The organism is Campylobacteraceae bacterium, from assembly GCA_013215945.1.
Classification (GTDB): domain Bacteria; phylum Campylobacterota; class Campylobacteria; order Campylobacterales; family Arcobacteraceae; genus NORP36.
Window position 1 is genome coordinate 56,932 of record JABSOM010000008.1, and the last position, 104,523, is coordinate 161,454.

Annotated in this window: 100 protein-coding genes (1 of these 100 only partly in view); 41 read left to right on the plus strand and 59 right to left on the minus strand. The window is 29.1% G+C overall.

What is annotated here, in order from left to right:
* The 6 genes from HRT41_09725 to HRT41_09750 form a co-directional block, all read right to left on the minus strand.
* A protein-coding gene (locus tag HRT41_09725) for a TonB-dependent siderophore receptor (GenBank protein ID NQY24303.1) crosses the window boundary here: on the minus strand, window positions 1-1,361 show its 5' portion. The gene continues 976 nt to the left of window position 1, outside the view; only the first 1,361 of its 2,337 coding nucleotides appear in the window; the start codon lies at window positions 1,359-1,361; its stop codon lies beyond the left edge, outside the window.
* 85 nt (window positions 1,362-1,446) lie between these two features.
* Entirely contained in the window at window positions 1,447-2,289 is an 843-nt protein-coding gene (locus HRT41_09730) for a FecR domain-containing protein (protein ID NQY24304.1), read from the minus strand.
* Entirely contained in the window at window positions 2,289-2,762 is a 474-nt protein-coding gene (locus tag HRT41_09735) for an RNA polymerase sigma factor (protein NQY24305.1), read from the minus strand. Before HRT41_09735 ends, HRT41_09730 begins: the two co-directional genes overlap by 1 nt.
* 135 nt (window positions 2,763-2,897) lie before the next feature.
* Window positions 2,898-5,276 carry a TonB-dependent siderophore receptor gene (locus HRT41_09740; protein ID NQY24306.1) on the minus strand — a complete coding sequence of 793 codons (2,379 nt, stop codon included), beginning with the start codon at window positions 5,274-5,276 and terminating at the stop codon, window positions 2,898-2,900.
* Window positions 5,277-5,358: 82 nt separating this feature from the next.
* Window positions 5,359-6,324, minus strand: a complete 966-nt coding sequence (locus tag HRT41_09745; GenBank protein ID NQY24307.1) for a FecR domain-containing protein — start codon at window positions 6,322-6,324, stop codon at window positions 5,359-5,361.
* Window positions 6,321-6,794: an RNA polymerase sigma factor gene (locus tag HRT41_09750; protein NQY24308.1), complete on the minus strand. Its 474-nt coding sequence runs from the start codon at window positions 6,792-6,794 to the stop codon at window positions 6,321-6,323. The genes HRT41_09745 and HRT41_09750 overlap by 4 nt, the downstream gene beginning before the upstream one ends.
* A gap of 163 nt (window positions 6,795-6,957) precedes the next feature.
* On the opposite strand from HRT41_09750, the gene HRT41_09755 reads away from it, so the two are divergent.
* Complete coding sequence (locus tag HRT41_09755) at window positions 6,958-7,566, plus strand: trimeric intracellular cation channel family protein (protein NQY24309.1); 609 nt, start codon at window positions 6,958-6,960, stop codon at window positions 7,564-7,566.
* Here the strand turns inward: HRT41_09755 and lpdA are convergent.
* The 8 genes from lpdA to HRT41_09795 all read right to left on the minus strand — a co-directional run bounded on the left by lpdA (window position 7,563) and on the right by HRT41_09795 (window position 15,907).
* Entirely contained in the window at window positions 7,563-8,927 is a 1,365-nt protein-coding gene (lpdA, locus tag HRT41_09760; GenBank protein NQY24310.1) for a dihydrolipoyl dehydrogenase, read from the minus strand. The genes HRT41_09755 and lpdA overlap by 4 nt on opposite strands.
* Window positions 8,928-8,955: 28 nt before the next feature.
* Complete coding sequence (lipA, locus tag HRT41_09765) at window positions 8,956-9,831, minus strand: lipoyl synthase (GenBank protein ID NQY24311.1); 876 nt, start codon at window positions 9,829-9,831, stop codon at window positions 8,956-8,958.
* A 153-nt stretch (window positions 9,832-9,984) separates the two neighbouring features.
* Window positions 9,985-11,433 (minus strand): aminomethyl-transferring glycine dehydrogenase subunit GcvPB, encoded by a 1,449-nt coding sequence (gene gcvPB, locus HRT41_09770; protein ID NQY24312.1) that lies wholly within the window; start codon window positions 11,431-11,433, stop codon window positions 9,985-9,987.
* Entirely contained in the window at window positions 11,430-12,761 is a 1,332-nt protein-coding gene (gcvPA, locus tag HRT41_09775; protein ID NQY24313.1) for an aminomethyl-transferring glycine dehydrogenase subunit GcvPA, read from the minus strand. Before gcvPA ends, gcvPB begins: the two co-directional genes overlap by 4 nt.
* 9 nt (window positions 12,762-12,770) lie before the next feature.
* A complete protein-coding gene (gcvH, locus tag HRT41_09780) occupies window positions 12,771-13,136 on the minus strand; it encodes a glycine cleavage system protein GcvH (protein ID NQY24314.1) in 366 nt (121 codons plus the stop codon).
* 39 nt (window positions 13,137-13,175) lie between these two features.
* Window positions 13,176-14,249, minus strand: coding sequence for a glycine cleavage system aminomethyltransferase GcvT (gene gcvT / locus HRT41_09785; GenBank protein ID NQY24315.1), 1,074 nt, complete (start codon window positions 14,247-14,249; stop codon window positions 13,176-13,178).
* Between the two features lie 128 nt (window positions 14,250-14,377).
* Window positions 14,378-15,067 (minus strand): response regulator transcription factor, encoded by a 690-nt coding sequence (locus HRT41_09790; GenBank protein ID NQY24316.1) that lies wholly within the window; start codon window positions 15,065-15,067, stop codon window positions 14,378-14,380.
* Between the two features lie 3 nt (window positions 15,068-15,070).
* A complete protein-coding gene (locus HRT41_09795) occupies window positions 15,071-15,907 on the minus strand; it encodes a HAMP domain-containing histidine kinase (protein NQY24317.1) in 837 nt (278 codons plus the stop codon).
* A gap of 137 nt (window positions 15,908-16,044) precedes the next feature.
* Here HRT41_09795 and HRT41_09800 point away from each other — a divergent pair, with 137 nt between their 5' ends.
* Entirely contained in the window at window positions 16,045-16,497 is a 453-nt protein-coding gene (locus tag HRT41_09800) for a hypothetical protein (protein NQY24318.1), read from the plus strand.
* Here HRT41_09800 and purN read toward each other — a convergent pair.
* On the minus strand, window positions 16,486-17,061 hold the full coding sequence (gene purN, locus HRT41_09805) for a phosphoribosylglycinamide formyltransferase (GenBank protein ID NQY24319.1): 576 nt from the start codon (window positions 17,059-17,061) through the stop codon (window positions 16,486-16,488). The two genes, HRT41_09800 and purN, sit on opposite strands and share 12 nt — an antisense overlap.
* 138 nt (window positions 17,062-17,199) lie before the next feature.
* Between purN and thiI the strand changes: the two genes are divergently transcribed.
* Complete coding sequence (gene thiI / locus HRT41_09810; protein ID NQY24320.1) at window positions 17,200-18,666, plus strand: tRNA 4-thiouridine(8) synthase ThiI; 1,467 nt, start codon at window positions 17,200-17,202, stop codon at window positions 18,664-18,666.
* Between the two features lie 43 nt (window positions 18,667-18,709).
* On the opposite strand, the gene HRT41_09815 is transcribed toward thiI, so the two are convergent.
* Together HRT41_09815 and HRT41_09820 are read right to left on the minus strand one after the other, a co-directional pair.
* On the minus strand, window positions 18,710-19,939 hold the full coding sequence (locus tag HRT41_09815) for a glycerophosphodiester phosphodiesterase (protein NQY24321.1): 1,230 nt from the start codon (window positions 19,937-19,939) through the stop codon (window positions 18,710-18,712).
* 587 nt (window positions 19,940-20,526) lie between these two features.
* A complete protein-coding gene (locus HRT41_09820) occupies window positions 20,527-20,970 on the minus strand; it encodes an adenylyltransferase/cytidyltransferase family protein (GenBank protein ID NQY24322.1) in 444 nt (147 codons plus the stop codon).
* Window positions 20,971-21,037: 67 nt separating this feature from the next.
* Between HRT41_09820 and HRT41_09825 the strand changes: the two genes are divergently transcribed.
* Window positions 21,038-21,688, plus strand: coding sequence for a CDP-alcohol phosphatidyltransferase family protein (locus tag HRT41_09825; protein NQY24323.1), 651 nt, complete (start codon window positions 21,038-21,040; stop codon window positions 21,686-21,688).
* A 155-nt stretch (window positions 21,689-21,843) separates the two neighbouring features.
* Complete coding sequence (locus HRT41_09830; protein ID NQY24324.1) at window positions 21,844-23,088, plus strand: PHP domain-containing protein; 1,245 nt, start codon at window positions 21,844-21,846, stop codon at window positions 23,086-23,088.
* A 1-nt stretch (window position 23,089) separates the two neighbouring features.
* On the opposite strand, the gene HRT41_09835 is transcribed toward HRT41_09830, so the two are convergent.
* Window positions 23,090-23,467 (minus strand): 5-carboxymethyl-2-hydroxymuconate isomerase, encoded by a 378-nt coding sequence (locus HRT41_09835; GenBank protein ID NQY24325.1) that lies wholly within the window; start codon window positions 23,465-23,467, stop codon window positions 23,090-23,092.
* 51 nt (window positions 23,468-23,518) lie between these two features.
* Entirely contained in the window at window positions 23,519-24,901 is a 1,383-nt protein-coding gene (locus HRT41_09840; protein ID NQY24326.1) for a PLP-dependent aminotransferase family protein, read from the minus strand.
* Window positions 24,902-24,990: 89 nt separating this feature from the next.
* Between HRT41_09840 and HRT41_09845 the strand changes: the two genes are divergently transcribed.
* A complete protein-coding gene (locus HRT41_09845) occupies window positions 24,991-25,593 on the plus strand; it encodes a pyridoxamine 5'-phosphate oxidase family protein (protein ID NQY24327.1) in 603 nt (200 codons plus the stop codon).
* A 10-nt stretch (window positions 25,594-25,603) separates the two neighbouring features.
* Here the strand turns inward: HRT41_09845 and ruvC are convergent, their stop codons facing one another.
* The gene (gene ruvC / locus HRT41_09850; protein NQY24328.1) at window positions 25,604-26,071 is read right to left on the minus strand and encodes a crossover junction endodeoxyribonuclease RuvC; all 468 of its coding nucleotides are present in this window, start codon (window positions 26,069-26,071) and stop codon (window positions 25,604-25,606) included.
* A gap of 206 nt (window positions 26,072-26,277) precedes the next feature.
* On the opposite strand from ruvC, the gene dnaA reads away from it, so the two are divergent.
* The 6 genes from dnaA (at window position 26,278) to HRT41_09880 (ending at window position 35,078) form a co-directional block, all read left to right on the plus strand.
* Window positions 26,278-27,594, plus strand: coding sequence for a chromosomal replication initiator protein DnaA (gene dnaA, locus HRT41_09855; GenBank protein NQY24329.1), 1,317 nt, complete (start codon window positions 26,278-26,280; stop codon window positions 27,592-27,594).
* Window positions 27,595-27,762: 168 nt separating this feature from the next.
* The gene (locus tag HRT41_09860; GenBank protein NQY24330.1) at window positions 27,763-28,836 is read left to right on the plus strand and encodes a DNA polymerase III subunit beta; all 1,074 of its coding nucleotides are present in this window, start codon (window positions 27,763-27,765) and stop codon (window positions 28,834-28,836) included.
* A gap of 9 nt (window positions 28,837-28,845) precedes the next feature.
* Window positions 28,846-31,167: a DNA topoisomerase (ATP-hydrolyzing) subunit B gene (gyrB, locus tag HRT41_09865; GenBank protein NQY24331.1), complete on the plus strand. Its 2,322-nt coding sequence runs from the start codon at window positions 28,846-28,848 to the stop codon at window positions 31,165-31,167.
* Between the two features lie 184 nt (window positions 31,168-31,351).
* Entirely contained in the window at window positions 31,352-32,098 is a 747-nt protein-coding gene (locus tag HRT41_09870) for an ion transporter (GenBank protein NQY24332.1), read from the plus strand.
* A gap of 96 nt (window positions 32,099-32,194) precedes the next feature.
* The gene (locus HRT41_09875) at window positions 32,195-32,599 is read left to right on the plus strand and encodes a DUF3010 family protein (GenBank protein ID NQY24333.1); all 405 of its coding nucleotides are present in this window, start codon (window positions 32,195-32,197) and stop codon (window positions 32,597-32,599) included.
* Window positions 32,600-32,804: 205 nt separating this feature from the next.
* Window positions 32,805-35,078 (plus strand): EAL domain-containing protein, encoded by a 2,274-nt coding sequence (locus HRT41_09880; GenBank protein ID NQY24334.1) that lies wholly within the window; start codon window positions 32,805-32,807, stop codon window positions 35,076-35,078.
* Window position 35,079: 1 nt separating this feature from the next.
* On the opposite strand, the gene HRT41_09885 is transcribed toward HRT41_09880, so the two are convergent.
* Window positions 35,080-35,292: a 2-hydroxymuconate tautomerase family protein gene (locus HRT41_09885; protein NQY24335.1), complete on the minus strand. Its 213-nt coding sequence runs from the start codon at window positions 35,290-35,292 to the stop codon at window positions 35,080-35,082.
* Window positions 35,293-35,302: 10 nt separating this feature from the next.
* Window positions 35,303-36,484, minus strand: coding sequence for a YbfB/YjiJ family MFS transporter (locus tag HRT41_09890; GenBank protein ID NQY24336.1), 1,182 nt, complete (start codon window positions 36,482-36,484; stop codon window positions 35,303-35,305).
* A 106-nt stretch (window positions 36,485-36,590) separates the two neighbouring features.
* Here HRT41_09890 and HRT41_09895 point away from each other — a divergent pair, with 106 nt between their 5' ends.
* Together HRT41_09895 and HRT41_09900 are read left to right on the plus strand one after the other, a co-directional pair.
* A complete protein-coding gene (locus HRT41_09895) occupies window positions 36,591-37,430 on the plus strand; it encodes a LysR family transcriptional regulator (GenBank protein NQY24337.1) in 840 nt (279 codons plus the stop codon).
* Window positions 37,420-37,800 carry a VOC family protein gene (locus tag HRT41_09900; GenBank protein ID NQY24338.1) on the plus strand — a complete coding sequence of 127 codons (381 nt, stop codon included), beginning with the start codon at window positions 37,420-37,422 and terminating at the stop codon, window positions 37,798-37,800. The genes HRT41_09895 and HRT41_09900 overlap by 11 nt, the downstream gene beginning before the upstream one ends.
* A gap of 19 nt (window positions 37,801-37,819) precedes the next feature.
* On the opposite strand, the gene HRT41_09905 is transcribed toward HRT41_09900, so the two are convergent.
* The 4 genes from HRT41_09905 to HRT41_09920 all read right to left on the minus strand — a co-directional run bounded on the left by HRT41_09905 (window position 37,820) and on the right by HRT41_09920 (window position 42,626).
* Window positions 37,820-38,461 (minus strand): LysE family translocator, encoded by a 642-nt coding sequence (locus HRT41_09905; GenBank protein ID NQY24339.1) that lies wholly within the window; start codon window positions 38,459-38,461, stop codon window positions 37,820-37,822.
* A 130-nt stretch (window positions 38,462-38,591) separates the two neighbouring features.
* The gene (locus tag HRT41_09910) at window positions 38,592-39,398 is read right to left on the minus strand and encodes an AraC family transcriptional regulator (GenBank protein ID NQY24340.1); all 807 of its coding nucleotides are present in this window, start codon (window positions 39,396-39,398) and stop codon (window positions 38,592-38,594) included.
* 48 nt (window positions 39,399-39,446) lie between these two features.
* A complete protein-coding gene (locus HRT41_09915) occupies window positions 39,447-41,558 on the minus strand; it encodes a TRAP transporter permease (protein ID NQY24341.1) in 2,112 nt (703 codons plus the stop codon).
* Between the two features lie 123 nt (window positions 41,559-41,681).
* On the minus strand, window positions 41,682-42,626 hold the full coding sequence (locus tag HRT41_09920) for a TAXI family TRAP transporter solute-binding subunit (GenBank protein NQY24342.1): 945 nt from the start codon (window positions 42,624-42,626) through the stop codon (window positions 41,682-41,684).
* Between the two features lie 327 nt (window positions 42,627-42,953).
* Between HRT41_09920 and HRT41_09925 the strand changes: the two genes are divergently transcribed.
* On the plus strand, window positions 42,954-45,149 hold the full coding sequence (locus HRT41_09925; protein ID NQY24343.1) for a hypothetical protein: 2,196 nt from the start codon (window positions 42,954-42,956) through the stop codon (window positions 45,147-45,149).
* A complete protein-coding gene (locus HRT41_09930; GenBank protein ID NQY24344.1) occupies window positions 45,130-45,786 on the plus strand; it encodes a response regulator transcription factor in 657 nt (218 codons plus the stop codon). The genes HRT41_09925 and HRT41_09930 overlap by 20 nt, the downstream gene beginning before the upstream one ends.
* Here the strand turns inward: HRT41_09930 and HRT41_09935 are convergent.
* Window positions 45,773-46,606 carry an EamA family transporter gene (locus tag HRT41_09935; GenBank protein ID NQY24345.1) on the minus strand — a complete coding sequence of 278 codons (834 nt, stop codon included), beginning with the start codon at window positions 46,604-46,606 and terminating at the stop codon, window positions 45,773-45,775. The genes HRT41_09930 and HRT41_09935 overlap by 14 nt on opposite strands.
* 119 nt (window positions 46,607-46,725) lie before the next feature.
* Here HRT41_09935 and queF point away from each other — a divergent pair, with 119 nt between their 5' ends.
* From queF to HRT41_09955, 4 genes are all read left to right on the plus strand, one after another.
* Window positions 46,726-47,103 carry an NADPH-dependent 7-cyano-7-deazaguanine reductase QueF gene (gene queF / locus HRT41_09940; protein ID NQY24346.1) on the plus strand — a complete coding sequence of 126 codons (378 nt, stop codon included), beginning with the start codon at window positions 46,726-46,728 and terminating at the stop codon, window positions 47,101-47,103.
* Window positions 47,104-47,111: 8 nt separating this feature from the next.
* Entirely contained in the window at window positions 47,112-47,687 is a 576-nt protein-coding gene (locus tag HRT41_09945; protein NQY24347.1) for a DNA-binding protein, read from the plus strand.
* Window positions 47,688-47,950: 263 nt separating this feature from the next.
* Window positions 47,951-48,850 carry a DMT family transporter gene (locus HRT41_09950; GenBank protein ID NQY24348.1) on the plus strand — a complete coding sequence of 300 codons (900 nt, stop codon included), beginning with the start codon at window positions 47,951-47,953 and terminating at the stop codon, window positions 48,848-48,850.
* Window positions 48,850-49,260 (plus strand): DedA family protein, encoded by a 411-nt coding sequence (locus HRT41_09955; protein NQY24349.1) that lies wholly within the window; start codon window positions 48,850-48,852, stop codon window positions 49,258-49,260. The genes HRT41_09950 and HRT41_09955 overlap by 1 nt, the downstream gene beginning before the upstream one ends.
* On the opposite strand, the gene HRT41_09960 is transcribed toward HRT41_09955, so the two are convergent.
* The 4 genes from HRT41_09960 to modA are packed head-to-tail and all read right to left on the minus strand — an operon-like array spanning window position 49,257 to window position 51,955.
* Window positions 49,257-50,105 (minus strand): ATP-binding cassette domain-containing protein, encoded by an 849-nt coding sequence (locus HRT41_09960; GenBank protein NQY24350.1) that lies wholly within the window; start codon window positions 50,103-50,105, stop codon window positions 49,257-49,259. The genes HRT41_09955 and HRT41_09960 overlap by 4 nt on opposite strands.
* Complete coding sequence (modB, locus tag HRT41_09965) at window positions 50,102-50,809, minus strand: molybdate ABC transporter permease subunit (protein NQY24351.1); 708 nt, start codon at window positions 50,807-50,809, stop codon at window positions 50,102-50,104. The genes HRT41_09960 and modB overlap by 4 nt, the downstream gene beginning before the upstream one ends.
* Window positions 50,806-51,213: a TOBE domain-containing protein gene (locus HRT41_09970; GenBank protein ID NQY24352.1), complete on the minus strand. Its 408-nt coding sequence runs from the start codon at window positions 51,211-51,213 to the stop codon at window positions 50,806-50,808. The genes modB and HRT41_09970 overlap by 4 nt, the downstream gene beginning before the upstream one ends.
* A complete protein-coding gene (modA, locus tag HRT41_09975; GenBank protein ID NQY24353.1) occupies window positions 51,206-51,955 on the minus strand; it encodes a molybdate ABC transporter substrate-binding protein in 750 nt (249 codons plus the stop codon). The genes HRT41_09970 and modA overlap by 8 nt, the downstream gene beginning before the upstream one ends.
* Before the next feature lie 141 nt (window positions 51,956-52,096).
* On the opposite strand from modA, the gene HRT41_09980 reads away from it, so the two are divergent.
* Complete coding sequence (locus HRT41_09980) at window positions 52,097-52,498, plus strand: hypothetical protein (GenBank protein ID NQY24354.1); 402 nt, start codon at window positions 52,097-52,099, stop codon at window positions 52,496-52,498.
* The gene (locus tag HRT41_09985) at window positions 52,488-52,925 is read left to right on the plus strand and encodes a hypothetical protein (GenBank protein ID NQY24355.1); all 438 of its coding nucleotides are present in this window, start codon (window positions 52,488-52,490) and stop codon (window positions 52,923-52,925) included. The genes HRT41_09980 and HRT41_09985 overlap by 11 nt, the downstream gene beginning before the upstream one ends.
* A gap of 1 nt (window position 52,926) precedes the next feature.
* On the opposite strand, the gene HRT41_09990 is transcribed toward HRT41_09985, so the two are convergent.
* The gene (locus HRT41_09990) at window positions 52,927-53,829 is read right to left on the minus strand and encodes an RluA family pseudouridine synthase (GenBank protein ID NQY24356.1); all 903 of its coding nucleotides are present in this window, start codon (window positions 53,827-53,829) and stop codon (window positions 52,927-52,929) included.
* Between the two features lie 120 nt (window positions 53,830-53,949).
* Between HRT41_09990 and HRT41_09995 the strand changes: the two genes are divergently transcribed.
* The 7 genes from HRT41_09995 (at window position 53,950) to HRT41_10025 (ending at window position 63,580) form a co-directional block, all read left to right on the plus strand.
* Window positions 53,950-55,278 carry an adenylosuccinate lyase gene (locus tag HRT41_09995; GenBank protein NQY24357.1) on the plus strand — a complete coding sequence of 443 codons (1,329 nt, stop codon included), beginning with the start codon at window positions 53,950-53,952 and terminating at the stop codon, window positions 55,276-55,278.
* Window positions 55,279-55,323: 45 nt separating this feature from the next.
* Window positions 55,324-57,708 carry a ribonucleoside-diphosphate reductase subunit alpha gene (locus tag HRT41_10000; protein NQY24358.1) on the plus strand — a complete coding sequence of 795 codons (2,385 nt, stop codon included), beginning with the start codon at window positions 55,324-55,326 and terminating at the stop codon, window positions 57,706-57,708.
* A gap of 46 nt (window positions 57,709-57,754) precedes the next feature.
* Window positions 57,755-58,786 carry a ribonucleotide-diphosphate reductase subunit beta gene (locus tag HRT41_10005; protein ID NQY24359.1) on the plus strand — a complete coding sequence of 344 codons (1,032 nt, stop codon included), beginning with the start codon at window positions 57,755-57,757 and terminating at the stop codon, window positions 58,784-58,786.
* Between the two features lie 229 nt (window positions 58,787-59,015).
* Entirely contained in the window at window positions 59,016-59,534 is a 519-nt protein-coding gene (locus tag HRT41_10010) for a hypothetical protein (GenBank protein ID NQY24360.1), read from the plus strand.
* Between the two features lie 1,026 nt (window positions 59,535-60,560).
* Window positions 60,561-61,175 carry a LysE family translocator gene (locus HRT41_10015; protein ID NQY24361.1) on the plus strand — a complete coding sequence of 205 codons (615 nt, stop codon included), beginning with the start codon at window positions 60,561-60,563 and terminating at the stop codon, window positions 61,173-61,175.
* Window positions 61,176-61,536: 361 nt separating this feature from the next.
* On the plus strand, window positions 61,537-63,069 hold the full coding sequence (locus HRT41_10020; protein ID NQY24362.1) for a diguanylate cyclase: 1,533 nt from the start codon (window positions 61,537-61,539) through the stop codon (window positions 63,067-63,069).
* A 79-nt stretch (window positions 63,070-63,148) separates the two neighbouring features.
* Entirely contained in the window at window positions 63,149-63,580 is a 432-nt protein-coding gene (locus HRT41_10025) for an acyl-CoA thioesterase (GenBank protein NQY24363.1), read from the plus strand.
* Between the two features lie 175 nt (window positions 63,581-63,755).
* Here the strand turns inward: HRT41_10025 and HRT41_10030 are convergent, their stop codons facing one another.
* Entirely contained in the window at window positions 63,756-65,165 is a 1,410-nt protein-coding gene (locus HRT41_10030; GenBank protein ID NQY24364.1) for a DUF4139 domain-containing protein, read from the minus strand.
* A 132-nt stretch (window positions 65,166-65,297) separates the two neighbouring features.
* On the opposite strand from HRT41_10030, the gene HRT41_10035 reads away from it, so the two are divergent.
* The 5 genes from HRT41_10035 (at window position 65,298) to HRT41_10055 (ending at window position 68,956) form a co-directional block, all read left to right on the plus strand.
* On the plus strand, window positions 65,298-65,555 hold the full coding sequence (locus tag HRT41_10035; GenBank protein ID NQY24365.1) for a hypothetical protein: 258 nt from the start codon (window positions 65,298-65,300) through the stop codon (window positions 65,553-65,555).
* 72 nt (window positions 65,556-65,627) lie between these two features.
* Window positions 65,628-66,071 carry a hypothetical protein gene (locus HRT41_10040; GenBank protein ID NQY24366.1) on the plus strand — a complete coding sequence of 148 codons (444 nt, stop codon included), beginning with the start codon at window positions 65,628-65,630 and terminating at the stop codon, window positions 66,069-66,071.
* Between the two features lie 113 nt (window positions 66,072-66,184).
* On the plus strand, window positions 66,185-67,639 hold the full coding sequence (locus tag HRT41_10045) for a bifunctional diguanylate cyclase/phosphodiesterase (GenBank protein ID NQY24367.1): 1,455 nt from the start codon (window positions 66,185-66,187) through the stop codon (window positions 67,637-67,639).
* Window positions 67,640-67,787: 148 nt separating this feature from the next.
* On the plus strand, window positions 67,788-68,561 hold the full coding sequence (locus HRT41_10050) for an OmpA family protein (GenBank protein NQY24368.1): 774 nt from the start codon (window positions 67,788-67,790) through the stop codon (window positions 68,559-68,561).
* 2 nt (window positions 68,562-68,563) lie between these two features.
* Window positions 68,564-68,956 (plus strand): hypothetical protein, encoded by a 393-nt coding sequence (locus tag HRT41_10055; GenBank protein ID NQY24369.1) that lies wholly within the window; start codon window positions 68,564-68,566, stop codon window positions 68,954-68,956.
* A 31-nt stretch (window positions 68,957-68,987) separates the two neighbouring features.
* Here HRT41_10055 and HRT41_10060 read toward each other — a convergent pair whose 3' ends face one another.
* Window positions 68,988-70,382 carry a phosphomannomutase/phosphoglucomutase gene (locus HRT41_10060; GenBank protein NQY24370.1) on the minus strand — a complete coding sequence of 465 codons (1,395 nt, stop codon included), beginning with the start codon at window positions 70,380-70,382 and terminating at the stop codon, window positions 68,988-68,990.
* A gap of 209 nt (window positions 70,383-70,591) precedes the next feature.
* Between HRT41_10060 and HRT41_10065 the strand changes: the two genes are divergently transcribed.
* Entirely contained in the window at window positions 70,592-71,140 is a 549-nt protein-coding gene (locus HRT41_10065) for a LysE family translocator (GenBank protein NQY24371.1), read from the plus strand.
* A gap of 8 nt (window positions 71,141-71,148) precedes the next feature.
* Here the strand turns inward: HRT41_10065 and HRT41_10070 are convergent, their stop codons facing one another.
* Both HRT41_10070 and trxA read right to left on the minus strand, forming a co-directional pair.
* A complete protein-coding gene (locus HRT41_10070) occupies window positions 71,149-72,384 on the minus strand; it encodes a glutamate-5-semialdehyde dehydrogenase (GenBank protein ID NQY24372.1) in 1,236 nt (411 codons plus the stop codon).
* A gap of 171 nt (window positions 72,385-72,555) precedes the next feature.
* The gene (gene trxA, locus HRT41_10075; GenBank protein ID NQY24373.1) at window positions 72,556-72,873 is read right to left on the minus strand and encodes a thioredoxin; all 318 of its coding nucleotides are present in this window, start codon (window positions 72,871-72,873) and stop codon (window positions 72,556-72,558) included.
* Between the two features lie 145 nt (window positions 72,874-73,018).
* Here trxA and HRT41_10080 point away from each other — a divergent pair, with 145 nt between their 5' ends.
* Window positions 73,019-73,381, plus strand: coding sequence for a helix-turn-helix transcriptional regulator (locus HRT41_10080; protein ID NQY24374.1), 363 nt, complete (start codon window positions 73,019-73,021; stop codon window positions 73,379-73,381).
* A gap of 63 nt (window positions 73,382-73,444) precedes the next feature.
* Here HRT41_10080 and HRT41_10085 read toward each other — a convergent pair whose 3' ends face one another.
* On the minus strand, window positions 73,445-74,419 hold the full coding sequence (locus HRT41_10085; GenBank protein NQY24375.1) for a YhdH/YhfP family quinone oxidoreductase: 975 nt from the start codon (window positions 74,417-74,419) through the stop codon (window positions 73,445-73,447).
* Window positions 74,420-74,547: 128 nt separating this feature from the next.
* On the opposite strand from HRT41_10085, the gene HRT41_10090 reads away from it, so the two are divergent.
* Window positions 74,548-74,886 (plus strand): helix-turn-helix transcriptional regulator, encoded by a 339-nt coding sequence (locus tag HRT41_10090; protein ID NQY24376.1) that lies wholly within the window; start codon window positions 74,548-74,550, stop codon window positions 74,884-74,886.
* Here HRT41_10090 and HRT41_10095 read toward each other — a convergent pair.
* The 19 genes from HRT41_10095 to HRT41_10185 all read right to left on the minus strand — a co-directional run bounded on the left by HRT41_10095 (window position 74,871) and on the right by HRT41_10185 (window position 97,578).
* Window positions 74,871-76,448: an ABC transporter ATP-binding protein gene (locus HRT41_10095; GenBank protein ID NQY24377.1), complete on the minus strand. Its 1,578-nt coding sequence runs from the start codon at window positions 76,446-76,448 to the stop codon at window positions 74,871-74,873. The genes HRT41_10090 and HRT41_10095 overlap by 16 nt on opposite strands.
* Window positions 76,448-77,470 carry an ABC transporter permease gene (locus tag HRT41_10100; GenBank protein ID NQY24378.1) on the minus strand — a complete coding sequence of 341 codons (1,023 nt, stop codon included), beginning with the start codon at window positions 77,468-77,470 and terminating at the stop codon, window positions 76,448-76,450. The genes HRT41_10095 and HRT41_10100 overlap by 1 nt, the downstream gene beginning before the upstream one ends.
* Entirely contained in the window at window positions 77,471-78,562 is a 1,092-nt protein-coding gene (locus HRT41_10105; protein NQY24379.1) for a microcin C ABC transporter permease YejB, read from the minus strand.
* Window positions 78,562-80,340 carry an ABC transporter substrate-binding protein gene (locus tag HRT41_10110; GenBank protein ID NQY24380.1) on the minus strand — a complete coding sequence of 593 codons (1,779 nt, stop codon included), beginning with the start codon at window positions 80,338-80,340 and terminating at the stop codon, window positions 78,562-78,564. Before HRT41_10110 ends, HRT41_10105 begins: the two co-directional genes overlap by 1 nt.
* A gap of 85 nt (window positions 80,341-80,425) precedes the next feature.
* The gene (locus HRT41_10115; protein ID NQY24381.1) at window positions 80,426-81,121 is read right to left on the minus strand and encodes an ABC transporter permease; all 696 of its coding nucleotides are present in this window, start codon (window positions 81,119-81,121) and stop codon (window positions 80,426-80,428) included.
* Window positions 81,122-82,024, minus strand: a complete 903-nt coding sequence (locus HRT41_10120; protein NQY24382.1) for an NAD(P)H-dependent glycerol-3-phosphate dehydrogenase — start codon at window positions 82,022-82,024, stop codon at window positions 81,122-81,124.
* A gap of 41 nt (window positions 82,025-82,065) precedes the next feature.
* A complete protein-coding gene (gene gatB, locus HRT41_10125; protein ID NQY24383.1) occupies window positions 82,066-83,490 on the minus strand; it encodes an Asp-tRNA(Asn)/Glu-tRNA(Gln) amidotransferase subunit GatB in 1,425 nt (474 codons plus the stop codon).
* Between the two features lie 10 nt (window positions 83,491-83,500).
* Window positions 83,501-84,325, minus strand: coding sequence for a peptidyl-prolyl cis-trans isomerase (locus HRT41_10130; protein ID NQY24384.1), 825 nt, complete (start codon window positions 84,323-84,325; stop codon window positions 83,501-83,503).
* Window positions 84,326-84,451: 126 nt separating this feature from the next.
* Complete coding sequence (locus HRT41_10135) at window positions 84,452-87,286, minus strand: FAD-binding oxidoreductase (GenBank protein NQY24385.1); 2,835 nt, start codon at window positions 87,284-87,286, stop codon at window positions 84,452-84,454.
* A 266-nt stretch (window positions 87,287-87,552) separates the two neighbouring features.
* Window positions 87,553-88,917: a TRAP transporter large permease subunit gene (locus HRT41_10140; GenBank protein NQY24386.1), complete on the minus strand. Its 1,365-nt coding sequence runs from the start codon at window positions 88,915-88,917 to the stop codon at window positions 87,553-87,555.
* Window positions 88,914-89,489, minus strand: coding sequence for a TRAP transporter small permease subunit (locus tag HRT41_10145; protein NQY24387.1), 576 nt, complete (start codon window positions 89,487-89,489; stop codon window positions 88,914-88,916). Before HRT41_10145 ends, HRT41_10140 begins: the two co-directional genes overlap by 4 nt.
* Window positions 89,490-89,682: 193 nt before the next feature.
* A complete protein-coding gene (gene dctP / locus HRT41_10150) occupies window positions 89,683-90,756 on the minus strand; it encodes a TRAP transporter substrate-binding protein DctP (protein ID NQY24388.1) in 1,074 nt (357 codons plus the stop codon).
* Window positions 90,757-90,863: 107 nt separating this feature from the next.
* Window positions 90,864-91,511: a response regulator transcription factor gene (locus HRT41_10155; GenBank protein NQY24389.1), complete on the minus strand. Its 648-nt coding sequence runs from the start codon at window positions 91,509-91,511 to the stop codon at window positions 90,864-90,866.
* A complete protein-coding gene (locus HRT41_10160) occupies window positions 91,492-93,693 on the minus strand; it encodes a PAS domain-containing protein (GenBank protein ID NQY24390.1) in 2,202 nt (733 codons plus the stop codon). The genes HRT41_10155 and HRT41_10160 overlap by 20 nt, the downstream gene beginning before the upstream one ends.
* 33 nt (window positions 93,694-93,726) lie before the next feature.
* Window positions 93,727-94,311: an LUD domain-containing protein gene (locus HRT41_10165; GenBank protein NQY24391.1), complete on the minus strand. Its 585-nt coding sequence runs from the start codon at window positions 94,309-94,311 to the stop codon at window positions 93,727-93,729.
* Window positions 94,301-95,680, minus strand: a complete 1,380-nt coding sequence (locus HRT41_10170; GenBank protein ID NQY24392.1) for a lactate utilization protein — start codon at window positions 95,678-95,680, stop codon at window positions 94,301-94,303. The genes HRT41_10165 and HRT41_10170 overlap by 11 nt, the downstream gene beginning before the upstream one ends.
* The gene (locus HRT41_10175; GenBank protein ID NQY24393.1) at window positions 95,680-96,423 is read right to left on the minus strand and encodes a (Fe-S)-binding protein; all 744 of its coding nucleotides are present in this window, start codon (window positions 96,421-96,423) and stop codon (window positions 95,680-95,682) included. Before HRT41_10175 ends, HRT41_10170 begins: the two co-directional genes overlap by 1 nt.
* Window positions 96,424-96,577: 154 nt before the next feature.
* Window positions 96,578-97,147, minus strand: coding sequence for a class I SAM-dependent methyltransferase (locus HRT41_10180; protein NQY24394.1), 570 nt, complete (start codon window positions 97,145-97,147; stop codon window positions 96,578-96,580).
* Window positions 97,147-97,578, minus strand: coding sequence for a dCMP deaminase (locus tag HRT41_10185; protein ID NQY24395.1), 432 nt, complete (start codon window positions 97,576-97,578; stop codon window positions 97,147-97,149). Before HRT41_10185 ends, HRT41_10180 begins: the two co-directional genes overlap by 1 nt.
* A gap of 222 nt (window positions 97,579-97,800) precedes the next feature.
* Between HRT41_10185 and accB the strand changes: the two genes are divergently transcribed.
* From accB to HRT41_10200, 3 genes are all read left to right on the plus strand, one after another.
* A complete protein-coding gene (accB, locus tag HRT41_10190) occupies window positions 97,801-98,256 on the plus strand; it encodes an acetyl-CoA carboxylase biotin carboxyl carrier protein (GenBank protein NQY24396.1) in 456 nt (151 codons plus the stop codon).
* A gap of 9 nt (window positions 98,257-98,265) precedes the next feature.
* Complete coding sequence (locus tag HRT41_10195) at window positions 98,266-99,618, plus strand: acetyl-CoA carboxylase biotin carboxylase subunit (protein NQY24397.1); 1,353 nt, start codon at window positions 98,266-98,268, stop codon at window positions 99,616-99,618.
* A 196-nt stretch (window positions 99,619-99,814) separates the two neighbouring features.
* On the plus strand, window positions 99,815-101,311 hold the full coding sequence (locus tag HRT41_10200; protein NQY24398.1) for a DEAD/DEAH box helicase: 1,497 nt from the start codon (window positions 99,815-99,817) through the stop codon (window positions 101,309-101,311).
* Window positions 101,312-101,331: 20 nt separating this feature from the next.
* Here the strand turns inward: HRT41_10200 and HRT41_10205 are convergent, their stop codons facing one another.
* Genes HRT41_10205 through HRT41_10215 form a run of 3 tightly spaced genes read right to left on the minus strand, consistent with a single transcriptional unit; the run spans window position 101,332 to window position 104,143 of the window.
* Window positions 101,332-102,633 (minus strand): TRAP transporter large permease, encoded by a 1,302-nt coding sequence (locus tag HRT41_10205; GenBank protein NQY24399.1) that lies wholly within the window; start codon window positions 102,631-102,633, stop codon window positions 101,332-101,334.
* Window positions 102,627-103,112 (minus strand): TRAP transporter small permease, encoded by a 486-nt coding sequence (locus HRT41_10210; GenBank protein ID NQY24400.1) that lies wholly within the window; start codon window positions 103,110-103,112, stop codon window positions 102,627-102,629. The genes HRT41_10205 and HRT41_10210 overlap by 7 nt, the downstream gene beginning before the upstream one ends.
* A 20-nt stretch (window positions 103,113-103,132) precedes the next feature.
* The gene (locus HRT41_10215; protein NQY24401.1) at window positions 103,133-104,143 is read right to left on the minus strand and encodes a TRAP transporter substrate-binding protein; all 1,011 of its coding nucleotides are present in this window, start codon (window positions 104,141-104,143) and stop codon (window positions 103,133-103,135) included.
* A 213-nt stretch (window positions 104,144-104,356) separates the two neighbouring features.
* Here HRT41_10215 and HRT41_10220 point away from each other — a divergent pair.
* Window positions 104,357-104,523 (plus strand): VOC family protein (locus tag HRT41_10220; GenBank protein NQY24402.1); only part of this gene is annotated, 167 nt, incomplete at its 3' end.

Below are 104,523 nucleotides of genomic sequence, written 5' to 3' on the forward strand. Positions count from 1 at the left end.
TACATCAAACCTGCCACAAGTTCATGATCCCTGTTTCCTAAAGTAAAGGGAAGGGATGAATATATATCTACCGCATGTGTTTCTCTTTCTTCTAAGTCATTCCAAGCTTCAGAAAGTGTTAAGTTTCCTGTTGTTATATTAGGAAAAGAAGATCTCTCCCAAAATCTAACTTCATCAATGTCATTTTTGATATAAGAATAATTTGCTGTTACTTTAGCCTCGTTATTAAAAACATGTTCAAGTTTGGCAGAAGCAGAAATTGTTTCAAAATAGTGATACGCATCATCTCCCCCAAAATTAGAAGACTTATCAAAATTAGCTCTACTTCCATCTGAGAAATATATAGGAAGCCCAGCCCCTGTAAAATTTTCATTATTAAACTCTTGTTTACTAAAAGTAAGTGATAATAATGTGTTATCCCCTAAATCAGCTTCAAAAGCAGTATAAATTGTATTTTCATCTTCATTATAATTATCTATAAAAGAATCATTTTGTTTATACGAAGCAATAATTCTTCCTCTTATACTTCCCTCTTCATTAAGGCCTGATGATAAATCAACACTTGTTCCATATGCATTCCAAGAACCTACTTCTACTTCAAGAGAGCCTTTAAAGTCCTTACTTGTGGCTCTCTTTTTTACATAATTTATACTTGCCGCTGGATTTCCAGCTCCACTAGTTAAACCATTTGCACCTCTTACAATTTCAACTCTATCATATATTATTAAACTTTCTTGTCCTTGATTATTATACGTCGTAGGAATTCCATCAACTTGATAATAATCTACTTTAAAGCCTCTGCTATAGATTTTATTATTTGTCATATAATATTTTTGCATATTGATTCCAGCTGTTGCTGCTGCTACATCTTCAAAAGAATTTATATTATTATCTTTAATTTTTTGATTGGTTAGTACTTTAATACTTTGAGGCGTTTCTTTTAGTGATAAGTTAAGTTTTGTAGCTGTGCTCATTGAAGCTATTGTATAAGAACTGCTATTTTCTGTGTTATTATCTGCATGTTCAATAACTTCAACATCCTCTAATGTAGAAGAAGAATTATTCGCTTTAATTTTTACAATTACAATCGTATTATTTGAGATTACTGCTTTTAAACCACTACCTTTTAGAAGCGCTTTTAAAGCTTGTTCTAAACCTTCTATATTTTTAATAGGATTTGCTTTTTTTCCTTTTAAAATATTTTTATCTACTGCGAATGGTAGTTTTGCTATTTTTGATATTTTTGTGATAGCTTCACTTAAAGAGTCTGTTTTTATACTGTAGGTTTCTAGTGAGTATAAACTACTTGATAGGAGCAGTACCAAGCTTGGAGCGACTAATATTTTACTTAATAGTGTCATTTTCTTTCCTTTTGATAATAACGACTTTGATAATTGTTATCTGCTAAAGAAGACGAGAGAGATGAATATTCGTGACAGTAAATTCTTAAATCTTTTTTTTGATTATAAATTTATTGCCTGTTTCTTCGATTTTTACGGGGTGCATAATAGTAAGTATTTTTAAGAAGTCTTTAAAATGATAAGCGTCAAAGTTTCCACTAATAGGATAAGAAGCAATTATTTCATCCTCAATTTTTACATTTATATCAATATATTTTTGAAACTCCTTGATAATATCTAGCAAAGTACTTTGATCAAAATTAATTTCTCCACGTTTCCATTTTGCGATATTCTCGCTTTTCATTTTTCCTAAGCTTTTAATTTCACGATATTCATTCAAAATCAAACTTTGTTCTTTTGTAAGTAATGCAAGCAGTTTATTGTTTTTAAAAGGATTAAATACGCGTACTATCCCTTCACTCACATTAACTGAAAAATCCATCTTTTTATTGATTACTTCAAACTTGGTTCCCAAAACTTCAATATTTACTCTTTGTGTTTTTACAATAAAAGCACGATTTTTGTTTTTAGCAATATTAAATAAAGCTCTCCCTTGTGATAAGGTGACTTCTCTTTTGTTTTCATAATACTTAACAGTGATTTTTGTATTTACATCCAATGATATTTTACTATTATCAGGCAAAACGATATCATTAATTATTTTATTTTCAGCCATATAAACCTGTGAAAAACTTGCTTCTTCTGGAGAAAAACTCATATATAAAACAGCCAAGATACAGGCAGCACTTAAAGCTGGGGCTATTTTATAAAAAAGGTTTTTTCGTTTATTTGTACGCTCTCGTTTTACTTTAACCTCAGCACGCAAATTACTTAAAAAAGAAGAAGGAAGCGCATTTATTTCATCAAATAATTTTTTGTTTTCTTGCATTAAATTTCATTCTCCTTTTTTCTCATTTTCTCTTTTAAATCTATACTTGCTCTTGAAATATGTTTAGCTACTGCACTATTAGAAATCCCCATAATAGAAGCAATTTTATCTTTAGAATATCCTTCTATTACATACAATACAAAAGCTTCTTTTCTTTTCTCAGGTAGTTTATTAAGCTCAAGCATCAGAACTTTTTCTCTGTTCTCTGCAAGTACTATATCTTCTACTTCATTTGTAATATTAACAATGTTTTCATTATATGAAACTTCATTTATAATTTTGTTTTTTCTAGCTTTATCAATGATCAGGTTTTTAGCGACTTTGTATAAAAAGGCTCTTTTATTAGTAATATCATTTTGGTTTGGTAAAGAGATAACTTTAGTATAGGTTTCTTGTACAATATCTTGAGCATAATCTTTGCTAGAAACTTTTTTCATAATATAAAATAATAACTCTTTATAATGCTCTACCATTCCATCCTAGCTCTCAAATAATTTTAATAGTAAGAATTATAATCAATTATTTATTAAAGTTTCTAAATTTAAATAAATACATATTTCTAAGCTAAGATATTTTATATAAAGAGGAGACCTATCCTCTTTATATTTTTAAAATGTATAGTTTAATTTAATCGTTACATTTCGAGGATCTCCATATCTGTATCTTGCTCCATAAAAAATAGCAGAATAATATTTTTTATCAAATAAGTTATTAACATTTAATTGAAGGGATAAATTATCTTTAATGTCATATTTTGCCATCGTATTTACTAAATAGTATGCTTTTTGATAAATCTTTTCATCTTTATTTGTAGCAGGATTTGTAGTATTTTCATAAAATTTACTTTGCCAGTTTAAACCTACACCAACACTTAGTTTATTTATTTTGTATTTAGAAAAAAGTGTTATTTGTGTTTTAGGATCAGTACTATTTATTTTTTCACCATTTTGATCTTTCGCACTATAATGAGATAAACCAAAATTTACAGTTAAGTTATCATTAACTTCTCCTGATAAATCAATCTCAATACCTTTAGAAACAACCCCTTCTGCAAGTTTGTATGCTTGGTCTGTAGTACCTATAATTACATTTGAACTATCTTTAACTGCTAAATTATCTTGCTCTATTCTAAATAATGTTATTCCAGAATTTATAGAGTCATTAAATAAAGTACTTTTTAATCCTAGCTCATAAGAGTTTCCTTCTTTAGGATCTAAATGTTTTCCACTTATATTTCTTTTATCCGTTTGTGGTTTAAAAATACTTGTATAACTAGCATATATAGAGTGTTGATCAGTAATATCATAAACTATACCTAGAAAGGGAGTTATATTATTATTGTATGTAAAATTCTTTTTTGTGGGATCACTCCCCGGCCAATAGTCTTCCTCATTATACTTCCAATTAGATACTCTTGCTCCTAACATTAATTTAACGTCATCTGATATAGAAAATCTAGATATTGCATAAGCTCCTAATTGTTTATATTCTTTATTTGTATAACCATCATATATGTATGTTTGTTTTGGACTCGTACTATTCCAATTATAGACATTACTGAGGTGATCAGCTCCTGTTGACTTGTAATATGAGGTATCATTGTTATTCTTACTATACGTTATTCCTGTAAGAAACTCATGTTTTTGAGTTCCCAAAGTAAAAGGCACAGAAGCATAAATATCTAAACTATTGATTTTTGATTTATTAACATAATTAAATCCATTACCTATATTTAATTGTCCCGTTTGTTTATCAGGGAAAGTAGTTCTGTTCCAAAATCTAATTTGATTTAAATCTGTCTTTTTATGTGAATAATGTGCACTTAGTTTTACATCATTATTAAATGTATGTTCTATTTTTGCAGAAGCAGATGTAGTTTTATTATTAACAGAGTTCTGATTTGAGCGAAAAGAAGTTGATCTTGAAAAATCAGTTCTTGTGCCATCAGTAAAATATATTGGATTGGCTGTTTCAGCTAAATTATCATCATTATGTTCTATTTTTGCCACAGTAAAAGATAATAAAGTATTATCACTTAAATCTGCTTCAAATGCCGCATATAATGTTTTTTTGTCTACTTCATATTCATCTAAAAAAGAATTACTCCTACTTTTACTAGCAATAACCCTTCCTCTTATACTTCCTTCTTTATTTAAGGAAGATGCTAAATCAACACTTGCTCCATACTCATCCCAAGATCCTGTTTTTACTTCGATAGAGCCTTTAAAAGCCTTACTTTTAGCATTTTTTCTTACATAATTAATACTAGCAGATGGATTTCCAGCTCCTGTCATTAGTCCATTAGCTCCCTTTACAATTTCTACTCTATCATATATTGTTAAATCTTCTTGATTCTCTCCATCATAAGAAGTAGGAATACCATCAATTTGATAATAATCTATTGAAAACCCCCTACTTTTAAGTTCTCGTGCAAGAGAATAGTTATTTTGACTAGTAATACCTGCGATAGAAGATACTACATCATCAAATGACTGAATGTTTAAATCATTCATTTGATCATTTGTGATAACAGATACACTTTGTGGTGTTTCTTTAATTGATAGATTCATTTTTGTAGATGTGTTCATGGAAGATATTGTATAAGAGTCACTACCTTCTGTAGTATTAGAAGAATTTTCAATAACCTCTACATCATCCAAACTTGTTGAGTCTGAAGCAATCTTATTTTTCGCTTCTACTTTTACAATAACAATTGCATCATTTTTTATAATAGCTTTTAGGCCTGTACCTTTTAACAGTATTTTTAGTGTTTCTTCTAAACCCTCGATATTTTGAACATTTTTTGTTTTTTGAGATTCTAACAACTTATCATTTGCAATATATGACAAGTGAGATTTTTTTGATATAATTTCTAGAGCTTCTTTTAGAGTTTTGTTTTGTATAGTATAGACATCTTGGGCAAACAAGTTGACACTAAACAGTAAAACTAAACTAGAGGCCGCTAGCATATTCTTTCGCAATTTCATTTATTTTTCCTTGTTTTGATTATGAGAACTAATATCTCTTATAAATTAAACGAAACAACGTACAAAAGCGGACAAGATTTTTTTATTTTTTTGAAATATTAATTAAAGAAGCGTTTTTTGTGTATTTTATTGGATAAATAAGCGAAATAGCTTCTAGAAAAGAATCATAATGCAAGGTTGAGAACTTACCAGATATTTTAAGTTGAGATAATTCATACGTAGAAAAGTTCATTTTTTGATTGCTATAACGCTCAAAAATCAAAGAAGCATCAGCAAGGGTCATTTTATCAAATACAATAATGTCATTCTTCCATGAAGCAATCTTTTTTATATCAATATTTCCATAGTTTAAAACTTTTCCTTCATTATTTATACTTAAGGTTTGTGATCTTTTTAATTGTGAAAGTGTTTTTTTGTCGCCTTTTTTATTATAAATATAGTCTACTTTTACAAGTCCTTCGATAACATTTATTTCACTTTTATTTTTTAGATGTACTACTTCAAATTTTGTTCCTATGACTTCTATTAAGGTATTTCCAGATCTTACATAAAAAGGTTTATCAGGATTTTTGGATACGTTAAAGATAACTTTTCCCTGCTCTAAAATCACAGTTCTTTTATTTAGGTAATAGGTAATTTTTATTTGTGATTTTACATCTAAATCTATTATTGTTTTATCAGGCAAAACAATATTTAATATTTTTTCATTAGAACTAAGATAGTCTTGTGTATAAGTAGTAGAATAATAACTATCAATTTCATAAGCTGAAAAGATTAAGATACAGGCAACTGCTATTGAAGCAGCAATATATTTAGAGCGCGTAAAAATATTTTCTTTTTGTAAAACTTCATTTTGCATTTCACTAATAAAATCTTCATCCAAATTCAAAAATTCTGAAATAAGTTCTTTATTTTCTGCATAGGCTTTTGCATGCGTTTTATTTTTTATCCACAAAGAAAATTCATCTTTTTCTTTCTCAGTTAAACCTTCTTTTTTTCTTTGTAGCCAAGAATTTGCTATTTTATTAATTTCATTTTCTAAATTCATGACTCGTCTTTCTTCATTTGTTCTTTTATTTTTAATGTAGCTCTGGTGATATTCTTTTCAACTGCATTTCTGCTTATGTTCATCAGTTCTGCTATTTCTGTTCTTGTATAACCCTTGTAATAATACAATACAAAGGCTTTTTTATTTTGAGCTGAAAGATTTTGTATGCATTCTTTTAGTTTTTCTTTTCTATTTTCTTGAGTCACTATTTCATCTGGCATGTCTTTGAGAGGAATACTGCACTTATCTTCTTCATAATGAACCTGTGTTAGTAATTTGTCTCTTCTTACTTTATCAATAACAAGATTTCTGGCAATCTTATAAAGGTAAGCTTTTGGAAGTGCATCATCTAGTTTACTATTATTTTGCAAGACTTTGACATAAGTATCTTGTGTTAAGTCTTTTGCTAGGTTTTTATCACCAGTAAGTTTTTGAATAAAATATGATATTTCATCATAATATTTTAACATATGAACTTTCACCTTAATGAATATGATTTTAATTATCAATTTTATATAATACTTATACTTTATTTAAGATTAATTTGCCTTTTATTCTTTGTTTTAAGTATACTAATTTAAGTATATTTAAGATTTTTTGTTATAATTCCTAAAAATGAAGGATAAAACTAAGATGAGTATATTGGAACTTGCTGATTATATTGGAATTATTTCTTTTGCATTAAGTGGATTTTTAATTGCAGTGCATAAAAAGTTTGATATCTTAGGAATCATTGTTATTGCTTCTGTAACTGCCCTTGGGGGTGGAATTTTAAGAGATGTAATATCTAATACTACTCCACATATTTTTACTTCCTATATTCCTATCTTACTTGTCATTTTTACTGTACTTATTGCTATTATTTTTAGACTTCATAAGATTGATAATTTAGAAGGAAAGTCTTTTTTTGTATTAAGTGATACCTTGGGGCTTGTTTCTTTTGCTATTTCTGGAGCTATTGCTGGTTTAGATGTAAACTTTAATTTTTTTGGAGTATTGTTATTAGCCATGTTAACTGCAACAGGTGGAGGAACTATAAGAGATGCTCTTTTAGGAAGAACTCCTACTATTTTTGTAAGTGATTTTTATGCCATCATTGCTTTGATGTGCGCAACAAGTGTTTATGTATTAGATTATTTTGATCAATTAACAATCTTCCATATTCTAATTTTATTTGCTCTAGGCGTTGTTATTCGCCTAATCGCATATTATAGAAAATGGAAACTTCCAAAACTCTCTTAATGAGCAGAAACCAAATCTAAGATTGTTTCACTCAAAGTAGGATGGGCAAAAATCATTTTTGATAAGTCATCCATACTTAGGTTGGTATTGATAGCTATTAAGAACTGATGAATAAGTTCTGTGGCATCATTTCCAATAATAGCTGCACCTAAAATCTTCCCTGATTCTACTTCATGTATGATTTTTACAAAACCAGAGTCATCGCCTTTTATTTTGGCTTTTCCATTTACTTTGAAGAATATTTTACTGGCTTTATAAGTAATGCCTGCTTCTTTTAATGCTCTCTCACTTTGTCCAATACTTGCAATTTGGGGAGTACAAAATGTAACGGAAGGAAAAATAGCTTTTTCACTCATAACTTCTTCTTCACAAATGATTGCTGCCACTCTTTTAGCTTCATAATAAGCAACATGTGCAAGGGCTGGTGTTTTAATAACATCCCCAATAGCATAAACATTTTTATTTGAAATACTTTGTAAGTTTCCATCAACTTCTACAAAACCACGATCGCATGTAACATTTCCAGCTTCTGCATTAAGACCATTTGTATTTGGATTTCTTCCTATAGATACAAGTACTTTGTCATACACTTTTGTTTGCTCTTTTTTACCAACAGTCATAGTTACTTCTACATTAGAAGAATTAACTGTGTATGAAGTAACATTAGCATTTAAATAAATACTCATACCTTGTTTCTCTAACTCTCGTTTGAGTGTTCTTGCTATATCATCATCTTCAATAGGAACTAAGCGTGGAGTAAATTCTGCAATATCAACTTCTGTACCAAAAGAGGCGAAAAAAGAAGCAAATTCACAACCAATTGCACCTCCACCTATTACTAAAATAGATTTAGGAATTTCATTTATTGAAAACACTTCTTTAGATGATAGAATTTTTCCATCAACAAGATTCATTAAAGGATGTTCTCTGTGTACTGAACCAGTAGCTATTACAATTTTAGAAGCTTCAATAACCTCTTGGTTATCACCATCTATTTTAATAGAAGTTTCACCTACAAAAGAAGCATTTCCGTATTTAATCTCAACTTTTGCTTTTTTTAATTTAGCTTGTATTCCAGATGTTAAATCTGTAATCAAACACGAGGTATTTTTTTTGAGACCTTCAATATCAAAAGAATCTAAGGTAAAATTAACACCAGTAGTCTTAAAATAAGCGGCTTTTTTAATATATGAAGATGTTTCTAAAAAGTTTTTAGCTGGAACACAGCCTTCATTTAGACACGTTCCACCAATTCTATTTTCACTTTTATCAATAATACATACACTTTTTCCAGCACTACCTAAGAGTGAAGCCACTTCATAACCAGCAGGTCCTGCTCCAATTACAATAACATCATACATATATTCTTCCTTTTACTTAAATCTTTTTTTATTCTTTACTTGTTTTTTTGCCCTTATATTCATGAGCCATATAAGATGATCTTGCATAAGGCGTAGAATGTACAAACTCAAAACCCATATCCAGTGCTTCTCTTTTATACAAAGCAAATGTTTCAGGGGTAACATATTCTTTCACTTCTTCATAACCACCTGTAGGTTGTAAATATTGTCCAATACTTAAAAAATCACAGCCAACTTCTCTTAAATCTTTGAATACTTGTGTCATTTCTTCATGTGTTTCACCAAGACCAACCATAATCGCACTTTTGGTTTTAATCTTACCCGCACCTAATTCTTTTAATTGTTTTAGAACATCAATTGAACGTGTATAAGTAGATGCTTTTCTTATTTTGTATAAAGAAGGTACTGTTTCAATATTGTGTCCAATAACACTTGCTCCTGAATCAACAGCAGTTTGTAAAGAAGAAGTTTTTCCTTTAAAATCTGGAATTAAAAGCTCAACATCAGCACCTGGAACTTTTTCCAGAATATCTTGGGTTACTTTATAAAACTGAAGTGAACCCCCATCTTTTAAATCATCTCTGGCTGGACTTGTAATTACAATATATTTAAGTCCCAATTTTTGAACAGAAGTAGTTACTTGATCTATTTCTTTTTGGTTTACTTCAAAGGGTTTCCCTGTTTTTACATTACAGTAGGTACAGCGTCTTGTACAGATATTTCCTAGAATTAAAAAAGTGGCATTTTTATTAGCAAAACACTCGCTTATATTAGGACATCTTGCTTCTTGACAAATAGTATGAATTCCTGATTCATTTAATAATTGATCCATTTCTTTTTGTGCTTTAAAATCAATCTTTTTTCTTAACCATTCTGGTTTTCTCATAAAGTTTTTAGTTTTCATTGTCATTTCAAATCCTTTTACAAAACGTACGTTTTAATATTCTTTTAAAAAGAGTAATCAATTTTTGTTAAAAACTCATTACTTCTTTCAAATAAAGCCGAAGCCTTACTTAAAAACATAAAAGAAGAAATCTTCCTTTATGTAATCATTTATCTAGTGTCGTGATCTTACGTTTAATTCTTTAATAGCCAAAGTATCATCAGGTCGTGATACTCCCCATGTTTTAGGATAAGCTTTAAAAGCAGCAGGATCTTTTCTTGCTAACTCAACCGCTTTTATCATACGGTCACAAAAAATATCAATTGTTTCTTTATTTTCTGTTTCAGTAGGTTCAATCATAATGGCTTCTTTTACAATTAATGGGAAATAAACAGTAGGAGCATGCATACCAAAATCAATTAAGTATTTTGCAATATCCATAGCTGTTACACCATTTTTAGCAAGCGTTTTAGCAGAGAATACACATTCATGCATACATAAACCATCAAAAGGAACATCAAAATAATCTCTAAGTCTTACTCTTATGTAGTTTGCATTTAACACAGCTTTTGTAGAAGCATTATACATACCATTTCCACCTAAAGATGTCATGTACGTAATTGCTCTTAAAGAGATTCCATATTGTCCAAAGAAAGGAGAAATCTTACCAATTGAAGTACCATTTCTATGATCAAGTTCATACTTACCATCAACTTTTTTAATCCCTAAATCAGGTAAAAAAGGTTTAAGTTTTTCATTTACTCCAACAGGTCCAGAACCTGGTCCTCCACCACCATGTGGTGTTGCAAATGTTTTATGAACATTGATATGAATAACATCAAAACCAATTTCACCTGGTTTTGCAACTCCCATAATAGCATTCATATTCGCACCATCGTAATACATCATTGCATCATATGAATGAGCTACAGCACAAATATCTTTGATTTTTTTGTTATACATTCCAAGAGTATTTGGAACAGTTAACATAACAGCAGCTACTTCATCAGACATTTTTGCTTTAAATTCATCAAAATCCATAGCACCGTTTGCATCTGATTTAATAGTAATTACTTCATATCCAACCATAGCAGCAGTTGCAGGGTTAGTACCATGTGAGCTATCAGGAACAATAACATATTTTCTTTTATTCCCTTTGCTTTTATGATAAGCATCAATCATCATAATACCTAACATTTCACCATGAGCACCCGCTTGAGGCGTTGTAGTAAAAGCATCCATTCCAGTAACTTCACATAAAGTTTTTTCTAACATATCAATAGTTTCTAGCGTACCTTGCATAGAATCTGTCATATTATTAGTAATTAAATGTGGGTGCATAGAAGTAAAACCTTCAAGCGCCGCTACTCTCTCAGTAATCTTTGGATTATATTTCATAGTACAAGAACCAAGAGGATAAAAGTTTTTATCAATTGACATATTCTTATTAGAAAGATTTGTATAGTGTCTGATTACATCAAATTCTGACATTTGAGGTAATTTTGCTTTTACATTTCTAACCAGAGTTCGATCTAAAGAAACAGCAGGAACATCCATAGGAGGTAAAGCTAATCCAGGTCTACCTTCATGTGATTTATCAAAAATAGTTTCAGTTACACTCATAATATCTCTCCTATTGCAGCTACTAAAGCATCTAGTTCATCTTTTGATCTTTTTTCAGTAACTGAAATCATAATTTTATTTTCATGATTTTCATATAAATTACCTAAGTTAATTCCTGCATAAAAACCTGCATCTCTTAATTTAAGCAATAAAGATTCTGCACTTAAAGGCGTTTCAATCACAAATTCATTAAAAGTAGGAGCTGTATTACAAATAGTAATACCTTTAACTTTTTTTAATTCACTTTTTAAGTATTCACTTTTTGAATGACATAAAGAACTCATATTTGCAAAACCATCACGTCCAAGTAAAGACATAAACATAGTAGCTCTTAAAGCCAGTAAGTTTTGGTTTGAACAAATATTTGAGGTAGCTCTGTGTCGTCTAATATGTTGTTCTCTTGCTTGCATAGTTAATACAAACATTTCTTTTCCATCTTGATCTTTTGTTTTTCCAATAATTCTTCCAGGAAGATTTCTAATATCTTCTTGTTTTGTTGCCATGAAACCAAAAGTAGGACCTCCAAAGTTAAGATAATTTCCTAAACATTGTCCATCTCCACATACAATATCAACATCAAGAGAACCTGGATCTTTAATCATTCCAAGTGCTATAGGATAAGCAGACATTACAGCTAAAACTTTTGATTCATGTAACTTAGCTATCAAAGAAGTGAAATCTTGTACATTTCCAAAAAAGTTAGGGTTTTGAAATAAATAAGCAGCAATTGTATTATCAATTTTTGATTCAACGCTTGCAAAGTCAGTTAAGTCTTTATCCATTTGAATAACTTCTACATCAATATCTCTAAATTTTAAATAGGTTTGAACTACTTTGATATAAGTTTTATTTACACCTGCATCAATTAAAATCTTATTTCTTCTTGTAAGTCGTACTGCCATTAATGCAGATTCAGCTAAAGCAGTAGCTCCATCATACATAGAAGCATTTGCTACATCCATTCCAGTCATTTCACAAATCAAACTTTGAAATTCATATAAAGATTGTAATGTTCCTTGAGAAGCTTCCGCTTGGTAAGGAGTATAAGCTGTATAGAATTCACTTCGCCCAGCTAATGCATCAACACCAGAAGGAACAATATGATCATAATATCCACCACCCATAAACATTACTTTATCAGTAATATTTTTTTTAGCAATATTTTTAAATTTAGTATAGGTTGAAAATTCATCTAAACTATCGCTTAGATTTAAATGGTCAACTCTTAAATCACTTGGAACAGAAGAAAATAAATCTGTTTCTTTTTCTAATCCAATAACATCTAACATTTCTCTAATGTCAGCTTTTGTATGAGGAGTATATGGCATTTATTTTCCTTATAAAGTATTGATGAATTTAGCGTACGAATCGCCATCCATTAAGTTATCAAGATCAGATACATCTGATAATTTCATTTTAAAAATCCAAACATTTTCTGCTTCTTCATTTAATACTTCAGGAGTATCTAATAAAGTTTCATTGATTTCTGTAACCACTCCAGAAGCTGGTGCATAAATATCAGATGCAGCTTTAACTGACTCAACAAAAGCAACAGAGGCTCCTGATGTAATTTCAGCATCTACTTCTGGTAATTCTAAAAATGTAATATCACCTAATTGTTCAACTGCATACTTAGAAATTCCAACTTTCGCAATATCACCTTCAACTTCTAACCACTCATGTTCTTCATTAAATATTTTCATTTTATATCCCTTTTAATTTTTTATAGTTTATCTGTTTCTTTATTTTTTTGTTATAAACGGAAGTGCTGCAATATTTGCATCTATGCTTCCTCTTTTATCTTTTAATTGAAATGTACTTTCTTTATCAAATACATCTACATCTACCATTGCAAAACCTATTCCTACGTTTAATGTAGGTGAATATGCAGCTGATGTTACAAAACCAACTTTAACATCGTTTTGGTAAACCTCAAAATCTTTTCTTGCAGATCTTCTTGACGTTGTTTTAAAAGGTAACAATAATCTACTTGTTCCTTCTTCTTTTTGTTTTTTAAGTGCATCACGTCCAATATAATCTCTTTTTACATTAATAAACATAGAAAGATTTGCTTCAATAGGAGAAATTTCTTCACTTAAATCATTACCATATAAGGAATAACCCATTTCAAGTCTTAATGCATCCCTTGCCCCTAGACCAGCTGGTTTAACACCATCAGCTATTAAAGAATCCCATAATTTAACTGCAATATCAGCAGATACATACAATTCAAAACCAAGCTCACCTGTATAACCAGTACGTGATAATAAACAATACTCATTCATTACAGTTGTTTCTACAAAAGAAAAGAATTTTAAATCATCCAAATTAATATCAAAATACTTTTCTAAAGCTTTTTTAGCATTTGGACCTTGAACATCTAGTTTTGCAAATTCATTTGATCGATCTTCAATTGTACCTACAGATATTCTTGAAGCAAATGTTTTATAATCAATTGCAGATCGCGAAGCATTTACAACTATCATTAATTCATCACTCGCTAATTTATAAACAATTAAATCATCAATTACTCCACCATCCTCGTTCAGTAAAAAACCATATTTACATTTTCCAATAGGTAAAGCTTCAATATCAATAGTAACAGCAGTATTAATTCCACTTTCAACAATATCACCCTTGAAGAAAAACTCTCCCATATGTGAAGTATCAAAAATAGCTACATCATTTCTACAATATCCATGTTCAGCAATAATTCCTTCAAATTGTATTGGCATATCCCAACCACAAAAAGGTACATTTTTTGCTTTTAACGTTTTCTGTGTTTCATAAAGCGGTGTTCTTAAAAGTGCTTCCATATTCTGCCTTCAAAAAAAGATTTTTATATTCTTAAAGTATAAAATAAGAAAGAGGCACAATAGTATCAAAAGAGGGGAAAAAAGAAGTATTCTTTAATTTACATTAGTAAGGAATAATATTCTTCTCTTTAAGTAGAGAGAACATTCAGTTTATATCCGGCTGCATAGATATTTTGAATGACATTTTTAGGTATTTTTTTTCGCAAACGTTTAATAATATCTTTTAGTTTATTGCTACTCATTTCGCAATCATCAAAATCATCCCACAAATGTGAAGTGATTTCATCTATAGTAAATACCCTATCATTTTTTGAACTTAAAATATCAAATAACAAAATTTCATGTTTGGTGAGTTTTATTTCTTCTTTTTTGCAAAAAAGTTTATGCGACGTTTTATCCCAAGAGAAATCCTCTTCAAGCTTTAAGAGTTTGCCTTTTCCACTTAATTCTTTGAACTGTTTAACTGCTTCATTAAGGGCCTCTTTTAATTCAATACGGGAAATAGGTTTTGGCAAATACTTAGTAAGATTAAGTTCTGCAGCAAAAAGGAGTTTATCTTGTTCTAAATGGGCGGTTAAAATTATAATCCGTGTTGTTTTATCTTTTAAACGTATTTTTTTTGCCAATTCTAGGCCATTTAATTTTGGCATGTTAATATCTAAGAGTAAAATATTGGGTTGATGTTCTTCATAAAGTTTAAAAGCCTCCTGCCCATTTGAGACAGAATAAACATCTTTGAAATAACGCTGTAAATAATTAGTATAATTAAGCCTTGTTTGTTCTTCATCTTCTGCATATAAAATACTTGCATTAATCATTGTTTACCTTTCTTTTAAAGAAATGCGAAAACTTGCGCCTTCTTTTTCATTTTGAACACTTAAAAAACCATGCATGGATTTTTCAATAATCATCTTAGCCATACATAAACCATGCCCAGTTCCTTGTGAATGGGGTTTTGTTGTAAAATACGCATCAAATATTTTATCAAAATATTCATTCTCAACCCCGCCAGCATTGTCTGTTATTTTTAAGATTGCATTGTTATTTTCAAGATATATTTCAATAGATATTTTTTTATTTTTAATATTTCTCTCTTCCAGCACATCTTTTGCATTGTTTAAAAGAACCAACAAAGCTTGAACAAACTCTTTTTTTACACCCTTAATTAAAGAATCTTTTTTAATATTCAATTTACATACGATTCGTTTTGATTCAAGCAGTTTATATATCAATTCAAAAGCATCATCAAAAGCATCTTTCATTGAAAATACTTCTTTTTTGTCATTGGGCTGAAGATAATTGTTAAAAGAAGTAATAGTATCTGACATATAAAAGGTTAGTTTTTCAATCTCATTTAAATGGTCTTCTAGTTTTTTCTGAGACAGTTTATTTTCTTCAAAATCTGCTTCTATATTTAAAACAACAGAATTAATTTGAGAAAGGGGTTGTTTCCATTGATGTGCAATATGAGCTAAGGTTTCACCAATAGCAGCTAATTTAGATTGTGCAATTAATAATTTGTCTTTTTCTCTTAATTCTAAGAGCTGCTTTTTCACTTCTTCTTCTAGGTTTTTATTATAATATTGTTGATTTTTTCTTTTGTTAAAAATCAAAAAAATCAAAAAACCAAGAAAAAAAACAATTATTAGCTCATTCATATAAACCTCATAAAATAAAAAAATTATACATCAAAGTGCTTAAATTATACCTAGATGTATATTTTTATTAAATTTTCGTTAACCATTAATTAACTTTAAATGCCTATTATTCTACAATTCATAAAAGGAAAAATACCATGAAAAAATTACTATTATTATTAACATTAAGTATATTTGCAATAGCAAATCCAATGAAAGTAGGCGATACATTAGCCAACATCACTTTACAAGATCAATTTGAAACAAAACAAACAGTAGCAAATGATACAAAAACTATCTTAGTTGCTTACGATAAAGATATTTCTTCTTTATTAAAAGAATTTTTATTATCTAAAGAAGGTGACTTCTTAAGCGCTAATAATGCTGTTTATATTGGAGATATCAGAGGGATGCCTTCATTAATTGCAAGATTTTTTGCCATTCCAAAAATGAAAAAATATCCTTTCAAAATCTTATTTTTAGATGAAGCAAATGAAAACTTTCTTGATAAAAAAGAAGATATGATTACAGTATATCAATTAACAGATGGTAAAATATCAAACGTTAGTTTTGTAAAAACAACTGAAGAATTAGAAAACTTATTTAACTAGTTTTACAAACGCTTCTACAATAGCTATAGTTTCAAGAGCTTTGACTCTTGATTCTATACTGTCTACACTTTCATTCTTTTCTATATTTAATTCTTTTTGAATCACAAAAGAACCTTCATCATAGTTTTCATTGACATAATGTATTGTTGCCCCACTCTTTGTAGCATGTGATTTAAATACCGCTTCATGTACAAAACGTCCATACATTCCCCTACCTCCAAAATTGGGCAATAAAGCAGGATGAGAATTGATTATTTTATTCGGATATGCAGCTAAGAGATTTTTTTCTATTTTTTTCATAAATCCCGATAAAAAAACAAAATCACATTTATGTTTAAGTAAAAGTTCTGTGATTTTTTCATCAATATTTTCATTCGGATATTTTTTAGTATTAACAAGGAAATTAGGAATATTTCTAGTTTGCGCATTTTTAAGTACATTTGCATTGCTATTATTTGATATTACAACTGTAATCTCTGCTTTTAGAACTTCTGTTTGGATTGCTTCATACAAAGCATCAAAACCACTTCCATTGTAAGAAGATAATATACCTATTTTTGTCATTTTTAACCTTGTTTTATAATTCATTAATTTTGGATTATAGCTTTATACAAATTAAACATCCCTATTTTAAGTCTTTTTTAACAATTTTTTTTCTTATGTTATAATACGCGTATTAAACAAGAAGGTTTTTGAAAAAATATGGAAAATCAAGAAAGAAAAACACAAAAATTTATCGTAAAATTCTTCCCGGAAATTATGATTAAAGGTTCTGCTGCTAAAAAACAAATGTCGGGACAACTTTATAATAATATCTGCAAATTAACGCAAAGAGTTTCTGAGGATATTAATGTAAAAAAATTCTCTGATAAACTGGAAGTAGTATGCCCTATTGAAGTGGTTAATGAAGTAAGAATGATACTTTTAGAAACTCCTGGAATTGAGCAAGTACTTGAGGCTTTACAATTTGATAATACAGGAACACTTGAATTAATCAAAGAAAAAGTAAATGAACAAATGGCCCACACTATACAAAACAAATCTTTTGTAGTTCGTGCTAAAAGAAGCGGTACGCATACCTTTAAATCTCCCTTATTAGAACAAACTGTAGGGGGTTTTATGTTAAGCAGAAATCCTGGTTCAAGAGTAGATTTACACAATCCTGATGTTACTATTAGAATTGAGCTAATTAATACACAATTAAATATCATTACCTTAAAACACAAAGGATTAGCTGGTTTTCCAATAGGAACACAAGGCAGTATTTTGTCTTTAATGTCAGGGGGTTTTGATTCTACAGTGGCCTCTTATTTAACCATGAAAAGAGGTCTTAAAACGCACTTTATTTTCTTTAATTTAGGTGGTTTGGCACATGAAATTGGCGTAAAACAAGTGGCTTTTTATTTATGGAAAAAATTTGGTTCTTCTCATAGAGTTTCTTTTATTTCTGTGCCTTTTGATGATGTTTTAACAGAACTTTTCAAATCAACAAACCCCTCTTATATGGGTGTTACTTTAAAAAGACTAATGTTAAAAGCTTCTGAAAAAATAGCAGATGCAATGGAAATAGATGCTTTAGTAACCGGAGAGAGTGTGGCGCAAGTTTCTTCTCAAACGCTGCGAAACTTAGCGTTAATTGATCAAGCCTGTAATAAATTAATATTACGACCTTTATCTACTATGAACAAACCAGAAATCATTGATATTGCAAATGATATAGGAACAAGACGTTTTGCAGAACAAATGCCTGAATATTGTGGGGTAATATCTAAAAACCCTATTATTCATGGTTCTTTTAAAAGAATGGCAGAAGAAGACAAAAAATTTGATTATTCTGTTTTAGATAAAGCCGTAGAAGAATCAAAAAGTATTTATGTGGATGAAATAATTGATGATATTAAATCCATAGCTCAAGTTGAAGTAATAAGTGATATCTCAAGCGGAGAATATGTAATCATTGATATTAGAGCAGAAGATACTTGTATTGAAACTTCTTGTGAAACATTAAAAATTCCTTTTTACAATTTAAAAAATGAATTTAAAAAACTTCCAACAAACAAAGAATATTTACTTTATTGTGAAAAAGGTATTATGAGTCAATTACATGCCCAATACCTACAAGATGCACAAGATTATAAAAATATAAGAGTATATAGACCAAAAGACTAACAAGTGATTCAGAAAGAGTCTAAACTCTTTCTGTCTCTACTTATTATAAACCTTTGCAATTTGCGTAATACGTAACGGTTGCTGGCCAATCTGAAAACATTCCTTTTATTTTCACATCTTGGGCTAAAACATCTAAAACTTCATACATATCACCATCGTTATTGATAATATCTTTGGTACTTTGATAATACCATCCTCCTCCATCTTTTAAGAAACCAGAACGTTCTAGCGTCCATGTAATGATATTCATATTATATTTTTGTGCTTCTTTTGCATATAAAGAAGGAACAATATTTTTATCTTTATCAAGCGTAAGTAAAGCCCACATTGGAGGCGCTATATAATTAATACCTAAGTCTTTAAAATTTTTCATTTTTTCTATTTGTTTTTTTGTACCACCTTCTTCTTTATAAACAACATCATCTAAATAAACCGCTTGTTTACCAAAGTTAGGCTCATTCTTAATCCAATATTTAATATCTTCCAAATTAAAAGATTGGGCAAAAACATCAGAAGCTTTAACCTTGGCTTCTTTGTATTCATTAATCATTTGCTGTGCATAATCTTTTTGAGTATAACCTTTATAAGGCATAGGAACTGAAGCTTTTTTTAATTCTGGTGTCATTTTTACACCCAGTTCTTTAAACAAAACAATACTCTCTTTATGTGTCATTAAAGTACCTTCTTGCGTATATAAATCGGTTCTCCAAGAAGCAGTTGCATTCACATATTCTTCAACACTTAAGGCATTTTTATCAAAAGCATCCATTTTTCCTTTTAAGGTTTTAAACTCTGCAAGTGTAATATCAGTTGTTTTACACAAAGCATTGGCATCTTTTATTTGTTTTCCTTCTTTATTAAAAACAGCTGGGCTAAAAGGAACAGAACATTTTGAGGCTAAAGGGCTTAATAAAATATTTGTAGTTGTATGTAAATCACTTTGAGAATGTCTACACACAAGCTGTTTATCTTTTGTAAAAGTAACATCACACTCTATAATTCCAGCTCCCATTTTAGAAGCGGCAAGATAAGATTCTTTTGTATGTTCAGGAAACTGCAAAGATGCACCTCTGTGTCCAATAGAAAATTCAGATTTTTTTGGAATTTCATTTTTGCACATCAATAATTCATCTTTTAGTTTACTGTCTTTCATCGTACTTACTAAATAATAAGGTCTTACTCCCAATTGAATATTTTCAATTGCTAAAAGATTTAAAGGAAGAAAAAAACTTCCTATAAAAACAATAATCGCTGTTTTTGTATTTTTTGTCATACTATTTCCTTACAAAAATACCAGTATATTTAACTAAATAAAAAGTATTTACACCAGTAAACATTGAAATTGTTTAGATATATTTTAGAAACAATTTCTACAAATAAACATAATAATAACATAACGTTATAACGTATAATTATATTACATAAATAATGCTACTTTGTCAAGGATAATAATATATTACTTTATTAATATTTTTTTATTCTAAAAATAAATTTTTATGCCTATTTTAATGCCTGAATTTTAATGTTTTAAAAGTTATTTGGGGGAAATTTCATAGAATACTCTAAAGTAGAAAAAAAGTATTTCTCTATAAATACTTGTCATGATTATTTTCAAGAATAAAGGTTTTTTTCTTGTTTATTCAAAAAATACATGTGAAGTTTATTTGATATTATAATACTTAGCTCTCGTAGAAATTTAAAAGAGGAAGGAAATAAAAATAAAAGTCTAAAGAACAAATTTACTTAGCCCTCTTATCTTTAATATACAATCAGAACTTAAAAAATATTTGCCAGTTCTGATTGTTCTTTTTTAGTACAAAACAATATATATATTATTCTTTACTTTAATAACTTTAGCTCTTAAGCAATAACATTTGCTGCGAACTTACCTTTATGTGATTGAGCCACTACATTTTGTTTAATTTTTGTAGAAGATGTTTGAGGATTATAAGACACTTGAACAATCTTTTTTCCCTTGGATTTAAGATATTTTTCTACAGCAAGATTATGTGGTTTATCTCCCCAATCTTCGCCTATTACAAAAATATCAACATCTAATTCCTTACAAGCGCTTACATAGTCAAGTTTATCATAGAATACTACATCATCAACACAACGTAGTGCTTTAAGCATTTCCATTCTTTGATTTAAAGGAATAACAGGAACATTTCTTTTATAAGAAGCAACCACTTCATCAGAAGCAACGCCAACTACAAATTTATCTCCTAGTGTTTTACAATATTCTAATAAATCTAAATGTCCAACATGCAACAAATCAAAGGTACCAACAGTATATACAAGCATAAATTACTCTCCTAATATTTGTGCTATAATAGCATCTTTACACCTCAAATTCAAGGACATACGTTTTATGCCAAAAGATGATACATTAAATAACAAACAACCCACTATTCTTTCTTATGTAAAAGACCTTCCAAATCTTTTATCGCTTTCAGGACTTGCTTGTACTGTTTTAGCTATATATTTCTCTATTATTGAAGTATATGCAGCTGCTATGATTGGTATGGTTTGGGCTGTTGCTTTTGATTGGGCCGATGGTTTAGTCGCACGAAAACTAAAAGGAAGAACTGCAACTGATGCTAAATTTGGTGGACAACTTGATGTTGTTATAGATATTGTTAGTTATGGAGTTACTCCAGCTGTTTTACTTTTAAGTTATGGAAAGTTTGAGCCTATTTATTTAATAGGTGCTTTTATTATGTTAGCAGCAGCAGCTATAAGACTTAGTTATTTTTCTACTTATGGACTAGCAGGAGGCAGCAAATATACAGGTCTTGCACTTGATGTTAATAGTTTGGTTTTAGTTTTTGTATTTTTGTTTGAAGGCTTATTTGATCACAGTACTTTTTTAGTAATTTTTACCATAGTAGGCGTTGGTTTGGCTATTTTAAATGTTTCTGAAATTAAAACACCAAAACTTTCTGGAAATCCTAGAAATGTTTATTTACTTGCAGCATATACCTTAGGTATTTCACTTTTTTATGGACTTCAATTAATATAAACCTTGGAGTATAAGCAGATAAGCATCTGCTTATACTTAGAAAAATTCTTTCTTTAAAATAAAAAAATCTTACATTATAATTCTTAATCATTTTCTCTTTTGTAATCATACTGCAATTATTTACTGTTAAACTTTTAAAAAAGCAGGAAATTAACATGAAAATAAGCCCAAAAGTTTTAGAAATAAATAAAAGCATAAACTATAAACTTACTTTAAAAGATACTTCCAATGTAGAATCTATTGAGATTCTTACAAGAGCTGATTTTTATCATAAAGACAGTATTAAATATAAAATCAAAAACAATATCATATTGTTTTCTTATAGCATGAAATTTCTTGGTGAATTTGTTATAAAAGTACATTTTACCTATAAAGAATCAAAAGTTCTTACACTTTTTTGCCTTGATAAAAATATGATTAAACGCCTACCACTTAAAGGTGATTTACATATGCATTCAACTTTCTCAGATGGAAGAACAAGCCCCTTAGCTATGGTTATGGCTTGCCTTGATGCAGGAATGGATTTTCTTAGCGTTACAGATCACGATGCACAAGAAGGCTCATTGGATGCCATAAAAAAAGTCAAAAAAAACAATATTGATATCTTAGTATTACCAGGAGAAGAAATAAGTGTTGGTGGAAAAAAAGACATGTCTGTTGCACAAGGCAATGGACATATCTTATGTATTAATGCAAACAGATCTATTGAAGATCAAAGAAAAGATAAAACAAAATATCAAAAAGAACTACAAGAAATTGTAAAAATACTAAAAAAAGAAGACATTGATGAAAACATTGATCCGGTACATTATGCTAAAAATATTTGGGTGATTAATAAAATAAAAGAAGCAAAAGGAATTTCCATCCTTGCCCATCCAAACTGGGTATATAAAGATGGAAAATATCACTTACACCAAGCATTTTATAGAGAAATGATAAAAAGTTCGCAATTAGATGGAGTAGAAGTTTTTGGGGAAGAGAAAATAAGAGAACACAATAACATGACCTATTTAACGACTTTGCAAAATAAAAGTGATATTAAATACTTAGCACCTTTTGGTAATTCAGATGCCCATGACAGCAATCATGAACTCGGAGAAAGATTTACTCTTTTATTTGTCAAAGAAAAAAGCAATGAAGGTATCATATCTTCAATCAAAGAAGGTCTTAGCTGTGCAGTATTCAAAAGAGAAAATAAAGAGCATCAATACATAGGAAAAGATGCTTTAGCTTCATATTCTTATTTTTTAATAAAAGAATATTATCCAAAACACCTTAGCTTAAAAAGCAGATTAGCTAAATTATATGTTGATCAATTTTTAAATGATATAAGTTATGAAAGAAAAATAAATATTGTAAAACAAAAACTGGAAAATTATACTAAGCGTTTTTTTACTTAAACTAAATCTTGGGCATAGAAAACTCATAATTAGGGTCAAGCATATTTTTATTAAAATATGAGGCCCTCTCAAACTCCACAACATTACAGCCAATATGTTTAAGAGAGGGAAACATTGAACTTAAACCCCCAACAAGTGTTTTAGATAAATAAACTTTTTGTTCAATAGTTCTTCCTTGCATAATATTTGCAAATACATGAATAAAGTTTTCTTTTTTATTTCCAGTAATGTATTTTTTATAAAAATTTATTCTTATTTTTATATCATTTTCATGGAAAAGTTTCGTTTCAATAAGCAAAATATTGACTTGTTCTAGTATTTTTTCTTCTTTGTGCAGGCTTAGAATATCTTCCGAACAATCTATTACAAAATGTGGCATAATAAGGCCTTTTTTTACTTTATTATAACCACAATCTTCTTTTGTCATTGTTTACTTATTTAAACACAAAAACCAGATCTTTGAAAATCTTTCTATTGCTTTTGCAAAATCTTCTTCTTTTAAACCACCAAAACCCATACGAATACCATCGTATGTACCAATAGCTACATCGTGTACAAAATAAATTTTAATCTTTTCTTTTAAAGCCAAAGAATGTAAAAGACTAAAGTCCATTTTATCTTTTGCATCAATGACTAAAGATAAACCAATACCTTCACTTTTTATTATTACTGTGTCTTTTAATTTATCTAATAATAATTCTTTCATTATCTTATGTTTTCTTTTATTAAGGGTTCGTACTTTTCTTTGATGTTTATCCCAAAATCCTTCTTTCATGAACAAAGAAAGGGTATTTTGAAGCATTAAAGAAACACGTGCATGTTTAGAATCACTTAAGTCCAAATACACTTTTAAAAGCTGTTTTGGCAAAACCATATAAGATATTCTTAAACTAGGAGACAAAGACTTAGAAAATGTTCCTAAATATATAACAGAGTCATTATCATCTAAACCTTGCAGACTTGGTATTGGTCTATTGTAATAAGAAAGTTCACTGTCGTAATCATCTTCAATAATAAAAGCTTTGTTCTTTTTTGCCCAAGCAAGAATTTGCAGTCTGTTTGATATAGGAATACTAACTCCTGTTGGAAATTGATGGGAAGGGGTTAAATAAAGAATTTTACTTTTCGTTTTCGCAAGCTCCTTTAAAACAATTCCACTTTCATTTAGAGCTATTTCATCAATACAATATCCTTGTTCTAAAAAAACATCTTTTGCTAATTTATAACCTGGACATTCGATTGCTAAAGATTTATGTGTTTTTTTTAATATTTTTGTTAATAACATCATAGAATCATCAAAACCATGACATACAATTATCTGAGATGCCTCACACTTAACTTTCCTAGATAAGCTTAAGTATTTACTTATCTCTTCTATTAAACCCCTCTCACCTTTAGCTTGTGAGTTATCACAATAATCTAAATTGGCATCCAGACTTTTATTGCTTAGGCGTTTCCAAATTTTAAGAGGAAAAGAATTTTTTTCTTGCCTTGCAGGGTAAAAATCATAATCATAGTGTACTTTTTCAATTTTTATTTCATTCATTTCATTAAAACAAGAAGAATCAATATTTTTATAATTATTCGCAATAACAAAATATGAAGATCTGTTTTTACTATCAATATAACCTTCAATAACTAATTGTGAGTAAGCATTTGAAACGGTCGTTTTGCTAAGATTATACCTATTACACATTTTTCTTATAGAAAAAAGTTTATCTCCTATTTCATAAGAACTCGTTATGTCTTTTTTAATGGCTTGGTACAATTGAATAAACAAGGGTATTTTACTATTAGAATCTAATACATACATCATCTGTCCTTATATTATTTATATAATTTGTATCTTTAAAGATGGTCAGTTTTTTGATATATTATCACAATTAAAACAAAAGGACAAGCATGAAAAAAGCATTTACTATTGAAAGCTCGCAAATTGTAAAACGTTTAATAAGCGAAAATGAATACGGAACACTGGCACTTTGTGTGGACAATAAACCTTATAGTGTACCTATTAATTATGTAGAGTATAAAGGTGAAATATATTTTCATGGAGCTAAAAAAGGAAAAAAAATACAAATGATTAGAGAAAATGCATATGCATCTTTTTCAATGGTTGAAGCCTATTCTTTATTGCCTTCTTATTTCTCAACTGATGATGGAAGAGCATCCCCTGCTACACATTTATATAAGTCTGTAATTATAGATGGAATGATTGAATTTGTAGATAATTTTGAAGAAAAAACACAAGGTTTTGCTGCTTTAATGAAAAAATACCAAAAAGAAGGACAATATATTGCATTAAGCGATGAAATATATCAAAGAATAATAAAATCAACAGCTATGTATAAACTTATACCTCACGAAACATCTGCAAAATTTAAATTTGGCCAAAACTATAATAAAAAAAGATATGCAAGAGTAGTAGAACATTTAGAAAAAAGAGGCACACAAAAAGATTTAGAAACGCTAGAGTTAATGAGAATGTATCACGAAGAAAAATAAGATGAATTAATCATCTTATTCTTTGAGAGTGAGTAATTGCTATTGCAATTGCATCCGTTATATCAAGTGGTTTAATTTCTTTTTTTATACCCAAAAGTCTTTTAACCATGAAAGCCACCTGCTCTTTTGTAGCTTTTCCATTTCCTGTCACTGCTTTTTTAACCTGTAAGGGCGTATATTCGGCAAAATTTCCAAATTCTTGTAATACTTTTAATGAAATTGCTCCTCTAAATTGAGCCAATTTTATAACTGTTTTTGGATTAAATGCAAAAAACATATCTTCAATTGAAACTTCATCAATTGTATGCTTAGAAAAAATTAGCTCCAAACCTTCTACCATTTCAAGAATTTGTTCTTGTAAAATTCTTGATTTCATTTTAATTAATCCAGCTTCAATAAGTTTAATACTACTACCATTTTTAGCCACAATTGCATATCCACAGTTAATAGTACCTGGATCTATTCCCAATATATTCACGTCTTAACCCTTTTTATTCACTTAATTCACATTACAATAATGAGAACTATTCACATCTTATTTGCCTATATAGCGTTCATTATACATAAATATTCACTTAATTATAAACTTATTCACAAGTTATTAACGTATTATTCACGTCGTGAATAAGTTTTTATATAAAATTAGATATAATATTTGACATCTAAACAAAGAGTTAATAATTAATGACAAATAAAGATATTTTAACAATTTTAAAAGAAGAAAATTCTTCTATTGACTATGATAGGTACCTAAAACAGTTAATATATAAAAAAACATCTTCGGATGAAAAAATAGCTATTTTTGAAGTGCCAAATAAATTTATTGCTATGTATATTAAAAGCAAATATACAACAGTAATACAAAACTGCTTTGAAAAAATGGAAAACTATACACCCGCAATTGAAATAAAAGTTACAGGTGAGAGAAAAACAAAAAAAGCAATATTATCTCAAAATGAAAAAGAAAAAACCACTGAAAGTACTATTCTAAATCCTTCTTATACCTTTGATTCTTTCATTGTAGGTTCTTCAAATCAAATGGCTTATAATGCTTCTTTAGCCGTATCTAAAAAACCAGGAATTCAATACAATCCATTATTTATTTATGGTGGAACGGGTTTAGGAAAAACACATTTACTTCAAAGTATAGGTAATTCTGCAATTGAAGAAGGAAAAACAATTATTTATGTAACAATTGAACAGTTCATGAATGATTTCACTTTCTCAATTAAAAATAAAAACATGGATCACTTCCGTGCTAAGTACCGAAATTGCGATGTTTTACTTATAGATGATATTCAATTTTTATCAGGAAAAGAACAAACTCAAGAAGAGTTTTTTCATACCTTTAATGAATTACACAATGCTAAAAAACAAATTATAATGACCTCAGACAGACTTCCTTCGCAAATTGCAGGTTTAGTTGATAGATTAAAATCTCGTTTTGAGTGGGGATTAACAGCAGATATTCAGATTCCAGGTTTAGAAACAAAAATTGCAATTATTGAAAAAAAATCTGAATTAAATGGAATTGTTTTAACCAAAGACATTGTAAATTATATTGCAACCAATCTTGATTCATCTATTAGAGAAATTGAAGGCGTACTAATCCGTATTAATGCTTCAGCATCTCTATTAAACCAAGAAATAAATCTTGAAATGGTACAAGCCTTATTAAAAGATACTATTAAAGAAACAAAAGAGAATATTAAATTACCTGATATAATAAATGTAGTAGCAAGTGAGCTTAATATTAAACCAAGCGACATTAGATCTAAAAAAAGAACAGCAACTGTTGCTAATGCCAGAAGAGTTGTGATTTATTTAGCACGAGATCTTACACATAACTCTATGCCAGACATTGCTAAGTTTTTAGGAATGAAGGATCACTCTTCAATTTCTCATAATATTAAAAAAGCAAATGAATTAATAGAAAAAGATCAAAATTTTAAATTAATTATTCAAAATTTGAAGAATAAAATCATAAATAAGGAGTGGTAAAAAAATAGTAGAATAAAAGTTAAATGCTTTTGTGTGAAAAGATGTGAATATAATATCAAAGTTAATAACAGGCTTTCATTACGTTAAGCTCAATGATACAGCTATGTTTTCATCTTTTCACATGTACTACTACTACCACTACTTAAAATATATAATAAGGGAGTAAAAATGAGATTCATAATTACTAAATCTATATTCGAAAATATCATTTCGTCTATGCAACCATTTTTAGAAAAAAAAGATGCAAGTTCAATAACATCACATATTTATCTGGAAACATTAAATGCTAAATTAATAATCAAAGCAACTGATTATGAAGTAGGATTAACATCACTAGTAACAGATATAAGAGATATAACAGATGGTAAAGCTACTGTTAATGGTAATAATCTATTAGGAATAATTAAAAGACTAAAAGATGAAGATATTATTTTAGATACAGATTCAAATAATAATCTGATTATTAAACAAAATAAATCTACTTTTAAATTACCAATGTATGATGCAAATGAATACCCTTCATTTCCTACAAGTGATAATTTAAAGAAATTAGATATATCAACTATTAATTTAATTAATTCGATTAAAAAAATTACTCCTGCAATTGATAATAACAATCCAAAGTTTGAATTAAATGGATCTTTAATTGATATTAAAAATTCTATTATAAATTTTGTAGCTACAGATACAAGACGACTTGCAATATCCCATCTGCAAAATATAAGCAATGATGAAACACAAATTATTATTCCTAAAAAAGCAATTATAGAAATTCAAAAACTTTTTTTAGATGAAGCAAATATTTTATATGATGATACCAATATTATAATTTCTAATGAACGAATGACATTCTTCTCAAAATTAATAAATGGTAAGTTTCCTGATTATGAAAGAATTATTCCAAAAAATTTAAAACATACTTTATCAATTCCTAAAGCTATGTTAGTAGATTCTATTAAATTAGTAACTTCTTTATTTTCAAATATCAAAATTACTTTTACTCCCAATTCTATTTTATTTGAATCCTTAGATGAAGACAGTGAAGCAAAAACACAAGTAGATATCAATTTAAATATTGAAGATGAATTTTATTTAGCAGTAAATGCTAAATACTTATTGGATTTTTTAAGTATGAGCAATAATGAAAATATTAAAGTTGGATTTAATGAATCTAATTTACCTTTCTATTTAGAAGATGAAAAATTTTATACAATTGTAATGCCAATTGTATTAGAAAAATAAGGAAGTAAAATGAGCGAACAAGAATACGGCGCAAGTAATATAAAAGTCTTAAAAGGTTTAGAAGCTGTTAGAAAAAGACCAGGTATGTATATTGGTGATACCAATGTTAATGGGCTACATCACTTAGTTTATGAAGTTGTTGATAACTCTATTGATGAAGCTATGGCTGGATATTGTAAAAATATTAAAGTTACTATGACTAAAGATCATTATATTAGAGTTGAAGATGATGGGCGTGGAATTCCTACTGCTATTCATCCAACTGAAAATATCTCTGCTGCTACTGTTGTTTTAACAGTATTACATGCGGGTGGAAAATTTGATAAAGATACGTATAAAGTTTCTGGTGGATTACATGGAGTTGGTGTATCTGTTGTAAATGCATTATCAAAAGATTTAAAAATGACTATTTACAGAGAAGGAAAAATCTTTTATCAAGAATTTTCTTGTGGTAAACCTAAAGAAGAACTCGTAACAATTGGTGACAGTCCAAGAAAAACTGGTACAACTATTGAGTTCTTAGCTGATGACAGTATTTTTGAAGTAAATTCATATAATTTTGATACTTTGGCAAAACGTTTTAGAGAAGTAGCTTATTTAAATTCATTTATTACGATTACTTTGGTAAATGAAATAACCAATACTAAAGAAGTTTATCATTTTGAAGGTGGTATTAAACAATTTGTTGAAGACATAAATAAAGATGCTGCTATTTGTGATGCAATGGCATTTAATGCAAGAATTGATGATGTAGAAGTAGATATTGCTTTGGTATATAATACAACTTATACAGAAAGAACCATTTCTTTTGTAAATAATATTAGAACAATTGATGGGGGAACGCATGAAACTGGTTTTAAAGCGGGACTTACACGATCAATTGTTAAGTACTTAAAAGCAAATGCAAATGCAAGAGATAAAGATGCAAAAATTACTGGTGATGATGTAAGAGAAGGTTTAATTGCTATTATTTCTATTAAAATAGCAGAACCACAATTTGAAGGACAAACCAAAGGTAAACTAGGAAATTCTTATGTTAAACCTATTTGTCAACAATTAACATCAGAACAATTAGATAAATACTTTGAAGAAAATCCTCAACAAGCAAAAGCTATTATGGAAAAATCTATGATGGCTGCTCGAGGACGTGAAGCTGCTAAAAAAGCCAGAGATTTAACAAGAAAAAAAGATTCTTTATCTGTTGGAACACTTCCTGGTAAATTAGCTGAGTGTCAAAGTAAAGATCCTGCTATTAGAGAATTATATCTAGTAGAAGGGGATTCAGCTGGTGGATCTGCTAAACAAGGGCGTGACAGAGTTTATCAAGCAATTTTACCTCTAAAAGGTAAGATTTTAAATGTTGAAAAATCTCGTTTAGATAAAATTTTAAAATCAGATGAAATTAGAAATATGATTACTGCAATTGGTTGTGGAATTGGTGAAGAATTTAATGAAGAAAAAGTAAGATACCATAAAATCATTATCATGACAGATGCGGATGTTGATGGTTTACATATTCAAACCCTTTTATTAACATTCTTTTTCAGATTTTTACGACCAATTATTGATTTAGGATATTTATATATTGCTCAGCCTCCCTTGTACAAATACAAAAAAGGTAAAAATGAGACCTATTTAAAAGACAATACTGCATTATCTAATTTTTTAATTGAAAATGGTTTAGAATCATTTGAATTTGAAGGTATGGGTTACAATGATTTAGTTGATATGTTTAAAACAGTTGCTAGATACAGAATGATGTTAGAATCTTTAGAAAAACGTTATGCACTTCTTGAAGTATTAAAACATTTAATTGAAAATTCAGATTTAGTGAAATTACCGCAAGCTGAATTATATATAGAAGTTAAAAAATTCTTAGATGACAAGGGTTATAATATTTTATCTGAGAAAATTACTGAAGACAAAATTCAATTATTTGTACAAACTAAAGAAGGTTTAGAAGAATTAATTATAGATGATGAATTATTTTCATCTCCATTTTTCTCTGAAGCTACATTTATTTATCACAAATTAGTAGAAAGAGATATTTCAATGTTTAATGGACGAGATTTGGTTGAAATTCTTAATGAAATTGAAGGTCTTGCTAAAAAAGGTGCTTATATTCAACGATATAAAGGTTTAGGGGAAATGAATCCTGAACAATTATGGGAAACAACTATGACTCCTGATGCAAGAAGACTTCTAAGAGTAAAAATTGAAGATGCAGCAGTTGCTTCTGATACTTTTACGCTGTTTATGGGAGATGAAGTAGAACCAAGAAGAAACTATATTGAAGCTCATGCGAAAGATGTAGAACACTTAGACGTTTAGAAATTGATTCTTTTCATCAATTTCTACGTTAAGTAAAAGTTCTAAAATGCTCATGTACTTACGTACACTCCGCTTTTAGAACTTCTACTTGCCTTGAACTTAATAAAAATAATCAATTTCTAATAAGAATTATTTTTATAAAAAACTATAATTTTTTATAATTTTTATTAAGGAAATATATTTCATGATTAAATCTTATTTAAAAAACCTTGTTGATTCTAATGATAACTTTGCAAGTAAAACTTATGATATATGCAATCAACTTCTAATTATATTATCCATTATTGCTTTTTCAATTGAAACCATTCCTGATAACAGTTATTCAACGATAAACTATTTAAAAAACTTTGAAGTTTTTGTGATTACTGTTTTTACTTTTGAATATTTTGTACGAATATATACAGCGGATAAAAAACTTTCTTATATATTTTCTTTTTATGGACTCATTGATTTATTGGTAATTCTTCCTTTTTATCTTTCTATGTTTATTGATTTACGAGCAGTTAAAGCTTTTAGGCTTTTGCGATTGTTTTCTTTGTTAAAACTTGTACGATACAGTGCTACGTTAAATAAATTTGAAAAAGCCTTGCATCATTCAAAAGAAGAATTTATTGTCTTTTTTATTTTTACGATTATTTTGTTTTATTTGGCATCTATTGGAATTTATTATTTTGAGAATACGGCTCAGCCTGAAATATTTAGAAGTGTTTTTGATTCTATGTGGTGGGCAGTTGCTACTTTAACTACTGTAGGATACGGAGATGTTTATCCTATAACAGTGGGAGGTAAAATTTTTACTACTATTATTTTACTCCTAGGACTTGGTATTGTAGGAATTCCTGCTGGTATTGTTGCTTCTGCTTTATCTGAAGTAAATAAAGAAGAACGGCTTAGAAAAAAGAAAAAAAAAGAAGAACAGTCCCTTAAATAAATCTTTCATATTGACATATATTTGATAATTCTTCAAAATATTTTATATACTTCTTTATAAAACTCACATTGTAAGTGATTCAAAAAGGGTGTCGAAATGAAAGTATGTGGAATTGATTTAAAAGCCTCTAACGCAATTTTAGCTGTAATTGAGAAAAAGGATGAAGAAAGTGTTTTTATTCCTTTAGAGATAAAGAAAATAGCTTTAGACGCAAATGATGAACAAAAAGAGATGATTCAATTTTATGATAATATTTCTGGCTTTTTAAAAGTAAATCTTATTAACAAAGTGGTGATAAAAAAAAGAGCTAAAAAAGGAAACTTTAGCGGTGGTGCAAATACCTTTAAAATGGAAGCAGCCATACAATTAAGCGGTATTTGCGATGTATCATTACTTTCTTCTCAAAGCATAAGTTCTTATGAAAAAAAAAATAATGTTATTTTTCCTAAAGAAATTAAAAAATATCAAGAAGCAGCTTATTTGACCGCAATTTGTTCTTAAGTTATACTCAAAAGCTTTAGTTATAAATTAATCTAATCTTAAAAAAAAAATATAATTTTAGTATAAGGATATTTCAATATAATATACACATTAGAATTAAATAATTTCTATTTAACTAATATATAAGCTGTAAATAAAAAAATAATCTTTTATTATTCAATTAAACAGTTTAGATTTAATATATTGTTATTCTTAAAGGCCCTGAATGTTATATTTTAAGAAAAACTTATGGATACTTTTTTACCTTATTGTATTTATTGGTTTTTTAGTTGTTTCGCTTGTTTCATATAATCTTTGGACACAAGTATATAATACTAATAAACTTAAACAAGAAAGTATTACAAAAATTTCCTCAAGTTCTTTGCACTCCTTTTTTTTACAATACGAAATGATATTAGATATTTTATCCAGTGATATGAAAAAAAATAATGATGATATTTCGCAAATATATAATCAAGAAAAATTTGATCGATTAATGGAATTAAATAAAAACTTAGCTGGTCTTGCTTTAATTAATGTAGACGGTGATGTTTTAGTAACAAACAGTAAAATAGCCAATCAAATAATACCAAATTTTAAAGAAAATATTTTTACAAAAGACACTTTTAACCAAACCTTACTTGAGGATAAAATGGTAATTGGTCGTACGTATTATCAAAAAAACTTTAAAAGTTTAGTCATTCCTATTCGTAAAAGTATTAGAGACAAGGATGGAAAAGTTTTTTTGGTACTAGCTGCATCTATCAAAGTTAATAATGGTAAAAATTTTCTAAACAAACAACTTAAAGATAAATCTTCTTATATCATCTCTTTGTTTAGAAACTTTGATCATTACTTCCAATTATTACCGCAAAATAATGCCGATAATCTTCATATTTACAATGAAGCATTTCCAACTTTACGTTTTAATAATTACACTTTGGACTTAGAGCAAGATAAAGACATTGATTATTATAAAAATAGTGAAGATATTTTTACCATTAATAAAAACAATTTTTATAAAAATAATGGATATATAGTTTCTGTGGGTTATATTAAACGTTATGATTTATGGATGGTTGTAAAAAATCCTGCAGTAAAATTGCAGAGTTTATTTTTTGAAACATTTTATATTATTTTATTTATATATCTTATATTAATTCTTATTGCTTTTTTTGTTTTTAAGTATATTCTAAAATTTGAAAATAAAAAACGTAAAGAGTTACATTACCAAGCAACCCATGATTATTTAACCTGTTTAAACAATAGAATGTTTTTATCAGGAATTGAAAATTCACTTGTAGTAGATCATACGCAACCTTTTTCTTTGTTTTTTATTGATATGGATAATTTTAAAAGTATTAATGATAACTACGGACATATAGTTGGGGATAGGGTTTTACAAGAAATTGCACTTAGACTGAAAAAAGTTATTAGCAAAGAAGATATTCTTATTCGATATAGTGGGGATGAATTCATACTTATAAGTAAGATTATAAATAAAAGCGAAGTCTCAAACTTAGCACAAAAAATTCTTACTTCTTTGTCAAATAGTTTTCGTATTGATACGTTGGAGTTTATCTTAGGTTCAAGCATTGGTATTTCCCAATTTCCAAAAGATGCTTCAAATTTGGATAAAATTAAAGCTTATGCTGATTTATCAATGTATGAAGCTAAAAAAACGAGAAATACATTTAGAATTTTTGAAGACAGTATTAAAAAGAAGTATATTAATGATACTAAGATTGAAAAACAATTAAAAACTTCTTTTGATAACAAAGAATTTTCTATGGTTTATCAACCTCAAATGAATTGTAATGGTAGTTTACGGGGTGTGGAAGCGTTAGTAAGATGGAATAATAAGGAATTGGGTTTTGTAAGTCCTGTTGATTTTATAAAAGTAGTTGAAGACATAGGTTTCATGCCAAAATTAGGGCGTTTTATTATTGATACCTCTATTAAAGATATGAAAGACATACAAAATGAACTAAAAATATCTTTTCATTTATCTATTAATATTTCAGTAAAACAATTTCTTAGAGAAAATTTTTATCTACAATTTATGGCTTTAATAGAAAAACATGATTTTGATAAAAATTATTTGACTATTGAAATTACAGAAAGTATTTTTATTGAAGACATTGGTTTTATTTTAAATGTATTAAATAAATTTAAAAAAGAAAATATAAAAGTATCTCTTGATGATTTTGGTACAGGCTATTCTTCTTTAAGTTTGTTAAAAAAACTTCCTATTGATGAGTTAAAAATAGATAAAAGTTTTGTTGATGATATTTTGGTTAATAAAGCTTCTAGAAACATGGTTGAAAGTATTATCTCAATTGCTAGAAACTTGGGTTTTTATACTGTTGCAGAAGGCGTTGAAACAAAGGATCAAAGAGATTTACTGGCTTTAATGCACTGTGATATCATTCAGGGATATTATTATTCTAAGCCCTTAAAAATTGATGAGTTAAAAGCGTATATAAAAAACTTAGCTTAAGCTAAGTTTTTTGTTCTTTCCTTATATTATTGATTGTTTTTCCACCCATTCCATAATTATGTGTTGAAACTTCATCAATTATTACTACTGCTGTTTTAGCACCTCTTCCAATTACTTTATCAAATACTTCTGTCATGCCTTTAATTAAGGCTTCTTTTTGCTCAACGCTTGCACCACCATCTTCGTGTGTCATTTTAATATTTATATAGGGCATTTTTTTCCTTTTAATAAGTTATATTCATATATTTTTTGCTAGTGTATAAGAGTAAAACACCTAAACTAACAATAAATGCAGTTAGGTATAGTGCATAATCATAAGAATGAAAGTAGTCAATAATAGCAACTGAGTATAAAGGTGCAGCAACTTGTCCTATTCCGTAAGCGGTTGTGATTGCACCCATTAACATAACAGGGTTAGAACCAGCTAGTTTTCCCCCAAGATTCATAAATAAAGCTACAAGTGCAACAAAAGTACCTCCATATAATAAACCAGAGAGCAGATTTAAATAAATATTATTAGAAAAAGCTGGAATAAGAATTCCTATAACTTGTAATAACATTACTATCATAATAATATTTACACTTCCATACTTATGCGCTAATCTCATCCATATAATACAAGAAGGAACACCTGCAAGGCCAACAAGTGTCCATGCATAACTTCCATATCCTTCAAGTCCTTCAAGAGAGTTTATAATATCTGGCAGAAAAGTAGCTTGAACTACCATTCCAATACCTTCTGTAAAATAAGCAAAAATTAAAACGATTACAAAACCTTTGAAGAGTTTTTTATCAAAAGGATGTTTAACTATATTTTGTTTTACTTCTTTTTCAATGGATAAGATATACATAGAATATAAGGATGCAAAAAATGCAAAAATACTTAAAACCATCCACGCGTCACTCCATGTTCCACCATAAGCAAAAACACCTCGTGAAATTAAATCCGTAATTAAAATTGAGAAACCAATTCCTGAGAAGTGTATTCCCATTGCTTTAGTTTTATCTTGCATTTTTAGTTTATTAAATACTATAGCAGAACCTACTATAAGAGCCATTGCTGCGCCAAAACCAGCTACTACTCTAGAGATTAACCATACAGTGTCATTTTGTGTGGTGGCTAATATTAGTGTAGTAACAACACATAAAAACATTCCAAGTCTAAAATATTTTATTTTACTGTTCATGTCTTTTATAAAAACAGAAAAGATTGAACCAGCTAGATATCCAATATAATTAAAGGAAGCCAAAACCCCAGCAAAAGTGATACTTAAACGATCTTCTAACATAAATGGCAGTAAAGAGGTGAATACAAAACGCGCAACGCCTACTCCAATTATAAGTGCCAGAATTCCAGCTAATAATATGGATGCATTTTCATTTTTATCAAGTAATTTTATTTTCAAGCCTGTCTCCTGTTAAATTCTAGGGTATAATATCACTAATAGTTATGTAATGTCAAATAATCAATCATGATACATGATATTATCTTTGCTTATATAAAGGAAAAATATGGATTCAAATTTATTAAAAATTTTTGTTGAAGTCGCTAAATTTAAAAGTATTTCTTTAGCAGCTAAAGAGTTAGAGTTTGCTCAATCTAATGTAAGTTCTAGAATTAAACAGTTAGAGAAAAATATTGGTCATGAGCTCTTTCACCGTATTCCAAAGGGAGTTATTCTAACAAAAGCAGGTGAGAAACTTTTTGATTCGGCACTTGAAATTGTTCGAAAGATTGAAGAAACAACCTTTAGTATGAAAAATCTTCAAAAACAAGAATCTTTAAAAGTGGGTTCTACTGAGTCCAATGCAGTTTTGAGAATTGTACCTTTTTTAGTAAATCTACACAAAGATTTTCCAAAAATGCAGTTAGAACTTTTTACAGGGACTACTGATGAAATGATTAAAGATTTACTTGAATATAAGGTTGATATTGCTTTTGTATCTGGAATTCCTTTAAATAAAGAGCTAAAAGTTCTTAATCATTTTGATGAACATACAGCATTGTTTGAATCAAAGATTGGAAATATTCCTAATGTTTTGTTAATTCTTAGAAAAGGTTGTAGATATTCTTCTTTATTGCAAGATCATTACAAAAAAATGGGAAATTCCAATTATAAAGTTCTGGAGTTTGGTTCTTACAATACCATTTTAGGTTGTGTAAAAGCAGGTATGGGAAAAACACTTTTACCCATTCATATAGTTAAAAAGTTGGGTTACGAAAAGGATTTAAAACGCATTGATTTAAATGAAGACTTATCCAATATTCCTACATGTTTGATATGCAGAAAAAATTATGTTCCTAGTATTAGTGAATATTTGATAAATATGGAGTTGAAAAATGAAGATTAAAAGCCTAGATCATTTAGTATTAACTGTTAAAGATGTTGATATCACTAGTGATTTTTATGTCAATGTTTTAGGCATGGAAAAAGAAATATTTAAAGAAAACAGAATTGCTTTAAAGTATGGAAATCAAAAAATTAATCTTCATGAATATAAAAATGAATTTGAACCAAAAGCACATAAGGTAATGCCAGGAAGTGCAGATTTGTGTTTTATTACTGAAAATGATATTTCTTCAGTGCTTGAACATTTAAAAAATTTAAATATCACTATATTAGAAGGTCCCATTAAAAGAACGGGTGCTTGTGGAGAAATACTTTCACTTTATATCAGAGACCCAGATTTAAATTTAATTGAAATTTCAAATTATATATAATTACAAAACGTACGTTTTATTATTTACTATTTACTATTTCATATAAAATTAACATGGATATGAATATTAAGATATAAGCAGAAATTTTTTCTATAGTATTGGAATATTTCTGCATGAAAGATTTAGATTTTTTATTTGATAATAAAGTAACTATGAATATATCCCAAAAAAGAACCGCAAAAAACATCCATAGAGCATAAAAATATTGTGTATACATACTTGTATTGTTTTTAATAGATAAAGAAAAAAGTGTAAAATAAAAGATAGAATTTTTAGGGTTTAATAAAGCAGAAAAAAAACCCATAAAAAAATGTTTTAATAGCCCTTTTTTTAAAGTCACACTACTTGTTGTCCTGTTTACAAATAAGTCTCTTTTTTTTGCTTGTAAAAGGGATTTTGCTATATACAATAAATACAAGGCTCCAATAATTTTGATAAAAAGAAAAACACTTGGATTATCTTGAATTAAAGATATCCCAAATAAAGCCAAACAAATATAAAATAGATTAGCAAAAGCTATTCCAAAAGAAGTTAAAATTCCTGATAGTTTGCCATACTTACTGGTATTAGAGACGATTACAAAAAAATCAACACCTGGGCTTAATAATGCCAAAAAATGTGCCAGAGCCAGTGTAAAAAACGCTAATAAATTAAATTCCATATCTTTCCTTTAAAAAAAGAAGTATATAAAATATGAGAATTAATGTATTGAATAAAATTGACTAGTTAAGAAAAAAACCAAAGAATAAATATTAAAGTTATGATGGTATTAATTGGAATCATAATAGCCCTTATTTATTTTCCTTTTGATAGTCTTTTGGTGTTGCAGCTATACGTTTTAAAAAGTGTCTGTGAAAATGGCTTTGATCATTAAATCCTAATTCTAAAGCAGTATTTACGATGGTATTTCCTTCTTTTAACAAAACTTTTGCATGATTTATTTTAAGATTAATAAAATAAGAATGTACACTTAAACCATATTTTTTATTAAAACTTCGAATTAAAACAAATTTATTAATATCAAACTTTTTAGCCAGTGTATCAAGCGAGATGGAGTAAGATACGTTTTCTTTTAAATAAAGGGCCACTTCATCAAGGCCATCATATTCATAAGGTTTATTGTTAAGTTTAAGATATTTTTTGTAAAGTTTGTGCATAAAATTAATAAGCACTTCTTCTTTTTTTAAATAAAACTCCTTTGAAAAAAGTAAAGCACACAAATTAACAAATTCTTGGAATAATTCTTCATCTTCTAATAAATACTTGGAAAAATTTTGAAGTGTAGAAAGTGAAGAAAATAAGGATTTTTGTAAATTTAAGCACCAAGCATTGTCTAAATACAAAACATAATATTCACTTTGGGTATTGTTTTTATCTGTATTACAAGAGTGGGCTTGATTTGAATTTATAATGGCAAGATAGTTTGCTTTAACTTGAAAGCTTTTCTTGTTTACATGAAATTCTCTTTGGCCTTTAACTATAGCGCCAATAGAGAAAGTATCATGCATATGCTCTTTATAGTTTTTAGAAGAATTGGAATACCTACATTCTAAATAAGGCATCTTTTTATCTAAGAAAAAATTATTTGTATCTTGCATATAAGTCTTTTTGTTAATTATATCATTCTTTAAATTAAAGAAGAACTCTTAAATTTCTCCTTCTAAAGGTGCCCCTTTTTGATTTCTAACTACCGCTTTTTGAATAATATAAATACCTAAAAATATAGAAATACCAATGGTATAAGACACGTATTGACTTTCTAAATAACACAGCTCTTTCATTATTTTTGGTAAAAACATAAAAGGCACAATAATTAAAAATAACAGTCGCTCAAGTAAACTAAGTCGTGCTAAAAAATAGCCTTGAGTGAAACAAGAAAATGCCATCATCCCAATAAAAGCAGTAAGGAAAATAGTTATTATTTGGTAAGGATCTGTAATCCAAACCCAAGCATCTACATTCGAGGTATTACTTTTATCAACTGCAGAAATTAACAATAACTCAGGGTTAAAGAAAAACATAAAAGGCAAGATTGCTGTTCTAATATCATAAATAAAACCTTGTATTCCTGTTTTAATAGGATCGCTTTTAGCAATTCCAGCAGCTGCATAGGCTGCAAGTCCAACAGGTGGAGTATCATCTGCTAAAATTCCAAAATAAAATACAAATAAATGTGCTGCAATTGTAGGAATAAAATAACCATTATCTTGTGCTAATATCATAATAACAGGTGCTGTTAAGGAAGCCATTACAATATAATTAGCAGTTGTAGGTAAACCCATTCCAAGAATCAAAGATACTAGGGCTGTTAAAATAAGAATAATAAAAATATTACCACCAGAAACACTTTCAATTACTTCTAATAATACTTGCCCCAGACCTGTTAAGGTAATAGAACCAATAATAATACCAGCTAATGCAGTAGCAACTGCAATAGGAATCATATTCTTAGCCCCTGCTATCATTCCATTTAAAATATCAACAAAACCACTTAAAAGGATTTTTTGAGTGATTTTCTTTTTTGTTATATAAGCTTTAAATGGATTTTGAAAAACCATTATCAACATTAATAACATAATTGCATTAAAAGCAGCACTCATGGCAGACTCTCTTAAAATCATAAGCGTGTACAATAAAAATGCAATAGGAATTAAAAAATGTGCTCCATTAATAAAGGTTTTAAATTTAGGAGGTAATTCACTTGCTTTCATGCCTATTAGACCTAATTTTAAAGACTCCAAATGAACAATATAAAACAGTGCAAAATAAGATACAAAAGCAGGAATAAACGCAGCATAAATTACTTGGGTGTAAGACATTCCTAAAAATTCTGCAATAATAAAAGCAGCAGCTCCCATAACAGGTGGCATTAATTGGCCATTTGTAGAAGCAGCAACTTCTATAGCTCCTGCTTTTTCAGGGGTAAAACCTGTTCTTTTCATTAAAGGAATAGTGAATGTTCCAGTTGTAACCGTATTTGCTATGGAAGAACCTGACATAATTCCTGTAAAACCAGATGCTACAACAGAAGCTTTTGCTGGGCCTCCTCTGTATTTTCCTAACATTGAATACGCCAAAGTAATAAAATACTGACCTGCTCCCGCTTTTTCAAGTAAAGAACCAAATAAAACAAAAAGGAATACAAAAGAAGTAGATACACCTAAAGGAACACCAAAAATTCCTTCTGTTGTTAAAAACATATGACCCGCTAGTTTACTAAAAGAAGCCCCTTTATGCTGAATAATTTCAGGCATAAAAGGCCCTAAAACATCATAAGATAAAAAAACCAAAGCAATAATAGTCAAAGCAATTCCAAGAACTCTTCTTCCTGCTTCTAATAAAATAACCATAGCCAATAAAGCAACAAAAATATCTGTGGGAATATAATCTCCTGGTCTTTGCGAAAGTTCTTCGTAAAAAATAGTTATATAAGCAGTAGCAGATACAGCAATTATTGTAAAAAGATAACCAAACCATCTGATTTTGGCAAAAAAGTAGGCTTTTTGTATCATTGGATACATTAAAAAAGTAAGTGCTAAAGCAAAAGAGAGATGAAGTGATCTTGAAATAGTTGAGTTAATAGGTTCTACGACTATATATAATTGAAATAAAGACCATAAAAGTGCAATCCCCGAAATTAGCCAGAATTCATAATTCTTTTTTGTAAAAACTCTTTGTCCACTAAATTCATTTAAAACACATTGTTCGTGTTCATTATTACTTTCTAAACTCTTTAACTTTTGATCATAAATATTCATGATGTACCTTTATATTTTAACAATGATTCTTTGATTTGATATTTGGAAATATTGCCATAGATTTTTATTTATAGTTTTTTATAAACAATATATGGTCTTATTAAAGGCAAAGCCTTTAATAAATTAACGTATTCCAGCCTCTTTGAAATACTTTTTTGCCCCTTTATGTAAAGGCGCAGATAAACCATCAAGTAATGATTCTTTTGTAATATGAGCATAAGCTGGGTGCAATTTTTTGAAAGCTTCAAAGTTTTCAAGGACTGCTTTTACTACAGTGTATACTGCTTTTTCACTTACATCAGTAGAAGTAACAAGTACTGCTTTAACACCAAAGGTTTTTATATCTTTTTCATTTCCTTTATACATTCCACCTTGTATATTTGCTCTTGCGAAATAAGGATATTTTTTTAGTAGATCATCCACATTTGAGCCAACAAGAGGTACAATTCTGGTATCAACTGAGTTAGAAGCATCTTTTATATTAGCAGTTGGATGTCCTATCATGTAAAAATAACCATCAATTTTATTGTCTCTTAGCGCATCTGGCATTTCTGCTGCTTTTAATGCCCCTGCAAATTTTAAACTGGATTTTTTAATATCACTTAGGTCAAAAAGTGTTAATGCCGTTGCTTCATTTCCAGAACCAGGGTTTCCTAAATTAATTCTTTTTCCCTTAATGTCACTTAATTTATAAATATTTGAATCTTTTCGCGTAACAAGTGCCAATAATTCAGGATAAATTGCCATAACAGATCTAAGTTTACTTACTTTTTTACCCTTAAATTTACCATTTCCTCTTGACGCTTGGTAAACAACATCACTTTGTGCAATACCAAAATCCAATTCTTTGTTTTTAATGGTATTAATATTATAAACAGAACCGCCTGTTGATTCTACAGAACATCTGATTTTGGTCTCTTTTTTCATTTTGTTTACTAATCTACAAATAGCTCCACCTGTAGGGTAATATGTACCTGTAACTCCGCCTGTACCAATAGTAATAAACTCTGTTGCAAAAATAGGCAAACTCAATGTTGCAAATAGTGTAAGTGATGCTAGATTTTTCATTTTATTTCCTCTAAAATATATAGTGAGATTATAAGTAATAAAGATGAACTAAAAATGACTTTTTTACTTGAATTTAGCTAAAAAAGTAATATTAATTTAATAATTTATATCCATAGAAGATTCCGATTTTCAAGATGCCAAGGGAGATAAATCAAATAATACTTATTAATTTTATTATATAATAATTTATATAAGTAATGCAATTTATTTATAACATTTATAAACTCTTAATTCAAAAGTATATAAATATAAAAATATTCAAAAATATAACAATTTTATTTTAACATTTTTTTTGGTATAAATATTAAGTCTTAAAAAAGGTTTATAATGAAATTTTTCTTTGTATGTCTTTTGTGTCTTTTAACAAACCTAGCTGCAAAAACACAAAATATATTAATCTTAAGCTCCTATCATAAGGGCTTTGAAGTCTCAGATACTATGATCAAGAATATAGAAGAAGTATTGTATTTTTCTATAGATGTTAAAATAAATGTTTTGTATATGGATTCAAAAGAGATTCATTCAAGAGATTATATCCAAGAGCTTAGCAATCTTTATTCTTTACAATTAAAAAACAGATCTTTTGATTTAATTATAACCATTGATAAATTCGCTTATTTATTTGCTTTAAAAAATTATCATATTTTATTTAACAATGAGCCTATTTTATTTACAGGAATAGAAAATTATTCAAAAGAACTCATTGAAATTTATAATATGCAAGATAAAATCCATGGACTTGTAAAAAAACTACACATTAAAGACAATATAGAACTCATGCTAAAAAGCATGCCTGCTTTAAAAAAGATATATATTATTAATGACAGAAGTATTAATGCAGAAGTAACAAGTCCTTTTATTATACGAGCAAAAAGAGATTTTATACATCGCATAAAAATCGATTATTTACGCGATGATACCTTGGCAGAATTAAAAGAGAATTTTTCTAAAAAAAGAAAAAATGAAGCCATACTCTTTGTGCGTTTTACCAATGACATTAATGGACGTTTTTATACGAGCAAAGAAGTAAAAGCAGCTATTAAGAACTTCAAATTACCTGTTTTTGTTACAGATTCTTTGTTCTTAAACGAAGGTGTAATAGGAGGTAAAACAGTTTCTTATATGGATTTAGGAAAAAGAACTGCGAATAAAACACTTATTATTTTAAACAATGCAAGTGCAAAACCAATGATAAATGAATACAAAGATTTTTTCCATTATTTTGATGCGAATGAAGTTGAAAAATATGCTTTGAAACTTCCTTCAAATTTGAAAAACCTAAAAATAATTAATGTACCTCAGAACTTTTTTGAAAAACATCGTTCCTTGATTAACTGGGTTTTTCTTTTTACTCCTTTTTTACTTATGATTATTTTTGCTTTATTAAATGCCTTAAAAGAGAAACAAATAGCTGCACGAAAATTAAAACAACGCGTTGAATTTGATAAACTATTATTAAATGCCATTGAATCTCCAATATTTTGGCAAGATGAAAATGGAATAATATTAGATGCAAACGCTCGTTTTTGTGAACTGGTAGATATTACCTATTTTAATTTAAAGGGTGCACGATTAGATGGTTTTATCAGTCATTATCCAAGAGCCTATGAAATTTCAAGCTTTTTAAATAAAAATAAACTTTTAATATCTAAGGGTGAAAAAATATATGCAAAAGACCTGATATCAAAGAAAAATATTTATTTAATTTCTCAAACTTCTTATCAAAGTGTTGATAATGGAAGTGGAACGGTAACTATTTTTACAGATGTAACAAAAGAAAAAGAAAGAGAAGAAGAGAAAATAAAACATGTACAATATATGATTCAGCAATCCAAGCTTGCTGAAATTGGGGAAGTTTTTTCTTCTATTGCTCACCAATGGAAGTCTCCTTTAGTTGAGATTACTGCTTTAGCTCAAGATATGTTTTACAGTGGAAATCATGGAGATAAAGAAGAAGATTCTTATCATATTAATAATATTATGATTCAAGCAAAATATATGACAGATACTATTAATGATTTTCAAGATTTTATTATTCCTTCAAAAGAAAAAACAAGTTTTAATGTTTTTACTACGATTGAGTCAATGTTGAATATTGTTAAACATAATATGAAGTATAATTATATTGATATCAAACTAGATGTTAATCCTTCATCTAATTTATTTGTATATGGATATGAGAATGAGTTTATGCAAGCAATTTTAAATATTGTAAATAACGCCAAAGAAGCTTTATTATATAATGAAAAAAAGAACAGAGAGTTAAAGATTGTTTTTAAAAACCAAAACGGTCAAATTTTAATCTATATCAGTGACAATGGCCCTGGAATTGCAAGTGAAGATCATAAAAATATTTTTCGACAATATTTTTCAACCAAAGAAAAAGGAAATGGAATTGGTTTGTATATGACACGACTGATTATAGAAGATAAACTCTTAGGCGAAATAAGCTGCCTTCCTTGTGAAATAGGAAGTAAATTTTTAATTAAACTAAAGGCGTATAATGAAACTATTAGTGCTTGAAGATAATGTGACATTATCCAATGTAATGAAAAAAGGTCTTGAAAAAGAAGGTTATCAAGTAGATTGTTTTGATGATGGAGAAAGTGCATTGGATGCTATTAATAATGGTTATTCTTGTTTTATTCTAGATATTAATGTACCTTCTTTAGATGGAATTTCTTTGCTTAAACATATTCGTTCTTATAATAAAGATACAACAGTACTCATTATAAGCTCAAATCATGAACTAGACAAAATCAAAAGTTCTTATGAGTTTGGCTGTAATGATTATATTAAAAAACCTTTTTTTATATATGAATTGGTGCAAAAAGTGAAACACTTATGTGTAGTACCTAGCAAATTTATTCAGTTCTCACCCCAATGTAAATATTCTTTTGTTGAGCATATTTTGTATGAAAACGATGAAAAAATAATTCTAACAAAAAAAGAGATTCTATTTTTAGAATTGTATATTGTAAATTTGAATAAAGTTGTATCTTATGAAGAACTTGAAACGTACGTTTGGGAAGGAGAGATAACCAATCTTGATAATATTAGAGCACTGGTAAAAAGATTAAGAAAAAAGCTGCCAGAAGGTTCTATTAAGATAGTTACAGGACTTGGATATACCTTAGGAAACACTGTTAAACTAAGCTAATAGCAATTCCTAACAAAATAACAGCTGAGGATAAGAGCAGTTTAAGACTTAAACTCTCTCCTAAAAACAAGATAGAAATAAAAATTGCAATAATGGGAACAGCCAGTTGAATGATGCTGGCTGTTGTAATCTTAATGCGCTGTAAAATAAAATACCATAAAACATACGCAAGCGCAGAGGTTAATGTTCCTGAAAGTAAAGCCAAAACAATACCTGTTTGGCTTATATGTATCTCACTTTGAAAAAATATATAAAATATAAGAAGAAAAATACTGGCCAAAGTGAAATTTTGAGTAGTACTTTTTAGAATATTTGTTTTTGTTTTTCCTAAAACACTGTAGATTGCCCAGGATATACCAGCTATTATGATTAAAAAAACATGAAAATATGATAATTCGAAGGCTTGGTTTGGATAGAGTAAATACATTAATCCAGATAAAGCCAGTAAAATTCCAAGACCTTGTTTTATATTAATTCGTTCTTTTTTTCTAAGTGCTAAAAAAATCATGCTCAACTGTACGGAAGAAAATAATATTAAGGTACCCAAACCAGCATCCAGACCTATATAAGCATAGGAAAAACAAATGGCATAAGAAAACAAAACAAAAGAAGACAAAAAATTCTCTTTAAAAGAAAAGCTTAATTTTTTTTCTTTATATACAAGATAGAGATTTAAAACTAAAGCTCCTGAAAGAAGGCGTATTAAAGTAAAAGAGTAGGGATCTATGCTGTTTTGCAATAAAGCCCATTTTACTAATAAAGAGTTTGAGGCTAAAAAAAACAAAGAAAGAATAATCAAAAAAAGTAATTTATTATTGATAAAGGTGCCTTAAATTTTTTTGATTTATTATAGTATAAACTCCCTCAATATTTAAAATTTATCAGCTATAAGTATAGTTTTGATAAAATTGCTTAATAATAGAATAAAAAGGCAGATATATGAAATATGGCGAAGAAGAAATAGTTAACTTTGATATTAACAAAGATGAGAACTATTGGCCAAACAATAACGACAAGAATTATACTATAAAAATTGAATTGCCAGAATTTATGTGTAAATGCCCACGAAGCGGTTACCCAGATTTTGCAACTATTTATATTGAGTATACACCTGATAAATTAGTAGTTGAATTAAAAGCTATTAAAATATATATTAACTCTTTCATGATCAGAGAAGTTTCTCATGAAAACTCTGCAAATGAGATCTTCGATACTTTATACTCTAAGTTAAAACCAAGATGGTTAAAAGTTATTGCAGATTTTAAACCAAGAGGAAATGTACACACTGTAATTGAAATAGATTCAGCAAAAATGTAAGGCCTACTTTGGAGAGATTAGTTACAACAGCACAAGCAGCAGAACTTCTTAATATCTCTCTTCAAGGGGTACACTATCGTATAAAAAGTAAAAAACTAAAATCTATTAAACAAGGGAATAAAACCTTTGTTTATATAGAAGATATTCCTTCTTTACCCCTAAAAGAAATAAAAGAAAGCATTCAAGAGAATAAAGAACTTCCTTTAATTCTAGAAATAAAAGATGAACAAATTCTTTTATTAAAAAAGTCTTTAAAATGGATGAAAAAACAATATATAAGTGAAATATCACGCTTAGAAAAAAATCAAGACAAAATTATTAATGTATTTAATAGAGAAATTGAGCTTTTACAAAGTGCTTTTAATGAAATGCGTTTGGTTTATAAAAAACCTCTCTTAGAACAAAAAGACAAATATATCTCAGTTTTGGATTTTTCTTCTTATTTAAAACAAAATGGTAAAAATTCGCAAGAAATAAAAACTATTGTGCTAGATGCCTTAAAAAGAAAAGACAGACGTTTTATGTTTAATAAAAAAAGTAAAAAAGTGTTGATTTTAAATGAAGATTATTCGGATTTGTTATAAATAGCTAAAAATTAGACAAAAAAAAAGAGTACTTAAAGTACTCTTCTCCAGATACCTAAACACACCAATGAAAAAGGTGCCTTGCTATGTTCCCATTCTGGGGCATTGTCTTAGACAATGATTGCAAAGGTCTAAAGAAGAGCATAAAAAATACCGTAATATTCTTTGTGCTTTTCTTTTGGACTGCAATATTAGCAAAAAAAAACTTAAATTAAAGATAAATATATATAATATGAAAAAAATTTCTTAAATAAAGAGTTTAGATGAAAAAAGATTTTTCTATGGTGGCTTATGCTGCACTAATTTTTGCGATGTTTATTTGGGCCAGTTCTTTTATAGCACTTAAGTCTGCAATGGTTGATATTGGGCCTTTTACTGTAATATTTTTACGCATGTTTTTTGCTTCTGTGTGTTTTGTATATTTCATTAAATCTTTTTTTTCTTATACGTTTACTAAAAAAGATATTTATTATATTCTTGCTTTGGGTTTTTTTGAACCTTGTTTGTATTTTATCTTTGAAGCACAAGCTTTACTTTATACTTCTGCTTCCCAAGCGGGAATGATTACTTCTTTAATGCCTTTAATAACGGCTCTTTTAGCAGGTGCTATTTTAAAAGAGATAATTACTCAAAAACTAATTTTTGGTTCTATGTTGGCTATGGTAGGCGTTATTTGGTTAAGTGTTAATGCAACCAGCACCCAAACTGCTCCTAATCCTATGCTTGGAAATTTTCTAGAATTCTGTGCTATGGTTTGTGGGGCTGGTTATACTATTGTTGGAAAACATTTGATGAAAAAGTTTTCTGCTTTATTTATAACTGCCATTCAATCTTTTATGGGACTTATTTTCTTTTTTCCTCTTTTTCTTTATGAAATGAATACTATGGAAATGACATTTTCTCTTGAAGCTTTAGCGTGGATTGCTTATTTAGGTGTGGTTGTGACTCTTGCTGGTTATGGTTTGTATAATTATGCTTTAAGTAAAATTGATGCCTCAAAAGCAGCAGCTTTTATTAATCTGATTCCTTTATTTACTCTACTTTTAGCATTTTTAATTTTGGGAGAAAATTTGAGTTCTACTCAATTAGTGGCTTGTTCTATTATTTTACTTGGAGTTTTCATTACACAAATGAAATACAGAAAAAGGAAAAGTAGAAGTTAATGATTTACTTTACTTTGGCTTTTGTTGCATTTTTATCAGCAACACTTCTACCTATGGGCAGTGAAGCTTTATTACTTTATGATGTAAAAGAAGGTCATAATGTTTATCTCCTAATTTTAGTAGCTTCTTTTGGAAATATTTTGGGCTCTTGTTTGAATTATTATTTGGGTTTAAAAGGCGAGGTTTATTTAGAAGAAAAAAAATATTTAAAAAAAGAAAGTATTCTTAAGTACAAAAAGTTTTTTGATAAATATGGGGCTTACTCACTTCTCTTGGCTTGGCTTCCTATAATTGGAGATCCTTTGACTTTTGTAGCTGGAGTATTAAAATACGATTTTAAAGTCTTTTTAGCTGCTGTAAGTCTTGCAAAAGCCTTGCGTTATATTCTCTTGGTTTATTTGGTATTTTAAGACAAAATAGGGGAAAAGGCTTTAGTACCAACTCTTATTTTTTGACCAATACTTAAAACGTCTTTTTGTTTTTTACTAATGACTATTTCTACTAATTGTTGCGCAATACATAAGGTCGCTATATAAATCACATCTACTTGTTTTATATCTAAAATTTCTGCTTCAAAAGAAAATTTTTGTGAACCTTGATGTTTTAATAAAACCTCTAGCGCTTTACCCTCTTTTATGATTTTCCCATTTTCTAAGATAATTACTTTTGAGGCTAATTTATATATTTCACTTACGTCATGACTTACCATAATAGTAGTAGTATCAAACTCTTTGTGAAGAAGTAGAATCTCATTTTGCAAGTTTTGTCTCATTACATTATCAAGTGCAGATAAGGGTTCATCTAAGAGTAGAAGTTTTGGTTTTTTCATTAGGGCTCTGCAAATGGCCACTCTTTGTTTCTGACCTCCACTTAAAGTAGAGGGGTGTCTTTTTCTAAGTTCATACATTTGTGTTAATGATAAAAGTTTTTTAGCCAAAGGTATATCTTTTTTTACATAAAGTAAATTTTCTTCTACGCTCATATTGTCAAACAAAGCATAATCTTGAAAAACAAAAGATATCTCTCTTTTTTGTATTTTTAAAAACTGTTTCTTATCTAACCAGAACGTATCATCTACTTTTATTGTACCTTGTGCTTCTTCCAGCCCTGCAATTATACGTAAGAGCGTTGTTTTCCCTGCTCCACTTTTTCCACTTATACATAAAAAATCACCTTGTTTAAGTGTGAAATTTACATCTAAAGACATTTCTCCCAGATTTCCATGAAGGCTTTTTTTTATATCAATATGTATCATTTAAATTCACCAAATCTTATTTTACTTTTTGCATTAAAAATATATACTCCTAAAAGCACAATGAAACTTAAGGCTAACATGATAAAAGAATAAATATGTGCACTTTGATAATCCAATACTTCTACAAATTCATAAATAGCCAAAGAAGCAACTTTTGTTTCTCCTTCTATTGAACCGCCAATCATTAGAACAACTCCAAACTCTCCTACTGTGTGCGCAAAAGTAATAACAAAAGCGCTTAATACAGCAGGTTTCATATTAGGCAATGCCACTCTTATGATAGTTTCTACGGTAGATTTACCTGCTAAATACGAAGCATCAAGCATGTTTTGATTGAGTTTTTCAAAAGCTGCTTGTAGGGGTTGCACCATAAAAGGTAAAGAATAAAAACAAGAAGCAATGACGAGTGAGCTAAAATTAAATACCAAAGAAATACCAAAAACATCGTTAAAAAAGCCCCCAATAGCTGATGTAGGGGAGAGAGAAATTAATATATAAAAACCAATGACGGAAGGAGGAAGTACAATAGGTAAAGCACTTATAGCTTCTAAATAAGGTTTAATTTTTGATTTGGTTTGGGAAAGATACCAAGCAAGAGGCAAACATAAAGAAAACAAAATAATACTTGTAAGTGCAGCTAATTTAAAAGATAAAATAAAGGGTTGGTAATTTAACTCACTTATTAAAAAAAACAATTCTTTCATAAAATTTCTTTGATGCTTATATCACTTGCATTTATATACATAAATACATCATCCTTGATTTTTAGTTTTAGATCATTCATTTTTTTAGTACTAATCAAACTTTGAAGCTCTTGCTCTTTAAACCTCAGACTTATATAAGATAAAAGTTTGCCTTCTTCAATATGTGATATTTTTGCTTTAATTTTATTTTCACAAGAAATTTGTATATTGTCTTCTTTAGAAATATTTATATGGGTGGGATTAATACTCAATAAAACGTTTGAGTTCACTTTTATATTTTCTAAGTCCAAAGAAATCATAGAAAATATTTCTTCTTTTTGTTGAAAATGCACAATATTTAAGTTCTGCATATTTTGAATCTCTGTGACTTTTGCTTTTAATGTATTACATGAATAATCAATCATTAATGTTATATCCGTATTGTTTTAAAATTTTTTTTGCTTCTTTTTCTAACATAAAGTTATAAAACTTTTTGGCCGCTTCATTATTATTGGCTCTTTTTAATAATATTATACCTTGATTTAATGCTGGATATAAAGAAGAATCAACTTCTATCCAATGAATGTCTTTTTTATACTTACGTAACTTTATTGAATACAAAGAAGCTTTTGCAATAAAAGCAAGATCACTTGCACTTAAAGCATAAGTAATAGTTTGTGAAATATTTGAAGCATAAATAAATTTATGTTTATTTTTTATAAATAAATTTGCTTTTTTTAATGCACTTAAAGAAGCTTTTCCGTAAGGGGCTGTTTTGGTATTAGCAAGAGCTATTTTTTTTATATTGGCATTTGAAATAAGAGAAAGACCTTTTTTGAAGTTTTGTTGTTTTGTAGAAAACAAAATCAAAGAACCACGTGCATAAATCTTAGGTTTAAATAAAGCCAGTTTTTTTTCATATAAATATTGTGGATAAAACATGTCTGCTGAAATAAATATGTCATAAGGTGCTCCATGAAGTATTAAAGAGCTGTGTTTACCACTTGAAGCCAGTGAAGAAAAGATTTTTATTTTTGGATATTTTTTATTAAAGGCTTTTTTTAAATCAACAAAAGCATAAGAAACGTTTGAGGACAGAGCTATATTTATTCTTTGCGCATAAAGATAATTATTTAACAAGACAAAAATAACAAATAAACGAAGCATTTAGGGCCTTTGTATTTTTACTTTTAATATAACCAAAATCTTTGTTAAGTGTCAATGCGTAATTTCAAGATTCCCCCTGAATATCTTGGATTTCTTTATTTTCTTTGGTTTGAGTTTGCTATAATTGACAAAAGGAAATTCATGGAAGAATACAGCATCGTATCATTTATGCCTGATTGGGCTTTTGTTACCTTAAGTATTATATTTTTAGCTGCTCTACTTTATTTATTTATTAAAATCTTTATTATTAAACCTGCTTTTTTTTATTATATAGAAGATAATCTGTATAAAATAAAATGGAAATGGAGATGGAAAAAAGATAAAATTATTGAACTGTATTGTTTTTGTCCTAAGTGTGAAGACAGGTTGGTTTATGATGATACTTCTTGTAAAGACAGTTATTCCCTTAATAAAGAAACAAAATTTATTTGTGAAAAATGTCATTTCTCCAGTTCTTTAAGTGGTGGGGATATTTCTTATTCTTTAAATATAATTGAGAGAGAGATTAATAGAAAAGTGAGATTAGATATATATGAAAAATGATGATGTTAAACTAGAACGATCTTATGAAAAAAATCTTAAGATTATGGGGAGATCTCTTCGCACATCTCGAATTATGCTTATTTGTTCTTTGGGAATTGTTTATACTGTAATGTTATTTATGGAAAACAACTCTTGGATTGCTTTGGCTTTTACTGGTTTTTTTACTGCATTATTGGCTTTTACTTTTTATGCAAAACAAATAGGAATTGTATATTTTGGCGAATATTCTCTAGAAGTTTCTGCCTCGGGAGATATTTTCATCACAATCCTACATGGACATTGTCCTAAGTGTGAAGGCCATTTAAGACTGCATAAAAAAAGAAAAACATTTAACAGTTTTGTTGTTTTTATTAAATGTGATCGTAATGATTCTCATATTTGGAATGCAGATGCTTTTGAAAAAGAGCATAAAGATGCCCCTCAATAAACTAAGCTTCAAATTTTTTATAAATGTCTTTATTTTTTGAAAATATTTTATACAGTACGTTTTTGTAAGTAAATTCTAAATAATTGGCATGTAACCACAATCTTGAAGCACCTGTTTCTTTTATTCGTAAGTCTTTATCTAAAGACTTACTCAAATATTCTTCCACAATATCATCATTGACTCCATAAATGGGATCTCCTACAATTCTGTATCCTATTGAATATAAATGTACTCGTATTTGGTGCTGTCTTCCTGTGTGTGGAATGGCTTCTACTAAAGTGATGTTTTTTTCTTTTGAATATTTAATGGGTTTGATATAGGTTAAAGAGCTTTTTCCCTCTTCTTCTTCACATACTTTCATTCTTACGCCAATTTTTTTGCCTTCTTTTATGATGTTTTTATCAATCTTTATCTCTTCTTTTAACTCACCTTCTACAAGGGCTAAGTAGGATTTTTTATAGGCTTTTTTCTCAAACATTTCTGCAAGTGCTTTGACTGCTTTTTCCTCTAGCCCTAAAAGTAATAAACCAGACGTTTCAGCATCAATTCTATGGGCTTGATTGGCTTTTTCTCCAAAATGAAATCGTATTTCATCCAAAAGAGAATATTTTGTATTTTTTGAGTTTGGATGTATCATTAAGTGAGAGGGTTTATCAAATAATGCAAATTCTTTAAAGGTAAGTAAGGGCTGTAATCCTCTTGTATGTCCCTCAAATTCGGCTATATAAATATGATCATCACGAACAAGCTCTGAATTGCTGTAGGCTATTTTTTGTGCATCAAAAACTCTGTGTCTACTCATCATTCTTTGAGAGAAACTAGGCGTAAGCCCTAGTTCTTGTAGTAAGAATATTTGTATTTTTTTTCCTATAACGGCATTATATTTTTTTAGTATAAAGGGCAAAACTATTTCCTAATTTTAAGTGAAATTTTATCTAAAATTAAACAAAATCTATGTCTACTTTAGATAGAGTATCATACTTAAAAAATGACTAAAATTTAATAAAATGAAGAAGGCTGATTAATGGTTGAAAGATACGCTAGAGAAGAGATGACAAAAAACTGGACACAAGAAGCAAGATATGCAGCATGGCTTAAAGTTGAAAAAGCGGCTGTTAAAGCTTGGAATAAAATAGGTCTTATTCCTGATGCTGATTGTGAAAAGATTGTTAAAAATGCTACTTTTTCTGTTGAAAGAATTGAAGAAATTGAAGCTATTACAAGACATGATTTAATTGCTTTTACTACTAGCGTATCAGAAAGCCTTGGAGATGAGTCAAGATGGTTTCATTACGGTATGACTTCTTCAGATGCTGTTGATACAGGGGTAGCACTTCAAATGAAAGATTCATTAGAAATCATTATTAAAGATGTAGAAATGTTAATGGAATCTATTAAAAAAAGAGCGATTGAACATAAAATGACTTTAATGGTAGGAAGAAGCCACGGTATTCATGGAGAGCCTATCACTTTTGGTTTAACTTTGGCTGTTTGGTATGATGAAATGGCAAGACATTTAAAGAATTTAGAACAAACTATGGAAGTTATTTGTGTGGGTCAAATTTCTGGTGCTATGGGTAACTTTGCTCATGCACCGCTGGAACTTGAAGATTACGCAATGGCTGAATTAGGATTAAAATCTGAGCCTTGTTCAAATCAAGTAATTCATAGAGACAGATATGCAAGACTTGCTACTACTTTAGCTTTAATTGCATCTTCAATTGAGAAGTTTGCAGTACAAGTTCGACACTTACAACGAACAGAAGTTTATGAATGTGAAGAATTTTTTGCAAAAGGTCAAAAAGGATCTTCTGCTATGCCTCATAAAAGAAATCCAATTCTAACTGAGAACATTACAGGTCTTGCAAGAATTATTAGAACCTGTGTAACTCCCGCTATGGAAAACGTTGCTTTATGGCATGAAAGAGATATTTCACATTCTTCAACGGAAAGATTTTGGTTACCAGATGCATTTATTACGAGTGATTTCATGTTGCATAGAATGAATAATGTAATATCAAACTTAACGGTAATGCCTAAAAATATGATGAAAAACTTAAACCTAACAGGTGGTTTAGTATTTTCTCAAAGAGTATTATTAGAGCTTCCAATTAAAGGCGTAAGCAGAGAAGATGCATATAGAATAGTTCAAAGAAATGCAATGAAAGTTTGGGAAAAGATTCAAGATGGAGCTTCTAGTACTGATGCAAATGGTGAGTCTTTATACTTAGGGCATTTATTAGCAGATGAAGAATTAAGAAAAAGTTTAAGCGAAGAAGAAATCAGAGAGTGTTTTAATTTTGATTATTACACAAAAAACGTGGATGCGATTTTTAAGAGAGTATTCAAATAGAGCCTGAGCTAAATATAAACAAAAAAAAATATTTAAGGTAATAATATGGGAATAATGATACAAAAACGAAATGGACGAAAAGAAGTTTTAGATATAACTAAAATTCAAAAAATGACTATTGAATCAACTGTAAACTTATCAGGTGTTTCACAAAGTGAGTTAGAACTTGATTCTCAAATCAAATTTATTGATGGTATGAGTTCTGCTGATATTCAAGATGCATTAATTAAAACAGCTGTTGAAAAAATTGACATTGATGTTCCAAATTGGACTTTTGTAGCAGCGCGATTATTCATTTTTGATTTATATCATAAAGTAGGACGAGCTACTGGCGGAATTAAAGGCCAAGCATACGCACATTTTAGGGATTATATAAAAACATCTCAAGCTTCAGGGAAAATGATTCCTGGTTTAGAGATTGGTTTTGATTTAGAAGATTTAAATTCACATATCGTACCTGAGCGTGATTTTCAGTTTAATTATCTTGGAATTAAAACACTGTATGACAGATATTTAATCAAAGACAAAGACGCAGAACCTATTGAATTACCACAACAAATGTTTATGGGTATTGCAATGTTTTTAGCACAACATGAAGACGACAGACAAGGAAGAGCAAAAGAATTTTACGATGTAATTTCTAAATTTGAAGTTATGTTAGCAACACCTACTTTATCAAATGCAAGAACAAACAGACATCAATTGTCTTCATGTTATATTGGATCTACTGCTGATAAAATTGAAGGTATTTTTGATACGTACCATGAAATGGCATTATTGTCTAAATATGGTGGAGGAATTGGTTGGGATTGGAATCAAGTTAGAGCTTTAGGTGGTGTTATTGATGGTCATAAAAGTGCTGCTGGGGGAACCGTTCCTTTCTTAAAAATCACTAATGATGTTGCAATTGCAGTAGATCAATTAGGTACAAGAAAAGGTGCGATTGCTGTTTATTTAGAGCCTTGGCACATGGATATTGTGGATTTCATTGATTTAAAAAAGAATTCAGGAGAAGAGAGACGAAGAGCGCATGATTTATTCCCTTCTTTATGGATTACTGATTTATTTATGGAAAGAATTTTAGAAGATTCTCATTGGACATTATTTGATCCTTATGAAGTAAAAGATTTATGTGAGTGTTTTGGAGATGAATTTAAAGAAAAATATATTGCTTATGAAAATGATCCAAGTATTACAAAAAATCAAATGAAAGCAAAAGATTTATGGAAAAAGATTTTAACCTCTTATTTTGAATCAGGAAGTCCTTTTTTATGTTTCAAAGACAATGCAAACAGAGCAAATCCAAATGGCCATGTTGGACATATTAGAAGCTCAAATTTATGTACAGAGATTTTCCAAAATACAAGTCCAAATATCTATAAAATCAAATTAGAATATAACGATGGTTCGTTTGATGTATTTGAAGAAGAAGAGTTAATTACTGTTGATTCTGGAATTACAAAAAAAGCCAATAAAGTGACGGCTTTAGATTCTATTGGTGGAAAACAAATCTTTATAGTTGAAAAAGAAAAAATTGATGGAGATACGGCTGTTTGTAACTTAGCTTCTGTAAACTTAAGTAAGATTTCTTCAAAAGAAGATATTGAGCGAGTGGTACCTATTGCTGTTAGAATGTTAGACAATGTAATTGATTTAAACTTTTATCCTTTAAGAAAAGTAAAAGCTACGAATTTAAAATCACGTTCAATTGGACTTGGTGTTATGGGTGAAGCTCAAATGTTAGCTGAGCAACAAATTCACTGGGGAACACAAGAACACTTCAAAAAAATAGATTCTGTAATGGAAAGTATTTCTTACAATGCTATAAAAGCTTCTTCTGCTATTGCTAAAGAAAAAGGTGCTTATCCTACGTTTGAAGGTTCAAACTGGTCTAAGGGTATTATGCCTCATGATCATACACCACAAGCTGTAAATGCTTTATTGAATAAAGATTTATTTGACAGTGGATATGACTGGGATGCTTTAAGAGAAGATGTAAAAACAAATGGAATGAGAAATGGATATTTAATGGCAGTTGCTCCTACTTCATCTATTTCTATTTTAGTGGGAACTACGCAAACAATTGAACCAGTATTTAAAAGAAAATGGTTTGAAGAGAATTTATCAGGATTAATTCCTGTAGTTGTTCCAAAACTAAGTCCAGAAACATGGGCATATTATACACCTGCTTTTGAAATAGATCAATTAGATTTAATAAGAGCAGCAGCTGTGCGACAAAAATGGATAGATCAAGGTCAAAGTACGAATGTATTTATGTCTTTGGATAAAGCAAGTGGAAAATACTTACATGAAATTTATATGTTGGCATGGAAACTTGGATTAAAATCAACCTACTACCTAAGAAGCCAATCTCCTGAAGCTGCAAATGATGTAGAAGACAGAAGCATGGAATGTTCAGGTTGTCAATAAAAAGACGAAACAGTAGAAAAAAATAAAATTGATAACAGGAAAACAAATGAACGGCAAATTTGAAAAAAAACTAATTTACAACCCTCACAGTACTGAGACTTTAAGTGAGAGAAAAACCTTTGGAGGAAATCCAGATGGTATGCTTAACTTTACAAAAGCAAAGTATCAATGGGCTTTAAATTTATGGGATGTAATGGAAGCCAATACTTGGTTTCCAAAAGAAGTACAAATGACAGGAGATGCTAAAGATTATAAATTTTTATCGCCTGCTGAAAAAAGAATGTACGATCTTGTTTTAGCCCAGTTAATTTTCATGGATTCTTTACAAACCAATAATATTATGGACAATATGAATCCGTATATTACTGCACCTGAAATCAATGCTATTTTATCACGTCAAGCCTATGAAGAAGCGAATCATTCAAAATCATACGCTGTTATGGTTGAGTCTGTATCTGATAATACGGATGATATTTATGACATGTGGAAAACCGATCCTATGCTTCAAAAAAAGAATGATTTTATTGCTAAAATCTTTTCTACTTTAGGAGAAGATTTAACGGATGAAAGTATTGTTCTTTCAATGTTTGGAAATCAAATTTTAGAAGGTATGTATTTTTATGCTGGGTTTGCAGCTATGTATGCTCTTGGAAAATCAGGAAAAATGTTAGGTTCTTCTCAAATGATTAGGTTCATCCAAAGAGATGAAGTTACTCATTTATTATTATTCCAAAACATGATTAATTCTACAAGATTAGAGAGACCTGAGCTTTTTACTGCTGAGTTAGAAGAAAAAGTAAGAGTGATGGTAAGAGAAGCGGTTGAAATAGAATCTGAATGGGGTTCTTATATAACACAAGGACAAATTCTAGGGTTTACTGATGCAATCATTAAACAATATATTCAATATTTAGGCGATAAGCGTCTTGAAGCTGTTGGATATAAAGCAGAATACAATGTAAAACATCCTATTCCATGGGTTGATGGATATGCAAGTTTTAATGATCAAAGAACAAACTTCTTTGAAGGAAATGTAGTTAATTATTCAAAAGGAAGCATCGACTTCGACGATTTCTAAAAAAAGAATATTTTCTAATATTTTTTTATGCCAATCTCCGCGTTGGCATTTAAATTTTAGGAACTTACCTACTTTAGTAGGCTCCTCTCTAAAATACAAATACCGCCTTGACCTTAAAATAATAGGAGAATATAAAATAACTCCTAAGGATTATCATAAGTATACTTATTTTGTTATACCCCTCGTATAATAGAATATACAATAATAATTTTAATAAAAAGGATTTAGTGTGAATATGAAAGATGGAAAAAATAAATATAAATTTTTCGCAATATTATTTTTATTATCAGCATTTATTAGTTTTATTAGGTTTATAATAACTACTGATATTCCATTGTATAATTTTATTGAAATTATTATTCTAATAGTTATTTCAATTTACTTGTTTACTAAATCTAAAAAAATTGAAGAAGATAATCCAAAAGATAATGAAAAAAGAAATCTTATAGTATATGAATCGGACAATATTATAAAGTGGGAAGAGTTAAAATTTAATATAGAAGAATTTTATAAAAAGAATTACTTTTCTCGTATTGTAATAAACAAAGAAAATACGTGGATGATTAAAAAAAATGAAAATGAAGAGAATAATACTTATATCGCTATGTTTCTTATGAGTAATTGTATAAAAATAGAAGTTTTTAATGCAATACCTATTGATAGTAAAATAATAGATAACTTTAACTTAAGAGTTGTAACTTCAGGAATGGAGGGAGAGGCACCTTTATTTATTCTCCAAAAAGATTAAAGTATTATTTGATTGTTTCAAAAGGTACCAAATGAAACGTACTATTGTATTTTTAACGAGCTCATACAAAGTGACCTTTGCGCTTTTTTCTTTTTCTTAATTGTAAGAAAAAGAAACAAAAAGAAGCAACTGACACATTGATAAAGCCCTTCGGGTTCCTAAATATTTTTATTTGTTAGCTAGGTTCAAAAACTCACTAAAATGTGCTAAAGAGCACATTTCTAACGCTCAGACAGTTTTCACCTTTTTCCGCTAAAAAATAAAAATATTTAGCTTTCTCAAAGTCAGGGGAAGAGCCCAAGGAAAGATTATTTTACTTAATATATGTTCTGTACTCTTTACTCTTTTGAATATATTTAAAAAGAGAAAACATTTAAAAGTAAAATGTGGAGCGGTAATCCTGCCTTTGTTGAAGCCGAGTGTTTATTTATTGTTTCGAAACAGCATGAGGACTGTGTGACCGTTAAGAAAGGTGCTTTAACGCACGTTTTAGGGAGTTCCGCAAGGCAGAAACAATAAATAACAAGCGAGGGCAACCGGAGGTCTTCAACAACTTGGCAGTTGCTTCTTTTGTTACGTTTCTTTCAATAAAGAAAAGTAAGGAGCGTATAGCTTCAGCTTTACATGAGCTCTAAAAACCAGACACATAAAAGAATATGAAAATTACTTCTAAATTATTATCATAAATATATTTTATTTTTAAAAAGTAAATTATAGTCTATTGATTGATTATAGTGAAATGTATTTAGTTGGATTGAAAATGTTTGTAAGTTAATAAAAAATGGATTTTGTATTTTAAGTAATATATTAACACATATTTAGAAATTAATCTAAATATGCATTAACGCATCTAAGACTCGAATTATAACAGATATTTCTTATAGTCATCTTAATAATTACACTTATTGTAAATAAAGTTTTTATATATTTTGATATGCTCAAAATATTCCTTTGTACTTTTATTTCTGCTATTTCAATAGACTTTAAAACTCTTCTAATATAATCTTTAATAATAAAAGGAAAACAGTGGAATTAATCATAAGTATTTTTATCTTTGCCCTAAGCTCTAGCATAACCCCAGGACCAAATACTGTAATGATAATGGCATCAGGCCTTAACCATGGAATTAAAAACAGCCTTCCCCATGTTTTTGGTATCTGTTTTGGTTTTCCTATCATGGTAATTCTTTTAGGCTTAGGTCTTGGTTTTATTTTTGAAAAATACACTTTTTTACATGAAATAATAAAAATCACAGGTGTTTTATATTTGCTTTTTTTAGCCTATAAAATATCCACATCAGCAAAAGCTTCTTTTAAAAGCAAAAAATCAAAAGCAATGACTTTTGTACAGGCTTTTATTTTTCAATGGCTTAATCCCAAAGCATGGGTTGTAGCAGCTGGTGCAATCTCTGCTTATACGAACGCTTCTTCGAATATTTATTCGCAAGTTTTTTTAATAGCTTTTATCTTTTTCCTTGTGGCTTTTCCCAGTGTATTTATATGGTTGATTTTTGGAAGTAAATTAAAGAAAGTTCTTAAAAATAACAAACATCACAGAATATTTAATTATACAATGGGATTTTTATTGTTTTTATCTATTCTTCCAATAATAAATGAGCTCTTAATAAAATATATTCTATAAATAAAGCGATTTAAATTCACCCTATAAAATTTTGTCCCTAAGAATAAATCTCTGTTTTGTAATAATTAATGATTGAAGTTATTGTTATTTAAGAGCTCAAACAAAGTGTTTTTGGTACTTTTTGCTCTGTAAACAGAATTTACTGTGGATATTTTTATGATGATAGAACGATAAAAAATACTGGTTTTTTACTTACTTTTTAGAAGTGGAATTTATTACACTTTAGAATATTTATTGGATAATAAAATATCCATATTTTCCCCTATTTTCAATGTTTTAAATCAATTCTTTTTTCTTTGTATAGAGATATAATTTTATATGTTACAAAAATAAAACCTCTCTTACGATACAAGGAGCAAGCATGAACATCAACAAAATATTCTTTAGTTTTGCAATCATTTTTCTTTTTGCACTGGCAAGTGCTTTTTTTACGATATCAACGATTAAAAAGTTAAATGCTCATACACAAAAGATGTATACCCACCCTTTTAGTGTAAGCAATGCTATTGCAAATATTCAAACCTCCATTATTACGATGCACAGAAATATGAAAGATGTAGTTCTTACGAAATATTCTTTTCATCAAAGTAAAGAAATAAGTGTTGTCATTAAAAATCCTTTAGAACTGTTAAAAATCATTGAAGCTATTCAAGAAGAAGAAAGTAAGGTTTATAAAGAATTTGATCTGATTTATTTGAGATACTTAGGAAAAAAAGAAGACATTGATGTTTCTTTCAAAGCTTTTAAAGAGTGGAAAGTTATACGGCAAGAAGTTATCTTTCTTATTTATCAACACAAATTAGAAAAAGCCATAGATATTACTAAAGGCAAAGGTGCTAAACATATAAATGATTTATATAAACAAATTGATGTGCTTAAAAGTTTTGCTTTTAATAAAGCCAATGAATATTATGAACTGTCCTTAAAAGATGAGCCTTTGGAGCAAATAATTATGGTATTTGTGGCAACTTTTTTTCTAGCTACCCTGATTGTTATGTACGTGGTTAGTACGCTTTTAAAAAACAATAAAAACAATCAAAAACAGTTAAATCTAATTGATCAAAATATTTTGACATCTAACATGTCTCTTGATAAAAAAATACTCTCAATTAGCAGTGCTTTATGTTATGTATTGCATACGAAAAAAGAAAAAATACTTAACAGTGAAAACAAGTACTTTTTTACCAATGAATCACATTTCCTCAATTTTGAAAATACTATATATTCTGGGAAACACTATAAAGGTGAAATACCAATTACAATAGAAGAAGAAGATGTTTGGTATGAAATTGAGGTTCTCCCAGAGTTTAACGATAAGTTTATTTTAGAAAAGTTTACTATTTTATTAACAAATATTTCAGATAAAAAACAAATAGAAAAAGTCTCTATTACGGATACTTTAACCTCTTTATATAATAGAAATTATTTTGAAATGATTTTTTCAAAAGAGATTAATAGAGCAAAAAGAGAACATAAAGAGTTAAGTATTATAATGTTGGATATTGATTATTTTAAAAAATATAATGATACTTATGGCCACCAAGAAGGTGACCATGCACTAAGAAAAGTGGCAAGTATAATTATCTCTCATACAAAACGCTCAAATGATTATGCTTTTAGAATTGGGGGAGAAGAGTTTATTATTCTAAGTTATCAAGAAGATATGGCTGCTTTAAATAGTTTTGCCATGAGTTTTATTAGGGATATTGAAGCTTTACACATTCCACACAAAAAAAACAATATATCCAAGTATGTTACTATATCGGCAGGTGCCATTCTTTTTGGTACAAATAACGTATTATCACCAGATGAAATGTATAAAAAAGTAGATGAGTTATTGTATAAAGCAAAAAATGCAGGCAGAAACAAAGTTGAAAGTATTTATTTTAAATAATAAGTTCTTATGCGCATGTTTTATTTAATCTGTACATAAAACTTTTTAGTTAAACTATGCAAAATAATATTGGAGAAACATGTTCACAGATACAATAAACCCAAGATTTTCTGAAACAGATGCTTTAGGGCATATAAACAATAATACGTATGGAATTTGGTTTGAAGCAGCCAGAGATTCAATTTATAAAATATTCATTCCTTCTTTAAATGCAAAAAAATGGAATTTAATTATGGCTCACAGTTCTTATGATTTTTTAGCTGAAGTGCATTATGGAAAAGAAGTTATTATAAAAACAGCGCTTGAAAAAATAGGAAATTCTTCTTTTCATTTAACCCATGCTGTGTATCAGAACAAACATTTGTGTACAACAAGTAAGGGTATTTTAATTCATTTTGACCATGACAAAAAGAAGTCCGTTGTTATTCCTTTGCATATTAAAGATGAGTTAAATAAACATCTTTTTAATAAAGCTTGGCCTCTCAAACTAGCTGATTTGGATGAACTTTAGATAAATAAGTTTTATTTTATTGTAAAACTAAAACAAGTCCCAAAGCAATAAAAAAGAAACGTGCAAATTTAATGAGCATTTTCATTGTATATCCTTTATTTATCTAGTTTATCACAGTATCTTTTTTTCTCTAATTAAGAATTAGAGTTAAAGGCTTTTTTTAAGCCTTTACACTCTAGTTAAATGAGCTTTGATACGTAAGTTCATACTGTGTCTCTAGGTTAAACGAGCTCTTTTTAGGTAATTCTATAGTATAAATATAAGAATACAAAGCATCTTTTTTAAAAGAACAATTATTTTTGCAATTATGTTCTATATCAATATTTTTGACATTTGATGAGTTATACTGTTCTCTTATTTCTATCAATCTTTTTGTATTGCTTTTATTCTCAATTTTTCTTATATAAGAGCTTTTAATATAACGTTTTGTTCGTTTAAACGCTGTTTGGTTGATTTCTTGTGAGATATCAAAAAACTTACCAATATTAATAGAGATTTTTTCATCAAGAGAAGTGTGTTTTATACTACTTTGACCGATAAAATGAGACAATGTTTCATCTTTTTTGTACACCCTAATTGTTCCTTTTGGCAAAGGTATACCCAAACCATCGTTTTTTGTATTATTAAGTTCGATAATATGAGAGAGTTTGTTACTAGGAATTTTATTAAATGCATGAAAATAAATTGAATTTTTACTTTGTGCTTTTGTTTTTATTTTTAAATTTTGTTTATTAATAAAATTGATTTGTTTTTTTTCTTTATTGTTTATGCTTTCTTTAAAAGGTATTTTATACAAATGATACCCCGCAAACTCTTTTTGCGAAACTACAGGGGAACTTTCCATGAGTGCCATTGATTTGTATCTTCTTTGTAAGTTTATTTTAGGTGCATTTGTTTGTACTTCTCCTGCTATTACGTAAATATTTGCATTCTCATAGGATTTTCCTGAATTATTATTAATAGTAATCCAAGCGGAAAGAGAATTTGTTTTATCCAGTTTTAAAATATAATCACTTTTCCACGAAATATTACGTGTAAGATAATTTAATTCTATGTTTTGCAGACCTTTTTTTGATTTTGTATTCCAAATAAGAGAAGGTTTTGTAAGCAAATCTTTTGGAAGTGAATCAAAAATGATATCGCTGTTTTTAATACCTGAAATAATTTCATTGTTTTTTTGAAGTAAGATTGGGTTTAAAGAAAGTAAAATAGCTTTTTCTTTTTTATAGGTATAAGCACTTGAATATACTTTATAGGTGATTTCTTTATTGATGTGTTTTTGAAGTAATTTGTTTAAAGATAAAATATCATAATGATAATTTTGGGAATATAAAATGGTTTTTTTTGAAAAAGTAGGAATAATGGATTCAAATATAACAGAAGAAGGTATGCCTTCATATATAAGTGTTTGTTTTCCCTCTTTTTTTAAGTTTATACTTCTGTGTTCATTTATCATGGCAAGATTATTGTTATAGATGCTTATTGAGATATCTTTGCTATGTAATATTTTGCTTGTTTCTTGAGAAAATAAATTACTTGTAAGTAATAATATAAGGATACTTTTTTTTAAATGATTAACGTACATACTGGCCCTTTGTTTATTGTTTATTTTTAGTATACAATAGAAATTAAGATAAAAGATACTTATAAATAGTGTACTTATTGTTAAGCTTTTTTGATATACACTGCTAAATATATTATTATTTGAGGATTAAAGATGATAGAAAAAAGAGTAAAAGATTTTTTACAAGAATCTTTCCTAGACTTAGGAGATTTTACTTATACTTTTGAAGAAGACAATAAAGAATTAATTGTTATTTTTACAGAGATTTTTACTAAACCTTTTGAAAAAGAACTTTTGTTTAAAGAAATAGAGGGTATTTTGTACTTTCATTCTATTTCTTATGGTCATAAAAACATAGAAAAAGGGCAAAATATAAAATATTTTTGGATTGAACTGTTAAGTGAGCATTAAATAAATTTTTTTATTATATTGTTTTTAAGTAAAAAGGTTTTACAATGATATAAAAAAATAAAGGAACTTCTGATGAGGGAAGAGGAACGAAGAGATAAGTTAAATGTTGACTCTGTTTTGTTAAAAGAACTTCGTATCTTGGGATATAATATTACAAATACTAAACTTGAAATTATGATAGAAAAATGTTTTATCTATAAAGAAAGTATTTATTTAGCTTTGAGAAATAAAAACAACAAGTCCCAACTTGCATTTATTTATTTTGATCATTTTTCAAAAAATGAATCTAGGTGTCGTTTAAAAGCAATGATAGTTGATAATAAAAACCTAGAGGAAAATGCTGCTTTTGTTTTTGTTGAATACAGCAAACGAATAAAATACAAAAATTCAAGAGAAGGAAATGAACAAAGTTTAGGTGATGAATATAACAAATATGAATATATTGAATTTAAGGAAAGTAAATTTACTTATGATGGAAAACTTCATTTAGGACTTAAATCAGAAATAATTATTTAATAATTATTATATAGTTACAATATAGTTACTATATAGCCTATATAAGAGCTGATTATATAATTTACTTTTAAAAATAATCTCATTATAATGAAGTGATTTTATATTGGAGCATTATGAATTATAAGAAGTATGTTGATGAATTATTGTTATTTGTTTTTATAAGTTCTTTTTTTATTTATTTTATTTCAACTCAATCCCATGAATTGTTACTTAATTTTGTTATGGAATATGAATCTCATGGCTCAAAAATTCTTATTTTTCTCCCCATTCTTCTTGCTTTTGTTTGTATAGTATATGCTATAAAAAAATATTTTGATTTAGCTAAAAATAATAAATTATTATTAACAGCTTATATGATTGATAATTTAACAGGATTAAATAATAGAGAAGCTTTTTTACACCGTTTAAAAAACAGTGATAAACATTCTGTTATTCTTTTAAATATTATTGATTTTAAATCTATTAATAAAACCTTTGGTTTTAGAGAAGCAGATGTTTTGTTAATTAAAGTAGCTAAAAAACTTGAAAAAGTTGTAAAAAAGATATCAGGCTTAAAACTGTACAGAGTTTTTGGAGACGAGTTTGGGCTTATGTGTGAACCTGGGATAAACTTAAAAGAATTATCACAAAATATTAGAAATTCTTTTGAAGATGAATGTTTGTTTTTCCAAGAAAATGCGCTTCATCTTAGTTTAAATATTACGTATTCACAAACAAGTCCAGAATTGTTAACTGCCTCTATTGCAATGCAAGAGTGTAAAGAGAATCTTGAAAAATATATTCTTTCTTTTGAAAGCATAGCCGATCATGTGAAAGAAAACAGTAATAACCTAGAAATGTTAAAAGTAATTAAAGATGCTATTTCTGATAATACTATTATTCCTGTTTATCACTCTATTGTAAATAACAAAACACAAAAAGTCTTTAAATACGAGACCTTGGCAAGGATAAGGAAAAAAAATCAAGAGCTTATTTCTCCTTTTCATTTTATAGAACTTTCTAAAAAGTTTAAACTCTATCCTGAAATCACAAAATCTATTATTCAAAAAGCCTTTGATGATTTTTCAAATACCAGCTTTAATTTTTCTGTGAATTTTTCTTATATTGATATTCATAACCCAGAAATTTTAAGCTTTTTTTATGAACTTCTTGAAAACAACCAAGAAACAGCTTCGCGTTTAACCATAGAAATATTAGAAACAGAAAACATCGGTTCTTATGAGGAGTTACTGAGTTTTAGAGAAAGAATTAAAGAATATGGATGTAAACTTGCTATTGATGACTTTGGTTCTGGTTATTCCAATTGGGTTTATATCTTAAAATTACAACCTGATTATATTAAACTCGATGGTAGTTTAATTGAAAACTTATTGGATTCAAATAATAATAAAACACTTGTAAAAACCATTGTTCGTTTTGCAAAAGAGAATAATATTAAAACAATTGCGGAATTTGTTTCTTCAAAAGAGCTGTCAGAAATTGTAATTGATTTGGGAATTGATTTCTCTCAAGGTTATTTTTATTCCAGACCTCAAGAGTTAGATAAATTAGAACATGTAATTAAATAATATTATGAATTTCATTTATTCCCTATAATAGTGGTATAAATTACAGATATATTTTATTAAATAATTATATATTCCAATAATGAGTATTATTTTTGTGAGAAATATTAGAAAATAAGATATAATAATTAAAGTTTAAAAAAGGCTAATCATGTCCTCTCCTTCTAAAATATTTTTATTAATTATTGTTTGGATTTTTGTTGCAGTATTTTGCATATACAATGAACTTAAATATCATGTACTTGAAGATGAAACAACACTTAAAGACAGAATCTCAAATGTTATAAAAGAAGTAAGTGAAACTTCTTTTATAACTACGTTTAGTTCCGATAAAGAGGAGCCTCAAGTCCTAGAAAAAATAGTAATAATTGAAGAAAAAACAATAATTATAGATGATAACGTAGAGCTTGAAAAAGAACTTAAAGAAAAAGTTCTTGACGAAAAACAAAATGATATTATTGAAAAAGAAAAAGAAGAAGAAATTCTTTCTACTCCTTTGGAAAAACCCCTTGCCGTCAATACAGAAATCAAAAAAAATGAAGAAATAGAAATTTCTGCAAAAGAAATTCAAGAAAAAATCAATTTAATTATTAAAAATAATAAAATTATCTTTAAAAGACTAAGTATTGATGTCACACTTAAGAGTGAAAAAACCATTAAAATAATCGCAAATTTGTTAAATGAATATAAAAATATTAAGATAGAAGTTGCTGGACATACCGATGCAAAAGGGGAAGAAGCTTTTAATTTAGATATTTCTAAAAAAAGAGCATCTTCTGTTAAAAATAAATTAATAGAGTATGGTTTGGATGAAAACAGAGTAAGTGCAAAAGGTTATGGCGAGAGCAAACCTATTGTTAAAAACGATGGAAATGGTTATTCGGTTGTTAACCGAAGAGTTGAATTTAATATCATAAAGGAATAAGTGTGGCTTATACAATTATAAATATATTACTGTCTTTGTTTATATGTTCAAGTATAACTTTTTATTTTGGTTATTTGTTTGGTCGATCACGTGCTCCTCTAAGAGGTTCAAGGCTTAATCCTATTTTTAAGCAGCAAGGTAATATCTACAATAAACCTCAAATCTTAGGAGTCCCTAGACCTCGTGGTAAAGATGACCTAAAAGAGATTAATGGTATTGATTCAGACTTAGAGAATGAATTAAATGATTTGGGTATTTTCCATTTTGATCAAATTGCTAAGTGGTCTTCACGAAACCAAGAATGGGTGGAAGTTTATTTAAATATTAGCGGTCAAATTGAAAGTGATAAATGGCTTTCTCAATCGGTTCGTTTAGTAGATAATAAAAGAAAATAAAAACACTGTTTTTATCTTCTTTTATTTAGAGTTATTTTTTTCTAATACTTTCTTTTGCAAAACTTATTATTTTCATCAATTCTTTTTCATAAAGTTTTGAGGCTTCAATGCTTGAAGCTTCAAATCTTGTTACTAGTACGGGTGTAGTATTAGAAGCTCTAACTAATCCCCAACCCTTTTCAAAGTTTACTCTTACCCCATCAATATCAATAATATCTAATATTTTAGGCAAAGATGAAGGAGGATTTTCTAACAATTCTTTAATTTTATCCATTAAAAGAAACTTTTCTTCATCGCTTGTTTCTACTTTCATTTCTTCTGTTGAATAAACAGTGGGAAGTTTTGCTATTTCTTCATCAATATTCATACCATTTAAAATAAGTTCTAATATACGTAAAGTAGCATAAATTGCATCATCAAAACCGTAGTATCTGTCATTAAAGAAAATATGTCCTGATACTTCTGCTGCCATATCTGCATTCAGTTCTTTTAGTTTTACTTTTAAATTGGAATGCCCTGTTTTGTACATATGAGCACTTCCTTTTTTATTAATGATGTCATACATTATTTGTGTACATTTAACTTCGCCTACAATTACAGGGTTTTCCATAGTTGTTGCAAATAATAAAGCAAGAATATCACCTTTAACATTGTTAGAAGGGGTCAAAAAGGCAATTCTGTCTGCGTCTCCATCATAAGCAAAACCATATTCAAATTCACCTTCAAGGGCTTTATATACTTCTAGAATATTTTTCTTTTCACTTGGATCTGGGTGATGATTGGGAAAGGTTCCATCAGGCGTGGTATAAATTGCTTTGTAATTTAATTCTAATTTATCTAAAATTTCAGTTAATACTGTATCTGCTACGCCATTACCACAATCAAAAAAAAGTCTGTTTTTCATCTTTTTTAAATGCGGAAATTGATTTAACATATAAGAAACATAAATAGAAATAACATCAATTTTTTTGAAGGATGTATTGTCTTTTATTTCCATATTCTCATTTTCTATCATTATTTTACCTAAGCTTGTAATATCTTCTCCAAAGAAAGGTGCATTGTTGATAGTGATTTTAAAACCGTTATAAGGACTTGGATTATGGCTTCCTGTAATCATTACTGAGGCATCAGGTTTTTTGCCATCAAATTCTTGATAACAGGCAAAATAATTAACCCCAGTTGCAACCATTCCCATGCCTAAAACTTGACATCCTGCTTTGTTAAAACCAGAAGTAAGATAAGCAAATAAAGAAGGTGAGTGCGTTCTTGCATCATAACCTATTGCAATAGTTGGGTTTTTACTTTTACATTGTTTAATCGCTTCTAAACCTAAAAAATATCCAATGAGTTTTACACTTTGTTCATTTAAATCATCTCCAACAATTCCTCTAATATCGTATTCTCTAAATATTGATTTATTGATCATATTGTCCCTTGTATTTTTCTTACAAATTATATCAAAAGATGAATGTAAATGTGATTAGAGTTTTAGGAATTTTTTATAATTATAATTCAATCTTCAAAATTGTATAATGATTTTTTAAAAGGATTTATGTGGAAATTATTAATTTACTTGTTTTTGGTGGAATTTGTATTCTTTTAGCTTTTTCTCCTGGACCTGATAATGTTTATGTTATGACAATTGGTATTACAAAAGGGAAAAAAGCAGCTTTTGTTACTACTTTAGGTTTAGCTTCTGGGGTTGTATTTCATACTCTTGCTGCTGCTTTAGGGGTAGCTGTAATCTTTCAAAGCTCACCTATGGCTTTTGATATTTTAAAATATGTAGGTGCAGGATATTTATTCTATATTGCAACACAGGCTTTTATTCATAGAAATGATGTTTTGGAATTATCTTCTATAAATGAAGACAAAGAATTAAGAAGCTTATATTTCAAGGGTTTCATAATGAATATATTAAACCCAAAAGTTTCTATTTTCTTTTTGGCTTTTTTACCTCAATTTGTAAATGCAAATCTTGCTTTAAGTATAACGAATCAAATGATACTTTTGGGCTTTATCTTTTTATGTGTTACTGTGCTTGTTTTTTCATCCATAGGTTTTATCTCACATATTTTTGGAAAAAAACTCTTAGAGAAAAAGAGTTTTTCTAAAGTATTAAATTATCTTACGTCTTTTGTTTTGTATTCTATTGCGATTAAATTAGCATTTTCGCAACAATAAGATAAATCTTATTGTCTTATTTGACCATTTCCATAAATTTTGTATTTAAATGTAGTTAAATCATTGATTCCCATTGGGCCTCTTGAGTGAAGTTTAGAAGTAGAAATACCTACTTCTGCACCCAATCCAAAAGCGGCACCATCTGTAAAACGTGTACTTGCATTGGCGTATACACACGCTGCATCTACTTCATCTAAAAATTTATTTACTGTATTGTAATTTTCACTTAAAATGGCTTCTGAATGTCCTGAACCATATTTATTGATATGAAAAATAGCTTCATCTAAATTGTTTACTACTTTTATATTTAAAATATTGGCTAAGTACTCTGTATCGTAATCTTCGTGTTCTGCGCACTGAATATCTATATGTCTTCTTGTTTCAACACAACCTTTAAGTTCTGTCCCTTCTCTTACAAAAGCTTCATATAAAGGAGGCAAGATATAAGGAGCTACATCTGTATGTACTAAGAGTGTTTCCATTGCATTACAAACACCAGGTCTTTGGCATTTTGCATTTAGCGCTATATCTATTGCTTTATCATGATTGGAGTCTTTGTCAATATAAGTATGGCATAAACCTTTATCGTGTTTGATCACAGGAACAGTAGCATTTTGAGAAATGAATTTAATTAATTCAGCTCCCCCTCTTGGAATAACCAAATCTACATACTTATCTTCTTTAATAAGTTCTGCTACGCTTTCTCTTGAGTAATCAGGAATTAAAGAAATAGCATTTTCACTTATCTTATTTTTAGCTAATACTGATCTTAGAATATTTGCTATGGCTTTATTAGAATGAATAGCTTCTTTACCCCCTTTTAAAACACACACATTCCCTGCTTTAAAACATAAAGCTGCTGCATCTGAAGTTACATTGGGTCTGCTTTCATAAATAATAGCAATTACACCAATAGGAATAGATACTTTTTGAATGTTTAAATCATCTTTTGTTTTCCAACCATCTAAGAGTCTTCCTACAGGTTCTTTTTGTGCAGCTATTTCTTTTATAGCTTCTGCCATACCTTGTACTCTCTCCCCTGTTAACAAGAGCCGCTCTAGAATATCTTTACTTAAATTATTTGCATTTGCTTCTTCCATGTCCATTACATTGTGATTAACAATATAATCACAGTGTTCAATAAGAGCATCTGCCATTTCAAGTAAAACTTTGTTTTTGATTTCACTACTTAAAGTAGCTATGTGATGAGAAGTTTTTTTTGCTTCTTCTAAAAATTGTTTCATACTTTTTCCTATGTATTCTTATGTTAAAGATATTTTAACAAATTTATTATTAGAACTCTTAATGAATGTGATAAATTTACTGTTGTTTTTTGTTTAAAATGGTAGTACTAGAAGTAGTATTATTAGTAGTCTTTTTTAAATAAAAAGGGACAATGCCCTTTTTATAAAATATTATAATAAAGAATTAAGTTTTTCGCTTAATGCTTGTTTAGAAGTTGCACCAATAATAGTATCAACTACTTCTCCGTCTTTCATAAATAAAATAGTAGGAATTGATCTGATTCCATGTTTAACAGATAAATCTTGTTCTTCATCAGTATTTACTTTACAAATTTTTGCTTTACCTTCAAATTCTTCCGCTAATTCTTCAATTACTGGAGCAATCATTCTACAAGGCCCACACCATGGTGCCCAAAAGTCAACTAAAGAAACTCCTTCTTTTGTTGTATCTTCAAAATTACCTGTTGTTAATTCTATATATTTACCCATTTTTTAGTCCTTTTTTTTATATATTAATTTATTGACGCAATTCTATCATTAAAGAAACTTTTTGTCAAGTACGAACGATTAAGTATTATAGATACCAAAAGGTTCCTATAAGTAAAATAGCTGTATTATATGCCAAAGGATAGACATGGAGAAAAAACATTACAGCTGTTATTTCCAATTTTCAACTGATATTATTGGTGGAAAGTGGAAAAGTATGGTTCTTTGGGCTCTTAAAAATGGAATCAAAAGAAGTGGTGAATTAAAAAAATCTATTCCAAAGATATCTCAAAAGATGTTAACCCAGCAGTTAAGAGAACTTGAAGATGTGGGAATAGTTGAGCGTATTGTACATCCAGTAATCCCTCCAAAAGTTGAATACCAACTAACAAAACATGGAGAGAAATTAATTCCAATCTTAGAAGACCTCCATGATTGGGGAAAAGATTATGCTTTAAATGCAGATGTAAGTATTAATTTAAGTCCTAATGCAAACTGTGTAATGAACTAAAAATATTATTTGCTAAATTAAAATTTTGGGTAAAAAAGAACTTTTTTACCCAAAATACTCTTTTTAAGATATTTTAACTAAATATCTACCGACTGCTTTTGAGCTTAAAATATTTTCATAAGCATCTTTAATTTCTTCAAGAGAAATTTCATTTACCAATTCTTCTAATTCAATTTTAAAAGAATTTGATATTTTTTCCCAAGCCTGTATTTTTTTATCTATATTTGCTTCTACTGAATCAATTCCAATAAGTCTTACGCCTCTTAAAATAAAAGGAAAAACATTGGTATTTAATTTAAAAGAAGATGTTAATCCACAACATGTAGCAATACCATCGTATTTTATTTGTTTTAATGCTTCTGCTAGAATATTTCCTCCAACAGTATCTACAACAGCAATATAGGTTTCTCTCATCATTGGTTTTTTATTTTCAATGTCAAAATCTTTTCGCAAGATGACTTCTTTTGCTCCTAATTTTTTCAAATAAGAAATTTTGTCTTCTTTTCCTGATATTGCAGTTACTTCAAAACCAAGTTTTGCCAAAATTGATACAGCAATGCTTCCAACTCCACCTGTTGCTCCTGTAACAATAACTTTTCCTTGTGTAACTCCATGCCTTAGGATTTCATTTACACTTAAAGCAGCTGTTAATCCTGCTGTTCCATAAATCATTAAGTCTCTTAAAGAAATATTTTTAGGTTTAGGCACAACCCATGAAGCAGGAACACTTACAAATTCACAATGTCCCCCATTAGAATTCATTCCTAAATCATAACCCGTAACTATAACTTCATCACCTATTTGAAACGTAGAACTGTTTGATTCTTCTACAATTCCAGCTACATCAATTCCTGTAACATGAGGGAAAACTCTTGTTACTCCTGGATTCCCTTGTGAGCTTAATGCATCTTTATAATTTAAAGAACTATAGGTCGTTTTAATTAAAATTTCTTCTTCTTTAATCTTTGGTTTATCTATCTCTGTTAAATTAGCCGAATATTTTCGCTCGCCAATTTCTTTTACTACAAATGCTTTCATGTCTGTCCTTTGTTATCTCTCTCTTTACACTTTAGCCTAAATAGACTATAATAACAAGAACATACTTTTAAGTAAGGTACTATCTTTTTAGATACCATGCGTAATTTAGGACTATTATGAATAAAAAAATGATTAGTGAAGAAATAATTGAAAAATGCCCTGTTGAAACAGCTCTTGATGTGTTAGCAGGAAAGTGGAAAATATTAATTTTGTGGTATTTACGCGCAGAAACAAAACGTTTCAATGAATTGCAAAAATTAATGCCAAGAACCACACAAAAAATGTTAATTCAAAAACTAAGAGAATTGGAAAACGATGGTTTGGTAAATAGAAAAGTGTATCCTGTAGTTCCTCCCAAAGTAGAGTATTCTTTGACTTCTTATGGAGAAAGTTTAAAACCTATTTTAAAAAGCCTTTATTTATGGGGTGAAATACACAAAAAAAACAAGAGCTACGAAGAAGCTTGAATTAATTCTTTGGTATAAACATGCTGCGGATTTGTAAATAAAGAAGTAGTTTCGTTTATTTCGACAAATTTACTTTCTTTCATAACAGCAACTTGATTACAAATACTTTGAATTACTTCTAAATCATGAGAAATAAAAATATAAGTAAGTTTGTATTTTTTTTGCAAAGACTTTAAAAGCTCAAGCAGTTGAAACTGTACTTGTCTATCAAGTGCTGATGTTGGCTCATCTAAAATTAGAAGTTTGGGTTCTAATATGAGGGCCCTAGCAACTGCTATTCTTTGGCGTTGTCCTCCTGAAAACTCATGAGGGTATTTATTCATAGACTCTTTTTCTAAAGAAACTTCTTTTAAAATATCAATTACTTTTTGCTCTTTTTCTTCTTTATTTAATTTTGTATGAATATCTAAACCCTCAGATATAATTTCATAAACACTCATTCTTGGATTTAAAGAATTAAAAGGGTCTTGAAAAACAATTTGCATATCTGCTCTCATATTTCTTAAGTCGTTTTTGCTTAAGTCTTTTATATTTTTATTTAAAAAATAAATTTCACCTTTTGAGTCTTGCAAAGATAAAATAGCCTGAGCCAGCGTAGATTTTCCAGAACCACTCTCCCCTATTATTCCAAAACTTTCGCCTTTTAAAAGGGAAAAACTAATATTATCTACTGCTATAAAGTTATCAACCACACGTTTGAATATTCCCTTTTTAATAGGAAAGTTTACAGACAAGTTTTTAATACTAAGAATGCTTACTTGATCTTTTTTTACATAAGGGTTGGGACTTAAGGTACTTTCTAAAAGCATTTTTGTATAAGCATGTTTGGGTTCTAAAAATAATTCTTTATTGTTATTATGCTCAAGTATTTCACCTTCATTAATCACATAAATATAATCGGCATATTTTTTTACCACATTTAAATCATGAGTGATTAATAAAATGCTCATATTTTCTTCTTCTTGTAGTTTTTTAAGAAGGTTTAGAATTTGATACTGTATGGTCAAATCTAGTGCAGTTGTTGGTTCATCTGCAATTAATAGTTTGGGTTTATTAGCTATTGCCATAGCTATCATTACTCGTTGCCGCTGACCTCCACTTAGTTCATGAGGATAAGAAGAAGCAATTTTTTCTAAATTCCCATATTTATGTAATTCTACTTTTTCCAATAAAGAAATAGCCCTTTTGGAAAGTTCGCTTTTAGAAATTAAATTGTGGGTATAAATGATTTCTTCTATTTGCGCTTTTATTTTGTGCAAAGGATTTAGGGCCGTCATTGGTTCTTGAAAAATCATTGAAATTTCTTTGCCTCTTAATTTTTCAAGCTCACTTTTTTTTAAACTTAGAATATCTTTATCTTGAAAAGAAATTTCTCCTTGTAGTTTAAAATTTGCGCCTCTTGGAAGTAAGTTTAAAATGGCATGGGCCAGCATGGATTTACCACTACCACTTTGCCCCACTAAAGCTAATGTTTGGGCTTTTTTAATCTTGATGCTAACATTTTTTAAAATATCAACATCACTTTGCATGCTTAAATTTTTAATTTCTAGAATATTTTCCATTATGTGCCTTGTGCAATTCTAGGGTCTAGGGCATCTCTAAACGCTTCGCCTATGAATACTAATAAAGATAAAAGTAGTGATAAAACAACAAAAGCAGAGATTCCTAACCAAGGCGCATGCATATTGGCTTTACCTTGGGCTAATAACTCCCCTAAACTAGGGCTTCCAGCTGGAAGTCCAAAGCCTAAAAAATCTAAAGAAGTAAGTGTGGTTATACTTCCTGATAAAATAAATGGCATAAAGGTTAGGGTTGCAATAAGCGCATTGGGCAAAATATGTTTTTTCATAATATTAAAATCACTCTGACCCAAAGCCCTGGCTGCTTTTACATACTCAAAATTACGTGCACGTAAAAACTCTGCACGTACAACGCCTACAAGTGCTGTCCAAGAAAAAAGAAGCAATAAACCCAGTAACCACCAAAAAGAAGGCTGAATATAATTGGCTAAAATCATTAATAAATAAAGTGTAGGTAAACCTGCCCATATTTCAATAAAGCGCTGACCTAATAAATCTACTTTCCCTCCATAATATCCTTGCACAGCTCCTACCATTACTCCAATAATAGATGAAAAAATAGTTAAGAGTAAACCAAATAAAATGGATATTCTAAAACCATATATAACACGACTTAATACGTCTCTTCCTTGGTCATCTGTTCCTAAGTAGTTTTCTAAACTAGGTGCAGAGGGAAAAGCCTCTTTAGCGTCCAGTTTAATACTGTGATAGGAGTAAGGAATCAAGGGCCATACTAAGTACCCATTTTCATTGATTAAGTCTTGTACATACTCGTCTTTATAATCTGCTTCACTCTCAAACTCTCCGCCAAAAACGGTTTCTGCATATTCATTAAAAACAGGCATATAATAATCATTGTTGTATTTAACAAATAAAGGTTTGTCATTGGCTATAAATTCAGCAAACAAAGTAAGGCTAAAAATTATAGAAAAAACCCATAAAGAATAATAGCCCCTTTTATTACTTTTAAATACAGCAATTCTTTTATCTCTTATACTTTGCATTTAATTCTTCTCAAAATTGATTCTTGGATCTACATAGGTATAAACAAGATCTGATATTAGTGAAACCACTAAACCCATAAGCGTAAAAATATATAAAGTAGCAAACATTACAGGATAGTCTCTATACAAAGCAGCTTCAAAACCTAAAAGCCCGATACCATCTAAAGAAAAGATAATTTCAATTAAGAGTGAGCCTGTAAAAAACATAGAAATAAAAGCGGCTGGAAAACCTGAAATGATAATTAACATTGCATTTCTAAATACATGTTTGTATAAAACAGAAGACTCACTTAATCCTTTAGCTTGTGCTGTCAAAACATATTGTTTTCCAATTTCATCCAAAAAAGAGTTTTTAGTAAGCATGGTTAGGGTTGCAAAACCTCCAATAACCATAGCCATAATGGGTAAAAACATATGCCAAATATAATCTTTGATTTGTGCAAAAAATCCCAAAGAATCAAAATTGTCACTGGTAATTCCTCTTAAAGGAAAAAGGTCCAAATAATTGCCACCCGCAAAAAGAATAATCAATAAAATGGCGAATAAAAAACCAGGAATTGCAGAACCTAAAATGACTATAGTTGAGCTGTAAATATCAAATTTAGATCCATGTTTTAAGGCTTTTTTTATGCCCAAAGGAATGGAGATTAAATAAATAATAAGTGTTGACCAAATACCTAAAGATATGGAGACAGGAAGTTTTTCTTTTACAAGTTCTATAACAGAGGCATTTTTAAAAAAACTTTCTCCAAAATCAAAGAGAGCATAATTCTTTAACATCATTAAATATCGCTCCCACAAAGGTTTATCGAAACCATAGAGTTTTTCAATGTCTTTTATGAGTTCAGGATCCAAACCAGATGCGCCTTGATACAGAGAGTTTTTTCCTTCATTCGAATTTGCATTTACTAAATCTCCTTGGGAAGAACCCGCAATTCTACTTAAAGCAGTATCTTCAGCACCTTGTATTTGTAAAATCATTTTTTCAACAGGACCTCCAGGTGAGGTTTGAACAATGAAAAAATTAATAGTCATGATTCCTAGGAGAGTAGGAATAATAAATAAAAGACGTCTTAGAATATAAGCACTCATTATTTATCTTTTAAATATTCATCTTTAAACCACCACGTCATTATTCCAATACTGTATTTTGGATGAATTTTAGGCTGGTTAAATTTATTCCAATACGCAATTCTATAAGATGAACTGTGCCATTGAGGAATAACATAATAATTGTTTAACATTACTCTATCAAGTGCTTTAACAGAAGTTAGCAGTTCTTTTCTGTTTTTTGCAATAATAACATGATCAATTAATGTATCTATTGCAGGGTTTTTAATACCCATATAGTTTTGACTTCCCCTAATATCAGCACTCAAAGAGCCCCAGAAATATTTTAATTCATTGCCTGGACTTAAAGAAACAGGATAAGAAATAACCATCATATCAAAATCATAGTTTTTCACTTTATTGCTGTATGAAACAGCATCAAGTACTTTTAAAGAAGCTATTATCCCTATTTTTTTGAGATTTTTTATAAAAGGCTGAACCACTCTTTCAAAATTGGGCTGGTAAAGTAAAATTTCAAAAACAAATTCTTTTCCATCTTTTACCAAAACTTTATTTTTAAAACTCCAACCTTCTTTTTTAAGAATTTTAAGTGCAGCTCTTAATTCTTTTCTTATTTTTCCACTGCCTTTTGTAATATTGGTTTTAAATTCTTCTTGAAATACACTTGAAGGAATTTGATTTTTTAAAGGATTTAATAAAAGTAATTCTTCTTTTGAAGGAAGACCAGATGAGCTTAATTCACTGTTATCAAAATAAGATTGACTTCTTTTATATTGGGAAAAAAAGAGTTGTTTATTGGTCCATTCGAAATCAAAAGCCAAATTAATAGCTTTTCGTATTTCTTTATTTTTAAATAATGGATTTCGTAAATTAAAACCAAACGCTTGCATGCCTTGTGGGTTTTCATGCATTCTGTTTTCTGTTTTAATTAAGCCATTATCAAAGTTTTTACCTTTATACATAGTTGCCCATGTTTTTGCTGTGTATTCTTCTCTGTAATCAAATTCACCTGCTTTAAAAGCTTCTAGTGTTACGCTTTGGTCTTTATAATAATCGTATTGAATTTTATTAAAATTATAAGAACCAAGATTAACATTTAAGTCTTTTGCCCAGTAGTTTTTGTTGCGTTTATATTTTATGTATTTACCAAACTTATATGAGTCAATTAAATAAGGGCCTGAGCCTAAAGGAACAGTATCGTCTGCTTTTATAAAGTCTTTATCACTCCAAAACTTTTTAGACATAATATTTAAAGAAACTAAAATTACAGGGAGCTCTTTATTGGTATTGGTTTTGAAATTAAATCTAACGCTTAAATCATTTAATACTTCTACGTCTTTAATATCTGAATAATATCTCTTGTATTGAGGGCTTCCTTTTTCTATTAAAATATCAAAAGAGAATTTTACATCTTCTGCCCTTACGTGCGAACCATCAGAAAAACGAGCGTTTTCATTAATATAAAATATGACCCAGTTATTATTTTCATCAATTTCCACTTCTTTTGCAATTAAAGGATAATACACAGAAGATTCATCTGCACTTGCACTCATTAAAGTATCGTATAACAATCCAATTCCAGAGGCACTCAAACCTTTAAGAATAAAAGGATTAAAAGAATCATAAGTGCCACGTGAAGCTTGTTTATATGTTCCACCTTTTTTGGCTTTTGGATTAACATAATCAAAATGGGTGAAGTTTTTTTGATATTTGGGAGTAGTTCCTAAACTCATATAACTTTCTTTTTTAGCATAAATATTTGCTGATAAAATTAAAACAATGAAAAGTATTTTGTTAATCATATTTTTCCTTTTAAGTATAAGTAAGAGTCTAGCTTAATTTGATTAATGTAAAGTATATCAAAGACTATATCTTTACAGGCTGTTAGGCATACATTTTATATCTTTTAATCAAAGCGAAATAGATAATAATTGATAATCCTGCTGTACTTAATAACATAATCATAATCATAATTTGATAACGAACCGCTATTAAAGGATCTATTCCTGCTAAAATTTGTCCGGTCATCATACCTGGTAATGATACCAAACCAACAGCTAAAAGTGAGTTTATTTGTGGGATTAAAGAAGCCTTAAATGCATATTCTCGTGCTTTAATAAAAGAATTTAATTCTATTTCTTTTTCAAAACGTTCAATACAAATTGACACAGAGTTCATAGTATTCGCAAAAATCATACCAGCAATAGGAATAATTATACTTGGTTCATAGGTTTTTATTTCCAAAACAAAAACAAGTACAATAAATAAATTACTTAAAGAAGATAAAGAAGAAGCTAAAAATATAGTGAAATAATGTTCTTTACTTTTATTTTTTGTATTTCTTAATATTATCATACACGATACCACTAACATAAATAATACAATTAAAAGACCAAGGCCTAAGTTTTTATTATCAAAAATGAACAAGAGGCCATAACCAATTAAAAGTAATTGTAAAATCATTCTAAGCGTTGAATAAAAAATCTCATATTTGTTATCCGTATATTTATAATAAAAATATCCTACAATTAAAAGTGGAAATAAGGAATAGAATAAATTTATTAAAGGAATATTTTCCATTTAACTTCCCAATAAGTCTTGCAAAGATTTTTTTGGATTCTTTCCTTCTAGTGCTAATTTTACTTCATTAGCAATGGGGGTATAAATATTTTTTTCTTCTGATAGTTTTTGAATTGCTACCGAGGTTTTTACCCCCTCTGCAACTTCTCCTAAGTCTTCTAAAATATTATCGAGGCTTTTATTTTGGGCTAAACCTAATCCCACTCTGTAGTTTCTACTCAAGGTAGAACTTGCTGTTAAAAATAAATCCCCAGCGCCGCTTAAGCCTAAAAATGTTTCTTCTTTGGCACCAAAAGCCAGGCCAAAACGTGTCATTTCAACCAAACCTCTTGATATTAAAGAAGCTCTTGCATTGTTCCCTAATTTTAAACCATCACAAACACCTGAAGCAATTGCAAGTACATTTTTATAAGCTCCTGCAATTTCTGCTCCTATTACATCGGAAGAATAATAGGTTTTAATAAAACTTGGAAAAAAAGTTGAAAATTCATTGTAAATATCTTTTTTTTCAGCATTAATTACTAAAGCAGTAGGTAAATTTTGCATTACTTCTGATGCAAAAGAAGGACCTGAGATATAGGCTACATGTGAGCTTGGAACAAATTCATTGTAAATCTCATTTAAAAACTTACCTGTATTTGCTTCAATGCCTTTAGAAGCTACTAGAATTTTTTGATTTTTAAAAACAAAATTCTTTTTTAACCAGCTGGATATTTCTTGTGCGGGAATGGCAATAATTAGATATTCACATTCTAAAGCAGCGTGAAGGTTTGTAAAGTTTTTAATATCTCTTGGAGTTCTTGAAGTGATTAAAACTTCTTGTTTATGACTTAAAGCACAATGTAGAGCTTGTCCCCATTTTCCTGCGCCTATTACAGCTATTTTTGCTTGAGTACTAAGCATTGTTTTCCTTCTTAATAAAACCCGAGTGGGTTTTATTTTTTTTATGCAAGTCTTTGTTTTAAAAGTTCGTTTACTTTTGCAGGATTTGCACTTCCTTTAGAAGCTTTCATTGTTTGGCCTACGAAAAAACCAAATAATTTTTCTTTTCCACTTTTGTATTCTTCCACTTTATTAGTATTCGCAGCTAAAATTTCATCAATAATTTTTAAAATAGCACCATCATCTGAAACTTGTTTTAAACCAAGAGTATCAATAACTTCTTCAATTTCAACATCATTATCCATTAAATAATCAAGAACTTCTTTTGCTGCTTTTCCTGAGATTGTTCCATTCTCAATATTTTGCACCAATTGTGCAAGTTTTGTTGCATTTACAGGGGAATTAGTAAGGGTAACCCCTTCTTTTAACCTGGCTTTTAATTCAACGCTTAACCAAGTAGTTGCATTTTTTGCTTTAATGTTGGAAGTCATCATTTCTTCAAAAAACCGTGCCATATCCAAAGATGAAGTAAGAAGAGAAGCATCGTATTCTTTCATTCCATAATCTTTTACATAACGTGCTTTTTTCTCATCTGGAAGTTCAGGAATTTTTGAATACTCTTCAAGCATTTCATCGCTTATAATTAAAGGCAATAAATCTGGGTCTGGAAAATACCTATATTCTGCCGCATCTTCTTTCCCTCTCATAGATCTGGTCTCACCCGTTGCTTCATCATATAATCTTGTTTCTTGAACAATTTCAGTAGCGTGAACTCCATCTTCCCATGCTTCAATATGTCTTGCTACTTCAAATCTGATTGCTTTTTCAATAAATTTAAAAGAGTTCATATTTTTAATTTCACAACGGGTATAAAGTTTTGTTTCACCCTTTGGTCTAATAGAAATATTCACATCACATCTGAAAGATCCTTCTTGCATATTTGCATCAGAAATTTCTAAATAACGTACAATTGAATGAAGTTTTTTAAGATATAAAATAGCTTCTTCACTTGATCTCATATCCGGTTCTGAAACTATTTCTAAAAGAGGTGTCCCTGCTCTGTTTAAATCTACTTTTGAATAATTGTTTTCATGAATATTTTTTCCAGCATCATTTTCTAGGTGAGCTCTTGTAATTCCAATTGTTTTACTTCTTCCATCAGGAAAATCAATTACTAATTCTCCTAAATCAACAACAGGTACTTCAAATTGTGAAATTTGATAACCAGAAGGTAAATCAGGATAAAAGTAATTTTTTCTATTAAAAACAGATGTTTGATTTATTTTTGACTTAATTGCTGTACCTAATTGTATTGCTTTTTGAACCGCTTCTTTATTAATAACAGGAAGCGCTCCTGGTAATCCTAAACATGTAGGACATACATTTGTATTTGGTTTTGCTCCAAAACTGGTTGCACAAGAACAAAATAGTTTTGTTTTTGTATTTAATTGAGCATGAACTTCTAGTCCTATTACTACTTCAAACATTTATTTCCTTTTATCTTATTACTTCTATATTAGCTGTTATTCTTGCTTTCTTAAAATGTTCATCTAAGAATCTTTTTTCTCTTTCACTCATGATTTGGTTAAAAATAAGGCTTTTAACTTCTTCGAAATTTTGAGTTTTAAGACCATTTTTCTTTTTGATATATAACATTACATAATGTTTATTCGCTGTGAAAATAGAGGTATACTCTCCTGCTTTTGTTTCATTAAGAATATACTTTATTTGTGAACTTAATTTTGAATTTTCCAGCGTAACTTCTTTTTTCTTAAGCTCTTTTATAAGTGCCATTGGGTTTTTTTTAGTTAAAAGTAAGGCTCTTCTATTTTTACTTGCATATTGAATTACTTCATATGAAACAGAAGATTGATATTGGTTTTGATTATTGTCATAATACAATTTCATATCTTCTTGTGTTGCAACTGTTAAATTACCTCTTAATAAACTTTGTGTTAATTTTTCTTTTAAGATACGTTCTTTAATTTCATCATCAAAAATACTTTGGTTTTTATATTTTTGTTTTATTAGTGATTTAAAATTATATAAATCCATACCATTAGCAGCTGCTAATTTTTCCAGATATTTGTTTGTATCAAAAATATCAACAGAAATATTTTGTTTTTTAATTTCTTGAGCAAATAAAGCTTTATCAATAAGGTAAGTTACTGCATTGTTTTTACTTATATTTTTTTCAAGTACTATTTGATCAATATCAAAAAGTGTAATTACATCGTTATTTATTTTTACGGCAACGGCATTTATTAGCCCAGCAAGAGAGTAAACACTTAAAAAAATAAGGCTTAGAAAAATTTTGTGCATATATATATCCTTTTTAAAGCACATATTTTATCTAAATATTGGTAAATTTATCTAATTAATAAGATGCAAATGAGCATAAAAATAAAAAGCATAAAAAATACTTTTTATTTTATCTTTAATTTTCTTCTAAACTCTTGCTGTAGTACATTTATTTACTAAGTATAAAATAGAATTATAATCGATTCCAGAATACTCACTTAGGCCTATTTCACATGTTTTTGATGTTGAAAAAGCATATTTAATATCTTTTTTCAAAGATGGTTTTAGGGTTCTTAATGCAGCCTCATTTAATTCAGGAAAATCAAAACCTCGATCTCCTGCAAAACCGCAGCATTTTACATCAGGGGGTATTGTCACATCATGTGAGCACATTTTAGCAAGTTTGATAAAACTCTCATGTAAACCCATTTTTCTTGAGGAACACGTAGTATGAATAGCAATAGCATCATCAATTGGGCTAAATGTTAAGTGCTTACTTAATACTTCTAGCGTAAAATCAATGGGTTCATATATTTTCAAATTTCTTTTAAAACTTTCAAGCATTTTTTTAGTACAAGGGGAAGTATCGCATAAAATTGGAATTTCTCCCTCTTGTGAAAGTTCAAATAAATGTTCTTCTAATTGAGAAGATTTCATTTTTGCTTGTTTGTTATATCCTTTTGAAGAAAAAGGCATTCCGCAGCAAAGATTTTCTATATTTTTGGGCAGTATTATTTCATAGTTTGCTTTTTCTAATAAAGCAACGGTTGTTTCATATAACGATTTATCTTCGTTAGAGTTTGCACTTAATCCCATAGTTCTAGAAATACACGAAGGAAAATATATTACTTTATTGTCTGAATTCTTTATTTTAAAATCTTTATTTATGCTTGTAGTTCCTGGAAGGTTTGGTGACCACTTGGGACTTTTTATTCCTGCTCTTAGTGTAGAAGTAAAACCTTTCATAAACGTTGTTCCAATTAGTGAATGCAAAGCATTTGATGAAGAAAGCCCTACTTTCATAATGTTAAGTGTAGTTGAAAAATTATTAGCAATACTGCTTGCAATTTTATCTTGTAAAGGTGTAATTCTTTCTGCTCTTAAATACTTAGTTAATGCCCCCGTATCAATATCAACAGGACATACAGTAGAACACAAAGAACAAGTAGCACAGGTATCTAAACCATCATATACATAAGCATCTTTTAATTTATTTGCTTCTTCTATCTCTCCTATATCCTCTAAGCGTGATATTTCTCTATTAGCTACAATTCTGTGTCTTGGAGTAAAAGTAATAGAATTAGAAGGGCACATAGGCTCACAAAAACCACATTCAATACATTTATCTACTAAGTCATTTGTAGCAGGAAGAAGTTTGAGATTTTTTAAATGGGCTTTTGGATCATCATTTATGATTACCCCTGGATTTAACAGTGTTTTAGGGTCAAATATTTTTTTTATTTTTTTCATAGTTTGATGGGCTGTTTTACCCCATTCAAGTTCTATAAAAGAAGCCATATTTCTTCCTGTCCCATGTTCTGCTTTTAAAGAACCTTGGTAAGTAACTGCTACACTAAAAGTAACATCATTCATAAAAGCATCGTAACGCTCGACTTCTTCTTTTATAGAAAAATCCTGAGTAAATACAAAATGAAAATTTCCTTCTAGGGCATGACCAAAAATGAGAGCTTCTTTATAACCGTGTTTTTTGAAAAGTTCTTGTAACTCCATGCATCCTTCTGCTAAATGTTCAATAGGATAAGCTACATCTTCAATAATAACTGTTGTACCTAATTCTCTTACAGCACCTACTGCTGGAAATAAACCTTTTCTTATTTTCCAAAACAGTGAGTATTCTTCTATTTTATCCGTGAATTCTACTTCTCTTATGGTTTCAAATTCTTCCAAACAAAGAATGATATTATCAATTTGTTTGTTTAGATTTTCTTTAATGGGGGCTCTTGTTTCTATTAATAAAGCGGTTACTTCATCAGCGAAATCTTTTAAATACGAAGGCATTCCTTTATTATTTTGAACCGATTTTAAGGCTTTATTGTCCATTAATTCAACCGCATCAACAATAATATTTTTCTTGTCTTTTTCATGTTTTAATTTAGTAACTGCCTTACAGGCATCTTTAATATTAGGAAAGAATATCAAAGAAGAAGCTTTGTATTTATAATCTTCTACCGTGTAATACGTAATTTCTTCTATAAATGCAAGTGTTCCTTCACTTCCAATGATTAAATGTGCCAAAATATCAAAAACATCATCAAAATCTATTAACGCATTTAAAGAGTAACCACAGGTATTCTTTATTTTGTATTTTCTCTTTATGAGTTTATGAAGTTCTTCATCATTTTTAGTATCATTTGAAAGTTTTTCTAAAGCTTGCATAAAACTAAGATTATTACGTAAAAAGTTTTCTTTTGATGTTTGGTCTTTAGTATCAAGTCTTTGCCCATCTGCCATAATTAATTTAAGTGATTTTAGGGTCTGGTATGAATTCTGTTCAATACCACAGCACATTCCAGAAGCGTTATTAGCTGCAATTCCACCTATCATGGCTGCATTAATCGAAGCAGGGTCTGGGCCTATTTTTTTGCCATGAAATTTAAGTATATTATTTACTTGCTCCCCTGTTAACGCTGGTTCCAAAGCGATGTATGATTTGTCTTTTGAGAGAGAGAATTTTGTAAAATCTCTTGAAGTCATTATTAAAATAGAATCACTAAGTGCTTGCCCAGATAAAGAAGTTCCCCCTCCTCTAAAGGTCATTGCTAAATTTAAAGCATAAGCTTCTTTTATTAAAAACTGTACTTCATTGGCATTATTTGCAAGAACTACAATCTTTGGAATTAACCTATAAAATGAGGCATCAGTGCCATAAACAAGAGTATGAATTTTATCTGTGAATATGTTTTTTTTATTAATTTTTTTAAGAATTCTATTTTGGAATTCTTGATATGTTTTATCTAACATAGTATTCCTTTTATATTAAAGTGTTGATTTTAAAATCAGTGATTAAATATAATAGGTTTTATTCTCTTCTTGTGATTGTATAGATTTCATGATGATAGTTTTTTGAAAAAGCGGTATTGATGTCACAATGTTGAAGTATTATATTAATAATTTCGATATTCATTATGCATCCTTTTCAAGTATATTTAATGTTAACATAAATATATGATAAAGACGTGATATTAGTTTAGAGGCTTATCACACGCTAGGTGTGATAAGTCAAAGTATTATTTTAAGAACGCTTCTACACCAAAGAAACCTGGGTAGATAGCTAATAGTGCTAAAACAGCTATTTGTATAGCAATAAAGGGTAAAACACCTTTATAAATTTGTATTGTTTTAACAGAAGCTGGAACTACCCCTTTAAGATAAAATAAGGAGAAGCCAAAAGGTGGTGTTAAAAAGGATGTTTGTAAATTCATTGCAATTAAAATAGCAAACCAAACCGGATTAATTCCTAATGCTTCAGAGATAGGAATTAAAATTGGAATGATAATATATGAAATTTCAACAAAATCAATAAAAAATCCCAGTATAAAAATAGCCAACATAGTGAAAATAACAAAAGCCCATACCGTATCACCAGGTAGATTTGTCATAAAGTGTTCAACTAATTCTTCCCCACCAGTATAAGTAAATACCATAGAAAAGGCTGTTGCACCAATCAAAATTGCGAAAACCATTGACGTAATTGTAACAGATTCTCTGGCTGCTACTTTTACCATATCAAAAGAAAATGATTTATATGCAAGTGATAATAATATTGCACCTAAACATCCAACCGCAGATGATTCAGTAGGAGTAGCAATTCCTGCAAAAATAGAACCTAAAACCATTAAGATTAATGTTAATGAAGGAATAATATCTTTTAACGCTCTAAATATTTGAGCTTTTTTATTTCCTCTACTAGGATCAGCAGGAATAGCTGGTGCTAAACTTGGGTTTAAATAAGCAACAATCATGATATAAATAATATAACATGCTATTAACATAACTCCAGGTCCAATAGCAGCTGCAAATAAATCACCAACAGGAACTTGAAATACATCTCCTAAAATAATTAATACAATAGAAGGCGGAATAATCTGACCCAAGGTTCCTGAAGCACAAATAGTTCCCGTTGCTAATTCCGTATTGTATTTATATTTCATCATAACAGGAAGTGAAATAACACCCATAGCTACAACTGATGCTCCAACAACACCTGTTGATGCTGCAAGAAGTGATCCTACCAGTACAGTTGAAATAGCAACCCCACCTCTAATTTCTCCAAACAAAAAGCCCATTGATTCTAATAATCGTTCAGCTAAACCTGTTTTTTGTAAAACTATACCCATAAAAATAAACATAGGAATGGCCATTAAAATAGTATTTTGCATAATGGAGTAGATTCTAAAAGGCATAAAATCAAACATTGCAACGCCTTCTGCAAGACCTTCTACAAAACCTACAATAAGACCTTCATCAAAACCAATTTCTACAATTCCAGCAATAAGCCCAAACATTACAGAAACAGCTCCAAAAGTAAAAGCAACTGGAAAACCAATTAACAGCATACATAATGCTGTAAAAAACATAATTATACCAATCATTTTGTTTCTTCCTTATCTATGCTTTTTGTCATTTCTTCAATTTCATCTTTAATCCCATGCTCTTCTAAAGGATGTAAACCTTTGTAGGCATTAAAGTTTTTAATAAAATATCCTGTGGCAGTAATTAATAAAAGTAAAAAAGACAAGGGAATAAGTGCTTTAACTATCCATCTGTGAGTAAGTCCCCCTGGATCTCCTGATATTTCTCCTGAAACAAAAGTCTCAACCACAAAAGGAACAGAAGCCAAACCAATTAAGATAGCAAGTGGGTAAATAAATACTACAACCCCCATCATATTAATCATGGCTTTTCTCTTAGGAGTTAATCTGTCATAAATTAAATCTACTCTTACATGTCCATCTTCTTTTAATGTATAAGACATCCCTAATAAAATAACCACTGAAAACAAATGCCATTCCATTTCTTGGAAAGCAATTGAGCCTGTTTTAAAAAAATACCTCATAACAACGTCATATGTTACATTCATAATCATAAGCACTATTGCCATTGAAGTAACTGCTCCAATAAGATCTGCAAATTTATCGAAGGCTTTTTCTACTTTTAATAACATAAAAATTCCTTTTTTCTTCTATCAACTATTCTTGTTTTAAAAATAATTATAATTATACTGAATTATTATTACAAAAAAATGACAATATTCTATTCTTTTCTAATTTGTATTCCGTATAAGTATAATTAAAAATTTTGTTTATTTGTTTTAAAATTTAGTAAAATATTTCTCCCCTAAGGGAAAAATACTTATCTTATAAGTTGTCTTTTAAGTATAAGAAGTCAGACATTTTAGTCCATTCTCTTGCTTTCTTTTGAAAAGCAGCTTGAGAGTCTAAAATTTCTTTTAATAAAGGTTGCCCTTTAGTTTTTTCAATTAATAATTCTTTGTTCGTTTTCTTCATAGCATCCATTACAGATTTAGGAAAAGTTTTAACTTTAATATTTGGATATTCTTTACCCATTTTTGACCATGCTTCAGCTGACATTGCATAATTTTGAGCATACATGTCATAAGCAGTTAATCTAACAGCAGTAATTAAGATTTTTTGTAAATCTTTTGGTAATTTGTTGTATTTTTTGATATTAATCAAATATTGTAACTCAGTACCTGGTTCATGCCATCCTGTATAATAGTATGGTGCAACTTTATGGAATCCCATTTTGATGTCCATTCCAGGCCCAACCCATTCAAGAGCATCAATTGTACCTCTCTCTAAAGATGTATATAATTCACCTGAAGGAATATTAGTAACAGTAAGACCTAATTTAGCCATAATCTCACCAGCAAAACCAGGAATTCTCATTTTAAGACCTTTTAAATCTTCTAATGAATTAATTTCTTTTCTGAACCATCCACCCATTTGATTTCCAGTATTTCCACCAGGATAAGATAATACTTTATGTTTTGAATATACTTTTTGCATTAAGTCCATACCACCACCGTAGTAAAACCATGCATATTGCTCAGGAGCAGTCATACCAAAAGGCATAGTTGTAAAAGGTAAAGTATTAATATCTTTTCCTTTCCAATAATATGATGCTGAGTGACCCATATCATACTGACCACCCTTAACCATATCTAAAATACCAAAAGCAGCTTTATGTTTATTAGAAGCATCTACTCTAATAAGAAGTCTACCATTTGACATTTCTTTAACCATTTTTGCCATATTCTTTGGTGCATCAATGAAAGGTGATAATGTTGGCCCCCAAGTAGTTGCCAGTTTCCATTTGTATACTTTTTCTTTAGCCACTGCTGTAGTGCTTAACCCAGCAATTACAGTAGCAGCAATAAGAAACTTAGTAGTTTTACTAAATAACGTCATTCTTTCTCCTTTAATTTTGTTATATTGGATTGTAACAGCCCTGAATGATAAAGGTATGATATTTTTTATCATATCAATAAAATGGACTATTTTACTAGTATAATAGTCTATATGTTAACTCTAAAAATATAACCAGTATCAACAATGGTTTCAATATAGTCTTTTTCTAGGGTTTTTCTAAGCCTTCGTATAAGTGTCCTTATAGATTCTAAAGAAACAAAGGAACCTTCCCATACATAAGCCTCAATAGCTTCAAAAGATACTACTTTGTTCTGTTTACTTAAAAATAAGTTTAAAAGTAATCTTTCTTTTTTTGTTAAACGTATTTCTTTTTTATTTAAAAGTATAAAAGAAGATTTAAAATCGAAATATGAGTTTTTATCAAACTTTATTTTTTCATCTTCTGTAATACATAGTTTTTGTATTTTTATTTCTAATTCATCAATAAAAAAAGGTTTTTTAAGATAATCGTTGCAGCCAAAATCATAAGACTCTTTGATTAATTCCAATTCAACAGAAGCAGAAATAATAATAACAGGGGTATCAATATACTGTTCTCGTATTTTTTTTAAAATCTTTATTCCATCAATATTAGGAACATTAATATCCAAAACAAAACACGAGTAACCATTATGAATCGCATCGTAAGCTTCTTGGCCATCAATAAAAGCATCTATTTGATAATCTTTAAGTTCTAGGCGTTTTTTTATTGTAGAATTTAATTTAACATTGTCTTCAAGAAGTAATATTTTCATTCTCTTCTCCTATAATATGTGGAATTTTTATTGTAAATACTACCAAATTAGCGTGATTATGTACACGAATATTTCCCATCATTTTGTCTTCAATAATTACCTTAGCCATATACAAACCAAAACCAGTACCTTCTTCTTTGGTTGTGAAATACGGATCAAAAATTGAATTAATGATTTTCTCATCAATAATACCACCATCATCTATTATTTCAATTATATTGTAGGTCTCATCCGAATTTATTTTTATAGTGAGTTTAAATTTCTCATTTGTTTCTTTTTCAAGTATTTTATTTTTTGCATTGTTTATAATATTTAAAAGCACTTGTTTAAATTCATTTTCAAAACCATAAATTAAAAGTTCTTTTTTTTCATTATTGTATTCAATGGTAGTGCTTATATTTGAATAAAATAGCTGTTTCCCAACAATTTCAAATATTTCATCAAAAGAATTTTTGATAGAAAACAGGGTTCTTTTTGTAGAAGGTTTTAAAAAATTTCTAAAATCACTTAAGGTTTTTGACATATATTTTATTTGCACCATAGAGTCATTAACAAAATCATCCATATGTACTTTTTGTAAGTCTTCTAATAAATACGAGGTTTGTATATCTTGCACTTGAGCACTTAATTCTACTAAAGGTTCGTTCCATTGATGGGCAATTGCTGCAATCATATCTCCCATTTCTGCAAGTTTTCCTTGTTGTATTAAAAATTGTTTTTGCTGTAAACGCTCAGTAATATCATCCATAATACATACAATTCCTCCAATACTTCCATCTGAATTCAGATAAACAGCTTTATTTAAAAGAATATTTTTCATTGATCCATTTGGAAAATGTAAGGTAAGTTCAGAATTATTGGTGCCTTGTGTTTTAAAGAGTTCTTTGTCAATATTTTCATTTTTTACAGCCAAATCATAAGGATAAAAATCATGGGCAGTTTTGCCAATAACGTCCTTTTTCTCCATAGAAAAAAGTGTTGAAAAAGCTTCATTACAGCCTAAAAGTTTTCCATTTCTGTTTTTATAATAAATAGGACTTGGCATGGTATTTAATAAAACTCTATCAAATCTTACAATATTTTGAAGGTCTTCTGCCATTACTTTTCGTCTTTGAATATTGGCTCTCATACTTAAAACCATTACTGAGAGTATAAAAATTGAAATTAAAGACAAAACAACAAATTTTGTATATTCTTTATAAATAGTGGAGGGTTCATTAATTAAAATATAATCTTTTACAAAAGGTTCAATATCAATATCAAATTTTTGAAGCTCTTTATAGTCAAATATATACCTATTTGGTGATTTTTCTAAAATAGGTATGTCTTTTATTTTTTTGTTTCTTAGTAAAATATCCAAAGCCATTTCTGATACTGCATCGCCTTGAGAAAGTGCTGATGTTAATAAACCACCTACAATTCCATAATTTAAATAAAAATCCCATAAGCCGTAAATAGGAACAGTTGCTTTTTTCTTTATTTGTTGGAAACTCTTTTTATGAGAGAAATATTTCCCTGTTTTATCTTTAAAGAGTAATACATATAATATTATTGTGTCATCTGTTAGTTTTGAAACTTTTTCTTCAATTTTTTCTATATCCATATTATCTATGTATTCAATATTAATTATTTTTTTGTATTTTTTGATTATGGCACGTAAATCACGTCTCATTGCTAAGCCCGTTTTTGATTTATCATTTAAAATAAGTAAATTTTTCATTTTAGGATGGAGTTTTAGAATTAATTCAAAGTTCTTTTCTAAATCAACTTGTTCAACTACCCCTGTCATATATTTATTCATATTGTTTTCATATAAAAGGTTTTTGTCAAAGTTGTTAATACCGCAAAATAAGACAGGAAGGTCTTTAAATAGATAATCATGATAACGAATGACAAAATCAAAAGCATTATTATCACTGGCAATTATTAAGTCAAATTTTCTTTTTTGAAATTGATCTTTATATAAAGAAGCCAACTTATCTAAATAAATAGGTCCAGCAACTCTTTTAGTATCCATATAAACAGTAGTAAGTTCTATATTTTCATAGGGTTTTAGTTTTTCTTCTATACTTTTTGAGATATCATCACTCCAAATATAGCCTTTGTGATAGGAGTGAATCAATAATACTTCTTTTGAAAAAAGATTAAGTGTTAATAATAAGAGTACAAAAATATATTTCATAAGCTTCTTTTCTCTTATTATAGCCACTTATTTTTAGTCTATGAAAATAACATAACCTGTTTTAGGTCCATGTGCACCAATAACCAGTGCTTGTTCAATATCAGCTGTTTTGGAAGGTCCTGATATAAATACACCATATCTTCCTTCTTCAAAAGATATTTTTTCATAGGCTTCATGCATATTGTTAATTAACTGATCTTTTTTTACTACTAGTACTATATGCTGCGCTATAAAATATAAAGCACGGTGTTTATTGTTTTGATTTTTTACCCAAACCGCACCATTTTCAGCAATCGCAAACTCTCCTTTTACAATTGCTAAATCTACATCCTTTAAATCATGTGGGTCATTGATATCATTGCTTTTGAAATTACCTAAACTACACTCTTTCACATTTGATACAATGTTTTTTTCATCTTTATATAAAGACAAAATCAAAGCATCTAATTCTTCTTTTGAACTTACGAAGGATTTCCCTCCCACAGTTTCAAGCATAAAACTAAATTGTGTGTATTTATTATCATAAGTAATTCCAAAATTATCATAAGAAGGCAAATCGTTTGCTGGTGTTTGGTTGATTTGTTTAATCTTGTTTAATATTGTTTCTCTACTTGTCATTTTCATCTTCTTTCATTTTTTTATACAACTCTTTAAATGAGTATTGCGGGAGTTCTGGAATATCTCTTGTTTTCCCCCAAATGTTGAATTTATTATAAATAAGTTTATTGGGAATATAAGGCATGATTTTTCTTCCTACTTTTCCTAAAAAATCTATTAATTTAGGTCGCTCAAATACATAAGTCATTATTTTCATTGAAAACATTTTCTTTTTATCTAAGTGTCCATTTTTCCCTAAATCTTGTCTGTGTTTATACAATTGTGAATCCAAATCAATTTTAACAGGACAAACATTGGTACAAGAACCACAAAGCGTACAGGCAAAAGGTAAAGAATTGTGTTTTTTTGGTTCTTTAAAAGCTGCTAGCGTTGAACCTATAGGACCTGGAATTACATACTCATAAGAATGCCCTCCACTCCTTCTGTAAATGGGACAGGTATTCATACACGCTCCACAACGTATACAATTTAGTGCTTTTGCATAATCTTTACTTGCTAAAAACTCTGCTCTTTTATTATCAACAATAACTACATGCATTTCTCCTCCATCAATGGGACCATGGAAATGAGAAGTATAAGACGTTATAGGTTGTCCTATTGCACTTCGTGCTAATAACCTGGTAAATACACTTAAATCTATTAATCTTGGAATTATTTTTTCCATTCCCATAGATGCTATATGTAATTTAGGAAGAGATACTCCCATATCTGCATTACCTTCATTGGTACAAACAACAATTCCTCCTGTGTTGGCTATTGCAAAGTTTACCCCTGTAAGTCCTGCCTCTGCACTTAAAAAATCTTCTCTTAAAGCACTTCTTGCTGCTCTTGTTAAATAAGTAGGATCATCATTTCCTTTTTCGGTACCCAGTTTTTCATGAAAAGTATCTGCTACCTCTTGGCGTTTTAAATGAATAGCAGGCAGTACTATATGAGAAGGTGTTTCATTTCTTAATTGAACAATTCTCTCCCCTAAATCAGTATCAATTACTTCTATTCCTCTGTTTTCTAAATAAGGATTTAAATGACACTCTTCTGTTAACATGGATTTTGATTTAACGAGTTTTTTAACGTTTTTATCTTTTAAAATTTTATATACAATTTCATTGTGTTCTTGCGCATCTTTTGCCCAATGAACTTTTATTCCATTTTTTATAGCATTTTTTTCAAACTCTTCTAAATAATAATCCAGTTTATTCATGGTATGGCTTTTAATTAAAGCGCCAAAAGTACGTAGTTCTTCCCATTCTGGAATAGTTTTACTGGCTTTGTCTCTTTTTTCTCTTACAAACCATAAGGCTTTGTCATGCCAATGCATTCTTTCATCATTTTTTACATAAGCCGCCGCATTTATTGCATGTTTTGCCATTATAATTTCTCACCTAAAAGGATTTGGGAAATATGTAATACTTTTATGGGATTCTTTTCTCTGCTTATTAAACCTTGCATGTGCATTAAACAGGACATATCAGCACCTGTCATTACTTCTACTTTATTGTCTTGATGATCTTTGATACGGTCTCTTCCCATAGCAGTGGAGAGTGCATCTTCACTTACACAAAATGTTCCGCCAAAACCGCAGCATTCATCATCTCTGTTTAAAGATACAATTTTTATATCTTTTACTAGAGATAAAATATTATGTAGTTTTGAATTATGCGGTACATTAAGTTCAGTAGGTGTTCCTAAACCAAGTGATCTGTGCCCATGACAGGAATTATGAAGTCCTACTTTATAAGGAAAAGAAACATCAAGTTTGTCTATTTTTACAACATCATGTAAAAATTCTGTTATTTCATAAATAGAGCTTTTAATTTTATTATAATCTTTGTTTTCTTCAAAAAATTCAGCATAATGTTCTTTTACCATAGTGACACAAGAAGCAGATGGCGAAACAACATAATCATAGTCTTTAAAGTTATCTACAAACATATGCGCCAGTTTTTTTATATCAGATGCGCATCCTGAATTGGCCATAGGCTGTCCACAGCAGGTTTGATTTATTGGATAATCTACTTCATAGTTAAGTTTTTTCAATAACAAGTATGTAGACATGGATGCTTTGGGATATAGTTCGTTCATAAAACAGGGAATAAATAAGCCTATTTTCATTTTGACTCCTTATACAAACAATTTGATGTTTATAATGATTTTAATTGAGCTTTTAAAGACTCTTTTCTTTCATCATCTTACATTAAGGGTATGATTAAGGTGTGATATTTTTTATTTAACATTTCAGTTAAGCTATATTTTATTAATGTGTTACTTATCTTCTCATTATTATTGTAGAGTCATTGTCCAGATAATCATTAATTATTTCTATATTGGGGCATAAATCTTCACAAAACTCAATAACTTCTTTTTTTAATATGTAGTTATAAGAATCAGAAGATAAAAAATTAAAAATAAAAGCTTTTGTACTTGAAAGGTAAACATTATGTATAAAAATAAAGAACTCTGTTTTATTTAGTATATTTAGAGCCCCTGAGCAGAGATAATAGTCTTTTTGTGGTAAAGCATCATTAATAGCATTTTTAAGTAAAAATTTTAAAGAGGGGAATCTTCTTTCACAAATAGTTATCATTGATTTTTCGCAGTCTATTCCTAAATAATCTACATTTTTATGATTGTTTTGTAATAAATATTGATAATATTCTCCAAAACCGCAGCCTATGTCAGCAAAAGAATGGCTTTGGAGTTTTTCATTTATAAGTGTGGTGATAATCTCAAAACGTTTGTATTGGTTTTCTTTAGAACTCCAATGCACCCCTAATGCGGATATTCCGTATTCTTTTATTGCACCTTCATAAAAACGTTGATTATCCTCAAAAGCCATTAGATTTGCTCTATTGTCACACCATTTTGCTCTAAAAAACTGGAAATTATTGTTGAATTTGTATGTTCATAGGCTTTTTCAAAAACAATTTTTTTTATACCTGCTGCGATTAAATTTTTTGAACAATCTGCACAAGGCTCAAGTGTCACATAAATACTAGCACCTTCAATTGAAATACCTTTTCTTGCTGCCCAGATTATTGCGTTCATTTCTGCATGTATTTCATAGGTTTTAGACCACTCATGATGTTCTTTAGTATATTCTCCTTGCCAATGATCATTACAATTTGTAAATCCTGCGGGTGTTCCGTTGTATCCTGTTGATAATATTCTTCCGTCTTTTACAATTACAGCTCCAACTTGTTTTGATACACATTTTGATGCTTTTGCTATTTCTTTGGCAATATTTATGAAGTTTTTGGCACTTATCATCTTTTTTGACCTTTTTTTTTCTTTTTGGATTATTTAATGTAATTATTTTCTTGATTTTTAAAAAAAACGTTATTTTCTTCTATTTTTGACTAGAATTAGCATGAAATAGGTAAATTTCTTCATATTTATGCCAGTTTTACTAAAAAATAGCCATTTTGTTTTATTTGTATATAATTAATAATACTGTATTATAACAAAAATTTAGAGAAAAAAAGGCTAGATATGGACTTCAAAGAGATAAAAGAATTAATCAGAGTATTTGATAAAAGTGAACTAAATAAATTAAAAGTAAAAGATGAAAACTTTGAAATTGCTCTACAAAAGGGTTTTGAGGGTGGAACTCTTGTAACTTCAGGACCTATCCTTGCACCAGTTGCAGCTCCTATTGTAGCTCCTGTTATACCAAGTGCAGCAGCTTCTATTACTGAAGAAGACTTAGGTGATACTATTGATGCGCCAATGATTGGAACATTTTATGCCTCTCCATCACCAGAAGCTAGTAATTTTGTAAAAGTAGGAGATACTGTATCTAAAGGTCAAACCTTATGTATCTTAGAAGCTATGAAAATTATGAATGAAGTTGAAGCTGAATTTGACTGTAAAATTCTTAAAATACTAGTAGAAGATGGTAATCCAGTTGAATACGATATGCCATTATTCGTTGTAGAAAAATTATAAGAGTTGATTATGGCAGAAATTAAAAAAATTCTAATTGCTAACCGCGGTGAAATAGTACAAAGAGCTGTACGAACCATAAGAGAAATGGGAAAAAAATCAGTTGCTGTTTACAGCTCTGGTGATAAAGAAGCATCTTATTTAAAACATGCAGATGAAGCTGTATGTATAGGTGGTCCTAAGTCAGCTGATTCATATTTAAATATTCCAGCTATTATTGCAGCAGCAGAAATGACAGGTTGTGATGCGATTTTTCCTGGATATGGTTTTTTATCAGAAAATAAAGATTTTGTAGAGATTTGTCGTTTACACAATATAAAATTTATTGGACCTTCTGTTGAAGTAATGGAGCGAATGTCTGATAAATCAAAAGCAAAAGAAGAAATGGTAAGAGCAGGCGTTCCTGTTGTTCCTGGATCTACTGGGTCTATTAATTCTATAGAAGAAGCAAAAATCATTGCAAAAGAAATTGGTTACCCTATTATGGCCAAAGCTTCTGCTGGTGGTGGTGGTAGAGGTCTTAGACTAATTAAAGAGGAAAAAGATTTTGAACAGTTATATATGGCTGCTTCTTCTGAAGCTTTTGCTGCTTTTGGAGATGGATCTATGTATTTAGAGAGATTCATTAATAATCCAAGACATATAGAAGTTCAAGTTATTGGAGATAGCCATGGAAATGCTATTCATATTGGTGAGAGAGATTGTTCGTTGCAGAGACGTCATCAAAAAGTAATAGAAGAATCTCCTGCAATTCTTTTAGATGAAGATACAAGAGTAAAATTGCATGCAGTTGCAGTAAAAGCTACTAAATATTTAAAATATGAAGGCGCTGGTACGTTTGAATTCTTAGCAGATGATAAACAAAACATTTATTTTATGGAAATGAATACAAGATTGCAAGTTGAACATCCTGTTTCTGAAATGGTATCTGGTTTGGATTTAATTGAATTAATGATTCGTGTTGCAGAAGGTGAAAAACTTCCTTCACAAGATAGCATTAAATTTAGAGGTCATGCAATTGAGTGTAGAATCACAGCAGAAGATCCTAATTCATTTTTACCAAGTCCAGGGAAAATAACACAATGGATGGTTCCAGGTGGTAGAAATGTAAGAGTTGATAGCCATGTATATACTAATTATGTGGTACCTCAATACTATGACTCAATGATTGGGAAACTGATTGTTTGGGGAAGAGACAGAGAAAAAGCGATTAATATTATGAAAAGAGCTTTAAATGAATTTGAAGTTACAGGAATTAAAACTACTATTCCTTTCCATATAAAAATGATGGAAAATGAAGATTTCATTGCAAATAACTATGATACAAAATACTTAGAGAACTACAAAAGTCTAGACGATATTTAAGAATAGGTAAACCCTATTCTTAATCTACTACAAATATAAAAGCTTAAATTAATATTAAATTAGCTATAATCCGGAAAATATACACATTTATATACTATAATTCCCTAGAAATGGCGATTGCTTAATAGAACATTTTTGTTTTTGTTTATTGAAGCTTATATATACGTGTATATCAAAAAAATATACAAGGTAAAATATGACTTTTAGTGAATTTGATTTTCAAAAAGACTTACACAAAGCAATTGATGAGGCAGGGTTTACAGAACCAAGTCCTATACAAGAAGAGGCAATCCCTATTATTTTAAAGGGAAAAGATATAGTAGCGCAAGCACAAACAGGTACAGGTAAAACTGCAGCATTCGGACTTCCTATTTTAAATATGATGAAAAAAGAAAAAGGTGTTCAAGCTGTTGTTATTTGTCCTACAAGAGAACTTGCTATGCAAGTTTCAGATGAAATTTTTAGATTTGGAAAATTTTTAGGTATTTCTACTGCTGCTGTTTATGGTGGACAAGCTTACTCTAGACAATTAAAACACATTGAAACTGCTGGTATTATTGTAGCAACTCCAGGTAGATTCATTGATTTATTAAAAACTGGAAAAATTAAGATTAAACCTTCTTATGTTGTTTTAGATGAAGCGGATGAGATGTTAGATATGGGATTTTTAGATGATATCAAAGAAATCTTTACATTTATGCCAGAAGACAGACAAACATTATTATTCTCTGCAACTATGCCAACAGCTATTAAAAACTTAGCAAAAACTATTTTAAAAGAACCAGAATTTATTTCTTTAACAAAAAAGAATATTACCAATGATAATATTTCTCAATCTTTTTATGTAGTTGATGAATATGAAAGAGATGATGCATTAATTAGATTATATGATTTTTTAAATCCAAGTAAATCTATCATTTTTTGTAGAACTAAAAAAGAAGTTGATAGATTATCTACTTATTTAGTATCTCAAGGTTACAGTGCAAAATCATTACATGGTGATATGGAGCAAAGACAAAGAGAAGAAGCTATTAGAGCATTTAAACGTTCAAGTGTTGAAGTATTAATTGCAACTGATGTAGCAGCACGTGGTCTTGATGTTAATGATGTATCTCACGTATTTAATTACCATTTACCATTTGATTCTGAATCTTATGTTCATAGAATCGGACGAACAGGTAGAGCTGGTAAAAAAGGAAGCGCTGTTTCTATTGTAACTCCACATGAGTTTAGAATGATTCAAAGAATTCAAAAATCTACAGGTTCTACATTAGAAGCAAAAGTTGTTCCTAATATTAATTTAGTAAGAGATCAAAAAACATCTTCTTTGGTTGAAAAAATCAAAGATCAAGAAAATTTTGACGCTGGAATGAAAATTGTAGAAATGTTAAAAGAAGAATACGATTTATCAACAATTGCATATAAATTAGCATCTATGTTAAGTGAAGAAGCTAAAGTTGCTGGTAAAAACTTTATTGGAAAATCAGAAAGTGATATTGAGCGATTATTCGAAAGAATGAAAACTGAAAAAGATGATGGACGTTCAGGTGGACGTGGTCATTTCAGAAATAGAAATCGTGGTGGTTCAAGAGGTGGTGGATCAAGAGACGGTGGTTCAAGAGGCGGTTACAGAGGTGGTTCTAGAGACGGCGGTTCTAGAGGTGGTTCAAGAGACGGCGGTTCAAGAGGTTAATCCCCTCTTGCACTACTCTCTTATTTATATAAAAACTCTGGAAGTACCAATGCAATAGCAGGGATTAGTGTTAATAACAATAATCGAATGATATCTGCAATCCAAAAAGGGGTTACTCCTCTAAAGATGGTTGCTGTACTTACATCTTTATTTGCATTACTTAAAACAAATACGTTCATTCCTAAAGGCGGAGTAATTAAACTAATCTCTGTTACAACTACTACTAAAATACCAAACCATACCAAATCAAAACCAAGCGCTTCTACAATGGGAAAAAATATTGGCACGGTTAATAAAATCATTGATAAACTTTCAAAAATAAAACCCAGCAAGATATAAACCAATAACATTAAAAATATAACACCTAGGGGTGGTAAATTTACTGTTTGAATAAAATGCAACAATTCACTTGAAAATCCAGCTCTGTCAACAAAATTTGAAAAAATCAAAGCTCCTATAATAACAACAAATAATGATACTGTGGTTTTACTTGTTTCTACTAAAGCAATAAACAAAGAAGTAAAGGTAAGATTCTTTTTAATCAAAGCAATTAAAAAAGCTCCCGCTGCACCAATTCCTGCTGCTTCTGTAGGAGTAAATATACCAGAATATATTCCGCCCATAACAAGCGTAAATAAAAGCAATGTTCCCCATATGTTTTTTATAGCTTCCATTTTTTCTTCTTTACTGGATTCTTTACCAGCAGGTCCCGCTTTAGGGTCACGTTTTACTGTCCAAATTATTGCGCCTAAGTATAATAATACTCCCAATAATCCAGGTAAAAACCCTGCTGCAAATAATTCTCGAATACTTTGTTCTGTAATGATTCCATAAATAACCAAAATCACACTAGGTGGTATGAGGATTCCTAATGTTCCTCCTGCTGCAATAGAAGCAGATGCCAACGATGCACTGTATCCATAATTTAGCATAGGTTTCATTGATACTTTTGACATAGTTGCTACTGTAGCTAAACTTGAACCACAAATTGCTGAGAAAAAACCGCTGGCAACAATTGTTGACATGGCAAGTCCTCCTTTAAATTTTCCCACCATTATATAAGATACTTTATACAATTCTTTAGAAATACCAGCATTGGTCATTAGATTTCCCATTAATACAAATAAGGGAATAATGGATAAACCATAATCTTGGGATGTTTCTACTGCTAGTTTTGTTGACATGGTTAATGAGGCAACATAATTATAATCACCTAAATACGCAAAACCAAAAAAGCCTACTATTCCCATAGCAAATCCTATAGGCATTCTAAATAAAATAAGAAGAAATAAAATGATGGAACCAATTCCTGCTATTAACATTCGTTTATCTCCTTTTTATAGCTAGTGTAAATATGAAGCAAACCAAAACTTAATATACAAAAAATAGTGAAATAACACATACTTGCCATAAACGTTAAAAAATAAGATGTTTTAAGTTCTAAGTGCTCTGTGCTTTGGCCATATTTAGCTGCTCTTGATGCAAGAATTAATAGTTTGTTCCCAAGATGATATAAAGATATTGAAATGATTAGATTAAGAACAACTATGAGTATATTACGGATTAAAGTACTAAAGACTCTGTCTAAAACATCTACTACGATGTTTTCATTTTTCCAACAAAGAATGGGAAGACTTGCAAATACTACAATTCCTAATATAACTTCTGTTAATTCAGTAGAACCTGGTAGTGGACTGTTAAAAAGATATCTGCCTGTAACATCAATACATGTTATTATGGTTAAAATTATTAACCCAAGCCCAGATATGGAGTTTAAAATAAACTCACATATCTTTTCCATATTTTTTAATGCCTTTAACATTATTTTACCATGTTTCTTAATTCGTTTAATGCAGCTCTCGCATCAATACCATTTTTTGATACTTCTTTAATCCATTCTTCATCCATACCACTCATTAAGTCTTTAAACTCTTTTATGATGCTAGGACTTGCATCTAAAATATTGTTTCCATATTTTTTTGCATCGGCTTCACCAATAGCAGCATCTTTTTGCCAATAATGTCCTGCAAGTGTAGAAAGTTTTTCTCCTGAAACACTTAATATTGCTGCTTTATCTTCTTTCTTTAAAGAATTTAAAAAAGCGGGATTTAAATATATTCCAAAACTACCTAAATACATTCCTGCAGGAAATTTTAATGTAAAGGGTGCAACTTCTTTTAATCTTAGGGTTCGTTTTTCTCCAAGTGGCATAAAAACACCATCGGCAATTCCTTGTGATAAGGCTTGGTATACTTTATTTCCAGGAAGTGCAACCCCTTCAATTTCAAATCTTTTTGCAATTTGACTTTGAATACCTCCCCCAATTCTGATTTTTTTACCTTTTAAATCACTTAGTTTAGTAATTTCTTTTCTTAAATGTATTTGACCTGGGGCATGAGTAAATAAACCTGCTAAAACCAAATCATCATTTTCATTGGATTTAGAAAAATATTTATCATAAACTTTCCAATAAGCAGGAGAAGCTTTCTCAGCTCCTACTCCTAGATTAGGTAATTCAACAATTTTTGTTAAATTAAAACGCCCAGGGTAAAAACCATGAAAAGTCCAACCTGCTTCATATGCTCCATCTGTTACATTGTCAAGTATTGCTTTTGGACTTCCTGGGTATTGAATCTTAAGATTTACTCTTCCTTGTGTAGCTTCTTCTATCCATTTTCCCCATGTGGGCAATACATCTGCATTCATCGTATGTTTTGGAGGTAACCATGAATAAACATGTATTGTTTTCGTTTTTGCTGCGTAAGATGAAACAGCTCCAAGTGTGAGAACAAAAATTGCTGTAAGTGTTTTTTTTGCTAAGGTATTCTTCATATACATTTGTAAACTCCTGTGTGAATATTGTTGTAAAGTTTAATTTACTTTGCCTTTTTTAATACAGCCTATGAAATAATCGTATACAGTACATATGCTTATATTGCCAATATTTATATGTTAACAGAAAAGGTTACTTAAAAAAAATGACAATTTAATGTCATTAAATTGTCATTTTATCAATGTATATTTATAATTATAAAGGAATAAAAGATGAAAATCAAAAAGATACATCATGTTGCTTATCGTTGTAGTGATGCAAAAAAGACAGTTTTGTGGTACAAAGAACATTTTAATATGGACTTCGTTTTAGCAATAGCTGAAAACGAAGTTCCATCTACGAAACAACCAGATCCTTATATGCATATCTTTTTAGATGC

Coding starts and splice junctions, on each gene's coding strand:
- HRT41_09730 (NQY24304.1), bottom strand. CDS start 2,289: ATGCAAGAAAACAAAAAATTATTTGATGAAATAAATGCGCTTCCTTCT.
- HRT41_09735 (NQY24305.1), bottom strand. CDS start 2,762: ATGGTAGAGCATTATAAAGAGTTATTATTTTATATTATGAAAAAAGTT.
- HRT41_09740 (NQY24306.1), bottom strand. CDS start 5,276: ATGAAATTGCGAAAGAATATGCTAGCGGCCTCTAGTTTAGTTTTACTG.
- HRT41_09745 (NQY24307.1), bottom strand. CDS start 6,324: ATGAATTTAGAAAATGAAATTAATAAAATAGCAAATTCTTGGCTACAA.
- HRT41_09750 (NQY24308.1), bottom strand. CDS start 6,794: ATGTTAAAATATTATGATGAAATATCATATTTTATTCAAAAACTTACT.
- HRT41_09755 (NQY24309.1), top strand. CDS start 6,958: ATGAGTATATTGGAACTTGCTGATTATATTGGAATTATTTCTTTTGCA.
- lpdA (NQY24310.1), bottom strand. CDS start 8,927: ATGTATGATGTTATTGTAATTGGAGCAGGACCTGCTGGTTATGAAGTG.
- lipA (NQY24311.1), bottom strand. CDS start 9,831: ATGAAAACTAAAAACTTTATGAGAAAACCAGAATGGTTAAGAAAAAAG.
- gcvPB (NQY24312.1), bottom strand. CDS start 11,433: ATGAGTGTAACTGAAACTATTTTTGATAAATCACATGAAGGTAGACCT.
- gcvPA (NQY24313.1), bottom strand. CDS start 12,761: ATGCCATATACTCCTCATACAAAAGCTGACATTAGAGAAATGTTAGAT.
- gcvH (NQY24314.1), bottom strand. CDS start 13,136: ATGAAAATATTTAATGAAGAACATGAGTGGTTAGAAGTTGAAGGTGAT.
- gcvT (NQY24315.1), bottom strand. CDS start 14,249: ATGGAAGCACTTTTAAGAACACCGCTTTATGAAACACAGAAAACGTTA.
- HRT41_09790 (NQY24316.1), bottom strand. CDS start 15,067: ATGATTAATGCAAGTATTTTATATGCAGAAGATGAAGAACAAACAAGG.
- HRT41_09795 (NQY24317.1), bottom strand. CDS start 15,907: ATGAATGAGCTAATAATTGTTTTTTTTCTTGGTTTTTTGATTTTTTTG.
- HRT41_09800 (NQY24318.1), top strand. CDS start 16,045: ATGAAAAAATTACTATTATTATTAACATTAAGTATATTTGCAATAGCA.
- purN (NQY24319.1), bottom strand. CDS start 17,061: ATGACAAAAATAGGTATATTATCTTCTTACAATGGAAGTGGTTTTGAT.
- thiI (NQY24320.1), top strand. CDS start 17,200: ATGGAAAATCAAGAAAGAAAAACACAAAAATTTATCGTAAAATTCTTC.
- HRT41_09815 (NQY24321.1), bottom strand. CDS start 19,939: ATGACAAAAAATACAAAAACAGCGATTATTGTTTTTATAGGAAGTTTT.
- HRT41_09820 (NQY24322.1), bottom strand. CDS start 20,970: ATGCTTGTATATACTGTTGGTACCTTTGATTTGTTGCATGTTGGACAT.
- HRT41_09825 (NQY24323.1), top strand. CDS start 21,038: ATGCCAAAAGATGATACATTAAATAACAAACAACCCACTATTCTTTCT.
- HRT41_09830 (NQY24324.1), top strand. CDS start 21,844: ATGAAAATAAGCCCAAAAGTTTTAGAAATAAATAAAAGCATAAACTAT.
- HRT41_09835 (NQY24325.1), bottom strand. CDS start 23,467: ATGCCACATTTTGTAATAGATTGTTCGGAAGATATTCTAAGCCTGCAC.
- HRT41_09840 (NQY24326.1), bottom strand. CDS start 24,901: ATGTATGTATTAGATTCTAATAGTAAAATACCCTTGTTTATTCAATTG.
- HRT41_09845 (NQY24327.1), top strand. CDS start 24,991: ATGAAAAAAGCATTTACTATTGAAAGCTCGCAAATTGTAAAACGTTTA.
- dnaA (NQY24329.1), top strand. CDS start 26,278: ATGACAAATAAAGATATTTTAACAATTTTAAAAGAAGAAAATTCTTCT.
- HRT41_09860 (NQY24330.1), top strand. CDS start 27,763: ATGAGATTCATAATTACTAAATCTATATTCGAAAATATCATTTCGTCT.
- gyrB (NQY24331.1), top strand. CDS start 28,846: ATGAGCGAACAAGAATACGGCGCAAGTAATATAAAAGTCTTAAAAGGT.
- HRT41_09870 (NQY24332.1), top strand. CDS start 31,352: ATGATTAAATCTTATTTAAAAAACCTTGTTGATTCTAATGATAACTTT.
- HRT41_09875 (NQY24333.1), top strand. CDS start 32,195: ATGAAAGTATGTGGAATTGATTTAAAAGCCTCTAACGCAATTTTAGCT.
- HRT41_09880 (NQY24334.1), top strand. CDS start 32,805: ATGTTATATTTTAAGAAAAACTTATGGATACTTTTTTACCTTATTGTA.
- HRT41_09885 (NQY24335.1), bottom strand. CDS start 35,292: ATGCCCTATATAAATATTAAAATGACACACGAAGATGGTGGTGCAAGC.
- HRT41_09895 (NQY24337.1), top strand. CDS start 36,591: ATGGATTCAAATTTATTAAAAATTTTTGTTGAAGTCGCTAAATTTAAA.
- HRT41_09900 (NQY24338.1), top strand. CDS start 37,420: ATGAAGATTAAAAGCCTAGATCATTTAGTATTAACTGTTAAAGATGTT.
- HRT41_09905 (NQY24339.1), bottom strand. CDS start 38,461: ATGGAATTTAATTTATTAGCGTTTTTTACACTGGCTCTGGCACATTTT.
- HRT41_09910 (NQY24340.1), bottom strand. CDS start 39,398: ATGCAAGATACAAATAATTTTTTCTTAGATAAAAAGATGCCTTATTTA.
- HRT41_09915 (NQY24341.1), bottom strand. CDS start 41,558: ATGAATATTTATGATCAAAAGTTAAAGAGTTTAGAAAGTAATAATGAA.
- HRT41_09920 (NQY24342.1), bottom strand. CDS start 42,626: ATGAAAAATCTAGCATCACTTACACTATTTGCAACATTGAGTTTGCCT.
- HRT41_09925 (NQY24343.1), top strand. CDS start 42,954: ATGAAATTTTTCTTTGTATGTCTTTTGTGTCTTTTAACAAACCTAGCT.
- HRT41_09930 (NQY24344.1), top strand. CDS start 45,130: ATGAAACTATTAGTGCTTGAAGATAATGTGACATTATCCAATGTAATG.
- queF (NQY24346.1), top strand. CDS start 46,726: ATGAAATATGGCGAAGAAGAAATAGTTAACTTTGATATTAACAAAGAT.
- HRT41_09950 (NQY24348.1), top strand. CDS start 47,951: ATGAAAAAAGATTTTTCTATGGTGGCTTATGCTGCACTAATTTTTGCG.
- HRT41_09955 (NQY24349.1), top strand. CDS start 48,850: ATGATTTACTTTACTTTGGCTTTTGTTGCATTTTTATCAGCAACACTT.
- HRT41_09960 (NQY24350.1), bottom strand. CDS start 50,105: ATGATACATATTGATATAAAAAAAAGCCTTCATGGAAATCTGGGAGAA.
- modB (NQY24351.1), bottom strand. CDS start 50,809: ATGAAAGAATTGTTTTTTTTAATAAGTGAGTTAAATTACCAACCCTTT.
- HRT41_09970 (NQY24352.1), bottom strand. CDS start 51,213: ATGATTGATTATTCATGTAATACATTAAAAGCAAAAGTCACAGAGATT.
- modA (NQY24353.1), bottom strand. CDS start 51,955: ATGCTTCGTTTATTTGTTATTTTTGTCTTGTTAAATAATTATCTTTAT.
- HRT41_09980 (NQY24354.1), top strand. CDS start 52,097: ATGGAAGAATACAGCATCGTATCATTTATGCCTGATTGGGCTTTTGTT.
- HRT41_09985 (NQY24355.1), top strand. CDS start 52,488: ATGAAAAATGATGATGTTAAACTAGAACGATCTTATGAAAAAAATCTT.
- HRT41_09995 (NQY24357.1), top strand. CDS start 53,950: ATGGTTGAAAGATACGCTAGAGAAGAGATGACAAAAAACTGGACACAA.
- HRT41_10000 (NQY24358.1), top strand. CDS start 55,324: ATGGGAATAATGATACAAAAACGAAATGGACGAAAAGAAGTTTTAGAT.
- HRT41_10005 (NQY24359.1), top strand. CDS start 57,755: ATGAACGGCAAATTTGAAAAAAAACTAATTTACAACCCTCACAGTACT.
- HRT41_10020 (NQY24362.1), top strand. CDS start 61,537: ATGAACATCAACAAAATATTCTTTAGTTTTGCAATCATTTTTCTTTTT.
- HRT41_10025 (NQY24363.1), top strand. CDS start 63,149: ATGTTCACAGATACAATAAACCCAAGATTTTCTGAAACAGATGCTTTA.
- HRT41_10030 (NQY24364.1), bottom strand. CDS start 65,165: ATGTACGTTAATCATTTAAAAAAAAGTATCCTTATATTATTACTTACA.
- HRT41_10035 (NQY24365.1), top strand. CDS start 65,298: ATGATAGAAAAAAGAGTAAAAGATTTTTTACAAGAATCTTTCCTAGAC.
- HRT41_10040 (NQY24366.1), top strand. CDS start 65,628: ATGAGGGAAGAGGAACGAAGAGATAAGTTAAATGTTGACTCTGTTTTG.
- HRT41_10045 (NQY24367.1), top strand. CDS start 66,185: ATGAATTATAAGAAGTATGTTGATGAATTATTGTTATTTGTTTTTATA.
- HRT41_10050 (NQY24368.1), top strand. CDS start 67,788: ATGTCCTCTCCTTCTAAAATATTTTTATTAATTATTGTTTGGATTTTT.
- HRT41_10060 (NQY24370.1), bottom strand. CDS start 70,382: ATGATCAATAAATCAATATTTAGAGAATACGATATTAGAGGAATTGTT.
- HRT41_10065 (NQY24371.1), top strand. CDS start 70,592: ATGACAATTGGTATTACAAAAGGGAAAAAAGCAGCTTTTGTTACTACT.
- HRT41_10070 (NQY24372.1), bottom strand. CDS start 72,384: ATGAAACAATTTTTAGAAGAAGCAAAAAAAACTTCTCATCACATAGCT.
- trxA (NQY24373.1), bottom strand. CDS start 72,873: ATGGGTAAATATATAGAATTAACAACAGGTAATTTTGAAGATACAACA.
- HRT41_10080 (NQY24374.1), top strand. CDS start 73,019: ATGGAGAAAAAACATTACAGCTGTTATTTCCAATTTTCAACTGATATT.
- HRT41_10085 (NQY24375.1), bottom strand. CDS start 74,419: ATGAAAGCATTTGTAGTAAAAGAAATTGGCGAGCGAAAATATTCGGCT.
- HRT41_10090 (NQY24376.1), top strand. CDS start 74,548: ATGATTAGTGAAGAAATAATTGAAAAATGCCCTGTTGAAACAGCTCTT.
- HRT41_10095 (NQY24377.1), bottom strand. CDS start 76,448: ATGGAAAATATTCTAGAAATTAAAAATTTAAGCATGCAAAGTGATGTT.
- HRT41_10100 (NQY24378.1), bottom strand. CDS start 77,470: ATGCAAAGTATAAGAGATAAAAGAATTGCTGTATTTAAAAGTAATAAA.
- HRT41_10105 (NQY24379.1), bottom strand. CDS start 78,562: ATGAGTGCTTATATTCTAAGACGTCTTTTATTTATTATTCCTACTCTC.
- HRT41_10115 (NQY24381.1), bottom strand. CDS start 81,121: ATGGAAAATATTCCTTTAATAAATTTATTCTATTCCTTATTTCCACTT.
- HRT41_10120 (NQY24382.1), bottom strand. CDS start 82,024: ATGCTTAGTACTCAAGCAAAAATAGCTGTAATAGGCGCAGGAAAATGG.
- gatB (NQY24383.1), bottom strand. CDS start 83,490: ATGTTTGAAGTAGTAATAGGACTAGAAGTTCATGCTCAATTAAATACA.
- HRT41_10130 (NQY24384.1), bottom strand. CDS start 84,325: ATGCACAAAATTTTTCTAAGCCTTATTTTTTTAAGTGTTTACTCTCTT.
- HRT41_10135 (NQY24385.1), bottom strand. CDS start 87,286: ATGTTAGATAAAACATATCAAGAATTCCAAAATAGAATTCTTAAAAAA.
- HRT41_10140 (NQY24386.1), bottom strand. CDS start 88,917: ATGATTGGTATAATTATGTTTTTTACAGCATTATGTATGCTGTTAATT.
- HRT41_10145 (NQY24387.1), bottom strand. CDS start 89,489: ATGTTATTAAAAGTAGAAAAAGCCTTCGATAAATTTGCAGATCTTATT.
- dctP (NQY24388.1), bottom strand. CDS start 90,756: ATGACGTTATTTAGTAAAACTACTAAGTTTCTTATTGCTGCTACTGTA.
- HRT41_10155 (NQY24389.1), bottom strand. CDS start 91,511: ATGAAAATATTACTTCTTGAAGACAATGTTAAATTAAATTCTACAATA.
- HRT41_10160 (NQY24390.1), bottom strand. CDS start 93,693: ATGAAATATATTTTTGTACTCTTATTATTAACACTTAATCTTTTTTCA.
- HRT41_10165 (NQY24391.1), bottom strand. CDS start 94,311: ATGACAAGTAGAGAAACAATATTAAACAAGATTAAACAAATCAACCAA.
- HRT41_10170 (NQY24392.1), bottom strand. CDS start 95,680: ATGGCAAAACATGCAATAAATGCGGCGGCTTATGTAAAAAATGATGAA.
- HRT41_10175 (NQY24393.1), bottom strand. CDS start 96,423: ATGAAAATAGGCTTATTTATTCCCTGTTTTATGAACGAACTATATCCC.
- HRT41_10180 (NQY24394.1), bottom strand. CDS start 97,147: ATGGCTTTTGAGGATAATCAACGTTTTTATGAAGGTGCAATAAAAGAA.
- HRT41_10185 (NQY24395.1), bottom strand. CDS start 97,578: ATGATAAGTGCCAAAAACTTCATAAATATTGCCAAAGAAATAGCAAAA.
- accB (NQY24396.1), top strand. CDS start 97,801: ATGGACTTCAAAGAGATAAAAGAATTAATCAGAGTATTTGATAAAAGT.
- HRT41_10195 (NQY24397.1), top strand. CDS start 98,266: ATGGCAGAAATTAAAAAAATTCTAATTGCTAACCGCGGTGAAATAGTA.
- HRT41_10200 (NQY24398.1), top strand. CDS start 99,815: ATGACTTTTAGTGAATTTGATTTTCAAAAAGACTTACACAAAGCAATT.
- HRT41_10205 (NQY24399.1), bottom strand. CDS start 102,633: ATGTTAATAGCAGGAATTGGTTCCATCATTTTATTTCTTCTTATTTTA.
- HRT41_10210 (NQY24400.1), bottom strand. CDS start 103,112: ATGGAAAAGATATGTGAGTTTATTTTAAACTCCATATCTGGGCTTGGG.
- HRT41_10215 (NQY24401.1), bottom strand. CDS start 104,143: ATGAAGAATACCTTAGCAAAAAAAACACTTACAGCAATTTTTGTTCTC.